Consider the following 115,343-nt stretch of genomic DNA (forward strand, 5'->3'; position numbering starts at 1 on the left):
TCGCTATAGTTACTGTTTAGTTTTCAATGACCAAAGTACTTGATTAGTTTATCAGTAATTGACTTGCTTGTCAACAGTTACTTTTAAACTTTTTAAATTTGTTTTGTTTCAGTTGTCTTTGCTCTCGCTCCGACAAGATATATCTTAACATGACATAATATTTTTTTTAATTACTTATATACTATTTATTAAGATTATACTGTAAATATATTAACCTTTCTTTATTTCTTACCCTTTTCCTATACTAGATACACTAGGAATAGTTGTACTTACTTTTCAATTTTTTACCTAGTTAAATCCATACCTTTCCCTAGCCTTTAGTATTTTTATATAAATAAAGAAGGAATCCCACATAGGTAAATTCCTTCTTTATTTATATATTATTTACTTTATAAAAAATGTAAGTATACATAAAAAAAGACCGTGTCATTAGAAACACGGTCTTGGTGGCGGCGGAGGGAGTCGAACCCCCGACCCTTCGGGTATGAACCGAATGCTCTGGCCAGCTGAGCTACGCAGCCACGATTAACATAATCTTAATTTTTGGGAAAATAAAAAGCCTTTAAGGCTTAATAAAATGGCTCCGCGGAGAGGACTCGAACCTCCAACCTATCGGTTAACAGCCGAGTGCTCCACCATTGAGCTACCGCGGAACATCTTACAAGAATTATTATAGCATAATTAAAATATATTGCAAGTACTTTTTTAAAAATTTTAAGTTAATATTTTTTAAAAAAGCTGCTTACAGTTTATGTTTGTAAGCAGCTTTAGATTCTATATTATTGATTTTTTTGTATTGGCTTCATTGTTGGGAAAAGCAATACGTCTCTAATTGAAGATGAATTAGTTAGGAACATTATAAGTCTATCTACACCTATTCCAAGTCCCCCTGTTGGAGGCATACCAATTTCAAGAGCATTTACAAAATCATCATCTGTTTGGAATGCTTCGTCATCTCCAAGTTCTTTTTCCTTAGCCTGTTGCTCAAACCTTCCCCTTTGATCTATTGGATCATTAAGCTCTGAATAAGCATTAGCTATTTCTCTTCCATATACAAAAGCCTCAAATCTTTCTGTTAAAGATGGATCATTTGGCTTTCTCTTTGCAAGAGGTGATATTTCAACTGGATAGTCTGTAATAAATGTTGGTTGAACTATATTCTTTTCACCAAATTCTTCAAAGGCAGCATTTAGTATATCCCCCCAAGTACAATCCTTAAGGTCCTTAACTAGTGATCCTTCTAAGTTAAGCTTAACTGCAGCTTCTCTAGCCTCTTCATCTGACTTAATAGCATTAAAGTCAACACCTGAGTGTTCCTTAACAATATCCGCCATTGAGATTCTATTCCATGGAGCCTTAAAATCAATTTCTGTTCCTTCATATTCAACCTTAGTTGTTCCAAGAACTTCCATACACACATATGAAATTAGATTCTCTGTAAGTTCCATCATATCGTTATAATCTGAATAAGCTTCGTAAATTTCTATAACATCAAACTCAGGGTTATGTCTTACACTTATACCTTCATTTCTAAAGTTCTTACCTAGTTCGTATACCTTTTCAAATCCACCTACTATAAGTCTCTTTAGGTATAGTTCTGTTGCTATTCTTAGGTACAGGTCAATATCTAATGCATTTGAATGTGTTTCAAATGGTCTTGCAGCTGCACCTGAAGCTATAGGTGATAGAATTGGTGTTTCTACTTCTAAGAAATCTCTATCATCTAGGAAACGTCTAATAGCTCTTATTATTTGAGTTCTTTTCATAAATGTATCTCTTACGTCTTTATTAACTATAAGATCTACATATCTTTGTCTATATCTAAGGTCTGGGTCCTTAAGTCCATGCCACTTTTCAGGAAGTGGTCTTAAAGCCTTAGTAAGTAGTGAGAAATCAGTAACTTCTAGAGAAGTTTCTCCTGTTTTTGTCTTAAATACTTTTCCCTCTACCCCTATAATATCACCAAGGTCTAGTGTCTTATAGAACTTTAACTTTTCTTCTCCAAGAATATCTAGCTTAGTGTATATTTGAATTTTTCCGCATCTATCATGAACATCTGAGAATCCTGCTTTACCATGAACTCTTTTAGACATAATTCTTCCAGCAACCTTAACAATCTTGCCTTCTAATTCATCAAAGTTTTCCTTAACTTCACTTGATGTATGTGTTCTGTCGTACTTCGTAATGTGAAATGGATCTTCTCCCTTTGCCTGAAGTTCTTCTAGCTTTTGTAGTCTTTGCTTCATATATTGATTGTATTCTTCTTCAAGCTTATTTAAATCCAATGAATTTAATTCTTCATTTGACATTCCCTTTACCTCCAAATTTAGCGTCTTTTAATCTCTAGTACCTCGTATGTTATGCTTCCGTCTGGTATTTGGATTTCTACTACATCTCCAACCTTTGCACCTACAAGTCCTCTACCTATAGGAGCTTCGTTTGAAATCTTCATTTCCATTGGATCAGCTTCTGCTGAACCTACTATAGTAATTTCAAGTTCATCTCCAAATTCTTTATCTAGAACCTTAACTGCTGCACCAACTGAAACAACATCTGTTTTAATATCGTCGTCATCAATTATTTTAGCATTTTTCAGCATGTTTTCAAGTGTAGCAATTCTACCTTCTGTGAAAGCCTGCTCATTTTTAGCTTCATCGTATTCTGAGTTTTCACTAAGGTCTCCATAAGAAACTGCTACTTTTATCTTTTCAGTAACTTCTTTTCTCTTTACTGTTTTTAGATATTCAAGTTCACTTTCTATCTTTTTTACACCTTCGTAGGTTAAAACTACTTGCTTGTTTTCGCTCATGGTTATCTCCCCTTTAATGTTCAAAGTATTTGGCTCCTTTGAAAGGACAAAATTTATGTAAGGTGCCATTTAATATCTTACCCTCAATATATGAGGGAATTACTTATCATAGAAATAAAAATCACCTATTATTCTTGAAATTAAGAATAAACAGGCTCAATTTACTTAGCTATTATATGTTAATGAGGGTAATAAGCCGCCTTGCTTATCACCCCTTTTTCATTACGTCATATTATAAAACTCATACTGCATATTGTCAATATGTTTGCACCTTGCTTATTTTACAAAATTATACTTTTTCTATAATCAAGAAGAAAGCTTTCCATCTCCTCTTTAGATGTCATCTTATTTACTGCATCTCGAACAGCTGCAGCATCCTTCATACCTTTTATATACCAAGCAATATGTTTTCTCATTTCTATAACCCCTGTATGGCCTTTAAACTCCTCTGCAAGGCTTAAATGGTATAGTGCTGTATCTATTTTATCTCTCCCTGGTACATCATCTATTATTTCACCTGTTTTAAGGTAGTGTACTACTCTTTTAAATATAAATGGATTTCCCATTGCTGCTCTTCCAATCATAATACCATCACAACCGGTATATTCAATTAACTTCTTAGCGCTTTCAGGAGATTTTACATCACCGTTACCAATTAAAGGTACACTTATAGCTTCTTTAACCTTTTTTATGATATCCCAATCTGCTACCCCTTCATACATTTGAGCTCTTGTTCTCCCATGTATAGTAATAGCACTTGCCCCTGCAGCTTCTAGCATCTTAGCAAATTCTACAGCATTAATTAAGGAATCATCCCATCCCTTTCTTATTTTTACAGTTACAGGTTTCTTAGCCTTTTCAACAACCTTTTTAACAACTTTCTCTGCTGTCTTTGGATCCTTCATTAAAGCTGATCCATCACAATTTTTTACTATTTTAGGTGCAGGACATCCCATGTTTATATCTATAATAGATACTTTTTCATTATCTCCTATAGTTTCAGCCATGAATCCCATTATATCAGGATCTGATCCAAATATCTGAACAGCTGTTGCTCCTTCCCGTGGGTCTATATCAAGCATAAGTCCTGTTCTTTTACTTCCATAGTACATTCCCTTAGAACTTATCATTTCAGTATAAACCATTCCACAGTCTTGGCTTTTGCATATTATTCTATATGACTTATCTGTTACACCTGCCATAGGTGCTAAAAATACATTATTATCTGGTACAAAATTTCCTATTTTCATGCTTATCACCTTATTTATTTTTTTCGTATATTACTCTTAACCCTTCCAATGTTAGATTTGAATTAAACTCATTTATTGTTTTACTATGTGGAAGAATAAGCTTTGATAGCCCACCTGTTGATACAACAAATATATCATCTTCTCCAAGTGACATCATTTCTTTTTTCATATTATCAACTATATAATCAACACTTCCAACATATCCATATACAATTCCTGCTTGCATACTTTGAACTGTATTTTTACATATTATATTAGAAGGCGATGTAAGTTCTACTCTTGGAAGCTTAGCTGCCTTTGAAAATAATGCATCTGAAGATATTTTTATTCCAGGAGTTATAGCTCCTCCATAGTAGTTTCCATTTTTCCCTACAGCACAAAATGTTGTTGCAGTTCCAAAGTCTACAATAATAAGAGATTTTTTATAGATTTCAATTGCTCCTACTGCATTAACTATTCTGTCTGCCCCAACCTCTTTGGGATTGTCGTATTTTATGTTAATACCTGTTTTAACTCCTGGTCCTACAACGATTGGCTCTACATTAAAATATCTTCTTATCCCTCTCTCTAGGGAATACATTATATTAGGTACTACTGATGATACTATCACAGCTTCAATGTCCTTGTAGTTAATTCCTGACCTTTCAAATAAATTAATTATCATAACTCCATATTCATCTGCTGTTCGCTCTTCAGTAGTCGATAATCTCCAGTGTGTTAACAAGGTTTCCCCTTTATACACTCCAATTACAACATTAGTATTTCCAACATCAAATACAAGTAACATAGTATTCCCTCTCTGCTTAAAAATTTATATAAATAATTAGTATTCTAAGGTAAGTATGAATTACATCCTCTTATAGATATATCTCCTCCAACTATACTTTGAAGATTTCCATCTTCATCCTCAACAACTAAATATCCTTCACTATCTATATCAACTACCTTACCATTAAATGTTTTAAATGGGTTTGATATTAAAACATCCTTACCTATAAGTGCTGAGTATTTTTTTAGTTCACCTATAAAAGGTGCTATGCCATCTTCCTTAAAAACCTTATAGTTTTTTTCAAATTCATTTAATATATTTGAAACTATAATTTTTCTTTCTATATGTTTTGAAAGCTCAACTTTAAGTGATGTAGCCTTATGACTTATCTCATCTGGAATCTCAGCTTGATTTACGTTAATCCCGATTCCAACTATTATATAGTTTAAGCTATCTATTTCTCCATCCATCTCGGTAAGTATTCCACATACCTTTTTACCATTTAGTATTATATCATTAGGCCATTTTATACTAAATTTCAGATCTGTGGATAAATGAAGCCCCGCTGCAACTGATAAAGCTACAACCTGGGTAATTCCTGGAGCCATAAATGGTGGAATTTCTGGCCTTAAAAGTATAGACATAGCTATGGCTTCCCCTTTACTACTAACCCAGTTTCTTTGTAGTCTCCCTCTTCCCTTTGTTTGAAAACTTGAAAGTACTACAAGCCCTTCCTTAGCTCCCTTTTTAGCAAGAAGAGTCGCCTCATCATTAGTTGAGCCTATTTCTTCATAATATACAATTTCTCTACCTATATAATTAGTATTAAGAAGTGGCGCTATTTCCCCTTCAGTTAATATATCTGGACTTTCAAGTAATCTATAGCCTTTTTTAGATGAGGACTCTATATTATAACCTAATTCCTTAAGTTTTTTTATATTTTTCCATATAGCTGTCCTTGAAACCCCAAGCTCTCGGCTCATATCCTCACCTGATACATAGTTCATTGACTCTTTAAGATATTCTAACACTATATTCTTCATATATTTCACCTTTTTCAAAGAAATTACAACATAATAATACCCTAGATTATAGGGATTCTTTTATTATATATTGTTTAAGGATTATTTTCAAAAATATATCCTAAATAGATTTTTAAAAAGGCTCTATACCATAAGATATAGAGCCTTAAAACTAATTAGTTTTCAGATTTATTATTGTTTATTTGTGAATCATTTTTTTCATTAGAATCATCAGATTCATTAAGATTTGAAACTTGTTTATCCTCTTCATTCTTAACTTCTCCTGAATTATCTTCTGTTAAGTTTTCATCACTTTCTTCTATAGACTTTTTAGCTTCTTCAGCCTTTCTAGCCTCTGCAGCTTCCTTCTCAGCTTTTTTAGCAGCTGCTTGTTCAGCTTCCTTTTTCTTGATATCCTCAACAGTTTGACCGTTAAAAATAGCTTCAAATTCGTCAGCTTCAAGCTTTTCTCTCTCAAGTAAAGCCTCTGAAACTCTATGAAGAGTATCTATATTTTCACGAAGAAGTTTTTCAGCTGTTTCATAGCCTTCAAGTACAAAGCCTTTAATCTCAGCATCTACTGCTGAAGCTACCTCTTCACTATAATTTCTTGATTTATTAAAATCTCTTCCCATAAATACTTCGCCATGTTCTTCACCAAACTCAATTGGTCCTAAAACATCACTCATACCGTATTTTGTTACCATTTGTCTTGCAATTTGAGTTGCTCTATGAATATCATTACTTGCTCCTGTACTTATATCATCAAGAACAATTTTTTCAGCAACTCTTCCTCCAAGTAGCCCAGCTATTTGATCCTTAAGATCTCCCTTAGTAGCATAATTTCTGTCTTCCTGTGGAAGTGATAAAGTGTATCCTCCAGCTCTTCCTCTTGGAATTATGCTAATTTCATGAACTGGGTCACAATTAGGTAAAAGTCTCATTACTATACCATGACCTGCTTCGTGATATGCAGTAAGCTTTCTTTCCTTCTCACTCATAACTCTACTCTTCTTTTCGGGTCCTGCTATAACTCTAGTAATAGCCTCTTCTAATTCTCTCATACCAATTTTTTTCTTATTTTTTCTAACTGATAGAAGAGCTGCCTCATTCATTAGATTTTCAAGATCAGCCCCAGTAAATCCCGGTGTTCTCCTAGCAAGAACAGCAAGGTCAACCTTACTTGATAATGGTTTGTTTCTAGAATGAACTTTTAGAATTTCTTCTCTTCCCTTAACATCAGGAGCATTAACAGTAACTTGTCTGTCGAATCTACCTGGTCTAAGTAGCGCTGGATCAAGTATATCTGGTCTGTTAGTTGCAGCAATCATAATGATTCCTTCATTAACTCCAAATCCATCCATCTCTACAAGAAGCTGATTAAGAGTTTGTTCTCTTTCATCATGTCCTCCGCCAAGACCTGCTCCTCTTTGTCTACCAACGGCGTCAATTTCATCTATAAATATTATACATGGGGCATTTTTCTTAGCGTTTTCGAATAAATCTCTAACTCTAGATGCTCCAACCCCAACAAACATCTCAACAAAATCTGAACCACTTATACTAAAGAAAGGAACTCCTGCTTCCCCTGCAACTGCCTTTGCAAGTAAAGTCTTTCCTGTCCCTGGAGGACCAACAAGTAGTACTCCCTTTGGTATTCTAGCACCAAGTTCTATGTATTTTTTAGGTTGCTTTAAGAAATCTACTATTTCTTGAAGTTCTACCTTCTCCTCATCTGCTCCGGCAACGTCATTAAAAGTTACTTTCTTCTTATCACCTGTAGCAAGTTTTGCCCTGCTTTTACCGAAGTTCATAACTCCCTTTCCACCGCCACCTTGTGATTGCTGCATAAAGAAAAACAAGAATCCTATCATCATTACAATAAGTAATAAGTTAGGTAGAAGTGATAACCATATTGGGTATTTCGTTGGTGCTATAAATTCTACACTTATTTTCTCATTATGTGTTCTATTGTAATCTGTCATAAGCTTTTGGAATTCTGTAGGTGACCCTAAAGTTACCATAAACTTAGTTCCGTTTTTAAGCTGTCCTGTTGCCTGTAAGTCCTCAAGACTTACAACTAATTTGCTAACCTCACCTTTATCAAGCTTCGTTACCAATGTAGAATAAACTAATTTTTCTTTCTTTGGAGCTGCGTTTGAATATAAAGTTACAGCTATAACTAAGGCAGTAATAATAAAAAACCAGGCCATTAAGCTTTTAAATAAGGACTTCTTCATTCTGGCCCCCCTTTCTAATTATAAGCCATACTATTTAGTAGGCTATTGCTTTATAGCTTTACCTATTATTATATCACAAAGTAGGATTATCATTCCACAAATAAGAAATTTTTCTGTTAATTACTTATCTGAGTATACTTCTTCTTTAGGTACACCTATATAAGGAAGTTGTCTAAATCTATCCGCATAGTCAATTCCATAACCTACTATAAAATAATCAGGTATTACAAATCCAGTATAGTCAGACTTTATATCAGCATTTCTTCTTTCTGGTTTGTCTAATAAGCAACATACCTTTAATGTTTTTGGCTTTCTTCCTTTTAAGTACTCACATAGGTATTTAAGTGTCGTACCTGTATCTATTATATCTTCTATAATAAGCACGTCTTTTCCTTCTATATCATAGTTAAGATCTTTAAGAATTCTAACAACACCTGATGATTTTGTTGAGTGTCCATAGCTTGAAACAGCCATAAAGTCAATTTCAACCTCTACATCCATTTCTCTTATTATATCTGATAGAAATACAACTGATCCCTTAAGTATCCCTATACAAAGAACTTTTTTCCCCTCGTAATCCTTTGAGATTTGCTTAGCAAGTTCTCTAACCTTTTCTTTAATTTGATCCTCAGTATATAGTACCTCTTTAATTAAATTATCCATTACTTGCACTCCTTAACTTTTACTTTAAGTATTTTATTTGTTGAATTATCTATTTTATATGATTTAGATTCTTTTATAAATGGTATAACAAGAACTTCGCTACCTACTGCAATAATAGGAATTGAATCTCGAACTTCTCTTTGAATCTTCATATCAATAAATATATCCTTCAATTTTTTCTTTCCATTTAGGCCCTTTAAGTACATATAGTCACCATTTTGTCTTAGACGCACTACTACTTCACCACTAATCTTATCTAAATCAAAATACTTTGTAGTAGAATCCGCTAAGTCCATTTCCTCTCTATTAATTATAGAAGAATCTATAGAGTAACCATTAATAATTATTCTTCCTTTCAAAATGTTATGACTTATAAAGTCAACTTCTTTTGATTTTTTTTCCTCAAGTATAATATTAAAGACTCCATAATTAATTCTTAAAACTAATCCCTTTTTAATATCTAGTTTCTTTCCAGATTCTCCTTTATTAATTAGATTTATGATTAGATCTATATGCTTTGACTCTATCCCCTTAAGACTTTTAAATGTAGATTCAATAATGCACCTTAAAACTCTTCTTTTCATTGCTATATGCAGTTTATTAAATTCTTCTAAGCTATATCCATTTTCTCTTTTTATATTCTTAACCATTTCTCTAGCTAAGGAAGTTATCATATCTTCTTCGTCTCTTGCTATGTGAGAATTAGCATGTAAATTCTCTAAAATATTCTTATTAAAGTTTTCTTTTATATATGGAATAACCTTAAGTCTTATTTTATTTCTCGTATATATTTCCTCTAAATTAGTACTATCTATAACTGGATTTAAATTATTATCTATGCAGTACTTCTCTATTTCTTCTCTCCTGCAATTTATAATAGGTCTTATAATATTTTCACGAACTGGAGATATACCTCCCATTCCAGATATAGAAGTTCCTCTTAGGATTCTCATAATAATAGTTTCAGCGTTATCATTTAAATTGTGAGCTAGGGCTATTTTCCCTCCTCCAATCGAATCTAAAATATCATTAAAAAATTCATAGCGAACCTTTCGCCCTGCCTCTTCAGATGATATTTTATTTTTCTTAGCTAAGGAATTTACATCTACCCTTAGAAGATGAAAGGTAATGTTATTTTCCCTACTGAATAACCTTGAAAACTCCTCATCACGAGTTGCTTCTTCTCCCCTTATCATATGATTAACATGAGCCGCATGGATTGATAAATTATATTCATCCTTTAAGCTTAATAATATATGAAGTAGACTTAGTGAATCTGGTCCACCTGAAAATCCAACTACTATATTATCGCCATGGCTTATCATATTGTTAATTTCTATAGTATTCTTTACCTTACATAACATTTTTATCACCACTTATTCCTTTAGTAGTTACATTATTATAATAGAGTTTTTCACGTAAAAACTCAATATATAATTTAACAAATTAAAAAACACAGAGATATTACGTATTATACCTTAATATCTCTGTGTTTTATTTCGCTATATTACCTTCCAAACCTTACTTACTATAACAGTCATATCATCTGCGTCATATTCATTAACGTAGGATTTGGCTTTCTTTAGAATATAATCAGCTACATCCTTTGGATTCCCACTATCATATTCTGATAAAGCCTTGGTAACCCAATCATTTTTCATATCCTCCTTAGCATCAGAAACCCCATCTGAAACCATAATTATCATATCTCCATTTCTAACTTCTAAAATGTTTGTTTCAAAATCAACATTGTCTAAAATTCCAACAGGTATACTTGAACTTTTTAAAACTTCAACTCCTCTTGATGTTTTAATATATGTAGGCGCTGCCCCTATTTTTACAAACTCACCTATTCCGTTATATAAGTCTAAAATAGCCATATCTATTGTTGCAAATCTTTCATCACTATCACCAAGTATTAATACTGAGTTTATTGCCTTTATAGCAGTATCTCTATCAAAACCCGCCTCCATAAATTTTTCCAGAAGTGAAATTGTCGCTTTACTTTCATTAGATGCTATAGCTCCACTTCCCATTCCGTCACTAAGTCCTACAAGATACCTTCCACTTCCTATATCCCCAAATGTATAACTATCTCCTGAAACCTCATCTCTAGATAATTTTGCAATTGCTGTTTTAACAGTGTATTTTTCCTCTTCAACTAATTTTATTTGATGTATATTATTATCTACCATTGCCCCTGAAAGATTAGATGTACATAATCTTCTATCTAAAACTTTACTGATAACCGAGGTATAGTTACAAACATTAACATCATTTCCATCATTTGCATCTATATAAACTATTACCTCAAAACGTCCCTTTTGGCTTTTAACTGCAAAAACCTCACTAAACTTTAGACCCTCTGACCTTAATGCATCCTCAATATCTATTTCCTTTTCATTTTTAATCTCTATTACATTAGTTGCTTCTTCAACCATAGTATTTACTACAGAGGATACACCCCTTATTTGTTCCGCTAGTACCATACGAGAATTCGCAAGCTTATTTCTCCACCTACTGTTTATTCTAAAAACCTCAAATACATTATTTGTTTGTCTTGTTAGCTCATGTGGTCTTAAACATTTTTTCTGAAGAGAGTCTGGAATATCTTGAACAGAAATCTTTCCTCTTTTCTCAACTTTGCTTAAAAGCTGTATAAATGAATTACTTGTATGATATATCTCACTATCCCAGCATGTATTTCTATTTTCACATGTAAAACAAACTTTATCTGCTAATTGTTCTACCATAGCATTTATGTCTGTTTTATTAGAAAGTTGATTAGTAAAGCTTTGTTCTAACACATTCGAAAGTCCTCCAAGGGCTCCTGATACCATACTAAGTCTTGATGCCATAACATCATTTACCCTCTGGAGATATAAATCACTCCGAGTTTCAGCTTTTTCATATTCTACTTTATTATTAAATACAACTAATTTTTCTAATTTTCTTTTTGGAGATATTAGAAAAATTACGGTACCTACAACAGAATCTATTAATAGCGGCTGCATATCTGCAAATGTAGATGTATAAAATGATAGTATAGCAGCAGAAAGTATAAATGCTACAGATGCAAGTATTTTTCCAAAGTCCTTAAAAACTCCTGCGATTAATCCACAAAAGCCAAATACACCTATTGTAAATGGCATAGTAGTATCAGCTATTCCTGATACAAGTCCAAGGGTTATACCCATGGCGGCTCCAAGTGTTGCCCCTTCTAGAAATCCACATGTTAATGCAAGTGTAAATGCTACAATATTTTTCAAGGATAATCCCATATAACTTATATCAAATGTTCCTGCAACTGCAATGGCAATAATAAGTGCCATACATACTAACTCTTCAGTAGTAAGTTCTTTTTTATTCTTTTTAAAAAAACATACTGGAACACCATATGAGAATATAAACCCAAAAGCAACTACTATAACACTTTCAAACAAAGTTATAAGTATATCATATGGAATCATACTTCCTGAAATAAATTTATAATATACAAATATATTAACTAATGAATTTATAATGAAGGTGCAGGCACTTATTCTAAATATATTAAACTTATCATCTTTCTTAATCATAAGTCCTATTGCCATTATAAGCATTAAGGAAACAGCGTGGGAAAACCCTAAATAACCGTTAAACGTGCTTATATATCCAATAGCAGTAATAAATCCCGTCGCTACTGCTGCTCTAATTCCTAAGAGCCCATAGGCTGATATAAAGAAAGCTAGTCCAAATGGCATAAACATTTTCAACATTATAACCCTTGATGCAAAAAAAGCACATGTATAAAAAAGCAACGCGTTAACTGATATTAATTCCCCAACAATACCTTTTTCTCTAGATAATTTTGTGGTAACCCTTTTGTATGTCATTAACTCTTCCTTGTACATTCTCGTAACCCCCTCATTTATTCCATACACATATATCTCAAATCTCTTTAATCGTGATTTCATTTTATCAATAAGGTGTCCATTATTTTGTCATTAAAACTCCCTAGACTTGAAAAACTTTCTGACATAAAGTAAATGTTTTTTATTATGAGAATATACACTTCGACTAAAAAAATTCTTTATTGATATAATATTTTTAGTTATGCTAGGAAAAAACCGTGAATTGTAAATGAATTTAATCCGAATATATTTTAGAAATGATTCATAGAATATAGATAATCAAAAAATAAAAAAAGCACTGATTAATCAGTGCTTTTTGGTGGCGGCGGAGGGAGTCGAACCCCCGACCCTTCGGGTATGAACCGAATGCTCTGGCCAGCTGAGCTACGCAGCCACGTTATAAAGTTGGTTGCGGGAAGAGGACTCGAACCTCTGACCTTCGGGTTATGAGCCCGACGAGCTACCAACTGCTCCATCCCGCGATATTAAAGTGGTGCCGGAGACCGGGGTCGAACCGGTACGGTCGATGAGGACCGCAGGATTTTAAGTCCTGTGCGTCTGCCTGTTCCGCCACTCCGGCGAGTTACTTTAGCGACTTATCACCTTTCAGTGTTTCTCGCTTTCGTTAATGTCTCTCGCTGACATGATTAATTATATAACGTCTTTAAAAAATAGTCAACACTTTTTCAAAACTTTTTTTAATTTTTTTTCAAAAGGGCTTGTAGCAAGGGTTTAGATGACTTTTTACAAATAAAAAAAGGCATATAATATGCCTTATGTTACCTTTTTGAATATCCGCCTTTTCTTTTTGAATCTTGTCCTCTTTTAAGATCTTGCATCTTCTCTTCGCTTTCCTTAGTAAACTTAGACATCATATCTTCAAATGAAAGTGATGAAGTCTTTCTTTTTTCTTTATCCCAGTCGATTTCAACAGGCTTTTGACTAACTTTATCAGCTGGTACCTGTCTAATTGATAAACTCATTCTTCCATTGTCATCTACACCGATAACCTTCACCTTAACTTTATCTTGCTCCTTAAGGTGCTTCTTTATATCTTTTATATAAGCATTAGAGATTTCTGAGATATGAACAAGACCTGTTTTTCCACCTACTTCAACGAATGCTCCGAAGTTTGTAATGTTCACCACTGTGCCTTCTAAAATGCTTCCAACCTGTAGGGTCATACTAAAAAACTTCCTCCCTTAACTGTTATAATTGATTTTAATTATATCCGAATTTAAACACCTAGTCAATTTATATTAGGGTTTTATTTAGCCTTATTTTGATCTATAAAAAGAATCTCTCCTTCTTTGATCATACCAAGCTTTTCCCTAGCTAAAATTTCACTATAGTCTTCTGATTTGGATTTTGCAAGTCTCTCCTTTAGTTGCTGATTTTGTACTTTGAGATTTTGTTTTTGTTTCTCATATGATTCATAATCATTGCTTAATCTATTAATAATACTTTGCTGTTTTGTAAGTAATACTCCAAAGAAAATAATTACAACTAGCCAAAATAACTTAAATCCCTTTTTCTTTCTTTTCTTCACTTTAATCCCCTTCTTCATAAATTGTATTCAAGCCCTTTTATGTAGTTTCCTTATTTCTTAATCTTTTCCTGTCTATTCTTATTCAGGAATCTTCTCTCTTTTTTATTCTTCTTAAGGGCGCTTTTTTCCTTCTTTTGCATATCTTTTTCAGTAGTATCAATATGGGCCTTATTTTCTATCCTTCTTTTATGTATGTCGCCACTTGCCACCTTAATGTTAACCCATAAAAAACTAAAAGCATGACCAAGTAATTTAAATGGTATCAATAATACATTTTTTATTATACTAAATACATTAGATATAATAAGTAAAATTCTTATTAAGATAATCTTAAATATTTTTGATATAAACTTAAAATAAAATAAAAGTCCCACTATTATTCCTACAAAAGTATAGTATCTCAGTTCCCCATTATTTGTAGCCATTAAAAATACAAACACTACTATTGATTGAAGTATCCAAAATAGTATGTCTGAAAATGCAGCCATTATCTTATTTGGCGGACTTATTCCTCGAATAATTCTGTATATATCAAACATTACTCCTACTAATACTCCTGCTATAATTGTGGAAAAAAAGTATCCTAACTGAGTTTCTATGCTTAATATCATAAAAAACCTCCAGGGTTATTTAAACATCTTTTTTAAGATGCTCTCTTTTTTCGTTTTATCCTTTGATACATATGCTAAAGAATTTATAAAACCATCTATGCACATATCCCCATTTTCCACATTTAGCACACTAACCTTCATATTACTCCCTTTTATTAAAAGCCCACCCATACAGGTTTCAAGTGTTACACTTTCTTCACTAAAGCTTATAACTTCAACAACTCCTGTAAGTTCAAGCTTTTTTCTAGCATCTAACTTTATGCTATGCTTATCGAATCTATTTATATTTTTTTCACCTTCCATACTATCCCTCCTATTCTCTAAATAATATGAAATTAAATAATAAATTATTACTTTTTAGATATATTAACAGTAAACCACAAAATTCCCACATTCTTTCCACAGACTTATCCACAATCTGTGTATAAATTAACTATAGATAGTAAAATGCCCTAGAATTTAACATATACTAAATTCTAGGGCATTATTTCTAACTATTCTATTTCACTACCACTTATTATTCTATAAAGGTCTCTCGCTCCATCCTTTGTCACATGATCCTTAAGGTCTATAACCTCTGCTTTTATACTTCCCCTTGCGTATCCAATTTCAATAATATCAGATATCTTAAGAGAAGTACCAGCCTTCGCTGCCTTACCATTAACAAGAACTCTTCCAGTATCACAAACTTCCTTAGCTACTGTTCTTCTTTTTATAATTCTAGATACCTTTAAAAACTTATCAAGCCTCATGATTCATCATCCTTTCTATAAATTATATAAAAAGTATAAAAAAATCAGGCCAATGACCTGATTTTATAATTAGTTGTTTACTTTTTCCTTAAGCTCTTTTCCTGCCTTAAAAGCTGGAACCTTTGAAGCTGGAATAGTTATCTCTTCCTTAGTCTTAGGGTTTCTTCCCTTTCTTTCTGCTCTTTCCTTAACTTCAAAAGTACCGAATCCAACTAGTTGAACCTTGTCACCTGAAGTTAGAGCTTCCTCTATACTTTCGATAAAAGATTTAAGAGCCTTCTCTGCATCCTTCTTTGTTAGACCACTTTTGTTAGCCATTGATGTTACTAGATCTGCTTTATTCACTATTTTTCCCTCCTTAGTCAATTACCAAGTACACTATCGTAAATTATTCTCCAAAAATAGATATATTCCTTCTTGACACAATAAAAAACTTTTAAATTCCTTCTTTAATGCCCTTGGCTTCATTCCAAAGTCTATCCATTTCACCTAGTGTTGCCTCATTAAGAGTTTTACCACTTTCTAAGACCTTGTTTTCAATATACTCAAATCTTTTTATAAACTTTTCTATGGTGTTTGTCAAGCAAATTTCAGGATTTATGCTTAAAAAACGCGAAAAATTAACAACTGAAAATAGTAAATCCCCAATTTCTTCTTCCAATTCTTTATTATTACCATTTTTATGGGCTTTTAATACTTCTTCAAATTCCTCTTGAATCTTTGATATTGTATCCTCTATATGTGGGAATTCAAAGCCAACTTTTTTAACTTTTTCTTGTAGTTTTAGTGCCCTCATTAAAGATGGGAAACTTAAAGGTATATCCTTTAAAACTTGTGTATAAGTTTCTTGGCTTTTCTCTTTCATTTTTATCTTATCCCAATTAGATAATACTTCACCTGAAGTTTCGCATTTGTCCTCTCCAAATATATGGGTATGTCTGTCAATCATTTTTTTAGTTATACCATGGACAACATCTCTTATATTAAATCCGTCGTATTCTCTCGCTATCTCACTGTGAAAAACAACTTGAAGTAATACATCTCCAAGCTCCTCGGATAAATTATCTATATCATCCTTTCTTATAGCATCTAGAACCTCATAACACTCCTCTACAAGGTATCTCTCAAGACTTTTGTGAGTTTGCTCCCTATCCCATGGACAACCCTCTTCACTTCTAAGGGTTTTCATAACAGAAACTAAATCATTAAAGTTATATTTTCTATTTTTGGTACAAGGTGGTATATATAAGCTCGTTAGATAATCTACCCAATCTGCTCTATCAATTTCATATAGGAACATTTTTTCTATTTTTTCAAGTCCCTCAACTCCAGCAGCCCTAATTAGGTATACTTCTTGTTCATCATCATAGTAATCCATAAGCTTAATTTTAATATCACATGCTATAAATGGACTATAAACCTGAGTTACTATATTTGATACATTTATATCTGGTTCTTGGGTATCTAGTTGAAGACCATCTATAATCTTAAGCCCTGTAATCGGGTCTATTTTAATAGCTGAAACCACAGCATCAATAAAGCTTAATGCTGTAACTATTTCATATTCTTTCCCATTTTCTTCACAGATTTTTATAATATGTTGAACTGACTTTTCTGCAACTAATGGATGACCTGGAACAGCATAAACTACGTTATCCTCACTTGCTACCTTAGTCGCTATTTCTAAATACAAGGCGTCAAAGTCCTCTGCTGAATCATACATATCATCAAATGTTTCAAATTCAATCCCTGAATTTCTTATGTACTCTACATTAGGATGCTTAAATGTTCTAATATAAACCTTTTTTGCACTTTTCATAATATCTAGAGTTTTTAGTGTTAAATCCCCAGAAGAACCTGGTCCGAGTCCTACTATTTTTATCATAAGCTAAATCTCCCTTTTTAACCTTTAATCATACTCTTAAGTTCTTTAACCGTAAGGGTTTTTGTTAATAATAGTGCTATAGCATAAACTCCTCCACCAAACACTATTGAAATAAGAGTCGCTAAAGAATTCTTACCTATTATTCCAAATATATAGGAATATGATGCCATAACCGAAACTGCCATTATAAGGCTACAAATAAGTGGCATTACAAAGCTTTCTGTTAGACGTGTATATACTCTAGTATATTTTATTACAAGAATAAAATCTATTAAAGATATTACTATATAAGAAATCAATGTAGAAATTGCTGCAGCCTTTATATTAAGGTCTGGATTCGGTATTAACATTATTCCTATAACCACTTTTATTATACATCCTATAATTATAGCAAAAAGTGGTGCAAATGTTTTTCCTATTCCATTAAGAATACTTGTAGATACCTGTGCTGCAATAATAAATATACAAGCAATAGATAATATTTGCATTAAATCATATCCATCACTATTATTCATAAATACAAGTGATAGTATAGGCTTTGCAAGTGTAAAAAGACCAAGTGCACATGGAAGTGCAAAAATAAATGCCATCTTATATGCTATGTTTATATTTTTAGATAAACCAGCTTTAATCCCCCTTGCAAATGACTCTGATATTGCAGGAACTGTGCTTTGTGCAAGGGCAATTGAAAGTGTTAATGGCACATTAATTAAAACCTGTGCCTTTCCTGTTAACTGTCCATATAGAGAAGTGGCAATCTCTCTTGAATACCCAGAATCCTTAAGAAGACTAGGTACCATAAATGAATCTATTAATGCCATAATAGAACCTATAGTCTGTGCCATTGATATAGGAATTGCTATTTTTAATATCTCTATAAGAACTTTTGTGTATCCTGGAAGCTTTTCATTTGATGAAGCCTTCTTTTTAATTTTAGAGTACTTGTACATCATAAATGTAAGTGCTACAAATGACCCTACACTAGCTCCAAATGATGCTCCTCCAGCTGCAAGTGGGATACCGTACTTAAATAATATGTAACAAAGAGAAACCCCTACAACAACCCTTGTAAGCTGTTCTAGAATTTGTGATATACCTGGGTATGCCATATACTGTATACCTTGAAAATAGCCTCTGTAGGCAGACAATATACATGTTAAAAAGGGTGCAAAGCTTATCCCTATAAGAGAATAATATGCCTCTGGTGGCCAATCAAAAATTACAATTAACTGTTTTCCAAAAACAAGCATTACACAAGTTGATATAAATCCAAATAATGCAAGAAATCTAAAAGCTACCTTGAATATAAGATTAGCTTCTCCTATCTTTGATAATGCCATCCTTTCAGATATCATTTTAGATACAGCAATTGGTATTCCAGCCGCCATAGCAAGAAGAAATGAGTACAATGGATAGGTTAACTGATAAAGTCCTATTCCTTCCTCCCCAATCATATTGATTATAGGTATTCGAAAGAATAGTCCTAAAAACTTAGATATAAATCCTGCCGCTGCAAGTATAATGGTACCTTTTATTAAACTACTTCTCATAGAAAATCCCCCTAGTTTCATCTAATAAAGAATATTAAAACTAGAGGGTTTATATGCTAAAAATTTATTCCATTTGACGCCCTATGAAAATAGCAGCTGCTTCAGCTAACTTCTTTTCAACGTCTGTAGGTACATTTCCTTCTTCCTTGGAGATTATAGCAATAGCTCCTATTGCATCTCCTTCAGAAATAATAGGAGATATAACTTCGAATGAATACTCTGATCCATCATCTTCTTCTACAGTTAGTGGATAAGGCTTAGATGTTTCCTTAGATAGAAGTATAGTCTTTCTTTCTGTTAGAATCTTCTCAACATCTTCACTTATTCTTCTATCAATATATTCCTTCTTAGAAAGCCCTGCAACTGAGATAATAACATCTCTGTCGCAAATTAAAACTCCATAACCAGATGACTGATTTAGAGCCTCTGCGTAGTCCTTAGCAAACTCCGTAAGCTCACCTATAGGAGAATATTTCTTAAGAATAACTCCACCATCTCTATCTGTAAATATTTCTAAAGGATCTCCTTCTCTAATTCTTAGAGTTCTTCTAATTTCTTTTGGTATAACAACTCTTCCTAAGTCGTCAATTCTTCTTACTATTCCAGTTGCCTTCAAAATAATCCCTCCTAAAAGCTTAAAAATTACATATGTATAACTTCTATACTATTAATTTCCCTAATTTTTTAAAAAATATACCCAAAAATAGTTAATACAAGTTAAAATTTTAAAAAATATTATCTTTTTGTTAATAAACAATTAATTGAGTGTAGTTAATAAGTAATGGTTAATAAGGCAAAAGTATAAAAAATAACTTCTACAAATGTCCTGAATCTTTCATAAGGGTAAAACTACAAACCTTACAATCTGAAGAACCTGATGCACCTGAAGTTTTATACTTACAATGAACACATCCTGAGGGCATATTTCTATAATTACTTCTCATAATTGCCCTTGCATCGTTAATATTTTCATATGAACGTCCTCTTACCACGACTCTCTCCTCCTAACACTTTTAGTTAGTATTTATATATTTTGGGAAGATTATTCATAAATTATTAAAATATAAATTATTTACTGATGTAGGCATGTAGCTAAGCACCACACATTCATATAAAAAAGGCACAAGTTAAATATAACTCATGCCTTTTAAAAAATTCTATAACGTTGCAACAAGTATTGATTTAATACTATGCATTCTATTTTCAGCTTCATCGAAAACTATAGAGTATTTACTTCTAAATACTTCATCAGTAACTTCTCTTACATCAAGTCCATGGTTTTCCTTAGCATCCTTTGCAAACTTTGTTTCAAAGTCGTGATATGCAGGTAAACAATGCATAAACTTTACATCTTCATTTTCTGTCTTTTTAATCATGTTCATGTCAACTCTGTATCCTTCAAGAAGTTTAACTCTTTCTTCTAGTTGGTCTTCTTCTCCCATTGATACCCATACATCTGTATATATAACATCTGCACCTTTAACATCATCAATGTTATCTGTTATTGTTATACTTCCGCCGCTTTCAGCACATAATTCATTTAGTGAGTTTACTATATTCATATCTGGCCAAAGTTCCTTTGGTCCAAGAGCTACAAAGTCAACACCCATTTTAACTGAACCATACATAAGTGCATAGCTCATATTATTTCTAATATCACCTACAAAAACAAGCTTAACCTTATTTAACTTCTTATCAATGTGCTCCTCGATTGTCATAAAGTCAGCTAGAATTTGTGTTGGGTGATCTATATCCGTAAGTCCATTATATACAGGTACTCCTGAAAACTTCGCTAAAGCCTCAACAGTTTCCTGTGAATATCCTCTATATTCTATTCCATCATAAAGTCTTCCAAGAACCTTTGCACTATCTTCAATTGATTCCTTCTTACCAACTTGAGAGCTATTAGGATCTAAAAAGGTTACATGTGCTCCCTCATCAATAGCTGCAACTTCAAATGAACATCTTGTTCTCGTTGAAGTCTTTTCAAATAATAATACTATATTCTTACCCCTTAGGTTTTCTCCACGAACTCCTGATCTTTTCTTAGCCTTTAAATCATGAGCTAAATCAAGCATATATCTTATTTCTTCCTTAGTAAAATCCATTAAAGTTAAAAAACTTCTTCCCTTTAAATTAACTGGCATAAACCCTCATTCCCTTCTAAATCCAATTCTATTTATATTAAAATGTCCTTATATTCAAGCAAATATTCATATACTATGTATATTTATTTATTATATGCGTATATTTATAATTTTGCAACCTTATTTTTATTGAAATAGCTAATACATTTTGTTATAATGTGGAAAATGAAAAGTGAGGATATTTATGAAAGTAAATAAATTATTAAGAAATATTTTCTTAGTTTTGCAATTAGTTAATTTTTCACTATTTTTACTTGGATTAATTACTGGGAAAGTAACTATAGCTACACTATTTCTTATTAACGGACTATATCTTTTTGCACTTTCTATAGATCTATTTAAATCAAATAAGATTTCTGAAGGATTACTTAATATTGCTTGTGGTATTTTTTCTATTATATTTTCCTTCATGAAAATATTTTATTTCGACTGATTCTAAAAATTACCACACTCACTTCTTACAATCTATTCCATTCATATATACACAATTATAATAAACTAAAAACTCTCCTTCTTCCAGTATACTTTCTTTATCTAGTAATAGCCTCTTTGCCAGTAGTAGAGCATTTAGCTAAAACAATAGAATCAAAAACTAGAGATTCTTATCTGCTAAAATTGGGCTCCCCTTAGAGATAAGTCGTGAAGCGCAGCGATTTTTCCAGACTTAGCTGTTAGGGTAGTCCAATTTACGTAGATTAGAATCTCTGTTTGAAGATTTCGTCGTTTTAGTTAAATTCTCTACTACTGCAACACACCAAACCCACATAAAAAAGGTCACCTACAATTATGTAAGTAACCTTTTATCTTAATAACTATTTAATTATAAATTTTCTGGGTATGTTTTAACCTTAGCTGGTTTTTCCCAAGAAGCTGTTTCTGTTTGAACAACTGTCATTTGCTTAGTTTGAAGAAGTGTTTGTTCAATCTCTTCCTTTACTTTATCAAATGGTTTCTTAGGGTATTCTTCTTTCTTATGAAGCTTTATAATATAATATCCGTATTGACCCTTAACAGGTGCACTTATTTGTTCTGGCTTTAATTTTAATGCAGCCTCAAGGAATGCTGGGTCTAGATTTGAATATTCAAGTCCTTCTTTATATTCTCCACCCTTATCCTTTGATCCTGGATCAGTTGAATATTTTTTCGCAAGATCTGCCATGTTTCCACCGGCATCTAGCTGCTTTTTAATCTTATCTGCATCTTCTTTCTTCTCTACTAGTATATGGGCAAAGTAAATTTTATTAGGCTTTTCTGTGTATTTATATGGGTTCTTGTCGTACTCATCCTTAGCTTCTTTATCAGTTACCTTGGCTGTTTTTGCAATTGCTTCTTGAAGCTTTTGTTGTGTTAATTGAATCTTAAGACTATCTTTTACAAATGATTCATATTCTTTATATGTAAGTCCTGTTTCTTCAAGTACCTTAGCTTCAAATTTTTCCTTTGAACCATACTGCTTGATACCATTATCAACCATAGCCTTAAGTTCTTTGTTTATTTCATCGCTTTTTACTTCTATTTTCTTTTTCTTAGCATTATAGAAGTAAATCTTTTCTTGAGTTAGATCCTTTAGATATTGATCTTTTTGAGTCTTTATAAAATTTGCTTTATCTGCTGGAAGTCTATTTTGGTCAGCTGTATCTACTTTCTTACCTTCTTTTTTAAGCTTTGCATCTGAATCTGCTTGCTTCTTATATTGGTGCTCAATATTCTTTAATATAGGAGCGAATCTTTTATCAAACTCACCCTTTGTTATATCTTCTCCATAAACAGTTGCAACTGCACTTTTATTTTTACCCTGCTCTGTTTTAGTTAATTGTGCACATCCTGTAAAAGCAAACATAGCTGCTACTACAAGGCCCACTGCTACCTTAAGTTTTTTCATTTAATACCCTCTCTTTCTTTTTTTCCATAACCAGTTTAAAAACTTTATTATGAAGTTTTTGAAGCCTCATATATATCATAAAGCTTTTGAAGAACTTCTCTAATACTAATTATAATGCCTTTTTCTGAAACCTCCCTAAATTTAAGTGCTAGTATCGGTTTCTTTATATCCGGATAAGAGGCTATTACTTCTATTTCACTAGTTAACTTTCTTATAGCCTCAGGCATAATATACTCTCCCTGTGTGAAGTTGATGTGTACTTCTTTGCCTACTTTTTTAATTAAACTAACTCCAATTGACTTTGCTATAACCTTTAAATAAGCTATGTCTATTAAGTTTTCAGCTGACTTTGGAATATCTCCAAATCTATCTATAAGCTCATCTTGAACTTCCATCTTATCCTCTTCACTTGATATAGATGCTATCTTTTTATAAATTTCAATTTTAAGTACTTCATTATCAATATAGCTATCTGGTATATAAGCATTTACAGGAATCTCAACTGATGTTTCTACAAATTCACGGCTTTCTTCTCCCTTAAGATTAGTTACCTCATCCCTTAGCATCTTACAATATAGATCATAACCAACTGAAGCCATATGTCCATGCTGTTGTGTTCCAAGTAAGTTTCCTGCTCCTCTTATTTCAAGATCTCTCATTGCTATTTTAAACCCTGAGCCAAATTCTGTAAACTCCTTAATTGCCTTTAATCTCTTCTCTGAATCTTCAGTTAGAACTTTGTCCTTTCTATATGTTAGATATGCATAGGCAAGTTTACTACTTCTTCCAACTCTCCCACGTAATTGATATAACTGGGATAGACCCATTCTATCTGCATCATATACAATAAGAGTGTTTGCATTTTGTATATCCATACCTGTTTCTATTATAGTTGTACATAAAAGTATATCTGAATTACCTGCCATAAAGGAAAGTATAACATCTTCAAGCTCTTTTTCAGACATCTTTCCATGAGCCATGCTTATTTCAGCATCTGGAAGTATTCCCTTTAGATAGCTATACATCTCTTGCATTGTTTCTACTCTATTATAAACAAAATACACCTGTCCACCTCTAGATATTTCCCTACTTATAGCATCCGCTATTATATGGTCATTATATTCAAGTACATAGGTTTGAACAGGATATCTCTCCTCAGGGGGAGTTTCTATAACACTCATATCCCTGGCACCAATAAATGACATATGAAGGGTTCTAGGAATTGGAGTTGCTGTTAATGTCAGTACATCTACATTTTTCTTAAGTGCCTTAATCTTTTCCTTATGACTTACACCAAATCTTTGCTCCTCATCTATTATAAGTAGTCCAAGGTCCTTATACTTTATATCCTTTTGAAGTAATCTATGTGTACCTATAACTATATCAACATTTCCCTCATTAATATTTTTCTTAGTTTCTTTTTGTTGAGTAGTAGTTCTAAATCTACTTATCATGTCTATATTAACAGGGAAATCCTTAAATCTTTCCTTAAAGTTATTATAATGCTGTTCTGCAAGGATTGTTGTTGGCACTAAAAAAGCCACCTGCTTTTGATCCATAACCGCTTTAAATGCAGCTCTCATAGCAACTTCTGTTTTACCGTATCCAACGTCACCACACAGAAGCCTATCCATAGGCAGGTCTGATTCCATATCCTTTTTAATTTCTTCTATCGCAGTTAATTGATCAGGAGTTTCATCATATGGAAAATCCTCTTCAAACTCCCCTTGCCATGCTGTATCCTCAGAGAAAGCATATCCTTTAACTGTACTTCTCTCTGCATATAGCTTTAGAAGCTCATCTGCCATTTCCTTTAATGATTCTCTAACCTTACCCTTTGTTTTTGCCCACTCAGATCCACCAAGCTTATTCATCTTAGGTATCTTTTCTTCTGAACCTATATATTTTTGGACCATATCAAGCTGGTCAACAGGAACATAAAGGGTGTCTCCCCCCTTATAGCTAAGAACAAGAAAATCTCTTTTAATCCCTTCAACTTTAAGTTCGTTTATTCCTTCAAACTTACCTATTCCATGATTAATATGTACAACAAAGTCTCCTACTTTAAGATCTGTAAAACTTTGTATCTTACCTTCTTTTTTCGTGAACTTTCTCTTTGGTTTTGTGTCCTTATAAACTTCTTTATCTGAAATAATCAGAAACTTCCCTGATGGAAAATCCATCCCTTTTCTAAGGGACCCTGATGTTATAGTCACAACACCTTCATCAATAGAATTTACAAATTCACTATAAACCGCTTTTATTTCTTCTGAAACCAGAGCATCCCTAAGTCTTTTCCCTCTACTTTCGCTACCTGAAAAAATTATTATCCTATAACTTCTCTTAAGTTTCTCCCTAATTTCAGATAGTATGTACTCAATACCACCTACTGAATTTAATGAAATTCCATTAAATTGAACACTATTTACTACTTCAAATTCTTCAATTGTTCTTGGGAGCATATTAAATGGTACAAATTTGCTTTGTTTAATACTATCTAAAATTTCTTCCTTTGAGTAAATATACTCTCCTTGAAGTGGAAGAACCTCCCCTTTTTCAAGGAGTGATTTGAAACTTTCACTAAATTCATAATATACACTATCTATTTTTTGAATTATCTTAGTTACTTCATCTAAAATAATAACTTTATTATCAAAGTAATCTAAAAAGCTTTCTGTAGTATCATAAAAATAAGGAATATAGCTATCCATTCCCTCAAAACTTCTAAGGTTACTAAGTCTTTCTAGATTAGATTTTATTCTACTTTTTATATTATTTACGTTTTCCTTACCCTTTAGAGACTTAGTTCTTTTTTCAAGATCATTTAAAACAATATTATTAGCTCTATCTATGTCCTCACTAGTAAGTATTATTTCCTTTGCTGGGTGAATTGTTATAGCATCTATAGGTTCTATACTTCTTTGAGTTATAGAGTCAAAACTTCTAATGGTATCTACTTCATCACCAAAAAACTCCACTCTAACAGGGAAAGAAGAGTTCACAGGATAAAGATCTATAATCCCACCTCGTTTTGCAAACTGCCCCTTTCCTTCTACAGACTCTACCCTTTCATATCCTAAATTTAAAAGACTCGCCATAATAGATAATATATCTATTTCCCGAGACTTTTCTATAGTAAAGGAATACTTTGTGTGTAGTTCACTTGGAGGCATTTTATAAAATATAGTTTCAACAGAGGCTACAACTACTATATTTTCTTTTTCAAGTACTCGTCTTATAACCTCTAGTCTTTCACACTTTATGTCAAAGGATGATACATCTATATTAAACACCATTTCCTTTGAAGGCATATAGTAACAATTATCTATTAAGGCTCTTAAATCGTTGTATATCTTTTTTGCTTCCATGTCATTATGGGTTAGCAGTAACACTTGTCCTCCTGTATCCTTAAAAATACCACATGTTATAAGTGCCCTTTGAGACTCTGAAAGTCCATGTACCATACATGGCTCTCCACTAGCTATGCTTTTCTTTAAGGTATTATACTCATTCATTCCTTCTAATATAGTAGGAACTATGTTTAGTCTCAAAAATGCCACCTCCTTTAATGTTCTATTCTGAGTCTTGACACGCATTAAAGGTATTATACTTATTCATGGCGTTTTGTATTCCATCTTGAATAATCGACATAACCCCTTCTCCTGCTGCTTCAACTGATTTATCAATTAATTTTCTTTCTTCATTTGTAAATTTTCCAAGTACATAATCAACAATACTTCTAGGAGCCTTACCAATTCCTACCCTAATTCTTTTAAACTCCTTACTTTGAAGATGTGCTATGATATTTTTCATACCATTATGTCCACCATCACTTCCTGATGGTCTAAGTCTTATTTTTCCGGTTTCAATTGCCATATCGTCATACACAACAATAATATTCTCAGCTTCTATCTTATAAAATGAAGCTGCCTCAATTAGTGATTCACCACTTAGGTTCATATATGTTAATGGTTTCAAAAATATTATTTTTTCTCCAGCATATATATATTCTCCAAAATTTCCTCCAAACCTTTCCCTAGAGGTATCAAAGCCTAGTTTATTTGATAAATAATCTATAACCTCAAACCCAACATTATGTCTAGTATTTTCATATTCCTTTCCTGGGTTACCTAGTCCTACAACAAGATACATTTTTTCTTCCTCCATATGTAAAATTATAATTAATAGTATAATCAAATTCCTACAAAATAAAAAGCTTATGTCATGTAAATTATTCTTTTATCTAAAAACACCTACCAATCTAGAATATATTTACATTTTATCCTTTTAAAAAACCTATAAGTATAGTAGAATTATAATTAATTTTTCAATAATATGCTGAAGGGTGAACAAACTAACTTATATATAATTTATTAATCTATTTTAGGAGGATGTTATATTGAATACATTTGCATATATTACGTCACCTTACTTTTACATATTTAATGTCATTGTACTTTCTGTTCTCATATTACTTGAAAGAAAACGCCCAGAAAAAACTATAGCATGGATTATGATTTTTGTTATTTTCCCACCTCTTGGGATAATACTTTATATATTCCTAGGCCGTAACTGGAAAAAGTATAAACTTAAAGAGGAAATGTCACCTCATATTAAAGACTTAATTACTAGAGTTATCGGAAGAGTTGATAGAGACGAATACTATTCTTTAATAACTTTACTTGCCAGAAATAGTGAGTCTCCTTTATTTGTTGATAATGACATTACACTTTTTAGAGATGGAACAGAAAAATTTGAAACCTTAAAAAAAGAGCTTTTAAAGGCTAAACACCATATACACCTAGAATATTATATTGTAAAACATGATAATATAGGTAATGAGATTAAAAATATTCTTATTAAAAAGGCTAGTGAAGGTGTAAAGATACGCTTTATAATTGATAAAGTAGGCTCTGGAAGCCTTTCTAGACGATATAAAAATGATTTAAAAAAAGCTGGAATTGAAGTAGTTGAATACTCTTACTTCCTTGCACCACTTCTTAGGTTTATTAATACACAAATCAACTATAGAAATCATAGAAAAATTGTTGTAATAGATGGAACAGTTGGATTCCTAGGTGGAAATAATGTAGGTGATGAGTACTTAGGAAAAGGAGAGCTTGGTTATTGGAGAGATAGTCATATTATGATTCAAGGAGATTTTGTTCTTGGACTTCAAGGGGTTTTTCTTGATGATTATTTTACTATTAAAAAGGCAAATGAAGAGGAGCTCCTCTACGAAAGTGAATTTGAAAAATACTTTCCAAAACCTAAAAAGGCTAAAAATCAAATCATTCAACTTGTAAAAAGTGGTCCGAATTCTGAATTTCCAAGTATAATGCATGCAATGCTTAAAATGATTAATATGGCTGAGGAGCACATTAATATTATTACACCATACTTTGTTCCTCCAGAGCCTATTATTGAAGCCTTAAAGGTTGCTGCACTTTCAGGCATAGACGTTAAAATATTATTTCCTGGACAGTATGATCATTTTATTGTTTATTTTGCTTCAAGGTCATATCTTGCTGAACTTATAAAATGCGGAGTTAAGGTTTATCTATACAATCCAAAGGCATTTGTTCATGCTAAGGTTATATCAGTCGATGGAAAAATTAGTACCCTTGGAACAGCAAACATAGATATGAGAAGCTTTGACTTAAATTATGAAATAAATGCTGTTATATATGATGATGACTTAACTGAAGAGATAGATAATATGTTTATCGAAGACCTTAAGTATAGTAAAGAATTAACCTTAGAGGAATACGAAAAAACACCTATTGTTATTAAATTTCTCGAGGCATTTACAAGACTTTTCTCTTCACTACTATAGTTAAGTACCCTTATATTAAAATTTTGAGGTGAATTATGGAATCTAGTTTATTTAGCGGAGTATTTGAATATCTAGTAAATCTAATTTCAAGCGTAGGATACCTTGGAGTCTTTGCTGCTACTTCACTTGAATACGCTTGCTTTCCACTTCCTAGTGAAATAATACTTCCCTTTATAGGATATTTAGCAAGTATAAAAAGTATAGGACTGATTGGAGGAATAATAGTTTCTTCAATAGCAGGTATAGTAGGCTCTTTAGTATGCTACTTTATAGGCTACTTTGGTGGAAAGCCTGTACTTGACTTTATAGGAGATAAATTCAAAAGCTCGAAAAAGCCTATTAGGTCCGCAAGAAATTGGTTTGATAGATATGATAAGATGTCTGTACTTTTAGCAAGACTTCTTCCACTTGCAAGAACCTATATATCAATACCAGCAGGTATATCTAAAATGAATCTATTTATATTTATTTTTTATTCTTCTATAGGTATAATCATATGGAATACTGCATTGATTTCCCTTGGATATTATCTAAGATCAAATTGGAAAATGGTTGAGTATTTTATTGAGGAATATACAATAGCTGCTGGAATTATTGTGCTTCTCGGAGCTTTTAGTGTTATTTATCTTAAAATAAAAAGAAAAAAAACATCAAAATCAAAAATGACTAAGAAGCTATAAAACTTCTTAGTCATTTTTTATGTATTTCTTCTTTTAATTAAAGTAGTATTTATATCCATTTCTTTCTCGTCTCTATAAACTCTAACTTTTATCTTATCCCCAGGCTTTTTTTCTTCTAAAAGATCTTTTATATCAGTTGTTTTACTTATTCTACTGTCATCAATGGAAAGTATTATATCTCCTCTTTGAATGCCAAACTTTTCTGCTGTTGTACCCTCAACAACTTCAACTACACCAAGACCAGTTGGTACCTTATAGCTTTTAGCTCTTTCCTCATCTATTAGTATAGTTCTAACTCCTAAAAAAGGTGTTTCAAGTTTTCCATGTTTTACAAGAGCATCAATAATAGGTTTTGCGTCATTAATAGGCATAAAGAAAGAACCACCTTCCGATGTACTTAATTTATTATTTATGATTCCTATTACATTTCCAGCATCATTAATAACAGCACCACCACTATTCCCCTTTGTAAATGCCATATCTGTTTGATATATTCTAAAAGATCTATAATCAACTTTAATTAGCTTATTTGTTGCACTTATCACTCCAACTGTTAAGGAACCTGCAAATTCTTCTCCTAGAGGATTTCCCATTCCTATTACTGTTTCTCCAGCTTTCATAAGATCTGAGTTTCCAAAATCCGCTGCCTTTAAGTTATCTACATCAATTTTTAATACGGCTATATCACTTTTATAATCTTCTCCAACAATTGTTGCATCAACTCTTTTTTCTCCTGATAAAATCACAGTAATATCCTTTAATCCATCTACAATATGCTGATTAGTTACTATGTAACCTCTTTCATCAAAGATAATACCTGAACCAAGACTACCTCCTGAGGCCTCCATCATCCAATTAGTGTGCTTTTTACTTATTCCAACTATTGAAGGTCCAACAGCCTGAGCAACCTTTGTTATATTTCCTTTTAAAGATGTAGCTACAACTTGTTCATTCCTTCTTGGTGCCTCATTATAAGAATTTATTATATGTGAATACTTAGTCAATACAGATTGAGATCCTATAAAACCTCCTACTAAGGATGATAAAACTGATAAAAAAACTATTATACCTATTTTCAAAAGTTTACTTTGGTTTTTTTCTTCAATATATCTAATACCACTTTGCCAACTTGTAGAGTTATTGTCCCTATTTTCATTTTCTTTTATGGTCAAGTTTAGTCCTCCTAACTCTATTTTTATCACTGTTAAAATTATAATCAAGTAATACCATACAAAGCCACATATTAAAATTATATCGATTTTTAGTTAACAAAATATGAATAATTATTAAACATAAATATAACTTAAAAGTTATTTTAAAACACCTAGGGTAAATCTAAATGTATTCCCACTAGGGTCTGATTCCACCCAAATAGTTTGATTATGCTGATTTAATATCTGTCTTGCTATAGAAAGTCCAAGTCCCACACCACCGCCGGACCTTACTCTAGCTTTATCTACCTTATGAAATCTCTCCCATATATATTTAATATCTTCCTTAGGTATAGGCTCACCTGTATTAAATACACTAACAAGTATTCTATCCTCTCTTCGAACAGCACTTACCTCAATTGTTCCACCCTCTGGAACAAACTTAATGGCATTATCAACAAGATTCGTTAAAACCTGATTAAGCCTATCCTTGTCTCCCTTTACTGTAACACCATTTTTCATCAGTATTACATTCATATTTATATTTTTTTGATATATCCTATCTTCAAATTTAATTATGCTATCGCTTATAAATTCATTTAGTTCAAAACTTCCCATTCTCATTGAAAACTCACCTGACTCAAGCCTTGCAAGGTCTAGTAAGTCATTTATAATTCTAATAAGTCTTTTACTTTCTCCATCAACTACCTTTAGATACCTTTCCCACTTTTCTATTGGAATGGTTCCATCTATCATCCCTTCAACAAAACCATTAATTGATGTCATTGGTGACCTTAGTTCATGGGATACATTAGCAATAAAACTTCTTCTCATATTTTCTAAATCTTCAAGGGAATCTGCCATATAGTTAAATGAAACAGCAAGATCACCTATTTCATCATTTGAAACTATATCAACCCTGTTATTAAATTCTCCCTTAGCAATTTGCTTTGCCGTGTTATTTATATTACTTAAAGGTATAATAAGAATCTTCTCCGAAAAGTAATATACTATAAATGCTGAAATCATTATAGCAAAAAATGCTACAACCCATATTACACAAAAAACATTTATAATTGTCCTCTCAACCTCATCAAATGGAGAATGCATAAATACAGAGTATGATACATTATCACTAATTTTAACTGGAAGCCCTACAGTTAAAACATCTGAATTAAAAACATCCTCAAAATCTCCTGTTTTAATTATTTCCTTTCCATCCATTACAGTTAATAAGTCCTTTTTGCTAATTTTTGAACTTATATTATTTTTACTCTCTGGATAATCTAGTGGTTTTCCTATTTCATAACCATAACTATCAAAAACAGTAATCTCACAGTTTAGAAGTCTTTCTATTACAAGAAGCTGAAGCTGCATATCAGTTCTATTTATTTCTCTATTTGCACAATCAATAACAAGACTCTTTATATGATTAGCCTCATTCAAAAGATTAGACTTTTTCTCCTCGTAATAATACTTATAAAACCATATAGATAAAAATACAGAAACTAAAATATATGAAATAACTATGATAATAAAGTATGTACTCATAAGCTTTGAGAAAAGACTTTTCTTCATATTATTTCACCTCAAATTTATAACCTACACCCCAAACTGTTTTAATACCCCACTCTTCATTTTCCTTAAGCTTCTCTCTTATTCTTTTAACGTGAACATCTACAGTTCTTGAATCACCTGGGTAGTCATACCCCCAAACTTTATAAAGAAGCTGATCCCTTGTAAATACTTTATTAGAATTAGATGATAAAAAGTGAACAAGATCAAATTCCTTAGGTGGCATTTCAACTGGATTTCCCTTATATACAACTGTATATGAGTCAGGATCAATTGATAAATCCTTAAACTCAATTGTTCTACTTTGTGCCTGTGGCTTATAACGTCTTAGAACTGCACGAACTCTAGCAACAAGCTCTTTAGTATCAAATGGCTTTACTATATAATCATCTGCACCAAGTTCAAGTCCAAGTACCCTATCAAATGTTTCTCCCTTTGCAGTTAACATAATAACCGGGGTTTGTGAATTTTTTCTAATTTCCTTTAAAACTTCATAACCATCCATCTCAGGCATCATTATATCTAAAATTAAAATATCAGGATTCTTATCCTTAAACATTTCAACAGCATCACGACCATTATGAGCCTTATAAACCTTATACCCTTCCTTTTCAAAGTAAAGTTCTATAAGATCGCAAATATTAATATCATCATCAACAAGTAGTATTTTAGTATCTAGCATAATACATCCCCCATCTTTATATTGTTATTTCCCATTTCTATTTGTTATTTTCCCATTTATAATCGTTCATTTCAACACCATTCTAAATAAACACTTAATTATATTTATAATATATACATATGTTTTAACATAACTTTAATGCAATTTTGCAATATTTATATATAATTTCTTCATTTTATATATAATCTTTTGAATTTTTTCCATGCAATTTCCATTAAATAAAAGATATATGAAATTTTTTTCTATATTTATTGCAATTGAATAACTCTTTATGCTTGTATAATCGATATAGTTTGTGGTAATATTATTAATAGAAAAAATTTGAAAATGGAGGATATGGGGATGAACGTAAAAGAGCATGTAAGTGAAATTTTTGAAAAAGTTGTTAAAAGAAATCCTAATGAATCAGAATTCCATCAAGCAGTTAAGGAAGTTCTAGATTCACTAATTCCTGTTTTAGAAAAGAATCCTGAATATGTTGAACTTGGTATTCTTGACAGAATAGTTGAACCAGAAAGACAAATATTCTTTAGAGTACCTTGGGTTGACGATAATGGAAAGGTTCAAGTTAATAGAGGATTTAGAATCCAATTTAACAGTGCTATAGGACCATACAAGGGAGGACTAAGATTCCACCCATCAGTTAATGCAAGTATAATTAAGTTCCTAGGTTTTGAACAAATCTTTAAGAACTCACTAACTGGACTTCCAATAGGAGGAGGTAAAGGTGGTGCAGATTTCGATCCTAAGGGTAAATCAGAGGGAGAAATCATGAGATTCTGTCAAAGCTTTATGTCAGAACTTTACAGACATATTGGACAATTCACAGACGTTCCTGCTGGAGACATCGGAGTTGGAGGTCGTGAAATTGGGTATATGTTCGGTCAATACAAGAAACTAGCTAACCAATACGAAGCTGGTGTTCTTACTGGTAAGGGTCTAACTTATGGTGGATCACTTGCAAGAAAAGAAGCTACTGGATATGGTCTTGTATACTTTGTTGACGCTATGCTTAAGGATAAGGGTCTTTCATTTGATGGTAAGACAGTTGTTATCTCAGGTTCAGGAAACGTTGCAATTTATGCTACAGAAAAGGCTCAATCACTTGGAGCTAAGGTTGTTGCACTTTCAGATTCATCAGGATACATATATGATCCAAATGGAATCAACCTAGATACAGTTAAAAAGCTTAAGGAAGTTGAAAGAAAGAGAATATCAGAATATGTTAAGGCTCACCCATCAGCAGAATTTGTTGAAGGATGCGGTAACATCTGGAACGTTAAGTGTGATATCGCTCTTCCATGTGCAACTCAAAATGAACTTAATGAAGAGGCTGCAAAGACTCTTGTAGCAAATGGTGTTAAGGCTGTTGGAGAAGGTGCTAATATGCCATCAACTCTTGAAGCTACAGAAGTATTCATTAAAAATGGAGTACTATTTGCACCAGCTAAGGCTGCAAATGCAGGTGGAGTTGGTACATCAGCACTTGAAATGTCACAAAACAGCATGAGATACTCATGGACATTTGAAGAAGTAGACGAAAAGCTACACACAATGATGGTTGATATATACAAAAATGCAAGTTCAGCTGCTAAAGAATACGGTATTGAAGATAACCTAGTAGTAGGTGCTAATATCGCTGGATTCGTTAAGGTTGCTGAAAGCATGAAGGCACACGGAGTTATCTAATTCCTGTAATAGAATTTTTAAATGCTGCTTACGAATGTAGGCAGCATTTTTTATTTGGATTTAATATTATAATACTAATCTATGGAGGTATTTATGGACAATAAAATAGCTGTTATTTATAAATCAAAATATGGAAGTACTAAAAAGTATGCTAAGTGGATAGCCGAGAAGTTAAATGCTGATTTACTTAAATCTGATAATATAAAACCTAATGAACTACTAAAATATAATACATTGATTTACGGTGGGTCACTTCATGCTGTTGGAATTAAAGGGGTAAAGTTAATAACTAAAAATATAAATTTATTAAAGGATAAGAAAATTGCAGTATTTGCAGTAGGCTGTGGACCGGAAAAGCAAGAAAGCATTAAAGCTATATATAATAATAACTTTAAAGACCCATCTACAAAGCAAATCAAACTATTCTACCTAAGAGGATCATTTAACTTTCAAAAACTAGGATTCATAGATAAAATTATGATGAATATGCTTAAATCAAATATCCAAAAGAAAAAAGAACCTTTATCTGAAGAGGAAAAAAACCTAATCGCATGCTACACAAGTCCTAAGGACTGGACAAGTATAGATGCAATAGAACCTATAATTAACTATGTTAATAGTTAATTATTAATGCGATAAGGAATTTATATCTAAAAACTACCAACTAAAAAATTTACCAGTTCTACATCCCTTTACTTAAAATATAATTTATAATACAATATAAGTTATATTTTAATAAGGGGGAAGCTATATGGTTAAATTTTTCTATAAAGCTATTGTCTTCGTTGCCATTGTCTTTGGCCTAATTTACTTCCTTCCAAAATTTGTTCAAGAGGAACTAAATCCTATACTCTTAAGCCAGGAAACAAAGGGCTCTACGACCTATGAAGTTTCAAACTATAAGGAGTATTACGAAGCGATAAGGTTATCAATCAAAAACTTAGAACCTACAATTAATATTGTTTTCAAAGATAATTATCTTAAAAATAATAGAGATAAAGTTATATCAGAGGCTAATGAACTTATAAGAACTCTCGGTCCTGGTAATTACATAAGAAAATATTCTATAATACATAAAAAATCTAATCTATATGAGTTCTACACCATAACCTATAACTATGAAAAAACTATAAGTGAAATCAAGGAACAATCTCAAAAGGTAGATAAGATAACTAAAAATGTAATAAATAAAATAACAAGAGATAATATGAGTGACTATGAAAAGGAGAAGGTAATTCATAATTATATTGTAAAACACACTAGATATGATAACGAGAACTTTCAAAAAAATACAACTCCTATAGAATCTCATACTGCCTATGGTGTTTTTGTTAATAAAAGTGCAGTTTGTGAAGGATATGCTATAGCAATGAAAAAGATGCTAGATGCTGCGAATATCGAATCACTTATTGTTATAGGAAAGGCTGATGGATACGATCATGCTTGGAATCTTGTTAAACTTGATGATGAATGGTATCATGTAGACCCTACTTGGGATGATCCTGTATATACAGTAAACGGTAAAATAGTTGATATATTATCCTATGAATACTTTAACTTAACAGATAAGGAAATGTCAAAAACACACAAATGGGATAAAAAGAATTACCCAAAAGCAACTGCTAAAAAATATAGCATAAAAAACAAAAAGGCTAGCTAAGCTAGCCTTTTTTCTATTGGAATAATGAACTTACTCCAGTGTTTTCATGAATTCTCTTTATTACCTCTGCAAATAATGGTGCAACTGATAAAGACTTAATTTTATCTATTTTCTTTCCATCAGGTAATTCAATAGTATTAAGAACAAGTAGTTCTTTAATAGCTGATTCACTAATTCTATCTATAGCAGGTCCTGAAAGAACTGCATGTGAGCAGCACGCATATACGTCCTTTGCTCCAAGTTCCTTAAGTGCATTAGCAGCATTTGTAATTGTTCCTGCTGTATCTATCATATCGTCTATAAGTATAACGTTTTTATCCTTAACGTCACCTATTACGTTCATAACCTCACAAACATTTGCACGAGGTCTTCTCTTGTCAATTATAGCAATTGACGCATGAAGTTGATCTGCAAACTTTCTAGCTCTTGTAACTGAACCAAGATCAGGTGATACAACAACTACATCATCTTCTACAAGTCCCTTTTCTTCAAATGATTTAGCAAGTATTGGTGCTCCAAGTAGGTGATCTAGTGGAATATCGAAGTATCCTTGTATTTGAGAAGCATGTAAATCCATTGTAAGTACTCTATCTGCTCCTGCTGCTGATATTAAGTTAGCTACAAGCTTTGCTGTAATTGGATCTCTAGCCTTCGCCTTTCTATCTTGTCTTGCATATCCATAGTATGGAATAACTGCTGTTACTCTTCCTGCTGATGCTCTTTTAAATGCATCAATCATAATAAGTAGTTCCATAAGATTGTTATTCACTGGTTCACAAGTTGATTGAACAACAAATACGTCTTTCCCTCTTACAGTTTCATTAATGTTTACACATATTTCTCCATCACTAAAAGTAGCAACTTCAGAATCTCCTAATTTTACTCCTAGAATTTCTGCTATTTCCTTTGCTAATTCAGGGTTTGAATTACCTGAAAATAATTTAATATCTCCACCGTGCGCCATAATATATAATTCCTCCTAAGTTATTTTTTCTTAATTCCTCTTTTTTGTACCCAGCCTTTTTTAATTACGTCTTTGCTACGTCCTATAGCTAAAGCACCATCTGGAACATCCTTTGTTATTGTTGATCCAGCAGCTGTATAGGCATTTTCTCCTATAGTTACTGGTGCAACTAGGTTTGTATTACATCCTATAAAGGCATTATCCTTTACAATTGTTTTATATTTATTTTTTCCATCATAGTTAACAGTTACTGTTCCACAGCCAAAATTACATCCTTCTCCAACCTCTGAATCTCCTACATATGTTAGATGGGATATTTTTGTTCCATTTCCTATTGTAGATTTCTTAATTTCAACGAAATCTCCAATCTTAACATTTTCTCCAATAACACTATCAGGTCTAATATATGCAAATGGTCCAATTTTCGTAGAATCCTTAACTTCACTACTTATTATAACTGAAGATTGTACTTCAACACCATTTCCTATTTTTGCATCTACTATTCTTGTGTTATGTCCTATTATACAGTCTTCACCTATTGTTGTGTTTCCTTCAATAAATGCTCCTGGATAAACTATGGTATCACTTCCAATAGTTACATCTGATTCTATATAAGTTGATAAAGGATCAATTATAGTTACGCCATCAGCCATAAGCTTTTCTAGTATTCTTTCCTTCATCGCAGCACTTGCTGTTGCAAGTTGGTCCCTAGAGTTAACAGCCATAAATTCCTTAAAGCTTGTTTTATATGCTGAAACCTTTTTACCTTCTCCTTTTAGTATTTCAATAACATCAGTTAAATAATACTCTCCCTGTGCATTATTATTATTTATTTTTCTAAGCGCAGAGATTAATTCTTTTATTTCAAAGCAGTAGTTTGAGGAGTTAACTTCAGTGATTTCTCTTTCCTTTTCCGTTGCATCCTTATGCTCTACTATTTTTTCTATTTCACCGTTTTCATTTCTAACTATTCTTCCAAGACCTGTTGGATCAATTGCGTCAGCAGTTAATATTGTAGCTGATGACCCACTTTCAATGTGATATTCAAATACCTTTGAAATAGTTTCCTTAGTTATAAGTGGTCCATCTCCAGCAAGAACTATAACTATTCCATCCTTATCCTTTAGGAATTCTTCACAGCACATTACAGCATGACCTGTTCCAAGCTGTTTATCTTGGAATGCAGTACTAACTTTATTCCCTAGGTGCCCCTTAACAATATCAGCCTTGTGTCCTACAACAACAACTGTATCCTTGGCATTTGCCCCCTTAACAGCATCTATTATGTAATCTATCATAGATTTTCCACAAACTTTATGTAGAACCTTTGGCAGCTTTGACTTCATTCTTTTTCCTTCGCCAGCTGCAAGTATTAAACCATAGCAAGCCTTCATATAAATTGCACCTATCCTTTCAAACTTAAATTATGTAAAACTTTATTATAAACAAATTACCCTAATACTAATAATTCTATAAAAATATGTACTAGAGTATGCTACTCAAATGGATAATTTACCTAATATTTATAGGTTATTACAAACATATAAAATTAATTTCATTAACCTACTTTATTATATTGCATTAGATATTTTAATTCAATGCAAAATGCGGAAAATAGCAAAAAATAAAAAAGGAAGTCTAAGCTTCCTTTTTTTTACTCTTCTACTTGTTCACTATCTGAAGATATTTTTGCCTTTTCATATTCTTCAAGAATAGAATTTTGTATTTTTTCTCTTGTGTCAGTGTTTATAGGATGGGCTATGTCCTTGAATTCTCCCTCTGGAGTCTTTCTACTAGGCATAGCGATAAATAGACCGTTTTGTCCATCAATAACTTTGATATCGTGTACCACGAATTCATTATCAAACGTTACAGAAACTATTGCCTTCATTTTTCCTTCATTTGATATCTTTCTGATTCTAACATCGGTAATTTGCATACCTTAACCACCTCCAAGTCACTTATATATACTATTCTGCATATATGACAAAATTCCTTCTTGAATATTTGTAAAATTTCAAAATATTTTATTTTTCTTTAAACTTCTCTGAAGGTATTATGTTTAGTACACCCTCTTCACCATTTATCTCCTCTAAAGATATCAGTGAAACATATTCATTTAGAACCTTTTTCCCTTCTGGTTGGGCCTCAATTAGGAATCCGACACCTTCTACTGTACAATCAAACTCTTTTAAAAGGTCGATTATTCCAACAGCAGTTCCCCCTGCTTTTATAAAGTCATCTATAAATATACACTTACTCTTAGGCTTAATTGAACGCTTAGAAAGGCTCATTGTTTGAATTGTCTTTGATGACCCTGTTACATAATTGATACTTACTGTAGAACCTTCCGTAACTTCACCGTTTCTTCTTACTATAACAAGTGGCACATTAAGAGCTGTTGCAACAGCCATGGCTATTGGAATCCCCTTCGTTTCAACAGTTATAACATAATCCGCTTCCTTAGATATAAATTTATTTGCAAGTATCACTCCAACCTTATTAACTATCTCAGGTGAGTATATTATGTCATTTATATATAAAAATCCCCCTGGCATAACCCTCGAAGGATCGTTTATTTTTTCACAAACCCCTTTTATAAATTCTATCTCAAAATCCTTAGACATACCAGGAATGTATCTAACCCCTCCTGCTGCTCCAGGTATAGTTTCTATTTTCCCACATTGAAGCATTTCAACAACTTTTTTAACTATTGTAATATCTTCACTTAATGTAGAACGAGCTGCTCCAAAGATTTCTGAAAAATGTCCAAGACTAATTACTGTATTTGGCTTGTCGGAAAGAATTTTAAATATAGCCGCTACTCTTTCCTTACGATGTAATCGTTCCAAAAAATCACTTCCTATTCATAGAATTTAGTATAAAGAAATATGGCAATTAAAAATTCCGTAAATTCAACAGAACTTTTATTAAAATCATACACCTACATTCTAATTTTAAATTATTTATTAATTTTTTTCAAATGCTTTTAAATTATTTATGTGCAAATCTATGCCTATCATCATATATTAATATAATGGCAGCAATATCTATACACTATTTCTTACCCTTAAACATTATATAAATTAATGGTATATTATGATATAATTTCACTAGTTAATTTTTATAATTAAAATAATCAACTTTTAGGAGTGATCTTATGTTTAACTTATATAAAGATGTTAATAAACATGTTCATTTTATTGGAATAGGTGGAATAAGCATGAGTGGTCTTGCTGAAGTTCTACTTTCTAATGGATATAAAGTTTCTGGTTCAGATAGAGATTCATCTACTCTTACAGATAAGCTTGAATCACAAGGTGCCAAGGTATACATAGGGCATAGTGCAGATAATGTAATAGGCTCTGACCTTGTAGTTTACACAGCAGCTATAGCTGAATCTAATCCAGAACTTCAAAAAGCACGTGAATTATCAATCCCTCTAATGGATAGAGCCGAGTTTTTAGGTAGTATCATGAAGGGGTATGAACGAGGCATTGCAGTATCAGGAACACATGGAAAAACAACTGTAACTTCTATGGTTTCTATGGTGCTTCTACATGCAAAGGTAGATCCGACAATTATGGTTGGTGGTGTTTTAGATGCTATAGATGGCAATGTTAAAGTTGGTAAAAGTGATTACTTTGTAACTGAAGCCTGTGAATATAAAAGAAGTTTCTTAAAGTTTAATCCTAATGTTGGGATTATTCTAAACATAGACGCGGACCATCTTGACTATTATAAAGATATTACTGAAATAGAGGATACATTTGTTGACTTTACAAAACTTATTCCATCAAATGGTCTTTTAATAGGATGTGGTGATGACGAGAGAGTAGTTTCTGTTGTAAATCGTGCAAACTGTCCTAAGATTCTTTATGGAATAGATAATGGAAATATTTTAGCTTCAAATATAGAATTTGATGAACTAGGGCTTCCTTCATTTGATGTTCATAAAGATGGAGTTTTCCTAGATAGATTTACATTATCTGTTCCAGGTAAGCACAACGTACTTAACTCTCTATCAGCTATAGCACTTGGAATCTTCCTTGGAATAGATATAAATGTAATTAAAGAAGGTTTAACTCTTTTCCATGGAACACATAGAAGATTCGAGAAAAAGGGAGTTAAAGATGGTGTAGAAGTAATAGACGATTATGCTCATCATCCAGCAGAAATTAAGGCAACTATTGAAGCTGTTAAAAATTATCCACACAAAAAGGTGTATTGTATATTCCAACCTCATACCTATACTAGAACAATAACTCTATTTGATGAGTTTGCAGAGTCTTTCAATGGACTTGATAACCTTGTTCTAACAGACATCTATGCTGCACGTGAAAAAGATACAGGCATAGTTAGTTCTAAAATGCTTTCTGAAGCTGTTAAAAACAATGGGGTTAATTGCACATACATTAAGGACTTTAGTGATATACTTTCATATCTTAAAGGTGAACTTAAAGAAGGTGATCTTCTTGTAACTATGGGTGCAGGAGATGTGTATAAAATAGGTGAAAATTTCTTAAATCTATAAATAAAATTAAAGCTTTAGCCTTCACTTAAAGTGAGGGCTTTATACATAGGAGGTATGTTTATGAATCCAGTTGCTTTTACAATTTTGGGACTTGAAGTTAGATGGTACGGTATTCTTATATCATTTGGCATGATTCTTGGTCTTTTAATTGCTGTATATACAGCAAAGGTAAGAAAGGTTAACTATGATAATATACTTGATGGCCTTATTATTGCAATTCCAGTAGGAATTCTTGGAGCAAGGCTTTATTATGTTCTTTTTAATTTATCATATTATCTTGATAACCCAGGTGACATAATAAATATTAGACAAGGTGGACTTGCAATACACGGTGGTATTATATTCGGACTTTTAGCTGCATATATATTCTGCAGATATAAAAAATACGATTTTCTAGCTCTACTTGATGTAGTTGCACCATCAATAATAATTGCACAGGCACTTGGTCGTTGGGGAAACTTTTTCAACATGGAGGCTCACGGAGGCCCTGTAACTAAGGAGTTTATATCACAATTTCCAGAGTTTATCCAAAGAGGGATGTACATTGGAGGAACTTATTACCACCCAACATTTCTATATGAATCAATCTGGAACATACTTGTATTCTGTATACTAATGTACTTAATTCATAGAGTTCATACTAAGGGAGTTATATTCTTTACATACTTTGGATTATACTCCATAGGAAGATTCTTTATAGAAGGACTTAGAACAGATTCACTAATGGTTATGGGACTTCGAACAGCTCAGATGGTAAGTCTTATAGGAATTATATTATGGATCGGGTATTTAGTTTATGCTTATAAAGTAAATAGACGTTAAATCAAAGTTTTGTGTATAGCAAGGGTGGATAATGTAGATGAATCGACGAGACCTTTCATCTACATTATCCACCCTTTGCTTATGAAACCTTTCCGTCTATTCACAATATAGACATAATACGCATTAAATTCTCATTATAATTTTAATTTATTATTGATTAACCACATTGTTTACCATCAAAGAATCTATTTACATCATTATTTTTATTATCCTTGAAATTTACCTCTGGATAGACAATGTTAGTATAGATATATAAAAAATATTCTTCCTTAGATATATTTTGAGTTATCCACTTACCATCATTTGTTGACTTAACACTAAAAGTATTAGCTTTAAGCCCCTTATTATAACCATACACAGCAACAAAACTATCCTCTGTGCCATCATTTATAAAGTTTAGTACTGCTCCATATAATGGTTTGCTCTCTCCTTGTCTAGCTCCATAAGCTCCTTTATAAAAAGTGCCATTTAGTAATTCTTCAAAGCATTGTAAATACAATTCATCTTTTTTATTCTTTGGAGTACTAAGTATAATTCTATAATTTCGTCCTTTATATGAAAAATTCTTATCTTCCTTTATGCTAATAGGTTGTTGATATGTTTTTTCAAGATATTTATTTATATTAGAGTGCCATATTAAATTACTTCTAAAAAAAGCAATTGTAAGCATAATAAATAAAAATAATATAGCGATTAAGACAGAATGCTTCTTATTACTTACACCTTTATTCATTTAATCACCTCTCCCTTAAGAGTTTTTATTGATTCATAAAATAAAACTATTGTGTATTAATATAAATATAGCATCAAGCAATCATACATATCTTTTAAAAATTCTTTCTCTCTACAACTATGCTATATAAGATAAGTATCACTGCAAGTAGTGTAGCCTCCAGTTAAACCAATAGAGGCAATCGGTAGAAATTCTTATCTCCATAAATGTCATTAGCCTTAGTAAAGAAGCATGTTTGAGCCTTTAGGCGAGTTTGCGCTGCACTTAGGCTAATGGCATTTATGGGGATTAGAAGTTCTTCGGATTGATCTCGCTGGTTTATCTGGAGGCTACACTACTGCAAAAGCACCTATCTTACTAATTTAACTTCCCATGACTTAAATTCTTTTTCTCTATGTTTATATTAAATTCTCTCTCATATATTCTAATAGCTGCCATTTCCTTAGATGTAACTAATGAAATAGTCTTACCTGTGGCTCCTGCTCTAGCTGTTCTTCCTGCTCTATGTAGATATTCACTAGCATTTGTTGGAAAGTCTAGGTTTATTACATGTGTTATATCCTGTATATCTAGACCTCTAGCAGATACGTCTGATGATACTAGAACCTTAATCTTTCCACTTCTAAAGCTTTCTATAGCCTTTTGTCTTTGCTCCTTAGTAACCTTTTTATGGATACTTAAAGAAGGGATACTATGATAGTTTAGCTTTTCTGTTGCAAGATCTACTTCATATCCTCTATTTACAAATACTAATGCTTTTTTCGGTTCTACTGCTGAAATTAACTTTCTTAGTGTTTCAACCTTATCCCTAGGATCAACTTCAATATACATATGCTTAATATTAGGATTAAGTGCTGCTTTCTTCTCGTTTTTTATAATTTCAGGCTCTTTCATTAATTCTCTTGCTGTAAATAATACCTTAGGGCTTATTGTAGCTGAGAATACTAAAAGACATCTATCTCTCATAGTACACTTAATTATATCCTTTACGGTACCAGAGTTTGTGTTATCAAGTAGATTATCCCCTTCATCAATAACTATTGTTTTTATTGTATGTGCAGTTATCTTCTTTTTCTTCATTAAATCTAAGGCTCTACCTGGAGTTGCAACAATTATATGTGGTTTTATTTCCTTAAGCTTTTTTATTTGCTTCTCAATATTAACATCACCAATTATAGGTAATGAAGTTATAGGTAGATTCCCGTTACTTGCTAAAAGCTTTGCCTGGGCTTCTATTTGCATAACAAGTTCATGGGTTGGAGCAAGCACTAATACTTGCATTTCTCTTTTTTCACTATTAACTTTTTGAAAAATAGGGCATAAAAATGCAAGTGTTTTCCCACTACCTGTGTAGCTCTCTGCTATTACATCTTTATTTTCTAATATTTTTTCAATAGTTAAGTGTTGAATTTCTGTTGGTTCTGTAATTCCTTGTTTTTCTAGTGCATCTACTATATTGGAATCTAAACCAAGTTCTATAAATGACTTCATAATTTTCTCCCTTAAGTTTATTCTAGTTAAATTCTATTATATATGTGTTTAAGATTAGATTCTATCCTATTGTTATATTATTCTAAGTTTCAACAGATTTTATTACATAATTGATTCTTAGCCTAAAAATGGGTATAAAAAAAGAAGCTTTATTCAAGCTTCTTTCCTGGTCGGGGTGACAGGTCTCGAACCTGCGACCTCATGGTCCCAAACCATGCGCGCTACCATCTGCGCCACACCCCGTTGCTACAATAGTAATTATATATGACTATATTATATAAGTCAACACTTTTAATAAAAAAAATTTAATTTTTTTTAAAATAAGAAATAGAAGCCTAAGGCTTCTATTTACTCATTTTTGTTTGTAGGGAATTCTTTGCTTTTTTTGATTTTGGACTTCTTTTAAAAATTGAAAGGAATTTAGCATACAATTCAAACCATTTTCTGTACCTTTTAAATTTTCTTCTCTGATTTAGATCGATAATTTTTGCACTGTTTTCCATAAGTGTAACCTCCTTAGGGATTAGTTTGAACATATTATGTCTTTCCTTATCTGCCTTGTTTTCTAGCTACATCATTTTTAATATCTAAAATGTAATTTTCTACCTTATTCTCCTTTAGGTTCTTTGCACTAACTAATAATGTATCTTCATTATTAAAGTAAGCATTTATTATATTATATTCAGGTGAATTGAATTTCTCCATTAACTTAGGGCTTAAAATTTTTAATGAGTATGTAGAATAAAGTGATAATCCTACCTTATCCCCTTTTCTTGTTTGAATATATATACAGTCTCCACTTGGAGAAAATGTTACGTATTCTACGGTTGCACCTTCAAAGTAGTCTAGGGGTACTACGTCTACTCTCTGAGCTTCTCCTGATGAAGCACCTTCTTCTTTTTCTGTTCCTCCGCCGCCACCTGTACCTGCTGCTTCAGCAACCTTTTTATCCTTACTATTAAATGCTCTAACTACCCTTTCAACTGCTAAGGCTATGGTATTTTTCCCATCTACGGAGCATAATATCATCTTCTTACCATCATTTGAAATTGCTGCAGACCCATATTTTTCTCTATTAATCCTAACCTTTTTTAGGGGTTGAAAGGCAATATCATTTGCTATATAGTCTGGAAGTTCAAATGCTTTTAAAACTGGAATAGCCTCAGTATGTGTATCTTCTCTTAATAAAAGTGACTTTTCCCCTTGAACCATCGCTTCAAAAAATACTAGGTTACTTTTTACCTGTATATTTTCAATAACCATATCTCCATCTGACTTCTTACCTATTGTATAGTCTGCTATATCTATGGTATAGTATGCTTTCCCTTTAACGCCTTGTGAAAGCTTAACGCTTGCAATAAGCTTATTTCCTATCTTTTCTATTCTATTTATACTATATCCTAAGGGCTTAAGGGGGAATTCGGTTTTAATATCCTTCTTATTACTACTTGGTGCTATATATTTTCGAGCTTCATCGCGCTTTCCCTGCATAACAAGTTCCATATAAAGTTTAATTAGATTTTGTGCATCCTTATAATCTTGTTTTCTTTCTTCAAGTCTTTTCTTATCTACTTTACTAAGCTCTTTCTTAGAGGTACACCCAGCTGGTAAAATCAATAAAGTCAAAATTAGAAAGATTGAAATAAATTTCTTCACTTAATTCACCTACCTTTAATTATCAATATATAGTTTGGTAAGTAAATCACTTTTTAATACATCATAAATATAAAAACCTTCATTTTTTTATATGATGTTGAATAGTAATTATATTGAGTAGTATTTAGGAGGTATTTATTTGGGTGATGTACTAAAAATCAGTGCTGTATTTATCGGTACAATTATAGGCGCAGGTCTTGCATCTGGACAAGAAATTCTTCAATTTTTCTCTTTGTATGGTAGGAAAAGTTTTATTGGAATTACAATTTGCTGTATTATCTATGTAGTATTTTCATGTATTATTGTATATCTTTGCTATAAACATAAATTTAGATCTTATAATGATATGGTTATATTTGTCTTAGGTAAAAAATTCGGAAGAGTTACAGATATATTTTTAACCTTCTTCATATTTGCAGGAAATACAATTATGATTTCAGGTGGAGGCGCCATGCTAAATGAATTCTTTGGACTTAATAAAGCCGTAGGAATTTTTTTAATGGCAGCACTTTGTTTTATTGTAACTTCATTATCAACTAAGGGATTGATTGCAACTAATATGATAGTTGTTCCACTTTCTACTGTAATGATACTACTAGTAGGTATTTTTACACTAAAACAAAATCCTGATTCTATTAACTATATTATAACCTCTAATTCACCACAAAGCAAAGATGGATTTTTACTATCTGCACTTCTTTATGCTTCTTTTAACCTTATACTAGCAACAGGAGTTATCTGTCCTATGACAAGGGAAATTAAGAGCAGAAAAAAGTTTATTGCAGGTTGCTTATTAGGAGGTATTGTTCTAACAATACTTGCAGTATCAGTAAACTTCTCAATACTTACATACTATCCTGGTAGCTTTTATAGTGAAATACCAACATTACATATAAGTAAAGAGTTTGGTGCGTTATTTATGTTTTTATTAACAGGTATTATATGGCTAGAAATGTTTTCAACAGAAATATCTAACCTTTATAGTTTAGGAAAAAGAATGGAACACTCATTTAAAATTTCATATACAACATCAGTACTAATTATTATTCTAGTTTCAATTCCTATATCCTTTGCAGGTTTTTCTAATCTTATAAGAATATTATATCCACCATTTGGTGCAGTTAGCCTTATATTTATATTCGGCTGTTTAATAAAGACTATGAGAGTGAAAAAAAAGGTTACAAAATAGTAAAAATTATACTTTATGATAAATAATAACGAAAATATAGATGAATATATTCGTGAAATATTATAAAATACTAATGTAATATACTTTGAGGTGATAATTTTGAAGAAAAATATAATATACATAACTATATCTTTAGTATTTTTCATTTTATTTTCTGGAATTTACTATATATTTTTAGGTACACAAAGCCTAAATTATTCAATAATACTTGATAAAAAGAAAGTAACAGATGGACAGGAATTAAGGATATACCAAAACGGAGATGAAAAAACACTTATAGTTCCTAATACATTAACTATTAAACCATCCCCTTCATACAATATAAAGTTAAGGGGAAAAAAAGTTATTTCTATAGAACCTGTTAAATATTATTCAGGTAAAGTTATATCCATTAAAGGTTCTGAAGTTCATCTTGTGGATAGTGTAATCAAGACTACTAGCAAAACCAAATACTACAAAGTTGAGGGAAAATCTATATCGGAAATATCTGATAAAAGTTTAATGGTAGGATATCAAGGATATAGATTTATTATGGATAAAAATAATAATGTAAAAATTGTCCTATGTAGTATTCCAAAGGTTAATAGAATAAGAACTCTTATATCTAACTCTGATTTTTCAACTAGAAATCATAAGGAGATTAAATTTTTCTTTAATAGTGAAGCAGAATTAAAATCTAAGGATTTAAATTATAAATTCGCTCCAAATGATAGTCTAATTGTAACTAAAGAAGGGGCTAAAATGAATCTTTCACTTGTAAAGGGTTCAAGTACAACTAGTATTGGAAATACATCCTCTAGAATAGAGATTATCCAAGGGGATTCTACCAGAATATCTATTCCTTCTAACACTAGAAAAAACGGATATATTCCATCATATTATGGTAGTTTTGAACTTTCATTAGATAATAGTGGTATTAAACTTATTAATGAGGCATATATTAACAACTATCTTAAGGGGGTTGTGCCTTCTGAAATGCCATCCTCTGGTGGAGTTGAAGGATATAAGATTCAATCTATAGTTTCAAGAACTGCTGCTATTTACAGTATTTTATCAAAGGAATATGCAAGTCTTGGGGTTCATGCTATAGACTGTGAGCCTTCACAGCTTTATGAAGCTTCACCTGGTAGTCCTCAGTCTGATGAAGCAATAGAATCAACTTCTGGTGAAGTAGTAACTAAGGATGGCGATGTTATAGATGCTAAGTATTATTCAACTTCACCTGGATTCGGTGCATCCTATGATGATGTATTTGGAAAGGTTACTCCATCTAAAGATTATTTAACAGCTTCATCATTTAATCAATCAGGTAATAAGATAAATGTGCATAGTGAGGATGATATAACACAGTATCTAAAAGATTGGACAGTTAAGGCACATGATTCTAACTCTCCACTTTTTAGATGGAAGTATTCAATAGATTATACTGTTCTTACTAAATTAATTAATAATAACTTATATGATTTATACGTTAAAAATCCTAATCATTTTAAAGAGAAATGGCACTTTTTCTTATATAAGGAAGCTAAAATACCTCGAGATGGTATAGGAAAGATAAAAGATATTAATATAACAGATAGAACTTCATCTGGTATAGTTTCTGAAATTAAAATAGAAAGTGAAAATAATATCTATAAGATAACAGGTAATGATATCCTTAGAAAACTCCTTATACCAAAGGAAGGATTTGAGCTTACAACTATATATGGTAAGCCACTTCAGAACTTAACTATACTACCTTCCCCATTCTTTACTATAGAAAAAAACATGTCAGGTGATAAGTTTAAATCTATAACTATTTATGGTGGTGGAGAAGGACACGGAGTTGGACTTAGTAAATATGGTGCAATAGGTCTTTCTAGACACGGACTTAACTATAAAAAAGTAATTACTAGCTTCTATCCTAGTACTGAGACTTTAAATATTGATAAGGACTTTAGACTTGAAGTTGAAAATAGAAACCAATAAATATATTAATAAATATAAAATCCCTAGGATTAATCCTAGGGATTTTTATTAAATCAAGTTAGAAATACTTTTCATATGACCTGCAGTGCCACCATTTTTAACTAAAACTACCTCTGCCATTATTCCAAGAACTATTTCTTTTATTTCTTTACCACCTATTGCGATTCCAATCGGTGAGTAAACCTTGTTTAAAAGGTCATCTGAAACTCCATCTTTTCTAAGGTTATTAAATATATTTTCAACCTTTAATTTACTACCTATCATTCCTATATACTTAGCATCACTAGATATTACTTCCTTTAGTGCATTCTCGTCATATATATGTCCTCTAGATACCATAATAACATAACAATTATTGTCTACTTTATAGTTTCTAAGAGATTCTACTACATCACCTAAAATAAGTTCATCTGCATCTGGAAACCTTTCTTTATTACAAAAAGCCTCCCTGTCTTCAAATATGCCAACGGAGAAACCCATGTACTTTCCAAACTTATATAGCTCATGTGATACATGACCTCCACCTACTAATAAAAGTTTTGGCTTCTCATTAAATACTCTTATAAATACTTCTGTCTTACCTTGAGATGTATTATGAAGGTCTCCATCTATTTCACTACTTGATGCTTCAAATTCAAAGGATTTACTTACACCTTCCTTTAGGCATACTAGGGCTTTTTCTATAACCTTAGCCTCAAGGCTTCCTCCTCCTACTGTTCCTATAATACCTCCGTCTTCATAAACTCCCATAGTCGCCCCTGGGGCCCCAGGAGAAAATTTAGCAAGCTTTGTAACTATTGCCATAGCTATTTTCTTATTTGCATCTACTTCCTCTGCTATCTTAGCTAATACACTTTTCACTATTTTCTCTCCTATAACTTAAATGAAGTATAGCTTCAAGTACTCCACCACCTATAGCTCTAGCCTTTTCTGATATTTCATAGCAGTAATCCACTTTTCCTCTTGGGTCTGTGTCGGCTATTTTTAACCCTTGCTTAACAAATGTACCTTCACGAATAAGACCTCTTAAAGCCCCATCAAGTTTACTTCTTACAGGAGTCCCATCAATTGTTGCTATAACCTCATCTTTTTTAACTACATCTCCTATATTCTTATTATGATGTATTCTTCCAGTTGCAGGAGCATTTATTACTCTTTCTAGTGTATATCCCATTATATTTCCAGGAGCTCCTGTATTCGGTTCAGCACTTCCATTTAAAATTAACTTACCAAGATAATGTCCCCTATTAGTTTCTACTACAGCATCTACATCTTCTCCAGCTGTAAACCCTGGACCTAATCCTATTACAATAGGAGCCATACCTTTGAAAGTTCCAATATTTCTCTTCGCGAGAATAGCATCTACTAATGCATCCACTTTAAACTTTTTAACTATTTGGCATTTTTCATCTATTATTACAGCTATTTTACGATCTTTAAATGCTTTTTCTATATCTTCGATACTTTCACAAAGAACTCCAGTTACTCCCTCTACCGTAGCGGTTCCGTTAAATATAGCATCAGCAAAAGCCACTGTTCTTCTTATAACAAGAGGCTCCTTAATATCTAACATTAGTACGTTAAATCCACATGAATAAAGTCTATGTGCTATTCCACTAGCAAGATCTCCAGCTCCTCTTATAACTACTGTCTTATTCATTATTCAACCTCCTTAGTGAATCATATACCTCTGGTGTATCTACATCCATTCCAAGCCTTGCATTTTCGATTTTTAATTTAGTAACCTTTTGTGAGTTTCTAATTATCTCTCTGCCTCCATTATCCCCATCTAATGATTTAAATTCTTCTCTCAAATAGGATGGAAATACTACTGGAGTACCATTTTTCCCATTGTAAATAGGAATTACAATATTATCTACTTTCTCCACAAATTCAGATAGAATTTTATTTATAAGAGTTGATGTTATAAATGGTTGATCAGAAACAAAAAACATAAATCCTATATAATCTTCTTTATCAGACTCATTTAAACCAAGTTTTACTGATATGCTTTGTCCTGTCTCTGGAGAAGGATTATATATACAATCCACATGATAGTTTTTAATAATATTCAATACCTCATCCTTATTATAAACAACTATCACCTTTTTAAGATGTGAAAGTGTTGCCTCTTTAATCACCGTTTCAACCATAGGCTCATCATTAACCTTCATAATAAGTTTATTACTTCCCATTCGTCTTGATAAACCTGAAGCCATAACTATTCCACATACATCTATACATATTCTTTTAAACTTACCTTCGAATATAGATGAGATAAAAACTCTATCAACGTCCTCAGTTTTCATAACCTTTTTCAAAAGCACAATTGCTCTATTTTCACTTAAATTAGTATCACACTTACTAACTATAAAAAACCTTTTACACTTATTGGGTGTATTCTTAAACAATCCAAATTTATTATTAATAAGAGATAAAATTGAATCATCATCTACTAATTCTTTACCAGATTTACCTGTAATAGATGTAAAAATATCATCTCTAAAACATACATCCTCTACCTTTTTATCTAGTGCATCAAAGCCTATGATTCCTATATTAATATTAGTTTTAGATGGTATTATAGGCTCACCTTCTTTAGGTGCCTTAAGTGGCTTGCATTTTGCTCCATCTGCTTCTACTAATATAAACTTGTATAAGCCTTTTATATATATATCATCTAAAATAGTTTTATCTACTCCGACAACTTTATTCTCAGAATTTATTTCCTTTGCAAGTAATGTTATCCCATCTATGCTTTCATTAAAAATTTCATTACTTTCATTATCTAAAACAATTAAATTATCATATTCATCCTTGCTTGGAAGAAATATTTTAGTAGTTGTTGTTACAAGAACTCTTCCAAAATTCTTAAGTTCCTTTGCAAGTGTGAACATATGACTTGTTTTACCTCCACCTCCTACAAAAGAAATCATACATGATTTTTTAGTATTTATTCCAAGTTCTTTATACATACTTTCCATATTTCATTACCTCATTTAATGAATATTAGCTTAGTTACCAAATGGACATATTGGATAATGACATACTTCACACTCCTGACATAGTCCTCCATGTGCTAAAGTAGCCATATCTTTTTTTGTTATTTTATCTCCTGCTATAAGCCTTTTAAAAACAAGATCAAATACTGTAACCTTAAAGAACATTCCACATGCTGGTAGTCCAAGTATAGGAATATTCCCTCTATAAGCAATCATAAACATAGCTCCAGGTATAACTGGTGAACCATAGGTTACTACCTCATTTGAAACGCTTTTTATAACACTTGGAGTTAAATCATCAGGGTCAACAGACATTCCACCTGATGTTACAATTATTTCACAGCCTCTATTTAGTAAGTCTTCTATACATCCTCTTATCATATTCTCATCATCTTTTGCATATAAAACATCTAAAACTGTACAACCATAATAGGAGGCCTTTTCTCTTAACAGTGGACCAAATTTATCTTTAATAATTCCCTCATAAACTTCTGTCCCTGTTACTACAACTCCTACTTTATAATTTTTCACTTCTTTAATTGATACAACATTACCTAGTTCCCTACAAATTTCCTCTACAGTTTCAATTCTTTCTCTCTCTGTTACTAAGGGAATTAATTTCGCAGCAGCAACTACCTTTCCCTTCTCAACTAAAGTATTAGTGTGAAGAGTTGCAAGTACAACTCCCTCTATTTCATTTATTTTCTCAAGGGCTTTTGTATTAATTTTTAATAGACCTTTATTACTTGCTATGAATTTAACTTTACCTTCACTTGGACCTTCAAGTATTATTTCACTTGTAGCAGCTGCCTTTGATATTCTAATTGCAGCTTCATCTTCATGTATTGTATTTTTATCTAGTTCTAATATGTAAATATGGTTTTTTCCCATACTTTTAAGTTCGTCAATGTCTTCCTCAGCTATTATATGACCTTTCTTAAAAGCAGCTCCTTTAAAGTCCCCAGGAACAACTTTTGTCATATCATGGGCTAAAATCATTCCTATGGCATCTTCAACCTTTACTTTTTTTATCATAATTCCTCCACTGTGGTAACTGATAGTATTCCTCAATTTCATACATTTTTATAATAATTATATCAATAATAAACCGTTATATCAAATATAGTATTTCCCTATTCCTGTTATTTCTATAGTTTTCAGGTGAATTTATAATAAATAAGATAAAAAACAAATACTTAGATTTGTGATTTAATATAACTTACTATTTGACAATATACAAAATAACTCTTGTTAAAAAAACATCATTTTTTTCACTTCATGATTATTTTGGTATACTTGTACTTAATTCCGGAATAATTCTAACTATAATATTAGGAGGACTTATAAATGAAAATAAAAAAGATGGTTCTAACAGGTCTTTTAATGTCACTTGCAATTGTTATACCAGTTATGTTTGGAGGCTTTTTAAGAATTACTATACCACCATTTAGCGCAACACTTGCTTCACATGTTCCAATATTTTTATCAATGTTTTTAGGGCCTTTAGCGGCTGCTGTTGTTGCTATTGGAAGTGCGATTGGATTCCTTATAACATCACCTGCAGTTATTGCAGCAAGAGCATTTATGCATCTTGGAGTATCAGTAATCGGATCATATATGCTAAAGTCAGGAAAAAGCTATTGGACTACAATGATTGTTATAGCACCTATACATGGGCTACTTGAATGTCTAGTTGTAGTTCCATTTGGATTCGACCTATATAAAGCCTTTATAGTTGTTGGAATAGGAACTATTCTACACCACTTTGTAGATGCAGTTATTACTAAAGCTATACTTCCTCTTATGAAGATAGCATCACCTGCATTTGAAGAAGAAATGAAAGATAATACTAAAATCGCTTAGAGATATTACACCAGAAAGGGGATGTGAGGCTTACTAGCTCACATCCCCTTAATCACACAATTTCCCCTTCTTGTAAAAACAAATTATAAATTTTAATCATTTTTAATCAAATATATAAATAATAATATTTAAAACGTAAAAGCTATATATATAACTTTTACGTTTTTTATTTTTCTTGATTTATTTAATAGGAGGGTTTGTAATGAATACTTTTAAAAACTTCGAGAAAATTTTAGCCTTGCATTGCTCTCCAACACTTGTTGGTATTAAGCCTTCTAATTTAATATCCTGCTATAAAAAGCATTATTCTAATATACCTTACCTGATAAAGACATATAACACTGTTTTAAATAAGAAAAATATATTCTTAGAGATATTATGTGAGTATAAATCATATTATTTGATTCTTGTTTATAACAAAAATTTATTAAATAGCATTTTAATGAATCCTAGTTGTCAAGGTTTTCTAAAGTTAAATGGGTATCCTGATATAAACATATTAGATGCCATAAATACTTTAAAACACAAAGTCTTAAATATAAATAATTTTCCCCATGAGATTGGACTTTTTCTAGGTTATCCCCTTGATGATATTATTGGGTTTATTGAAAATAAAGGACAAAGCTATAAGTTCTATGGATATTGGAAGGTATACTCTAATGAGGAGTATGCAAAATCACTTTTTAATCAATATGATAAATGTAGAGAGTCTTTTGTAAGTAAGCTTCTTTTGGGAAACTCTATAATGGACATTATAAATGTTATCTAATGCATAATACCCACAGGAAGATAAAACTCCCCTGTGGGTATTGTTATTAATCAAATTTTGGTTCTTCAATTTTTCTTCCTGCAACGTATCTATGAAGAATTTGTCTGTCATCTCCAATATAAATATATCTTTGAATCCTTTCTTCAATTGATCTTTCATTTAAGTCTGAAAGTTCAGTATCATCTATAACAAGGGCATCAAACTCATAATCTTTTTCAAAGCTTCCTACATTACCAAAGAACTTTCCTCCACCCTTTGTAGCAAGATAAAATACCTCTGGAGTTGATAGAAAATCCTCAAATTCACTATACTCAGGATTTTCTACCCATTTAAGCTTTGACACTTGAACAGCCTGAACCATAACACTTGCTATTGATGCATTATGTCCACCTGATATATCACTTGAAAGTCCTACTGGAACGCCAGCCTTAAGAAGTTTTCTTATAGGTGCAATACCGCTAATTAAATTGCTGTTTGAATGAGGAGAGTGTGCAACAAATACATTATTCCTCGCCATTAACTTGATTTCCTCATCGCTTAGATATATACAGTGAGCCATAACTGTTGGAGTTTTCCCAAACATTCTAAACTGATTATAAACTTCACTATAGCTTGAAGCTTCAGGATGAAGCTTTGATACCCATTCTACTTCTCCTCGATTTTCAGATAAGTGTGACTGTACAGGGACGTTAAACTTACTTGCAAGTTCTGATAGTCCATCCATTAAAACCCCTGTACATGTAGGTATAAACCTTGGTGTTATAATAGGTTTTACTAAGTCGTATTTATTAATTGTTTCAGTTAAAAAATCCTCAGTATCATTAATGGAATCTTCGGTATTTTCTATATAAAACTCTGGAGAATTTCTATCCATGTTCACCTTACCAACATAGGCTGAAAGCCCTGATTTATCAATTAAATCCATAAGAATTTTTGTTGCTTCTTTATGAATAGTACCAAAAAGTACTGCTCTTGTTGTTCCCTGTTTCCATAATTCATGAACAACCTTTTTATATGCTTTTAGGGCATATTCTGTATCTATATACTTCGCTTCCTCTGGAAATGTGTATGTTTCTAGCCAAGGAAGAAGCTCCATATCTATTCCAAGTCCCCTGTTTACAAATTGAGGAGCATGGAAGTGTAGATCAACAAATCCCGGAACTATTAATTTTCCTGTGTAATCAACAACAACTGTATCCTTTAATTCTTCAGGAAGAGTCTTATATACTCCCTGTACAAGTCTATCATTAACTACTATATATCCATTTTCAACAATCTCATATTTACCAAATTCAGGGGTAAATATAATATTACCTTTATAAGCCTTTAGTATAGAGTTTATAACAATCAACTCCTTAATAACATTTTTTTGTAATTATTATATCTTTTTGTAAGTTTTTATTCAATATACACATTAATAAATTAACAAAATAGTTGTACTCATTATTATAAATATTTGAATTCTTTACTCAAAAATGTTATCATAGTATTATACTAGTATACAAAACAATTTAAGAAAGGTGGTATTTTTTGAGTGTATTAAATTCTCCTGAAAAATTAATATTATTATTTTCTACAATTCTTATCCTAGGTGTTTTTTCAACTAAGTTTTCTAATAAGCTTGGTGTTCCCTCTCTTGTTTTCTATATAGGTGTAGGAATGCTTTTAAACCTTTTTATCTTCTTCAATAATGCAAAATTAACTCAACTTATTTCAACTATAGCTTTAGTTATTATTCTCTTTGATGGAGGATTTAAAACTAAATGGTCTAAAATAAAAAAAATCATTCCATCCTCAACATCCCTCGCAACTCTTGGTGTACTTGTAACTACATTAATTACTGCTATTTTCTCAAAATTAATTCTAGGATTTGACTGGCTTAACTCATTGCTGCTTGGTTCAATTGTAAGTTCAACAGATGCAGCTGCAGTTTTTGCTGTACTAGGAGATAAAAATATAAAACCAAAGGTTAGTTCAACACTTGAAATAGAGTCAGGTAGCAACGACCCTATGGCTATTTTCTTAACTATTTCATTTATCTCTCTTATTAAAGGGGATATGTCTTCTATTTCATCACTTATATTTTTCTTCTTTTGGCAAATGGGTATAGGCACCCTACTTGGCCTTTTATTCGGAAAGATATCTTTATATATTATTAATAAGATTGATATAGATTCATCTGGACTTGCTTGTGTACTTGCACTTTCACTTGGCTTTTTAACATTTAGTGCTACTACATCTATTAATGCAAGTGGATTCCTAGCTGTATACATAATGGCAATTTATCTTGGGAATAATGGAATCTCCTATGGATATTCCGTTGAGAAATTTCATGATGGCTTAGCTTGGGTTATGCAAATATCTATGTTTGTTATACTTGGACATTTAGTATTTCCAAAGGACCTTTTGCAGTATACTACTCCTGCACTATTACTATCATTAGTTCTAATGTTAATTGCCAGACCTATTGGTGTTTTCATTTCTACTATATTTTCAGATTTTACTTTAAAGGAGAAAGTATTTATTTCATGGGCGGGACTTAAAGGCGCTGTTCCAATTGTTCTTGGAACCTACCCAATGGTTAGTAATCTGCCAAATAGTTCAGTTATTTTTAATGTTGTTTTCTTTACTGTATTAACCTCTGCACTTATTCAAGGGTATACCCTAAACCCATTCGCTAAAAAGCTAGGGCTGCTAGGTGAAGACATACCTGAAGTGCATAATTCATTAGAACTTATATCTACAGGAAAATCTAAAAAGGATATGATTCAGGTTTACATCGGAAAAGATTCAGCATCCATTGGAAAAACTCTAATGGAGATTGAACTTCCAGAGAAAACATTAGTCTCTGCAATTATTAGAAATGACGACATTATAACCCCTGTTGGTAGTACTACTATTGAATATCGCGACGTACTATTTATATTAACACCTAAGGAATATCGAGAATCTACTAAGTCACTACTTGCATAATTCTAAATATAAAAAAAGAACCTCTTAATTAAGAGGTTCTTTTATTAGTTAAACCAAAAATTATAGGTTAACCTTTGAAAGGATTGAAGCTTCTACTTCATTAACCTTTGATTCGATTTCCTTAACCTTAGCTGATAGTTCAGCAACCTTAGCTTCATCCTTGATTGATCCAAGGTTGATCTTTACGTTGTAAAGAGCTGATATAACTGCTGTTCTAGCCATCATAGCTGCAACTGCTCCGTCAGTAACTGCGTTTTGGTTACCCTTAACTACTACTGCTTCAGTGTACTTCATGAAATCAAAAGCTGCTTGAGCTACTGAAAGTGGAACTTCAGCTGCTTCAACTATAGCTGATTGCATAGCTGCGCTTCTTGCTGCCTTTTCTTCGTCTGTTTCCTTTGGCATCTTCATAGCCTTCATGAATAGATCGAATGAATCAGCATCCTTATCGATAGCTGTAACGAAGTCTTGAGTAGCCTTAGCAGCTATTCCTTGAAGATCCTTCATTTCAGCTTCTGCTGATTCGTAACCCTTCTTACCTATAGTAAGTCCTGCTACCATTTCAACTAGAGCTGCTGAAATACTTGCGCTTAGAGCTGCTATACTTCCACCACCTGGTACTGGTGCATCTGAAGCTGTTGCTTCTAAAAATCCCTTGATACTAAGATCTGCTAACTTTCCTGACATTTGGAAATCCTCCTTATATGTAAAAAATATTTTTTTGACAGTGTAAATATTAGTTTAATGAACACTTTCAATATACATTATATTACTCTATACTACTTCTTTCAAGAACTTATTTTCAGGAATGTACAAGTATATAGAATATTTTTAGACTTTTATTAAATTGTCATTCGTAGTTTCATCTTTCTAGCCTATAATTGAATACATTTTAAGGAGAATTTTGCCTAACTATTTTTATCTTTTTCTTTTAGTGCTTTAAGTATTTTATCTGGGGTTGCAGGAATATCAGTTATTCTAACTCCTACTGCATCATATATAGCATTAAGAATTGCACCTGGTACTGCAAGCATAGTAGGCTCTCCAATTCCCTTTGCCCCAAATGGTGCTGTATTTTCAGGATCCTCTATAATAACATTTTTTACCCTTGGTACATCAGTTGAACTCGGAATAACATAATTAGTAAATCTATTATTTACTATGGATCCCTCTTTAAGAATTATCTCTTCAAACAAAGCATATCCTAGACCCATAGCAAAGCCACCGTCCATTTGTCCTTCTATAAGTCTCGGATTTAAAGCACGACCTACATCCTGTGCGTGGGTTGCATCAACCACTTTTATATTTCCTGTTTCTGTGTCTACTTCAACTTCAACAGAGCACGCACTAAAAGTATATGGCCAATATGGTACACCTTGACCATCTTCATCCATTTCAACAGTTTGAGCTGTAAATTTACCACCTGCTCTAATCTTACCTCTTTTTTCAGCTATTTCTTTAAAGGTTATTTGCTTACTTGGGAATACCTTAAGGAATATACTACTATTCTTAAAGCCATATCCAACATCACTATTAAGTTTTAATTCTTCCTTTGCAATTTCTATTAATTCTTTTTTTAGATTTTCAGCTGCTCTTTTAACTGCATTACCTGTATTGTATGTTTGTCTACTTGCTGCTGCTGTACCTGAATCTACTGTAAGACTTGTATCTTCACTAATTATTATAGTATCCTCGAAATCAACTCCTAGAACCTCAGCTGCTATTTGACTCATAACAGTTTTAGCCCCTTGACCTACCTCAGCTGCAGCTACAAATATAGTTATCTTTCCATCTTCACCAAGTTCAACGTGAGCCTCTGAAACATCTGGGAACCCATTTCCATATCCTGTTCCATAATATGCACATGAGATTCCTTTTCCTCTTTTTATATTACACTTTTGTTTGGACTGAGTGGAGGCAACCTCATTTATAACTTCCTTAGGATATTGAATAGCTGAAAAGTCTATATCCTTTATAACACCTTCAAGGCAAGGTACTATAGGGACACTTTCAGTTAACACTTGTCCTGTTGCTGTTATAGAGCCTTCTTTAAATAGGTTTTTCATTCTTATATCTACAGTGCTAATACCAAGCTTTTCTGCTAATATGTCCATTTGCTGTTCATATGCAACTGTAACCTGAATAGCTCCAAAGCCTCTCATCGCTCCTGCAAATGGGTTATTTGTAGAAACCGCCATGCTATCTACTTTAACATTTGGTACAACATAAGGTCCTGTAGCATGAACTCCAGACTTTCTAAGTACATTAAATGCCCAGGATACATATGCTCCACTATCACCAATTATCCTAGCTTCAACAGCATGAAGTGTACCATCCTTTAATGCTCCAGTTTTCATATAAATCTTTTCAGCATGTCTTTTAGAGTGAGCTATAAATGATTCTTTTCTTGAATAAACAGTTTTAACCGGTCTTTTAAGTATGTGTGCTGCAAGTGAAATATGAATCTGTGCAGTAGCATCTTCACGACCACCAAATGCCCCACCTATTGCACAGTTAATAAGTTTTATCTTCTCCATAGGTACTCCTAGTACCTCTGCAATCTCCATTTTATCAAAGTGTTGATATTGGGTAGCATATGCAACAACAAGTGTCCCATCATCTTCAACATAAGCTACTCCTGCCTCTGGCTGAAGAAAAGCATGATCAATTTGAGGTACAGTGTATGTATTTTCTGCAATAACCTCACATTCTTCAAAGGCCTTGTTTATATCTTCCTTTCCAAGTCCTTTTCTAAGTTTAAAGTGATATAGAAGATTATCCATATCATCATGAATCCTTGGTGCATCTTTTTCTAATGCCTTTTCCGGATCAAATACAGCTGGCAAAACATCATATTCAACTTCAACATGTTTTAGTGCCTCTATAGCTATCTCTTCAGTTTCTGCTACTACAAATGCAATAGGATCTCCTATTCTTCTAACTTTCTTGCTACAAAACACTTCATGATCCTTAAGCATAACACCATGACCATTTAACCCTGGTATATCCTTTGCAGTAAATACCTTTACAACTCCCTTGATATTCTCTGCCTTAGTTACATCAACCTTTATGTATGCATGGGGTTTTGTTGAACGAAGAGTTTTTCCATATAGCATTCCATCCATATATATATCTTGAGGGTATATAGCTTGCCCTGTAACCTTGGCCTTACCATCTACTCTTAATATGCTTTTTCCAACAACATCAAAATTCATACTACTTCTCCTCCTCTTTAATATACCTTGAGGCAATTTGTACAGCGTCAACTATCTTTGTGTAGCCTGTGCATCTACATAGATTTCCTGCTAATCCTTTTCTTATTTCTTCTTCACTTGGTTCTTCATTTTTATCTAGTATTACCTTTGTTGCAAGAACCATTCCTGGTATACAAAAACCACATTGAACTGCTCCTGCATCAAGATATGCTTTTTGAATAGGATGTAGCTGTTCACCATTTTGCATTCCCTCTATAGTAAGAATTTCCTTGCCCTCTGCCTGCATAGCAGTAACTAGGCAAGAGTTTATAAGCTCTCCATCCATTATAATTGAGCATGAACCACACTCACCTTCTCCGCAACCTTCCTTAGTTCCTACAAGGTGAAGTTTATCTCTTAAAAGATCTATTAGTCTTAAACCTTCTTCTATTTCAACTGAAACGTCTTTTCCATTTACTTTTAGGTTAATTGTTCTCATATATTACCCTCCTATTAAATTTATAAATCACTACTTATATAGGAATTAATCATAAAAAACTCTTTATATTTTATAAAATATTACTTATTATGGCGAAGTTATTATACTTGCACCCTTATTGGTGTTTAAATCTCATATATAATAGTATTCGTATATAAATCAGTATATCTTACTGTTTCAGCTATTTCTACAAAATCTGCAAAATTCATATACAATAAGTATACCTCTTAAAGTTAAAATGTATTTATCAAATTTTTAGTAATTTAAATAACAAAACTACCTATGCACATTAGTATATAGGTAGTTTTATAAAATCTTTTAGTTTAAATGTTTATATAAAATTTCTAGCATTTCTTTTACTTTAGATGATGTCCTCTCATTACTAGTTTTTTCTATAACATTATTTAAGATCTTTTCTATATCGCTCATTTTTTCTCTAATGTTTTCTAGTGTATAATTAGATTTTACTAATAAGTTTTCTATGTCATTAACAGCCTCTTCGTATTCCCCATTTTTCTCAAGTTCCTCTGCTCTTTTTAGGTATGCCATATAATTTTTAAAATTCATTCCTATAGACTTATTATAGTAGTACATAGCCTTTTTTGATTCCTCTGTTTCGGAGTAAATTATCCCTATATTGCAATATGCTCCTGACTTATATTTATTATTAATCTCACCTGATTTTCTATAATCCTTTATGGCATTTTCATACATTTTCAATTTTTTAAAGGCGTCTGCTCTACAGGAATAGGTTTCTGCATCATTATTATCAATTTCAATTGCTGAATTATAATCGTCAATTGCACTTTGAAGTTCACCTATGAAATAAAATGCCATACCTCTGTAAGTATAATAAACTGCCTCTTCTTCTCTACTAATAAGATATGAAAAATCGTCAATTGCAAGTAAATATTTCTTACTCTCTAGATAGCATCTACCTCGAAGTAGTATGGAAGTGCTTGTCTCCTCAAGATTAATAGAAGCATTCAAATCATCAATTGCCTCCTCAAAGTAATCATGGAAGTAGTTTATATATCCTCTATAGTAAAATGCCTCTTCAAGATTTGGATTCACATTAATAGCTAATGTGAAATAATCCTTTGCCTCTTTATATTTCCGAATTTCTAAATAAAGCGTTGCTATAGAATAATATATATTTTCATCATTACTATCTATTTTAATAATATTTTCATAGCACTCTATGGCCTTCTCTATATCATTTTCCGCTTTATAGGCTAGTGCAAGATTACCATATGCATCCTTAGAACTCGGACTTATATTTATAGCCTCTTTAAAGTCAATAATGGCATTTTCATAGTCCTTCATATATCCATAACAACACCCTCTTGAATTATAGTAAACCTCTTTCATACTATCCTTAGAATTTTCTATAGCTAGAGAATAATACTCAATTGCCTTGTCCATATTTTCCATTGCTTCATAACTTATAGCCTTTCTAAAGTAAGCAGAAGCATTTTTAGAATCTATTTCAAGTGCAAAATCAAAATCCTTAATTGATAATTCATACTCATTTTTATCCTGATAGCACCTTCCCCTTTGAATATATGCATAGGCAGTAGGGGAAAGATCTATAGACTTTGTATAGTTTTCTATGGAATCATCTAAATTATGTTTCTTATTATAATAAATATCACCTTTTAATGTATATGCAAAGGTTTTATATGGCCAATTGGGATTACTTTTCTCAGCTCTATCAAGTGTCTCTAAAACCTTATCAAAGTCACCTTTATCAAAATATACACGGGTAAGTTCGTAGTAAAACGCATCATATTTAGGGTTTATTTCTAAGGCCTTTTCATAGTCCACTATTGCCTTTTCATAATCTCCAAGTTGTTTATAACAAAAAGCTCTATCATAAAATGCACCTTGAAAGCTTTCATCTTCTTCTATAACCTTATTAAGACAAAGAATTGCTTCGCTATACATATTCATATTAAGATAGGCTGTAGCCTTATTATAGTAGGCACTTTTTGTATTAACTCCAAGTTCAATTAATTTATCAAAATCTCTTATAGCGTTTTCGTATTCCTTAAGACTTAAATAGCTATATCCTCTAGAAAAATAAAACTCTGAGGAGTTCCCACTATTTATTTTTATACCCATTGTAAAGTCTACAATTGCATCTGAATACTCCATTAGCTGAATATAATCCATTCCTCTATGATAGTAATATTCTGCGTTACTTCCATCACGTCTTATTGCATCTGTTAAATACTTTACAGATTCCTTAAAATATCCTTTTAAGGAATATAATCTCCCTAAATAGTAATATCCTCTAGGACTTTCTTCATGGATAATTATTAATTTTTGGCTGTAGCCTTCTACTTCATCATATCTCTTAGCTGCAAGACAGGCACTTAAAAGAAGATCATAGGAATGATGATCCCTTCTCTTGATTCTAACTAATGCCTTAAAATTATTAACAGCAGCATCATACATTCCAAGCTTAGAATATATCGAACCTCTTTTCATGTATGCAATGCTATTTCTTCTATCAACACTAATAACTTTACTAAAATCATCTAATGCCTCATATAAATTATTATTAATAATATTTATCTGCCCTCTATAAAAAAATGCGTTAGTACATGAAGTATTAAGGTCAATTGCTGAGTTCAAATCTATTAACGCCTTATCATAAATTTCTAAATAACAATAAGCCCTGGCCCTTGTTACAAGTGCATCGTAATTTTTATTATTTATGCTTAATGCCTTGTCCATAATCTCTATAGCATAGTTATATTCTCTATTATTAATAAGAGACTTTGCCTCTTTAATTAATCTTATAATATCAATTCTTTTTTTAAACATATTTAGTATAACCATATTTTCCCTCCTACTTCTTAGGACTTAACATTCGTTTTTACTCTAAATTCATTATAATTACATTTAATTACTATTATAAACTAAACTATTAGATTATTCTAACATACTAAATTATAAAGTAAAGCCATATGGTTATATTGAAAAAATATTGGTACAATTAAGTTATGTATTAAATTTTTACACTTTAGGAAATACTTCTATTTAGGAGGGGTTAATATGAATTTAAATCGTAATGATTTATGTTGGTGTGGTAGTGGTTCAAAGTATAAAAAATGCCACATTGATTTTGATGATAAATTAGATTCCTTAAAGAGTCAGGGATATCTTGTCCCACCTAGAGAACTTATTAAAACCAAGGAGCAAATTGAGGGAATAAGAAAAAGTGCTAAAATAAATAATTCTGTACTTGATTTAGTAGCTGAAAATATAAAAGAAGGTATGAGTACAGATGAGATTGATAAATTAGTTCACGACTATACATTATCCTGTGGTGCAATTCCTGCAACTCTTAATTTTCAGGGTTATCCAAAGAGTTTATGTACATCTATAAATGACGAGGTATGTCATGGAATTCCCCATAAAGATATAATTCTTAAAAATGGGGATATTATAAATATAGATGTATCAACTATATTTAATGGCTATTATTCCGATGCTTCAAGAATGTTTATAATTGGAGAGGCAAGGGATAATGCTAAAAGACTTGTTGAGGTTTCAAAAGAGTGTCTATACAAAGGAATAGAAGCAGTAAAGCCATGGGGACATTTAGATCATATAGGTGCTTCAATTCAAGAACATGCAGAAAAACATGGATACTCTGTTGTTAGGGATTTTGGTGGTCATGGTATAGGACTTGAGTTTCATGAAGGTCCATTTGTACCTCACTATGGTAATTATGGTGAAGGAATGATTTTAGTTCCTGGAATGGTATTTACCATAGAACCTATGATAAATGAAGGTTCCTATGAGATTGTTATAGACCAAGATGATAAATGGACAGTATTTACAGAGGACGGTTCACTATCCTCTCAATGGGAACATATGCTACTAGTAACAGAGGATGGAGTTGAAATACTTAGTAAATAGCTTTTATTAAGTACTAATACAGTTTACTTAAGTCTTAAATTTATAAATTAAAATACATAAAGTAGAAGGTGATAAGATGCTTAAAGATATTTATAAAACAATGCTAGATAAGGTTAACGAAGATATCCAATGTACTATGTTGACTTTTCTAAACTTTGAAGGTGATAGAAAGGGTTCTATCGAAAATAAAATTCTTGTAACAAGGGATGATATTGAAAATAAAACACTGGACATTGATGATGAATCATATGAAAAAGCCTTACTTTCATTGGATACTGGTAAAGTTCAATTTATAGAAAGAGAAAAACAATCTATATTTATTGAACCTGTTATTCCTGAACCTAGACTAATTATATTTGGAGGAGGCCATATAGCAAAGCCTTTATCAGAATTTGCATCAAGAGTAGGTTTTTCTATTACTCTTATAGATGATAGACCTTTTTTTGCAAATACAGAGCGCTTCCCAGAAGCAGATAGTGTTATCTGTGAAAGATTTGAAAATTCCTTTAACTTAATTAACTTAAGAAAATCTGACTTTGTTGTTATCATAACAAGAGGACATAGATATGATGGAATCATTATACGTGAAATCTTAAATTACGAATTATCCTATGTTGGTATGATAGGTTCAAAGCGTAGAGTAAGAGGTATGATGGATGAATTGAGAAGTGAAGGCTATAGTGAGGATAAATTAGATTCTGTTAATTCTCCAATTGGTTTCCCTATAGGGGCAATAACTCCAGATGAAATAGCTATATCTATAACTGCTGAGCTTATTAATTATAAAAACAAAGGTGTTATTAATAAGTATGGAAAAACATTTAGCTTCCCAGAACTTGATGTTGAAGTAGCTGAAAGTATATTAAAGGATTCATCTATGCCTAAGGCTCTTATAACTATAATTTCTACTAAGGGATCTGTTCCTAGAAAGGCTGGTGCTAAAATGATTGCATACCTTGATGGTAGAACAATCGGAAGCATAGGCGGAGGCTGTAGTGAAGCAGACGTTATAACTGCTGCTAGAGAACTTATGGAAACTAAAGGCTTCTTAATTGAACATGTTGATATGACAGGCGATGTTGCGGAAGCTGAAGGAATGGTATGTGGAGGAACCATGGAGGTTCTTGTAGAGGTATTCTAAGTTAATTAAATATTAAGGAGCAGTTTCTATTCGAATCTGCTCCTTTTTATATATTACTTAACTACTCTCTCTTTTATTGCCTTACTTACAGCACTTGATAGATTAACACAACCGTATCCATACTCATTATCATATCCCTTTTTACCTATATCACGGGATGTTTTATATAATATATCTCTTACCTTTTTAGGTGTCATATTTGAATCTACTGAATAAAGAAAACCTACAACTGCACTTGCATTTGGTGCTGCCATGGAAGTTCCACTTGCGTATGTTACTTCTCCATTTTCAAGTAAGCTTGGAACTGACTCTCCAGGAGCTACAATATCCAGTCCCTTACCATAGTTAGAAAACCCTGTTCTTTCATCTTTATTATTAATTGCACCAACACTTAATGAAAACTCTGAACTAGCAGGATAACTTAAGTTATTCTTAGATTCATTACCAGATGCTGCAACTACAGTAACGTTTTTATCAATTGCGTATTTTAAGGCCTCTTCAATAAATGGAAGCTCGGAAGGATTAATAGGTGTACCATCAAGCAGCCTAGCCCCTAAACTCATATTAATTACCTTTGCTCCACTATCAACAGCATATTTAATAGCCTGAGCAATACTAAACATATTTCCTGCTCCATATGAGTTTAAAGCTTTAATTGGTATTATAGTTGAGTATTGATTTACTCCTGTCATAGAGTAATTGTTATTAGCTTTAGCACTAATTATACCTGATACATGTGTACCATGACCATTATCATCCATTACATTCTTTGTATTATTAGTAAAGTTATATCCTTTATCAAGGTCAACCTTACCATCAAAATCCGCCAAATCATAATTAATACCTGTATCTATAACTGCTATAGGTATATTTTTAAATTGGATATCCTCTATAACATCAATTAAGGGTTTATAGTTAATGTCAGAACCCCTTTTACCTTTAAGATTAATTACTGCTCCATTCATATCCTTTACAGGTATACTTTGAGATGTATTTTCAAGTGACCACTGATAATTATAGTTTACATCATTATCTAAAGCATAAAACACATAATTTTCCTCTACAGAATTTATACCTGAATTCTTTTCTAAGTGACCTTGCAGACTGTTCATGTATTTCTTTGATGGGATGTTTACAATAAATGTTTTTTCATTTTTATTAAAAAGAGTTTTTGTTTCTTGTACTTTAACTTCCTCTAATATATTGTACTTTGCTAAACTATTATTAACTAAATTCTTTACTTTATTTAAGTTAATATTTGATGATGTAGTTACTATAACTTGGCTATTAGTAAATACCTCTATATCCCTTGATATCTTATCCTTTATAAATGTTGTAAGCTCTTTATTAATATAATTCTCTAAGTTCAGCTTTTTCCATAATGTATCAATCTTATTCTTTAACTCCTTATTAAGACTACTAGATAAAATATCTTTTATTTTTGTTAAGGAATCTATATCCTCAGATTTTATTATGTAATTTGAATTTTTCCTATTGCTAATGTTTACTACTTCATTTAAAAGAGTATTTATTTTCCTTACTTCACTAAGTAAAGTATTTCTTAACTCTTTATTCTTTATAAGAGGTAGATACATATTCATAGCTACTTCATAATAAACCTTAGTAATTTCTTTTCCAGTCTCTGATGAGTTAAGCATATTATCACGTACACCTCTAAGTTCCGGAAGAAGCTTTGATATACTTATGTTATCCTTAGCCATTAATTCTAATGGACATAAATCAATGCTTCTATTGTATAATTCTGGAGCCTTCTTTTCCGAATTAATACTTAACTTTATAGCACCACTTTTAGGTGCAGTTAACATTACATAATACTCATTACTATTCCATGCAATAGGATAACTAAGTGATCCTTCTCTCATGAAATAATCATTATGAGTATTGAATTCCTCAGCTTTTTTAAGGGTTGGAAAAATTGAAATACTAGCATTAACTCCCTCCACCTTCACAGATAAATGGGTTTTGCTGATTTTTATAGAACCTGTATTTACTTTAAACCAAAGATTATCTCCCTCTTTAACAGAAAAGTCGTATGTACTATTTAAACTTAATACTTTTGCCTCTTTTGGTGATGTTGAAAGTTTTGTTTTCTTTGATATTGGTGCTGCAAATGCTACCGTACTAGAAAACATAAAAATAACCAATGTAATTAAGACAGTTAATTTACTTAAAAATACTTTTTTCATATTATCCCCCTACAAATTTGTATTGGACCCTATAATTAATACTTTACAACCAATACAATATATGTAAATTATATGCATCAAAAGTGCAGCCAGTCAATTAAAATCAAAACACATTAATTGACATAAATCTGTCTAGCTTTCTCATATCATATGATGGAAATATAATAGAAGCATCTTCAAATGTTAACCCTTCCTTTATTCCCTTTATAATAACCTCTTGAAGCTGCGTTTTATTACCTATATCTATTAACTTTTCTATATCCATTTCTCCATTAAAAACTCTTCTATACATTTGATCATTCCTTACAACCATAGGATACTCATAAAACATAGATGCGAACTTTCTTATATTACTTTCATCAGGTAGTATATATCTATAATTTCTATTTAGAAGCCAAGATGTACATGTAAAACCCTTTATTATATCTCCATTGAAATACTTATAATAGAACCTTATAGCTTCCTTCATTGAATGAATACATTTAGATATATCTAGTTTTTCTCCTTGTTGAATATGCATACTTAGAAGAGATGTACCATTTTTAATTTCTAGTGAATAATCACATTTATTTATAGTGACAGTTTCTCTTTGACATTTTCCTTCTCTAATAGGATTCGCAGTTATTGTTATATCTGATTCTATATATGTTGATATAAATTCTTCATCTTTTTCTGTTTTATTTCCTAAAAAATCATAGTTTATATCTCCATATGATAGGAGTAGAGGAAATCTCGTTGTAGCTTGTTTAAAAAGCATAACATCCCCACTAAAATCTATTTTATGAAATTGAAGACGACCTATCTTAAAAAGTTCACCATTAAGATGATGTCTTAGCCAGTGAAGTTCAGAAAGCCCTAGATTTCCTGTTTTAACATTATGATTTTCTGCCCAAATCCTAATGTCTGACAATGTATCATAAAGTATACTATCCGGTATGCCTTTTTGTTTATACAATAATTCAAGATCATTAATCTTTGCTATAGCAACTAATAGGAAAAACAAATCTCCCTTTTCTAAAAGAATTGATGAAAGATCACAGTAACCTTTAAGAGATTCTTCTCCTTTAAAGTAAAGTGAAAGATATGCTTTAAGTAGAAGTTTTGCTTCCTCATTTTGAAATATTTCTTCTTTAACTTCTAAAAGCTTCTCTATGGTTATACTATCTAGTGATATTTCCCTCCCCCTGTTTACTATGTATTTATCAGTTAAAAAATCAATAGATGTGCTATTAATTAAATCTCTATTTTCATTGTAAATTTTATCTAAATCCAATGTAATTCCTCCCCTATATGTTTTATAAATTAAGTATATCAAATAAGGAGTCATCAATTTAAGATAACTCCTTATTTTTGCTTATTTAAGTAAAAGGTTTATTAGATTTTCTCGGAATACCTCATAGTCATTTTGACTAAGTGAGTACCCCATTTTAAAGCTTCTAGCATCACCTTTCATGCTAGAAATACTTCCTGTTATATCATATAATCCAAGACCAGATATTACTTCATATGAATACCCTTTATCCTCTAGCATTTTCATAAGTGTATATTCCTCTATACCCATTTTCATATTTTCCCACCTTATAGAACTTACAGGTTTCATATTACTTCCTGGATATACGAAAAAAGTATCTCCTGCTACCCATGATGGGTACTTATATGAAGGATTATTATAAACATCCTCAGTATATAAACAGTAATTCCACCTTAAGAATCCTGATGCTTTGAGCATATATGTAATATGACCAACTAACCTACTTTCAAGTGGTGGTGATGCTATAAATTGATTAGGTCTTTGAGGATAACAGCACACAAACCATGTTATACTATCTTCCTTACCTAATATACTTTCTCTAACCTCTTCAAATTTTTCAAATCTTTCCCCTATCATAGGAAGAAAAATAGAACTATCAGTTATTCCACTGTCTGGTTTTAAAAGAAATCTAGGGTCATGTACAGCACACTTATACTTTAAAGTAACACCTGGAACTGTACTACTAATAAATCTTTTACTTTCTTCATAAAGCTCTGGATTATTTGGTTCATCACAAAATATCCTTGTCTTTTCAATGTAGCCTTTATTTATAAAGTGATTTAATAGAAGCTTTATGTATAAGTGAAGTTCATCCTTACTTGATATATACTTAATTTTACCATTACCTTCATCATAGTAACTAACTCTAAATGGATCTTTATATTCTGGGTAAACTGGGCTTTTAAAATCCATTCCATGCCAGTTACCAATAAGACCGAAGATATCTATTTCCTTATCTATTCCATATTTAAAGCATATATCTATATATCTATCAAGTGAAGTAAAGTCTAGATAAAGCTCTCCATTAACATCCCTTCTAACTGAAACAATATTATGCTCAAATAGATTAGATGCATTTTTGTGAACTTTAAAGCATCCTTGACCTCCCCATGGAAAATCACTAGCAACAATAGTAATTGTCTTTTGACCAGCTGATGCTAATTCCTTAATAAAATTTTCTATAATATAAAAATGATCATCAGAAAATATAGGAACATTATAATGCCTAGCAAGGCTACTTAAATGTTGCCATAGATCAAGATAAAAAGGTGATTCCTGAAGAGATGGAAGATCATAGTCTAATACTTTTATTTCACATGGAATACTACCAATAAGCTCTTCATCATCATATTCTTTTGTATAAAATAAGTTAATGTTAAAGTTAAAGCTTCCATTGAACCCTAAAGGCACTTTACCTTTAACCCATATTAACTGTGCTATTCCACCCTCTACAAGTAAACTATCCTTATCTGAAATTATATCAGCTGTTAAACTTCCATTATCATCGACTATGTAATCTACTAATGATAACTTAACATTCTCATGAATAGTATCATCATTTAAATCTATACTAACTCTTATTCTATTAATTAATCCCTTCCATGATATATTATTAAATTCATTTAAAGAACATAAAAATTCTTCATTAGAGTTTAATATTATTTGAAAGGCAAATGTCTCATTTCTTAGCACCCTTCTAGTAAATGACTTTATATTGTACATTGAATACTTGCATCTTGCGTACTTTAAGTGTCTATATCCTGAGTGAATAATTCCATAATCTAAATCCATATTTTCCTCCTAAATACTAGTACTTACTTCATTCCTGATAATGTAACTCCCTGCTGAAACTTTTTCTGAAGTAGTACATAAAAAATAAATGCAGGTAAAAATGTTAAAGTAGCACCTGCCATAACAAGACCATAGTTAGTATGATGCTGTACTCCAAGAGTTGACATGCCAACAGTTAGTGTTTTCATATCATCCCCACTAGTTGCAACAAGGGGCCATAAAAACTCATTCCATGCACCTATAAAGGTAAATATAGAAAGAGCAACTATTGATGGTTTTATTAATGGAAGTACTATGTATAAAAATATTTTAAATTCTGAAAGCCCATCTATTCTTGCAGATTCAATAAGTTCCCTTGGTATATTTAGTATGGACTGTCTCATTAAAAATACTCCAAATGCAGTTGGTAGAGGAAGAATTAATGCCCAGTATGTATTTAAAAGTCCTAGATTTTTCATAATTATATACAGTGGAATCATAGTAACCTGAGATGGAATTATAAGTGTCATTATCATAAAAAAGAAAATAGATTCATTTCCCTTAAAATCAAGTTTTGCAAATGAGTAAGCTGCAAGGGAACTAAATGTAACATTAAGTATTACCCCAGATACTGCTATAAAGCTACTATTAATAAAGTACCTTAGGAAAGTAGAATCTTGAAGTATTGTTTTATAATTTTCTAGTGTTAGTGATGTAAAACTTATATTGTATTCGTTGTATGTTACGTTAAATGATATTAACAACATGTATATAAAAGGAATTACCATACAACTAGCTATAATAATTAATAAGAAATTTGATATTGCACTTTTTAGCGTTTTCATATAACTCCCCCTTAATATATTGTAGATTTATCTCTTTTTAAAAGTGTTTTTTGAAGTATACTAACTGTAGCTATAATAAATAATAGAACATTTGCTACACTCATTGCATACCCTGCATTAAAATCCTTAAAGGATAAATTATATATATTAAGAACAAGAGTCATAGTTCTAGTTCCAGGCCCTCCACCTGTTAAATTGTATATAAGATCAAAGGTTTGAAATGACCATATTACCCCAAGAAATACAACCATAATTGTTGTTGGCTTAAGTAGAGGTAATGTAATATCTTTAAATTCTTGTAGTTTATTTACACCATCAAGTTTAGCTGCCTCATATACATTTCTATCAACATCCATAATTGCCGATACATATATAACAACAAAGTACCCTATATTCTTCCATATATTAATAGCTATAAGGGTAAAAAGAACAATACTTGGATTACCTAACCAGTTAGGTGGTGTAGCTCCAAAGATATTAAATATCATGTTTATAGGAGAGGTCTGTAAGTTTAAGAATACCTTCCATATAACACTTATAAGTAACATAGATGATATAACAGGTATAAATATAACTCCCTTTACAAAATTATAAAACTTACTTTCTTTACTAGTTAGCCATACAGCAAATATTAGGGCTATTATTGTTTGAAAAGGTACAGATACAAGGGAAAATATAAGGGTGTTTTTTAATGAATCCTTAAACATTGTGTCTGTTAAAAGGCCCTTGTAATTTTCTAGTCCTATAAACTCAGCTGGACTCATAATATTATACTTTGTAAAGCCAAATACCATAGACATTATCATAGGTATAATATAAAAAGAAAATAGTATTATACCTATTGGAAGTATATACATATATGGTGTTAACTTCTTTAGTTTTAATTTTTTTATCATACTTTCAATTTAATGAGGGAGCATACTATAGATACTAACCCCCTCTTAAACTCCTTTACTATTTAATTTAGTCAATAATTAAGCTTTAACATTTAATCTAGCCCCTACAGTATTAAAATTTATACCTTGTATACCTATATAAAACTTCTTTGGGTCGTATGAACTCCAAAATTCATTTACGCTAATCTCCATACTTTTACATGTCTTTATAACTAAGTCTAAACAAAGGTAGTCTCCCGCTGCATTTCCCTGTGCTCTAAAATTTGAATTAACACCATAAGGATTTATAGCTGATATCATTTAACATGCCTCCATAATTTATTTTTCAAACTTTAATTATGATAAAAAATACCTTACGCCTTGTGTTAGTTAAATTTATAATGACAATAGTATATTATATGATTATAGGATAACATCGTTTATTCTAATTGATTAAAATTATCTGTAAGGACTATTCTATAATAAATTTTTATAAAATTAAGATAGCCACTAGAAAACTAGTGGCTATCTAACCTTCTAAATAGATAGTTTCTAAGTAGTAGGTATTAATTTACTTTGAATTTTTTGAAATAAGATCGTTTGCATATTTAGCAGCATCATTTAAAGCAGCTTCCGGTGACTTTTCACCATTCATTGTCTTTTGAAGCTCTTTCCATAGATACTCATAAATTTCAACTCCATTAGGCCCAACAACAAGTGGTCTATATATTCCCTTGTCCTTTTCAATCATTTCCTTAAATTTAGGATCTCCTTGGTATGGTTCATCCTTACTTATAGGAGCTCTTGGATTATACTTATGGAATGCTGTCATTGACTCAGCGCTTAGCATATGCTTCATAAGCTTAAATGAAAGATCCTTATCCTTAGCAGCTGACATTAATGTTAATTGATCAACTGATGCAAATGTAGCAGCCTTTTTATCCTTCATTGAAATAGTAAAGTCATACTTTAAGTTTTTAAATTCCTTATCGAAAAGTTCTGATGCCTTAGATGAAAGTCCTATGGCAAATGCAGCCTTTCCAGGCCCGAAAACAGTTTTAAGCATATCTTCGTTAGTCTTACTCATAGCATCACTTGGTATTATCTTATATGTATTCTTCATATCATAAAGGAACTTCGCAGCCTTTACTCCTGCTGCATCGTTAAACTTAACTCCCTTTAAATCCTCAGTGTAAATATCTCCACCTGCTTGCCATAGGTAATTGTACCAGTTCCAGTTAAGGTCACCAAAGAAAGTAGCACCCCATCCTTGGGCAAATCCCCATTGATCAACCTTGCCATCTCCATTAATATCCTTAGTAGCCTTTTTAGCTACAGTTAAAAACTCATCCCAAGTAATTGGCTCATGCTTCTTAAGCTTAGCAAGTATAGCCGCTTCTCCAGTAGCCTTTACTATATCTTCATTAAAGTAAAGCACACCTGGGTTTGCAGCTTCTATTGGGAAACCATACATTCCCCCCATCATTTTAGATGCATCAAGATATGTATAGTTTTTAAAATCTTCATCTGTAAAACGCTTAGTTAAATCTTCTACTGCACCCATTTTTATAAATTGTGGGTACATTTCAGCATACATATATCCAACGTCAGGACCTGTTCCTGCTTGAATTGCTGTAGCGTATTTTTCCGGGTAATTTTGCCACGGTATAATTTCAAGTTTAATCTTACAGTTATTTTCTTTTTCAAACTTTTTAAATATTGGTTCCCATACAGGCTTATCATTTGGCCCTATAGGTGGAAGCCAAACAGTAATTTCCTTAGCTGATGAAGTGCTTTTTGACTTGTTATCTGATTTACTACAAGAAGCAAAGGCTGCAATAGTAACCACAAGTATAAGCATCGTAGCTAAGATTTTTGAAAATCTTTTCATGTGTAATCCCCCTTAAATTTTTATATTATTGCAAGTTTTTATAAAAAAACAAATAGTAAGAGAAGAAATGCATTTCTTCTCTTACTATTCATGTTACATAATTATTTATTTTATGTATAATAGTTTTAATCTATGCCAAATTTATACATTATTACATTTATCTATAACAAATTACTTGTTTTTATCTTCATAGACATTAACTATTAGATCCTCTACATATTCATTACAGTTACTACAATAATATTTTATTTCAACTTTTTCTCCACATTTTTCATGTAAAACTGTCTTATCACAATTATCTAAATGCTTTTCTCCCCAAATAATCATAGAGTAAAACACATCCCTAAAATCTTCGCCTTTTTCAGTTAAAACATATTTATATCTAGGAGGATGCTCACTATATAATTCTGCTATTATTAACTTATTTTCTTCGAGAAGCTTTAATCTATTTGATAATATATTAGTAGGAATAGGAGATAAGGCTTCTAAAAGATTTTTGTATATATTTATACCTTTAAAAATTCTATGAAGAACTAGTAGTGTCCACTTATCTCCTACAATATTTAATGTATTTGCTAAATTACACTTTAGGTTATAATTAAGTTTCACTTAAATCACCTCTTAATTATTTTACAGATTCTATTAATTGTTTCATAGTAGTTTCATCCATAGCCCCAGGGCTAAAATGTTTTATATTTCCTTCTTTATCTATTATAAATGTAGTAGGAAATGCATTAATATAGTAGCTTTCTCCAAGTTCAAATTCACTATCAAATACTACAGGGAAGGTATAATTATTTTCCTTTAAAAAGTTAGTTATATACTCTTCGTCCCTTTCTTTGAATATCTCAGGAAATGTAGCTCCAAGAATTATAACATCACCTTTATTTTCGCCATATTCTTTATAAACCTTTTCTATGCTTGGCATCTCTTCTTTACATGGAGGACACCATGTTGCCCAAAAGTTTAAAAATACAGTTTTTCCTTTATAATCACTAAGGGTATGTGTCTTTCCATATTGATCAGTTAATGTAAAATCAGGTGCAACATCCTTATCCTCTTCCTTAGATCCTTCTTCTAATTGCTCCTTAGACTCTTGAACCTTTGGAGTAGAGTCTTTAAAGAAATAATTATATGTTCTCTCTGCTCCATTTGCCATCATTACAGCTCCTGATATTATAAGGATTATTCCACCAATAGCTTTAATAATATTCATATTCTTTTTAATACTATCAAGTATCTTAAATAGTTTATTATAAAATAAAGCTATAACAATAAATGGTACAATAAATCCCATAGAATAAACAAATATTAATATATTTCCACTTAATACACTTTCTGAGCTTGATGCCATAACAAGTACAGATGCTAAAATAGGACCTATACATGGAGTCCATCCAAAACTAAATGTAAATCCAAGTAAGTATGCAGTTAAAGGTTTCATATTCTTTACTTCCATATTAAACTTCTTTTCTCTTTGTAGATAAGGAATCCTCAAAAGTCCCATGTAGAAAAGTCCCATTATTATAATAAGAAGTCCTCCAAAAAACATCAATATATCCTTATTTGATGATAGTATCTTATTTAAAAAACTAACTGATGATCCTAATATAAAAAATGTAGTTGATATACCTAATGTAAATAGAATGGTATTTTTAAATAGATATGTATTTCTAAACTTTATATTTTCATCTTTCACAGAACCTACACTACTATTAGATAAAATACTTATGTAAATAGGTAGTATAGGTAATATACAAGGAGAAAAAAAGGAAATTATTCCTTGAAAGAAAACAACAACTATCTTTAAATAATCCATAAACTAGCCTCCTAATACTACTAACTTTCTTTTAACAAGTTACTTTACTTTTTAAAGTTACTAATATTAGTATATATATACTTATGTAGAGTGTCAAATAATCCTTAATACTTCATAAAATAAAAACCTCTAGAATAAATTCTAGAGGTTTTAAATATATTAAGCTATAAGCTTATATTCTATTATTCAACAACTGCAGGAAGAATCTTGAAGTTGTTAACGTCTACTAGACCGAAATCAGTAATCTTCCAGTCTGGTGAAGTTGAAAGACCTACGAATGAAAGGTGCATGAATGGTGCATGAATCTTACATCCTAGTTCGTTCTTAACTAGAGCTTCTAGTTGAGCAATCTTAGCTGAAACTTCGAATCCGTTAAGTTCGTCAGTTATAAGACCTCCAACTGGTAGTGCAAGTTCGTCAATTACTCTACCGTTGTTAGAAACAGCAATTCCACCCTTAAGTTCGATTACTCTGTTAGCAGCAATCATCATATCCTTGTAGTTTGTACCTACAACTAGGATATTGTGAGTGTCATGAGCGATTGATTCAGCGAAAGCACCAGTCTTAAGACCGAATCCATTGATAAATGCCTTACCAATGTTTCCGTTTCTTCCGTATCTTTCTAGACAGCAGATTGGAAGACAGTCTTGAGCTGTATCAGCAACAACTACACCGTTGTTTACTCTTACGTTGAATTCCATCTTACCAGTTAGGTTTTGGTCTGGAATAACTTCCATTGCTCTAACTGTAGCAGTTGAACCATTTGCAGCTATTTCAAGATCCTTTTCAGTTACAGGACCTCTCTTAACTGAGTTCTTGCATGAATCTGGGTAAGTGTAAGTTGGAAGGTCTATTAGAAGTTTTCCTTCAGCAGCTACTAGCTTACCTTCGATAAATACAGCATCAACAACCATGTTGTTAAGGTCACTGATGATAGCAATGTCAGCAAGTCTTCCAGCTAGAAGAGCTCCTCTGTCATTGAATCCCCAGTAAGTTGCAGGGTTAATTGTAACCATTTGAATAGCTTCAACTGGATTAACACCTTCTCTGATTGTTCTAGCTACGATATCGTTCATGTGTCCCTTCTTTTCAAGGTCTTCAGCAACCATATCGTCTGAAGCTAGGATAAGTCTTCTTGAGTCTAGTCCTTCTTCAGTTACAGCCTTGATACATTCAGCCATGTTTCTTTGAGTTGAACCTTCTCTCATGAATACGTAAACACCTTGTCTTACCTTTTCTACACATTCATCTTTCTTAGTTGTTTCGTGGCATGAACAAGTTCCTCCACAAGCGATGATGTGAGCTGCAAGGTCGCATCCAAATAGATCTGGAGCATTACCGTCAACTGGCTTTCCAAGTGACTTAGCGTATTGAGTTGATGCTACAAGGTCATCAATAACTTCTGGAGTGTTATTGTAAACGTGTTGAGCGTTACTGAACCCTTGAAGTTCCCCAATACCTAGTATGTTTGGATAGTTTAGAAGATCTTCCATGTCCTTTGAAGTTACATCGTATGATGCAGTTTCAAGTGTTGGACAGTCTGGAACTAGAGCTGGAACTTGAAGTTGTACGTGGTTTGGTACAACTGAACATTCATCAGCCATAGCCTTCATTCCTATTGGTCCTAGTGAGTTACCAATTTCATGTGGGTCTGCAACTAGAGTTGTAGTACCTGATGGAATTGATAGTCTTGAGAATTCTGTTACTGTAAGCATTGAGCTTTCAAAGTGCATGTGTGAATCCATAAATCCTGGTGAGATGTACTTACCTTGTACATCAACAACAACAGTGTTTGGTCCAACTAGCTTTGAAGCGTCCCCAACTACAAGGATGTATTTCCCCTTTATAGCTACGTCTGCTACGTAGATTTCTCTTGATATAACGTTAATAACGTTACCATGGTATAGTACGATGTCTGCATGATCCTTATCGCCCATTAGAACATCGATTAACTTTCTGTATTCGATTGATTCTTTAAGTGACTTCATGTTAAGCATTTTTAGTGCCTCCCCTCAATTACTTCTCAATGGAGCTTCTGTCTACATCAACGTAGTCAATAATACCAATTATAGCTGCATCTATTGCAGAATCAGGCTTTTCAGCAGCATTTCTTGATGCCGTACCTGTAGTGAACATCACAATTTCACCAATACCTGCTCCAACAGTATCTACCATTATAATTGGATCTCCATTAGCTTTTAGGTCTATGTCAAGTGGTTGAGTAAGCATTAGCTTACTTCCCGTTAATGTTTCATCTTTCCTTGTCGCTACAACGTTTCCTATTACTTTTCCTATATTCATAGTTTTCTCCCTTTACCCGTTTTGCCTTACTATATTTATACTAAGATTTTTAGCTGCTTCTTGAGCTAGTGAAGTTATAATTGCTCTTAGTGGAACAGTTATAGTGTCTCCTGCTGCTCTTTTTAGAATGTCCTTTTCAGTTATGACAGGTCTTTCTATAGCACCTTCAAATTTAATACTTGAGTTTTTCTCAGAAGTAAAGCTCTCATGGATTGATTTTGAAAGGTTTAAAGTTGAAATAGGTTTAACACCTAGTCTCTTTAACTTATCAACATAACCACTCATCATTTGAAGAAGCATTTTAGACTTAGCTTCCATGCCTCTATGAGTTGTCATATCATCCATGTTCATAAAAAGAGTCTTTCCTTGCCAAAGGCTTTGCCATAAAAGCATTGATATAAAACTATCTTGTAGTCCAAGTGAAAGTTTTATTGCAGTGTTTTGTGTTGCTATTGGTACAACTACCGCATCAACATTTTGAACCATCTCAAGATAGTTCATCTTGTCCTTTGCAGTATAAAGGCTACGTGGATTTAAAGATCTAAATCTTTCTTCCCCAAACATAGACTCAGCACTTTCAGAAATAGCAACATCAATTGTATATCCAAGGTCTTTAAGCTTTTTAGCTTCACTTAGTGATTCCTCAAAACCTAGGTTGCTACCTGTAAAAACAACTAGTAACTTTGTATCATTTTTAGGAACCTGTGGTGCAAATATTTGAGTACTTTGTACCTGATTACTTGCTACTGATTTAACTTCTATTCCTGGATATGCTCCCCTAGTTACCTTTATAGATAACTTTTCAAGTATATCCATGGTCATTTTATTTTTATTCATTATTTATACCTCTTCTCAGCTTACGCTGCCATAATTCCTTATGACAGCACAAGTTTATAAAAAGATTATTCAGACTTAAGAATTACTCTTTCTACTTCTGAGTGTGGTCTTGGGATTACGTGAACAGCGTGTAATTCACCAACTGATCTTGCAGCTTCTGCTCCAGCATCAGTTGCAGCCTTAACAGCTCCAACGTCTCCTCTTACCATAACTGCTACTAGTCCCCAGCCAATTTTTTCGTATCCAACAAGTGCTACGTTAGCAGCCTTTACCATTGCATCTGCTGCTTCAATAGCAGCTGTAAGTCCCTTAGTTTCGATCATTCCTAAAGCTTGTCCTGTTGCCATAATAATTTACCTCCTCAATTTAAAAACAATTTAATTAAATTGTTTAATGTAATTTAATTTATTCTACACTAGAATGTGTTATAAATTATTTCTTGTTTTTCTTATCATTTTTATTAGATGACTTTTCATCTGTAGTAGCTTCTTCAATATTTTCTTCAACTTCTTCAACAACTGGTTCTACAGTTGCTTCCTCAACTACTGATTCTTCCTTAACTACTTTTTTTTTTAGGTTCTTAGCGAACTCATTGATAAGCATGTCAAGTTCTTCATGTGGTCTTGCAAGTACGTGTGAAGATACTAAAGTTCCTACTCTAGTAGCTGCTGCTGCGCCTGCTTCTACTGCTGCTTTAACAGCTGCAACTTCTCCAGCTACATTAACTACAACACTTATTGCCTTGTTAACACCAATAACCTTGTCATAACCAACAAGAGTTACATCTGCTGCTTTACAAGCTGCATCAAGTGCAGTAATTGCAGTTCCTAGTCCTATTACTTCTATTACACCTAGAGCTGATCTCAATGTTTCATCCTCCTATATCTTACTTGAAAAAGGAGTTACTCTTGCCAATTGAGTTAAGTGATATTTTTGGTACTAAGCTATCAATTCCTAGTGCATTAGCTATCACACTCTTTTTTACTCCAGTTTCTACCTTTACTGTAGTTTCTACAGGCACATCTGTGCTTTTTTTACACTTAGCTGCAAGTTCATTAAGTGTAACTGTAGTACTCTTCTTTGCATCATATGATGCAGCTGCAGCCTTAGGAGTTTTAACTCCTCCAATAAGGCTTTGAATATCTACCTTTTGTCCTAGCTGTGGATTACTTGCCACAGCAGGTTTTGCCATACTATTAAGTACTTCAGATGCAGATTTAACGCTGCCTGAAGCATTACTTGGCTTTATCATTTCGCTTAAACTTACCTTCTTGCCACAATTTCCTCCAAGATTTGAAGTAGCTTGTGATGCAGAAGTCTTTGAAGCTGATGATACATAACTGCTAAGGTTTTGTGACTTATTTAGTAAGCCGACAAGCATATTTTCTTGACTTTGATTAAGTCTTGAAACGCTTGAAGAACATTTAGCAGTAGTTTTATCTGAAAAGTTTGACTTATTAACAATGTTCTTAAACATTGCTACACTAAGTAGATCTGCCATTTTATCACCACCATTGACTACTGATTAATCATTTTATCTACTTCATCATGAGGTCTTGCAATTACATTTGTTGATATAATGTCTGCTATTTGACCTATAACTTCAGAAGCACTTTCAACAGCTGCAGTTACAGCAGCAACCTCGCCTGATACTATAACAGCTACTATTCCTGAACCTACATAGTTGAAATCAACAACATGTACGTCAGCTGCCTTAACCATAGTATCTGAAGCTTGGATAGCAGCTACTAAGCTTTTAGTTTCAACTATTCCTATAGCTTGCTTCATACTAATTTACCATCCTTATTATTTATTGATTCCTGGAATGTACTTTTCGATGTCTACACCGTTTTCGAATCCTGGAATATACGCCATTGTAAATAAACCATGTGGATCATTTAAAGGCTTAGTTGCATCTATACCCATTTTGTCTGAAACTCCACGGTATACATGAGATGCTTCAAGTCCTGAACCATTAGCTCCTGGAACTATTACAACATCTTGAGCTGCTTGAACTCTTGATGCTAGTGCAAGTTCTACGCTCATTGGATCATATATATCAATATCCTCGTCAACTATAACTACATGCTTAATATCGTAGCAACTTCCAAGTGCCGCAAGTATTGCTGCCTTTCCGTCACCTTCTTTTTTCTTCTTGATTGACACTACAGCATGTAATCTGCATCCACCACCTATAGTGATGTTAACATCTTGAACATCTACCATGTTCTTAAGTGCTCCGTAAAGCTCAACTTCTCTGATAAGTCCGTTAGCAAGATGTTCTTCTCTACATGGGAATGCATGTTGGAATATAGGATTATTTCTATGCATTATACATCTAACTTCCATAACTGGGTTAGGTGCTGTTTCACCATAGTATCCCATAAGTTCTCCGAATGGTCCTTCTATTTCACGTCTGTTTGGTAGAAGAACTCCTTCGAATACCATTTCAGCAAAAGCTGGAACTTCAAGATCTACTGTATGACATTTAACAAGTTCAAGTGCTTCACCTCTTAGAGCTGAGTCTACTTGGTGCTTGTCAAGTCCGTATCTTCTTGAACCAATTTGTGATGCTAAAAGGTAAGTTGCATCATATCCTAGTACAACAGCACATTCTAGAGGTTTGTTGATCTTTTCGAATTCAGCAAATTGCTCTCTAAGTGCTGGTGAGTGTCCTGAAATTAGAGCGTTAATTATATTTCCACCTCTAACTTGGAATCTACGTACAGCCATATGAGTGTATCCTGTTTCAGGATCTCTAACTATAAACATACCAGCTGTTAAAAATGCACCTGAATCACTATCATGTGAAGTTGGAGCTGGGAACATTCTTGGTATATCTATATTTCTAGTAATAATATTTTCCTTAATAGGTCCATCATTTACTATTCTTGCTGGTTGAGGGTTTGCAATAGCGTTCATATACTTGAAGATTCTTTCTTCAGTATTAGTATTAGTTAGCTTATGGTATAAATCACGGTTACCATAAAGACCACCTAGTACTGGCATATTGTATCCCTTAACATTATTAAATAGTATTGGCTTTTGATTATTAAAGTGAGATAGTACTGCTCCTAATTCAAACTTAGGATCTACTGGTACGTTGCAAACTTCAATTTCGCCTAATTGTTCTAATTGTCTCATTGTTGCTCTTAACATTTGAGTTTCCATTATTGTTCCTCCTTCCTAAGCTTCTTCTCCCCATCTCTTTAAGAGATTGTGTTCTATTCCTAATTGATCTAATATCCTACCTACTATAAGGGCAACTATATCCCCTATAGATTCAGGCTGGCTATAAAATCCTGGAGAAGGTGGAAGTACTGTAACTCCAAGTTTAGAAAGCTTTAGCATGTTTTCTAAGTGAATTGTGCTAAGAGGCGATTCTCTTGGAACTACAATTAACTTTCTATTCTCCTTTATGCTAACATCAGCAGCTCTTGTTAGCAAATTGTCAGATAGTCCATAAGCTACAGATGCTACTGTTTTCATTGAGCATGGTACTATTACCATAGCGTCTGTTTTGAAAGACCCACTGGCAATAGGCGCAGCAAGATTTTTGTTATCATGATAATAAGTGGCAAGCTTTTTTAGCTCATCTAATTTAATACCACACTCGTGTTCAACAACATGTTCTCCAAGTGTTGAAACAACAAGATGGGTTTCTATTCCAAGTTCTTTTAAAACTTTCAAAAGAGCTACACCGTAGATTGCTCCGCTGCCTCCTGAAACTCCTACAATAACTTTCATAGATTTTCCCCGCTTTCTGAAAGTTTCCATATAATTCTATAAGGAAATAATGCCCACCCATAAGGGCAGGCATATTTTCACCTTATATAGGTAAATTTAAATTACTTAACTTCGTTCTTTTGATCTCCAGCACCAGCCCAAGCGTCAACTCCAGCGTCTATATCAGCTGTAAATTGATCGATTGTAGTAAGCTTAGTGAAGATTGAAAGGTCAACTAGACCACTTTCATGTTGAGCTTGAGTCTTTGAGTGGTTACCGTCAGTTAGAGTGATTACTCTGTAAGCGTTAGCTAGAGCGTCAGCAGCAGTTGATCTACAGCAAACGTTAGTCCAAACACCAGTGATAACAACTGTATCAAGGTTTTCTTCTCTTAGGTATAGGTCTAGGTCAGTGTGTTGGAACGCACTGTGTCTTCTCTTAGGAATGATGTATTCACATCTTCTGTCTTCTGGGTAAAGTTCCTTTATGAAATCTGATCCATGAGTTCCCTTTATAGCGTGAACTGGTCTTACTCTGAAGTCAGCATCATGCTTTCTGTGAGCTTCTTGGATGTGGATTAGATGAACATCATCATGTCCAGCGTCCATTCTAGCTCTAGCCCATTTGAAAAGCTTTTGTAGGTTAGGAACGATTTCTTCCCCACCTGGACATCTTAGTGGTGCGCTTTCTCCTATAAAGTCGTTAAGCATATCGATTACACATATACCGTATCTTGCCATTATAATTTTCCCCTTTCGATTGTAAAAAATTTATATAAATTTATTAAAAACTTATAAACTTAAATTAGAATGTTGTTGGCTTGTATTCAATGAATCTAAGCTTTCTTTCAAGCTTATCTTCGTTTTGTCTTGGAATGAAGTTACCAAAACCAGCTTCTGAGATGATTCCAGTTCCTTCTTCGTATACAAGGTGTCCTCTTACGATTGTCTTGTTTACTCTACCCTTTAGCTTAATACCTTGAAGTGGAGTATACTTGTTTTGCATGTATGAGTCCTTATCATCCTTGTCTATAGTCCATTCCTTGTCAAGGTCAATTATAGTAAGGTCAGCGTCTGATCCTACTTGCATTGACCCCTTCTTAGGATATAGTCCATAGTGAATAGCAGCATTCTTTGAAAGAATTTCTACCATTTTTTCAAGAGTTATCTTTCCATCGTTGAATCCGTTAACAATGATTTCTACCATTGTTTCGATTCCTGGGATTCCTGGGAACGCAGTCCAGATATCTCTTCCAGTCTTTTCAAGCTCTATGTTGTATGGAGCATGGTCTGTAGCGATAAAGTCTACTGATCCATTAGCAAGACCTTCCCAAAGCTCAGCATTGTCCTTCTTAGTTCTAAGAGGTGGAGCAATCTTAGCACATGCATGGTATTCAGTCATTGCATCTTGAGCGTTGATTGTTAGGTAGTGAGGGCAAGTTTCTGATGTTACATCAAGACCTCTCATCTTACCTTGTCTGATTAGCTTAGCTCCGATTGAAGTTGACATATGAACTACGTGGTATCTAACACCTGTAGCTTCTGATATGCTGATTCCAAGCTCGATAGCTACCTTTTCAGCAAGTTCAAGTCTAGCGTCAGCCCAAGCTGGTCCGTCTAGTCTTCCTTCTTCCTTAAGCTTGTTAACGTAGAAGTCACACATAGCGAAGTTTTCAGCGTGAACACCCATTGAAAGACCTGTTTCAGCAACAGCCTTAGCAATTTCAAGTAGTTCAGGGTCTGTAACTCTTGGGTATGTAGGCACTGAAGGTGTCATGTATACCTTGAAAGCTACTGCTCCTGCATCTGCTTGATCCTTAACAACGTGAAGTTGCTTAAGTCTTACGTCTTCACCAGTTACTCCACCCCAAAGTGCGAAGTCAACGTGGCAATGTTCTGACCAGTATTCCTTCTTCCAGTTGAATTGATCAACGTTTCTAGCTGAAGGAACTGTACAGCAAGGCATGTCGATAACAGTAGTTATACCACCTCTAGCTGCTTGTTGTGAACCTGATTCAACTGTTTCTCTGTGGCTGAATCCTGGATCCATAAAGTGAGTATGTGAATCGATACATCCTGGAAGTACTAGGTTTCCAGCTGCATCAATAACGTTTACTGCGTCAATTCCATCGATACAGTTAACAAATCCTGCGATTTGTTCATCCTTTATAAGAATGTTAGTAACAACTGTTTCGTTAGCATGTCCTTGAGGTATTCTAGCGTTTTTAACAATAACATCAAACTTCATAAATAAACCCCCTCAAAATTTTAAATATTTATATTAAACTACTTCAAAATCCAAGATAATCTTATGATAATCCTATGATTTCTCCGCTTTCAAGTATATCCATACCATTAGCTGCTGGAACCTTTGGAAGTCCTGGCATTGTCATGATATTTCCAGTAAGTGCTACGATAAATCCTGCACCTGCTGATACTCTTACTTCTCTTACAGTGATTCTGAATCCTGTTGGTGCTCCAAGTAGTGTTGGATCATCTGAGAATGAGTATTGAGTCTTAGCCATACAGATTGGCATCTTGTCTAGACCAAGTTTTTCAAGTTCAGCGATTTGCTTCTTACAATCTGAAGTGAAGTCAACTCCGTCTGCTCTGTATATAGTAGTAGCGATCTTTTCGATCTTTTCTGGAATGCTTAGGTTTACATCGTATAGTGGTGCAAAGTTTGCTTCATTCTTTTCACAGATTTCAACAACCTTCTTAGCCATTTCAACTCCACCTTCTCCACCGTTAGCCCAAACGTCTGAAAGAACAACGTCTGCACCCTTAGCGTTACAAGCATCTTCTACAGCCTTAAGTTCAGCTTCTGTATCTAGTGGGAACTTGTTGATAGCAACAACTGCTGGTACTCCGAACTTAGCAACGTTTTCAATGTGTCTTTCAAGGTTAGCTACACCCTTCTTAACAGCTTCAACGTTTTCAGCAGCTAGTTCAGTCTTAGGAACTCCACCGTTCATCTTAAGAGCTCTAACTGTAGCAACGATAACTACACAGTTTGGCTTAAGACCAGCGAATCTTGACTTAATATCAAAGAACTTTTCAGCTCCAAGGTCAGCACCGAATCCACCTTCAGTTACTACGTAATCAGCAAGCTTAAGAGCAACCTTAGTAGCAAGAACTGAGTTACATCCATGTGCGATGTTCGCGAATGGTCCACCGTGGATGAATGCAGGTGTGTTTTCTAGTGTTTGAACAAGGTTTGGCTTAACAGCATCCTTAAGAAGAAGTGCCATAGCTCCTGTAGCTTCTAGTTGACCAGCTGTAACTGCGCTTCCGTCCTTAGCATAAGCTACGATCATCTTTGAAAGTCTTTCCTTAAGGTCTGACATTGATGTTGCAAGACAAAGAATTGCCATTATTTCTGAAGCAACTGTGATATCGAATTGTGCTTGTCTTACGAATCCATCACCATTTCCACCAAGACCGATTATAACGTTTCTTAGTGATCTATCGTTCATGTCGATAACTCTCTTCCAAACAATCTTCTTAGGATTGATGTTTAGAGCGTTTCCTTGGTGTAGATGGTTGTCAAGTAGTGCTGCTAGTAGGTTGTGAGCTGAAGTTATAGCATGGAAGTCACCTGTAAAGTGTAGGTTGATATCGTCCATAGGTACAACTTGTGCGTATCCACCACCTGCTGCTCCTCCCTTAACTCCGAAGCAAGGTCCTAGTGATGGCTCTCTAAGAGCTGTGATTGTTCTCTTACCAATTTTGTTAAGACCCATTGAAAGACCAACGTTTGTAGTTGTCTTTCCTTCTCCAGCTGGAGTTGGGTTGATAGCTGTTACAAGAACAAGCTTAGCATCTTCCTTATCTTTTTGTCTTTCTAGAACGTCTAGAGAAACCTTAGCCTTATACTTTCCGTATAGTTCTAGTTCATCATCTTGAATTCCAAGGTAGTTAGCCACTTCAGTGATTGGCTTCATTTGAGCTTCTTGAGCTATTTGAACGTCTGTTTTCATTATAAAAGCCTCCTATGCGTTTTAACTTTTTATCTAAAAATCTGTGTCTTAATTACTATTTAAGTAACAATTAACCCATTAGGTGGTATTCTAGAATTTGTTCCTTATTGAATCCTTCTAGAGCTAGACCGTATTCGAATGAGTTAAGAACGTAATCAAGCTTGATTGGTCCTACTAGTTCTGTACCAGTAACTGCTACTCCGTATCTTGCAGCTTCTGATCTTACAAAGTTAAGAGCTCTGTATAGTGGAGTTTGTGAACAGTCAAGCATGTTCATTGAAACAACAACTCCGCTTCTTTCTGGGAACTTAATTCCAACGGCTCTAACTGTTGAGAATCCACCTGATGGTCCTCTTAGTCCCTTAGCTATTGCCTTAGCTGTTGCAACATCTTCAGTAGCTAGGAATATGTTGAAAGCTGTTAGTCCTTCGTTATCAGCTGAAACGATTGTAGCTCCTGCTGTATCTGAAAGCTTTCCATCAACGCTTAGGTCTGGCTTTCTAGCTTCTCTATCAGCGTTTGATTCGTCCTTAAGAAGGTCTCTTAGTCCTTCGTATTGACCCTTTCTTATGAAAGCAAGTGCCTTTCTTTCTTCATTGCTAGCATTTTCAGCTGCGAAGAATATTGGCATCTTAGTTTCTTCAAATAGTTCATTACCAATTTCGTTTGCAATCGCGATAACTTCTTCTAATTCAATGTTTCTGAATGGGAATAGAGGAATAGTATCTTGTGCACCTATTCTTGGGTGTGATCCTGATTGCTCTCTCATATCGATTAGTTCATAACACTTCTTAGCCATGTTCTTAAGAGCTGTCTTAAGTGGAGCTGGCTCTCCAATTACAGTAACAACTGTTCTGTTGAAATCGTGTTCTGGTTCATAGCTTACAAGCTTAACACCTTCTACGTTTCTTACTTGATCTACTACTGCTTCGATAACATCTTGTCTTCTACCTTCGCTGAAGTTTGGTACAGCTAGTATATACTTTTTTTCTTGTGACATTTTGAGTTCCCCCTTCCAAAATTAAAAATTTATATCATAAATAAATTTTTATGCATTTATATATATGGTATGTATTCTAAGTGAGTATCATATACTATAAATTATATCGCGAAAATTAATCAATAACCAAGTGTAAAAATATGACAAAATACTTAGTAAACTTTATCCAAGTTATTTTTATCCTTGTTATGTAACTTTATTCACGCAAATTATGTAGTGTAATATACTCGATTATTATTTTAGCATATAATTTAAAAAATGATAACCCTTATATAAGTAATATTTTTATATTTTAAGTAACAAGAATTAAATACCAATTTCTTGGTGTATTGACGAGTTTAATATTTCTATTACAAGGATACCATAAAAGTCAGCTTTTCCGCTTGTATATATACTACAAAATTAAACCTATATATTATTTTTATATTGTTTTCTTTTGTGTTGACTTCACAATAAGGTGTAAAAATCAAGTAAATCACTTGGATTCTAAGTTATATATTGTTTTATTTAGAAATTTTAATGCCTTACAATAGTAAAATTGACTTTTATAACTTTTTAATATAGGGTATACTTTCTATAAAGAACTTTTTATAGAATAGTAGTATAATTAAAATTAATATATCACTTTTATCCAGTTGTTTCAATTAGATAAAAAATATAAAACTATTTACAAGGAGGTCTACTAATGGCTTTAAAACTTATCGATTTATCTCAGGAAATTTACGAAGGAATGCCTCTATTTGGTATTCACCAAAAAACTTTCTTCATGACAAACCAAACTCATGAACAAAACATGGCTGCTACTGGAAGCAAGACTCTAGGTTTCTATGCTAGAAACATTCTTATGAGTGAACACTGTGGAACACATAGTGACGCTGTTATAGAATACAAACCAGGCGGAGCAAGTATTGAAAATATGCCTCTTGACTATTACTGGGGAAGTGCTATTTGTCTAGACTTTTCACACAAGAGATATCCAGACTACATAGACATTAAGGATTTTGAAGAAGCACTTGCATCTTCAGGTCTTGAAATTCAAAAGGGTGATATCGTTCTAATGTACACAGGAAACTACAACAGAAATTATGGAACAGATGCTTACACAGATAAGTACACTGGTATTAGCTATGATGCTGCTAAGTGGCTTGCTGAAAAAGGTGTTGTAAATATTGGAGTTGATGCACCAGCTATCGACCAAACTCCAGATGATCTTGATTTCTCAGGTCACCTTGTTTGTGCTGAATACGACATAACAAATACAGAACACCTATGTAACCTTGATCAAGTTGCAGGTAAGAGATTCCTATACATTGGTCTACCTCTTAAAATAAGAGGCGGTACAGGTTCACCTATCCGTGCAGTTGCACTTGTAGAAGAATAAAATATATTCAAAATGCTGTTGATAGATTTCTTATCAACAGCATTTTTTATTTCTTTAAAAGCATCTTTATTTTTAGTGCAATTTCTAAATTCAATCTATCCTTTGCATTTTCAAAGTTTACCCCTGTTATTTCCTTAATTCTACTTAGTCTATAAAGAATAGTATTATAGTGGGTAAATAACGCATCTGACATTTTCTTTAAATTTCCATTATGTTCAAAATAAGCTTCAAGAGTTTTAACAAGTTCTGTAGATTTTTTTGAATCATATTCTACTAGAGGTTCAAGATTCATCTTATAGAATTTCTCGATCTCTTCTCTTAAGTTTTCTTGGCATAGGATTTTGTATATACCAAGATTTTCGAAATAAACTATATTCCCTTCTCCTAAGATTTCTCCTGCTGCTATAGCCTCTAGAGCATCTTTGTAACTTTTATATGATTTTTCAAGACCTAGATAGCTTCTTCCAATTCCCATTTTAAAACTAAATTCAGAAAATCTCTTTTCAAACATTTCATTTACAAACTTAACAAACTCACCTAAAGAATAATTTATCTCTGTATCTTTTTTAAACGAAAGTAGAACAATAATACTTTCCGTCTTTCCTGCAACTATTCCTTTTAATGATAAATCTTTAAATGATTTTTCTATAAAATGCACTATCTTTGTAATGTTTTCTTGATTATTACCTCTACTTATATCATCCTTTTTATAGACTTCATCCTTTATACTTATAAGGATTATAAGCGACTTATCCTCTATACCAATATCAAAAAAAGATGCCCTCTCTAATGCTTTTTCACTTCTTCTTTCTTCTATTGATAGAAGATCATCTAAAAACTCCGCTCTATATTTATTCTCAACTTCTCTTATTGATAGGTTTTTCAAAACTTCCAAGGCTATGGTAGTTGATGCAGACTCTAAAATAGATATATCTATTCCCTGAATTGATGAGTTAATTCCCCAAGCAAAAACATGTCCGTATACATTATTTTTAATTGTTATAGGCATAACAACCCTTGAAACATGAGCCCCTCTTATAAATTCTTTACTTTCATATATATTGTTATCAGTTATTTTCATTATGCTTTGGTTAAACCCCTCAGCATTTTTTATAAGTACACTTTTTATGGATAAATCTTCACTACTTGACTTATATATAGATTTTTCTGGAAAGTCAAGTTTTACAAATATAGGATTTTTAATATGGTCAAATATAACATTTGCCATATCCTCAACACTAGCTCCCATAAGTATTGCGTTTGTCATTTGCTTATGAATACTTTCTATTTTTTGTAAAATATAAGCTTGTCTATTAAATATTTCTCTAAAAATAGGGGTAATTATATCCGAAAGTGCTGTTGCATAATAAAGATCTATTATAGGAAACTTTAGTTCATTGGCTAATTGAATTACCTCATCTGGAAGACTATTAAGATAAGGATATATTTTAATTCCTATACCTGCTAACTTTTTCTTAGAGCATTCTTTAATAAGATTCATTTGTTCTTCCATATTATCAGCATTAAAAGAATATGCTGTTGTTAAAAGAAGTTCCCCCTCATCAACCCAGTTAAGAACATCTGGATCTGCCATTACATTTACCTGTGTAATAATATTATTCTCTCCTCCAGAACCTGCCACAAGTCTTGATTCTTTCATACATTCCATTTTCAAAATATCATCAATTGTAACTCCATTTTTTATCATTACACTCATCACCTTTATAAGTATTCAATCATTCTTTATCTATCATTTTTCTAATAGATTAAAGATACCATTTAGTCAATAAAATATCAATTTCAATATACATCTTCTAACTTATAATAAATGATAACATTTTTTTAATAATTTATTAATATTTTATTTATTTAATAATCTAAAATGTAATATATTAAATACACAAATGCATAAATATAGGTATATCTTCAAAATACTCATCTCCATCACATCAGATGCACTTTTTAATAACTTTTACTTTTTATAATTTAATAAGTTTTTAGGAGGTATTTTATGCAAACCCAAAGTATTGACAAATTAAATGAGAAATTACCAGTTAGTCAGTTAATTCCTTTGGGACTTCAACATGTACTTGCGATGTATGCAGGTGCTGTTATAGTTCCTATTATCGTTGGTCAAGGTATAGGTCTTAATCCAAAGCAATTAGCCTATCTTGTTGCTGCAGATCTTTTCACCTGTGGTATTGCAACTTTAATTCAAACTCTAGGTATTTTGAACTTCGCAGGTATTCGTCTTCCTGTTGTTTTAGGCTGTGCCTTTCAAGCTGTATTCCCAATGATTTCAATTGGAAAAGACTATGGAATAGAAGCTATTTACGGTTCAATTATTTCCTCTGGGATATTTGTACTTTTTGCAGCATACTTTTTCGGTAAGCTTCTTAAATTCTTCCCACCCGTTGTTATAGGTTCGATTATTACAATCATTGGACTATCTCTTATTGGTGTTGCTTTTAATAATTTAGGTGGAGGTGCACAGGCTACTGCCTCAAAAACATTTGGAAGTCTTCAAAACATTGGAATTGGAATTTTTACTTTGTTAATCATAATTTTATCTAACAAGTTTTTCAAAGGATTTATGCAAACCATATCTGTTTTAATAGGTATTATATCTGGTACAATCCTTGCCTATCTAGCAGGCATAGTTAGCCTTGATAATATTGTAAATGAACCATGGCTTAATATTGTTACACCATTTTACTTTGGTTTCCCTAAGTTCGTACCAGCAGCTATATTTACCCTATGCCTAGTGTCACTTGTTAGTATGATAGAATCAACTGGAGTATTTTTTGCAACAGGAAATGTTTGCGAAAAGAAAATAGAGGAAAAGGATATTGTAAAAGGTATACGCGCTGAAGGAATTGCTCAGGTTCTAGGGGGTATATTTAATGCATTCCCATATACTACATTTTCTCAAAACGTTGGTCTTATAGCTCTTACTAAAGTAAGAAGTAGATATGTTGTTGTATCTGCAGGAATTATTTTAATTATTCTTGGTACTATTCCTAAGTTTGCTGCAATCGCTACAATAATACCTCCTTGTGTACTTGGAGGTGCTATGATTGCATTGTTTGGTATGGTTGCTATATCAGGAATTAAAACATTATCTGTTGTTGATTTTACCAAAACATCTAATATGTTAATTGCAGCTTGTTCTATCGCAGTTGGACTTGGGGTTTCAATTACCCCAGACCTTTTCGCCTTTTTCCCTAAGAACTTAAAACTGTTTTTTGAAAGTGGAATAGTTTCAGGTAGTATAGTTGCTATACTTCTTAATATACTACTTAACTGGAATGAATTAAAAGGCAATGTAAAGCCTGAAATGGTTTTACCAGATGAACATTCACTTTAAATTATTATGTAACTATAAAGAAAAGCTATCAGAAACTTGATAGCTTTTCTTTTCATGTTCAAAATTTGTTAACTTTTCCACTAACCCTATTATTTACTTCTACTTTGAGTATAAATTTAGCTCTTTTTGGTTAACTTAAAACCTAATATATTAATTTTTTCTCCCCTTGTACGAACATTAATAATATCTATAAATTAATAGTGATTTTCAATTAATACAAAGAAACTCTATTTCCATTGACTACTTTTTTTTATTAGGGATATACTTTTATTATATATTCTTTATTTTTATACTTTTTATATTAATTAAAAAGGGGGTATCGTTACGATGCAAAATCATACAGTAGACAAGGTAAATGAAAAGTTACCACTTTACCAACTTCTGCCCTTAGGACTTCAACAAGTTCTTGCTATGTACGCCGGAGTTATTATTGTACCTATGATTATAGGTAAGGGAATCGGCATGACTCCAGAGCAGATAGCTTATTTAGTAGCAGCAGACCTTTTCACTTGTGGTATAGCTACTTTAATCCAATCAATTGGTATAGGTAAATTCGCAGGAATTAGGCTACCTGTTATATTAGGTTGTGCTTTCCAAGCAGTTGCACCTATGATAATCATTGGTACAAAATTTAGCATAGGGTCAATTTATGGATCTATTATCGCTAGTGGTATTTTTGTACTTATAGCTTCATATTTCTTTCAATATCTTCTTAAATTCTTTCCACCTGTTGTTATTGGTTCAATAATAACAGTTATAGGTCTTTCACTTATTAATGTAGGTATATACAATCTAGGTGGAGGTCAAGGAGCAAAGGACTTTGGAAGCGCTAGAAACCTTTTACTCGGGTTTTTCGTTCTTATATTTATAATAGTTGTTAATAGATTTTTCCATGGCTTCTTCCAATCCATATCGGTTTTACTTGGAATTATAGTTGGTACTATCATAGGAGCTTTTATGGGAATGGTAGATTTCTCAATAGTAGGGCAAGAGCCTTGGTTTAGAGTTGCAACCCCATTTTACTTTGGAACACCAGAGTTCCACTTCATACCAATAGTTCTTATGTGTATAATTGCAGTTATTAGTATGATAGAATCAACAGGAGTTTTCTTTGCAGCAGGTACCGTATGTGAAAAAGAAATAACTGGAGATGATGTTGGAAAGGGTCTTCGTGCCGAAGGACTTGCTCAAATAGTTGGTGGGGTGTTTAACTCATTCCCATACACTACATTCTCACAAAACATCGGACTTATTGCATTAACAGGAGTTAGAAGTAGATTTGTAGTAGTTACAGGTGGTTTTATTCTTATAATACTTGGTATGCTACCAAAACTTGCCGCTATAGCAACCGTTATTCCTACCTCAGTACTTGGAGGTGCTATGATTGCACTATTTGGTATGGTTGCCATATCAGGAATTAGAAATCTTCAAATGGTTGACTTCTCAAGAACATCTAACATGCTTGTTGCTGGAGTTTCTATAGCACTTGGACTTGGAGTTACTATGGTTCCGTCTATTGTTGCAGGATTCCCAAGTTACGCAAAGATGGTATTTGAAAGTGGTATTGTTACATGTAGTATATCAGCTATAATACTTAATCTATTCCTTAATTGGAATGAGATATTTAATGGTGGAACACCAACAATAACTAAACGTGATTAATCAAAATGGCAATATAAAAAGACTGTTGAAGATATCTTCAACAGTCTTTATTTATTCTTATTGTTCTTTTAGTTTTATTAGAAGTTCACCTGACTTAACTTGGCTTCCTTCCTTAACTATTACTGACTCAACAACTCCTGATACCTTTGAAGTAATGTTAGTTTCCATCTTCATAGCCTCTATAATTACAAGACTTTGATTTTCTTCAACTACATCTCCTTCTTTAACTAGTACCTTTAGTACGTTACCTGGGATACTAGCCCCGATATCAAGTTTGTTTTCAGGATCCGCCATCTTAGTAAATGCTTCCTCACCCTTAGCTGCACTTTGCTTATCCTTAATCTTGATTTCTCTTCTATATCCATTAACTTCGAATATAAGCGTTCTATTTCCTTCTCTATCTGGTTTTAACACCTTAAGAAGTTTAATAAGAAGAATATTTCCTTCAGCTATTTCTACTTCAGCTGTTTCTCCTTCACTTATTCCGTGGAAGAATGTAGCACTTCCTATTCTTGAGAAGTCTCCATTTTTATTTATAAATTCAAGATATTCATCAAACACCTTTGGATATAATGCATATGCTAGAGCATCCTTCATAGTTGGCTCTATACCATGCTTTTCCTTTAGATATTCTAAAATCTTATCAAAATCTTCCGCTGGTAGAAGTTCACCTGGTCTACATGTAATAGCTTCTTCTCCCTTAAGAACGATTTTTTGAAGTTCTTCTGGGAATCCACCTTCTGGTTGACCCATCATTCCCTTAAAGTAATCCACTGCTGAATCTGGGAATGCAAGTGATTCTCCCTTTTCTAGTATATTCTCTGAAGTTAAATCATTCTTAACCATGAATATAGCCATATCACCTACCATCTTAGATGATGGAGTAACCTTTACTATATCACCAATCATATCATTAACTTCTTTGTACATGCTCTTAACTTCATCAAATCTATGTCCAAGTCCAAAGCTTTCAACTTGAGGCTTAAGGTTTGAATATTGTCCTCCAGGTATTTCGTACTTGTAGATTTCAGCTGATGCTGCCTTAAGATCTGATTCAAAATCAGCATATATAGGTCTTATAGCATCCCAGTAATCTGAAATTGCTTGAAGTGAATCAATATCCATCCCCGTATCTCTCTTAGTATTCTTAAGAGCTGCAACTATAGAATTTAGTGCTGGTTGACTTGTAAGTCCTGCCATACTATTAAATGCAGTATCTACTATATCAACTCCAGCTTCTGCTGCCATTATAATTGTGGCTACACCATTTCCTGTTGTATCATGAGTATGAAGGTGTATTGGAATTGAAATTTCCTTCTTAAGTGCAGTTACAAGCTTATAAGCTGCATATGGCTTAAGCAGTGCTGACATATCCTTAATTCCAAGAATATGTGCTCCCATTGCTTCAATTTCCTTAGCAAGGTTTACATAGTATTCTACAGTATACTTTGATTTTGATTCATCAAGTATATCCCCTGTATAGCACATACAAACTTCCGCAATTTTTCCTGACTTAATAACTTCATCAGTTGCAACTTCCATACCCTTTAGCCAGTTTAGTGAATCAAATATTCTAAATACGTCAATTCCTGAATCCGCTGACTTTCTAATGAATTCTCTAATAACGTTATCTGGATAGTTCTTATATCCTACCGCATTTGCTCCTCTTACTAGCATTTGAAGAAGTATATTTGGAACTCTTTCTCTTATTTGTCTTAATCTTTCCCATGGATCTTCCTTAAGGAATCTATACGCAACGTCAAATGTTGCTCCTCCCCACATTTCTAGTGAGAATAAATCCTTAGCAAGATGCGCTATAGGTTCTGCAACCTCAATCATATCCTTAGTTCTAAGTCTTGTAGCCATAAGTGATTGATGAGCATCTCTCATAGTACTGTCAGTAAGAAGTAGCTTTTCTTGGCTCTTAATGTATTCAACTACTCCCTCTGGCCCCTTAGCTTCAAGTATTTGCTTAGTTCCTGAAAGGTTTTCTACTCTATCGAATTTAGGAATAACTGGAACATCAAATTCTGCATGTCCACGTTTTCCTTCATTAACTATTTTTTCTCCTATAAAGTTAAGAACTTTAAGTTCTCTGTCTTCCTTAGGTGCAATGTCAAGTAGTTCTGGATTAAGTTCTATAAACTTAGTTGTACATGAACCATTTGCAAAGTTTTCGTGGCTAAGAACGTTAATTAGGAAACCTGCATTAGTTTTAACACCGTTAATAGTTGTTTCTCTAATTGATCTTTTAGCCTTTCTTATAGCCTCATCAAATGATCTACCATGTGAAATAATCTTAACTAGAAGACTATCATAGTATGGGCTTATAGTTGCCCCTGTAAATCCATTACCACCGTCAAGTCTTACCCCAAAACCTGAACTTGTTCTATACATATCAATATCACCAGTATCAGGTGCAAAGTTGTTTGCAGGGTCTTCTGTAGTAATTCTACATTGGATTGAATAACCTCTAACAGAAACATCATCCTGTGATGCTATTCCTATTTCAGGTGAATTAAGTGCATATCCTTGAGCAACTTGAAGCTGTGCTTGAACTATGTCAACTCCTGTAACCATTTCTGTTACAGTATGCTCAACTTGTATTCTTGGGTTCATTTCTATAAAGTAGTGATCTCCATTTGCATCAACAAGGAATTCTGCAGTACCTGCACTTCTATAATCAACCGCTGCTGCTATCTTAATAGCATCTTGGCATATCTTTTCTCTTAGTTCTATTGGAAGAGAGAAAGCTGGCGTATACTCTACAAGCTTTTGATGTCTTCTTTGAATAGAACAATCTCTTTCATATAGATGTACGATATTTCCATACTTATCTCCAAGTATTTGAACTTCTATATGCTTTGGTCTTTCTAGATACTTTTCTATGAATATATCATCTATACCAAATGCTTTCTTAGCTTCATTTTGTGCGCTTCTAAATGATTCTAGTAAATCCTTTTCTTCTCTAACTATTCTCATTCCACGTCCGCCACCACCAGCTGCTGCCTTAAGCATAACTGGGTAACCACATGTATTTGCAAACTCAATTGCTTCATTTTCTGATTGTATAGGCTTTTCTACTCCTGGAATAGTAGGAACGCCTGCTGATTTAGCAACTAGCTTTGATTGAATCTTGTCACCTAGAGAGTCCATCATATCTCCTGTAGGTCCTATAAATTCAATACCGTTTTCTTCACACTTTCTTGCAAACTCTGGATTTTCTGAAAGGAAGCCGTATCCAGGGTGTATTGCATCTACACCTTTCTTCTTTGCTAGATGTATAATCTCATCTATGCTAAGGTAAGCATCAATTGGTCCTTTATTATGTCCAATTTGATAGGCCTCATCTGCTTTAGTTCTAAATAACGCTCTCTTGTCTTCCTCTGAATATATAGCTACCGTTCTAATTCCAAGTTCGTTACACGCTCTAAATATTCTAATAGCTATTTCCCCTCTATTTGCAACAAGCACTTTATTAAATTTCATTCCTATCACCTCGCCAAATTATAACATTTTATATTAAAAGCATTGCTCTCTATCTTTACATTTTAGTATATTATACTTGTTTATCCCCTTAATTTCAATAGGTTCAAGGTATTTGTTTATGTTTTTATAAAAGGTATACTATTTTTTAAAAAATCTATAATAAAGTATAGTAAGTTTTTAAAAATGAATTTTATAAAATCAATAATTGCAATAACAATTATTGTAAAACATATAAGTGACACCTTTTTATAATAGGTTTATGTTATTTTGTGAACATCCTTGTATAGTTTCTTGATCCCAAACTGTTGCTTGAACTTCACCAATATGTGCTTTTCTTAGGAAGTACATACATATTCTTGATTGTCCTATTCCTCCACCTATTGTATACGGAAGTTCCTTGTTTAATAACATACTATGGAATGGAAGTGATTCCCTTTCTTCACATCCTGCAAGTTTTAATTGAGAAGCTAAGGCTTCTTCATCTACTCTGATTCCCATTGATGAAAGTTCAAGTCCAATTTCAAGAGGCTCATACCAGAAAAGTAAATCTCCATTTAAATTCCAATCATCATAATCAGGACTTCTTCCATCATGCTTTTCACCTGACTTTAGAACCCCTCCTATTTTCATTATGAAAACAGCTCCTTTTTCCTTAGCTATAGCATGTTCTCTTTCCTTTGATGTTAAAGTAGGATACTTATCTTCAAGCTCTTGACTTGTAATAAATGTTATTTCCTCTGGTAGAATTTTTTCGATGTAAGAGTATTTTTCAGAAATAAAACTTTCAGTATCCTTGAAAGCTTTATATATTCCTTTAACAGTATTCTTTAAATACTCTTCATTTCTTTCTTCCTTTGAAACAACCTTCTCCCAGTCCCATTGGTCAACATAGTAAGAATGAATATTATCAAGGTCTTCATCACGTCTTATGGCATTCATGTCAGTATAAAGACCTTCCCCTACCTTAAAATCATAATGCTTAAGGGCCATTCTCTTCCACTTAGCAAGTGATTGTACTATTTCAAGGTCACAATCATCAACACCCTTAGCATCAAAACTAACCGGTCTTTCTACTCCATTTAAGGTATCATTAAGACCTGTATTACACTTAACAAACAGTGGAGCTGAAACTCTCATAAGATTTAAATTTTCAGCAAGGGATCTTTCAAAAAAGTCCTTAATAAGTTTTATTGCTACTTCTGTTTCTTTAACGTTTAGTTTAGAAGTATAATTCTTTGGTACAACTAATCTTCTCATTAGATTCACTCCTTAAAAATTTCGATTGAACATATAAAAAAGCCCCTCATCCTCATAAAAGGGACGAAAGGCTGTGTTTCCGTGGTACCACCCTAGTTTGCATATTGCACACTCCTAAAGGTACAGATAAAATCGATACCCTCTGCTTATAACGTTGCAGATACGTCTAAGTCTACTTTAATCATAATTTCGATTAGAAGCTCCAAGATGTTTTTCAGCTAAGGTTCCACAACTAGTCTTACACCATCACTAGCTCGCTTTATGCTACCTCCAAAGCCTACTGTTCTTATCATAGCTATTTTAAGTTATATATAAGTTGTATTATAAGTTATATATCCTTTATATGTCAATAGTAATAATTATAATATCCTCTAACACTTTTCCCTTCTAGAAATAACTATAAATTTCGTAAGAAATATATGTATATTATAGAATTTTATAGTCAATAATAAAACTATTCCAAACTCATACCAACTAACCTTAATTGGTAGGTCCTTTCTGAATAAGCCATGTTTCAGAAAGGACTTTTTAAATTTAATCTTATATAATTCTTATATAATTTACAAAACAACCTTCTCAAAAGGAGAATGTATACTATAGTACACTTTGTTTCTTATAGGAAATAATTATTAAATGAATATAAAATTTTCCAATACTAGCATTAATTACTCATCTATACTTGTAATTACCCATATCTATCATTATAATTTTATATATGAACTATTAACATTTTTTAACTTATATACTATTCTTTTGGAGGACTATAATATGCCTATTGAAAAATCAATAAAGTTTGGTCTATTAGGTATTGGAACTATGATAACTGGATCCATATTAAAATTTTTATCTATATTTAATGTTTTTTATAACAGAGACATATTATTCTCTTTCCTTTATCTCGTTGGCCCTTTATTCTTACTGATTTCATTATATAGTTTATTTAAATACACAGAAAATAGCGACCTAGGCTGTAAAATTAATCTTCTAGGTATATTTTCATTTTTATTGTTAGTTATATACGATATAGTTAATTTTGTTGGGCATTTTCTTCCTGCTATGAGTACATTATTTACAACCTTAACATTATTTAATGTAGCAACTGTAGTCTCAAACCTTTTAATGACTTTATTTTTATTTAATATCTATTTAAATAAAACCACTGATACATTAAATAACTTTAGGTACAAACTTGTATTAGCTTCTAATTTAGTTAATCTGATAATTACAGGTATGCAACATGTAAATTATATTTTACATGTAAATTCAGCTAATACCCATTCTTCATTCACTATTGTTTCATCTATATCCATAATATATAAACTAATGTTACTTGTAACTTATAAAGGATTTGTGCAGGAACTTAAATTGATATCAGATAAAACTTGTAATAACAAAGCCTATGGTACTACATAAAACCATTGGCTTTGTTATTTTTGCTTTTTCCTAGCTATACATTAACTTTATTTTTAAAAACTGGAAATATAAAAAGCTATCCTATATTAATATAGGATAGCTTTTGTTATATTATTCTTTTATATATAGCGCTCTTGTTGGACATGCTTCTATACAAGCTGGTCCACCTTCTCTACCCTTACAAGTATCGCATTTAAGAGCTACTACCTTTGTCTTTGGTTCAAGTTTTCCTTCAGTTTTTACTTGAAGTACAGGTTGTTGAACCTTTTCTCCATCCTTATATACAGTTCCCATATACATTGCTCCAAAAGGACATGCTACAACACACTTTTTGCATCCTATACATGTTTCTTCATTTACAATTACAATGCCATTTTCATCATGTGCTAATGATCCATTTGGACATGCCTTAACACATTGAGCAATTTTACATTGTCTACATTGAACTGGTGTAGTAACCTTTTCAGTTTTTATAATCTTTAGACGAGGATTAAATCCTAGATCTCCTTCAGCTAAAAAGATATTATTATCTGAATGTGCTTCAACACAAGCTATTTGACAAGTTTTACATCCTATACATTTTTTAGGATCTGCTATTACATAACTCATTTTATACATCTCCCTCTTAAAGCTAAAATTACTTCTTTGGCGCCATAGTGTTAGCTATTTTTATTGCCTTCTTTTCTTGTTCTTCCATTGGATTTACAAGAGTTAAAGCAGCAGTTGGACAGAATTCAACACACTTGTTGCCCTTCATTCCCTCACATAGGTCACATTTATGGGCTATTCTTCTATATCTTTTAACATTAGGATCTGTATTTTCATCATACTTTCTATCAAGCATTAATATTGCATTAAATGGGCATGCTCTTTCACATGAACCGCATCCTACACATAGGTCGTCATTAATTTCAATTCCATTTGGACCTTGAGTTATTGCATCCACTGGACATGAATTTCCGCAAGGAGCATTTTCACAATGTTGGCAATTAATAACGATTAGTCCTTTTTCTTTCCCTTCTCTAACATTTCCTAACTTTCCGTGGAAATTTAAACATGCAGCTTGACAAGCTCCACAATCAATACATTTAGCTGGGTCTAATTTAATAAAAGAATTAACTGTACTCATTTCCTCTTCACCTTCAATACTAAATATTTATTACAGTACAAGAATTTATGATTATATTAATATAGATATTTCAATTTATACTTAATCATGTCTATGCATGTCTCTTTCGATAAAATCTGCTATATCAAAGATATTATCTAAATCTAACACTGGAATATCTACATCAAGTTTCTCATTACTAGCAATTGCTAGAAACTTTGATTTATCGGTAGAAGGATTATTATAAAACAGTCCTTCCCCTACCCCTTTTCTATGCACTTCTATTTTAGTGAACTTATTATGCTTGAAGCCTTCTAATATTAATATATCTATATCTTGGAAAAGAGGAAAAAGCTCTTCAAGTTGCTTCTCTTCCTTAACTTGCTGTATCATTACCACTTTTTCTGCACCTGCAACTACTACATTATCTGCACCTGCATGGGTAAATCTATAGCTGTCCTTTCCTTCTTTATCTATGTCAATATTATGGGCATCATGCTTCAATACTCCCACTGTATAGTTTCTTTTCTTGAAAATTGGGATTAAACCCTCAATAAGAGTGGTTTTACCACATCCTGAAACTGTAGAAACAATCGAGATAATCTTTTGTCCTCTTTTTTTTCTTGAGAATATATTTTCCATATAACCTATCTCCTTTAAACTATATACTTTAAAGATATAATTTTACATTATAATCTACCTTACAGTATTGGCAATAACCACTCTTACTTTTTAGGGCTTATCTATATTTATTCCGCTACCTTAGCACCGAACTTCTTCTTGTAGTCATTGTATCTATCTACAATTTCTTTTTCAGCTGCTACTTGATCATCAATCTTTTCAAGCTTAACAGCAGTATACTTAAACTCTGGTGTCTTACTTACAGGATCTAAGTGACCACTTGTTAGTTCATTACATGCTCCTACCCACCATTGGTAAGTCATGTAAGTTGCACCCTTCTTAGCTCTTTCAGTAATTGATGCTCTAGTTATAGTAGTTCCACGTCTTGAAGTTACCTTAACTAGTTCTCCATCCTTTATTTTGTACTTCTTAGCATCTTCTGGGTTGATTTGGATTAGTCCTGGCTCATCAGCAAGTTCAGTTAGTGCTCTACAATTACCTGTCATTGTTCTAACTGAGTAGTGTCCAACTTCTCTAACTGTTGAAAGTATAAGTGGGAACTCTTCTGTTAGCTTATCGCCTGGCTCTCTCCATTCAGCCGCTACTAGTTGTGCCTTTCCTGTTGGAGTTGTAAACTTGTTACCTTCATATAGGTATGGTGTACCCTTACTTTCCGCTGTAGCACATGGCCATTGAACACCACCAAGTTTTTCAAGCTTTTCGTATGTTGCACCTGCAAATAGTGGAGCAACGCTTAGAAGTTCATTCCAAATTTCTTCAGTATTCTTGTAGCTCATAGGATATCCCATAGCTGTAGATACTTCTGAAACTATTTGCCAGTCAGTTTTTACATTACCCTTAGGTTCAACTGCCTTATGGAATCTTTGGAATCCTCTATCAGCACAGCTGTATACTCCTTCATGCTCTCCCCAAGAAGTAGATGGAAGTATAACGTCAGCATACATAGCTGTTTTGTTCATGAATATATCTTGAACAACAACGAAGTCTATGTTTTCAAGAGTTTCTATAATTTCACTTGTGTAAGGATCACTTTGTACTGGATCTTCTCCAACAATGTAGTAAGCCTTAACTCTGTGATCTTCAATCGCAGCATGAGGTACTTCTGTTAGCTTCATACCGATTTCTCCTGAAAGCTTAACTCCCCAAGCCTTTTCGAATTTTTCACGTGCAGCATCGTCAGTAACCTTTTGATATCCTGGGAATTCATTAGGTAGTACCCCCATATCACAAGTTCCTTGAACGTTGTTTTGCCCACGAACTGGTCCTATACCAACATTTGGTCTACCAAGGTTTCCTGTTAATATAGGTAGTGCTGCAAGACCCTTAACAACATCAACCGCTTGAGCAAATTGGCAAACACCCATTCCGTAAAGAATCATAGCATTTTTAGCTCCAGCGTAAGCTCTCATAGCTTCTCTGATGTCATCAGCCTTAACACCTGTAATTTCTTCAGCATACTCAGGAGTATACTTTTCAACTGTCTTCTTATATTCTTCAAAACCTTCAGCGTATTTTTCAACGTATTCTTTATTATAAAGACCTTCATTGATTAAAACGTTACCAAAAGCATTAACTAATGCCATGTTTGTTCCGTTTTTAAGCTGAAGCCACATGTCAGATATTCTACCTGTTTCAGTCATTCTTGGGTCAACGCTGATTATCTTAGCACCCTTTTCTTTTGCTCTAACTACTCTTCTAGCAACGATTGGATGTGAATCTGCTGCGTTGTATCCAAATACAAATAATAGATCAGTATCTTCAATTTCTGGTATTGAGTTTGTCATGGCACCGCCACCAAGTGTTGTAGCAAGACCTGCTACTGAAGGCGCATGTCAGACTCTCGCACAGTGGTCTATATTGTTAGTTCCAATAGCTGCTCTTGCAAACTTTTGGATTACATAATTTGCTTCATTTCCTGGTCCTCTGGCTGAACCTGCAACCATTATTGAGTCTGGACCATATTCTTTCTTTATTTTATTTAGCTTTTCAGCAACAAAGCTTATAGCTTCATCCCATGATACTTCTTCAAGTTCACTATGTTTTCCACCTTTTCTTATCATAGGATTCTTTAATCTTCCTGATATTAGCTTAGGATCGTTTAGGAAATCCCATCCATAACGTCCTTTTAGACATAGTGTTCCTTGATTTGTTCTACCGTCTGCTGCTTCTGCTCTTATAACTTGTCCGTCTTTAACAACAAGGTTTAGTTTACAGCCTGCTCCGCAATATGGACATACCGTCAACACTTTCTTTTCCATTGACATTTCCCCCTTTTTAACAATTACAACCGATATGCTTATAAAGCATTACTTAATTACCATATCAGCTTATATAGATATATAAAATAATACTAGCTCCAAAAATTTGTCGATATAATGTACTACTTCATAAGCTATTATAATATGAAGTAGTACTATCTGTTTACTATCATTATAATCTATAACAATTTCATAGTCAATTAGAGTAACGTCCTTATTTTAAAGGGTTTATAGCTATGTTACTGTTAAAGGGGCCATTAAATGGATTTTTAAAAAATTACAAACATAAATTGTAAATTTTTAGATCAAATATATTCTAATTAACATAATGTTAAAGTTTAGCTGAAGCAAAAACTGTCATTCTACTACATTCGAGGCTATTTTATTGCTCCAAATTGCTTCTTAAGCTCATCATATTCTTCTTTAACTTTCTTTTCTGCAGCGACCTGATCTTCTATTCTTTCAACCTTAATTGCACAGTATTTAAATTCTGGTGTCTTACTTATAGGATCTAAATGACCACTTGTTAACTCATTACAAGCTCCAACCCACCATTGGTACGTCATGTAAGTTGCACCTTTCTTAACTCTTCCAGTAACTAGTGCTCTACTTACTATGCTTCCACGTCTTGAACTTATCTTAACAAGCTCTCCATCCTTTATCCCAAGTTCCTTAGCGTCCTCAGGACTCATTTGGATATATCCTGGTTCATCTTCCAGAGTAGTTAGTGCTCTACAGTTACCTGTCATTGTTCTAACTGAATAATGCCCTACTTCTCTAACTGTTGAAAGTACAAGAGGATATTCTTCATTTATCTTATCTCCTGGCTCTCTCCACTCTGTAGCAAATAAAACCCCCTTCTTATTAGGAGTTGTAAATAGGTTTCCTTCATATAAATAAGGTGAGCCTTTACTTTCTTCATTAGGACATGGCCATTGAACACTTCCAAGTCTTTCTATCTTTTCATATGTTGCACCTGCAAATAGTGGAGAAAGACTTATAAGTTCATTCCATATTTCCTCAGTATTATTATAGCTCATAGGATATCCCATAGCTGTTGAAAGCTCGCAGATTATTTCATAATCTACCTTAACATCACCCTTTGGTTCAACTGCTTTCCTAATTCTTTGGAATCCTCTGTCTGCACAGCTATATATTCCTTCATGTTCACCCCATGAAGTAGCTGGAAGTATAACATCTGCATACATAGCTGTTTTATTCATGAATATATCTTGAACAACTACAAATTCAAGTTTTTCCATAGTTTCTCTTATTTCTGAAGCATGTGGATCACTTTGAACTGGATCTTCACCCATGATGTAGTAAGCCTTAAGCTTATTATCATCTAGTACTGCATGAGGAACTTCAGTTATACGAGTTCCTATTTTTCTAGGAAGTGTAACACCCCAGGCTTTTTCGAACTTCTGAACTGCTTCCTCATTTGTAATCTTTTGGTATCCTGGAAGGTCAGCTGGTAAAACTCCCATATCACATGTACCTTGAACATTGTTTTGTCCACGAACAGGTCCTATACCAACATTTGGTCTTCCAAGCTTTCCTGTTAGTAGTGGAAGTGCTGCAAGTCCCTTAACAACATCAACAGCTTGTGAGAATTGACAAACTCCCATTCCATAAAGAATCATAGCTTCATCTGTAGCAGCATACTCCCTCATAGCTGTTCTTATATCCTCAGCCTTAACCCCTGTAATACTTTCAACGTATTCAGGAGTGTACTTTTCTACTTGTTTTTTATATGTTTCAAAACCTTCTGTATACTTTTCAATAAATTCCTTGTTGTAAAGTCCTTCATTAACTAGTACATGTCCAAATCCATTAACTAAAGCCATGTTTGTACCATTTTTTAGTTGAAGCCAAAGATCAGATATTCTAACACTTTCTGTCATTCTAGGATCAGCTGTTATAAGCTTTGCTCCCTTTTCCTTAGCTCTAACAATTCTTCTAGCAACTACAGGGTGAGCTTCTGCTGGATTATATCCAAATACCATTATAAGCTTTGCATCTTCAATTTCTGGTATTGAATTCGTCATTGCTCCACCACCTAGTGTAGCTTCAAGTCCTGCAACTGAAGGTCCATGGCAAACTCTAGCACAGTGATCTATGTTATTGGTTCCAATTGCACATCTACCGAATTTTTGAAGTACATAGTTAGATTCATTTCCTGGCCCTCTAGCTGAACCTGCTATCATTATAGAATCTGGTCCATACTTTTTCTTAATTTCAGTTAGTCTTTCTGCAGTATATTTTATAGCCTCATCCCATGATACTTCTTCAAATTTTCCATTTTTCTTTATCATAGGCTTTCTAATTCTTCCTGACACAAGCTTTGGATCATTTAGGAAGTCCCATCCATAACGCCCCTTTAAACATAGCGTTCCTTCATTTGTTCTTCCATCTGCTCCTTCAGCTCTAATAATTTCTCCATCTTTAACAACTAGATACAACTGACAGCCTGTACCACAATATGGACATGTTGTAAGAATTTTTTCTTCCATTCCTAATCCCTCCTTGAAATAAAACTGACATAATTTCAATTCATGCCAAATTAACAAATTTCCAATCCACCACTTTTAAAAAATTTATTTCTAAATAATAATACGAACAATGAACTTATGACTTTTTATCCACCATCCATATTTGTTAAGGCAATTATAGTTTATAGGATTTTGCCAGTCAATTGATGTAAGAATAGTTGTATACTGTCTCCTTTTATCATAGAAACTACCTATATACTTTTGCTAGTACAACTATTAATTTTGCATAAAAAAAGCAGCAAAAAACCTGTAGTATCAAGGCTTTCTGCTGTCTATACTTTTTTTAAATGACTTTTTTCTTCCTTATTCGATATTTTAATTCATAGCAAAGTACTCTATTATAAATATCTACCTATATAGATGTTCTCTTGTCATTGGAATATCATTACATATTCCCTTAGTAAATACTATTTGATGCAAATCAACTACACCATTATTAAATGCTGCCGCACATGAACATAGATATAATTCCCACATTCTTATAAAACGTTCATCGAACATAGTGCTTATTTTGTCCATTTCATTATTGAAGTTATCATACCAGCAAAGCAAAGTCTTTACATAGTGACGTCTTAGACTCTCTACATCTTGAACATAAAAGTCCTTTTCTCCTCCAATATTTATAATCTCCCTTAAACTTGGAATTACACCACCTGGGAATATGTATTTTTTAATCCAAGGGTCTCCTGGATACTCTTTTCTTCCGCTAATATAGTGAAGAAGGAACATTCCTCCATCATTTAAAATAGCATCTGCATTTTCAAAGAATAAATTGTAATTGTCTCTTCCTACATGCTCAAGCATACCAACGCTAACTATTCTATCAAACTTCATATTTGACTTTCTAAGATCACGATAATCCATTAGCTTAACTTCTATATAATCCTCAAGACCTTCTTCTTTTACTCTTTCTTGAAACTTATTATATTGTTCCTTACTTAAAGTAATACCAACTCCACGAACCTTATAATTTTTAGCTGCAGTAATTAAGAGATTTCCCCATCCACATCCTATATCCAGTAGAGACATCCCTTCACGTAAATTTAATTTCTTTAGTATATAGTTGATTTTGTTACACTGTGCACTGTAAAGATCATCATTGTCTTCCTTAAAATATGCACATGAATAGCTCATAGTGTTATCTAACCATAGTTTATAAAAATCATTTCCGATATCATAATGTGATGATACTTCTTCCTTTTGATTATCCTTAGATGTAGATGTAAACATTATTTTCTTAAGTGCTTTCTCGTCTAATGAGAACTTATCCATTTTACTCAGTATCATATTAAGAGCTTCAAACAAATCTCCTTCAATATCAAGTACCCTATCCATATACGCTTCCCCAAGGGCTAAAGATGTACTTTTCATAAATTCCTTTTTATTAATAGAATCATTTACTAAAATGGTAAACTTTGATTCACCATCTCCAACTTTTATTTCCTCTCCATCTTTAAACCTTATACTAAAATTAACATTATCAAACTGCTTTATACCTCTTTTAATTAACACCTTTTCTAATAACATCTTACTATTCCTTTCTTATCATGGCTTGTTTTACTATGATTATTTACATCATAGTAGGGTTTTATACCATACCTTGGGCAATTAACCTTAAATACAGTTAAAAAAGAAAAGAGCACTTCACAATTAAGCGAAGTGCCCTTCATCTATATAGAACCTGATACAATGGAACCTTTATGTATAATAGCTTTTCTTTCTGATGTTCTTGCAACAGCTTCAGCTGAGCAGGAAGCATTAATTAAAATAATATTAGCTGTGTCCCCTATCCTTGGCCACATAGCATCACCTTTATTATCTAAAGGTGTTACTCCATTAGTTATAAATCCAAGTGCTCTTGTTAATGAATATTCATCAATCCATCCAAACTTTTCTGCCATTCTACTTGCTCGTTGTAGAAGATCTCCTGTTCCAAATGGACTCCAATGATCATTTATATTATCATTAATTATACTTAACTTTACTCCTTTTTCATAAAGAAGAGGAATTGGAGGACAAGGTGCATCTATAGGTGAGGTTGTTGCAAGACTAATATCTAAATCTCTTAATATTTCAGCAAGATCACTAACTTCCTCTATAGGACTATCTCCAAGACAGTATCCATGACTTATATTTACCCTTCCTTGCCACTTTGCCTCTTCAACTATTTGAGTTAATCTTCTAATAGTATACATTCCAAGAGACCCACCATCATGAAGGTGTATATCTACATCTGAATTAAATTCTACTGCAATTTCCATCATCTTTTGTAAAGATGCTTCAATATTGTTATCTATAGTTGCAGGGTCAAGTCCCCCTACAACCTTAACACCATTTCTCGCCGCTTCTTTCATAAACTTCACTGAATTACTTCTTAATAGTCCATGCTGTGGAAAAGCTACTAACTCATAGCTTAATTTTTCCTTATAAGCATCTAAAGCTTCAACAACCCTTTCTATATTACCAAGGCCTACAACAGGATCAACATTACATTGAACTCTAGCATGTGTAACCCCATAACCTGTAATAAGGTCTAATAACTTTTTTGCTCTTTCAGTAGTATGTTCAAGGAAGCTTGGAAGAAATTCTTCTTCTTCTTTTATCCTATCTGAAACACTAGTAAATGGTGTGCTGGCCTTCCATGGTCCACCAAAATGACATTTATCTAAATGAATATGATTTTCAACAAGTGAAGGTATTGCAAGAAGTCCCTTCGCATCAAGGACAAGCGTACCATCCTTAGGTATACTCCCCTCTAAAATATCTACAATTTTGTCATTCTCGATTAATAAATGATTTAAGTTTGTTTTAGTACCACTAATTTGATTGTTTTCATATTGAAAACCCTTCTCTAACAAAACATTGCTTAACCAAAATTTCTTGTTCATATTTTAAATTCTCAAACCCTTCTATATTAGTTTCATAATTTATTTATATATCTTAACATTAGGGTATTTTTTTGTATAGTATATAAACCTTAGCTAGTTAATGTGCATTTACTGTAACAATTATAAATTTGTATCATAATATATAATTTATGAAGGTTTTTTATCCTAAGAAATATCTAGGGAGGTTTCCAATGTTTAATAATGAACTTGATTATTGTCCTTACTGCCCTGAAGAAGTTACTTGCCCACGTGAACATGAACATATAAGGAACTTTGATGATGTTGAAGATTCTAGTGAAGTTCTATTTGATGACTTCTTGTATGAGTATGATTTCTTCGATGAGACTAGAGATGAAGACCATACTATAGAAAGAAATGTCTTTCTTCCCCCTCCTACAGCTGGCAGATGGAGCCAGTGGGAAGACCTTGGTGGCGTTTTATCCTCAGGTCCAGGGGCTTCTTCTCAAGGACCTGGTAGGCTTGATACTTTTGTAGCAGGAAGTGATAGAGCTCTATTTCATAAGTTTTGGAACGGCTCAAGGTGGAGTAATTGGCAAAGCCTTGGTGGAACAATAACATCTTCTCCTGCTGCGGTTTCATCTAGAAACAATAGAGTTAATGTATTTGCTAGAGGTACAGATAATGCTATGTGGTATATATCTTGGAATGGCTCCCGTTGGAGTAGATGGGAAAGCCTTGGTGGAGTATTAACATCTGCACCTGCTGCTGCATCTACTGCACCTAACAGAATAAATACTTTTGTGCGCGGTTCTGACAATGCTCTTTGGCACAAATGGTGGAACGGAACACGCTGGAGTAACTGGGAAAGTCTTGGTGGCAGATTAACTTCATCACCTACTGCTGTTTCATGGGGGCAAAATAGAATCGATGTATTTGCCCGTGGACAAGGTGATCGTCTTATTCACAGATGGTGGAATGGTTCCCGTTGGAGCAATTGGCAAGACCTTGGTGGTAGGTTAACTTCAGCTCCTGCAGTTTCCTCTAGAGGACCAAATAGACTTGAAGTATTTGCTAGAGGTACAAACAATCAATTAATGACTATGTCATGGAATGGTTCACGCTGGAGCAATTGGTCAAACCTTGGAGGTATTATAACTTCAGACCCTGCTGCTGTATCCTGGGGACCAAATAGAACCGACGTATTTGCTAGAGGTACAAACAATGCTATGTGGCATATTTGGAGAAACTAAATATATATTGCAATTAGTATAAAAGATACCCCCTTATGTTAAAACATAAGGGGTAGTTTTTATTTAAGAATATTTAACTTAAACCTTCCAATTATACCTGCATGGTCAGATGGCCAAAGTTTTGTTTTTGTTCTACTTTCCTTGGAGTCTCCTATTAACTTTGCTTCAATAATATCAAGATTTATATTATTTTTTAATAATATAAAATCTATTCTCTCATTTAAATATGAATCTGCATTTAGAAGGTCAGGGTTCTGACAACAGGTAAATCCATCACCTTTCCCAGAAATAGTCCAAATATCTTTAAAACCTGAGGCAATTAAATTTTCATATGTCTTTGTACTACTTCTATCAGCTTTTGAGTTAAAGTCCCCTATAAAAAATAATGGAAGATTTGTCTTTCCTGGACCTAATAATAATTCATTTGCCTGTGAAACCTGTACTTCATGGGAAAATGGTTCTAAATGAGTATTAACTACTCGAAAATCATATCCTTTTAATGAAATATCAACAGCTGACCATCCTCTTCGAATAGAAACTGTCTGTCCTATTACATTAACTTGTAAATTAGTTTTAAAGTTTGACTCCCACTTTCTAGTAATCTTTAAATCTGAATTTTTACGAATTAAAATAACATCTCGATCCTTTAGACATATATAATTCCCTTCGCTACTGGGAAGTGTAGCCTCTGCATTTTTATTCTGTGTGGCGACTTCATATTCTACTCCCTTAGATTTCAATTCATATAGAAGAATATCTAGAAAGTCATATACAACTTTATTAGAATTAGGAGGAATTAGTTCCCATATAGCTACCTCCTGTAATCCTATAATATCAGGTTTATTTAAACTAATTTGATTTGCAATAGTCTTTGCACGGCTTGGAAAATTTGTCGCAAGGAATTGCCGAAACAATTCTGTAACTCTTTGAGGGATTTGCATAGGAGTTGCAGCTATCATAGGAGTTAAATCCGCACCTAAATAAATGTTCCATGTCATAACTGAAAATGTAGCATCTCCTTCTATTTTCAATCCAATCACTTCTTTCTTTCTCACTATAATTTAGTATATGTTTTATCTAATTAAAAGTGTTATATATTTATAATGAGTTTTACACTTGGTAGATTCTCTATATAAACTAATGAATAATTATAGCTAAATAGAACATAATAACTATGTAAATATTATAGTTATTGGAGGAATTTAATATGAATCATGATCATAACCACAACCCAAGCATAGGATGCATTGTATCTGAATGTCAGTTTCACTGTAAAACTGATGACTACTGTACTCTAGATAAGATACAAGTAGTAAAGCACGAACATGAAGCAAGTACTACTGAGTGTACAGATTGCGGAAGCTTTAAAAGAGGTCTAAAATAGTCTAATTTGAAAATCCAACATAGGTGGTATCCTCCTATGTTGGATTTTATTTATATATTAAATGATTTGTAAAAGCTTCCTTCTTTATTTATCATACCTTGAATATCTACAAATGGTATTTTAAATGTAACAAATCCCGCTGCATATGGAGCTAATTCATATGGTGGAAAATATATATAGAGATTATTTTCATCAATATAAAAACTTTGATCAAGGGTTATCCCTTTAAAAGCATTATCAAACAGATCATTATATTGTGGGTCAGTTTTTATCATATTCTCAATGATTTTATTTAGTTCACCTACCCAATATACTCCCCCCATAAATAAGTCCCCTAGGCTATAAAACTTGCCTGTTACTAGGTCTATACTAGGTGTTTTCTTACTTGGCATTCCATGTGCAGCACCAAATGGATAGTAATATCCTATTAAATTAAGAACTAACAAGTTTTTCTTAAAGAACTCAACTGAAAAATCACCATAATAATTATAATTTAACACATCATCTGGATTAATAGTTTCTGGAGATTTTGTATTTTCTTCAGTATAGGGTTTAAAATAAGACATTTCCTTTAATCTAAGATTTATATCTTTTTCAGTCTTCTTGTCTGTTACTCCCTTAACTTCTGGATAGTATATTAAGTAATTAATGTTAGGCTTATATTTAAGCCTTGTAGCTGAGTACTTAGGACTAAGAACTATAGTATCATTTGGTTTATAAATTACCTTACCTGACCTAGTTAGATAGTATGGAGAAAAGTCTATGTTAGCTCTTATAATATCATTAACAAATCTTAATTCACCACTTCCCTTTACTATAGGAAGGCTCTTATCTATATTTCCATTCTTGTCTATAAAAAATGTATAATTACTGTCTGACCCGTATGAAAGCCCCTTCTCATATTCACCTACCACTAGATATTTAAAATCACTTAACCTTTTACCAGTAGTATCTCCAATAGCGTATATACTTGTACCTATATTTTTATCATCACCAATAGGCATCCCAAGCGCTAATCTACCTTCCCCTAAGTGTTCTATTTTACTATAAATAGGTGTAAATACATATTTGCCTTCTAGATTTATCACACCATATTTAAAGTTGTAAACTTCTTCTGTACTTACTATAGCAACACCATCTTTA

General features: G+C 32.7%; 97 protein-coding genes, 6 tRNA genes and 1 other annotated feature (1 of these 104 running past the window's edge). Of the genes, 20 read left to right on the forward strand and 83 right to left on the reverse strand.

Going from position 1 to position 115,343, the window contains the following annotated elements:
* Nucleotides 1-444: 444 nt before the first annotated feature.
* The 28 genes from CLCY_RS05560 to pth form a co-directional block, all read right to left on the reverse strand.
* Nucleotides 445-521 (reverse strand) — tRNA-Met (locus CLCY_RS05560).
* A gap of 57 nt (nt 522-578) precedes the next feature.
* A tRNA-Asn gene (locus tag CLCY_RS05565) sits at nt 579-653 on the reverse strand.
* A gap of 126 nt (nt 654-779) precedes the next feature.
* A complete protein-coding gene (lysS, locus tag CLCY_RS05570; RefSeq protein WP_048570139.1) occupies nt 780-2,309 on the reverse strand; it encodes a lysine--tRNA ligase in 1,530 nt (509 codons plus the stop codon).
* 17 nt (nt 2,310-2,326) lie between these two features.
* The gene (greA, locus tag CLCY_RS05575; protein ID WP_048570140.1) at nt 2,327-2,809 is read right to left on the reverse strand and encodes a transcription elongation factor GreA; all 483 of its coding nucleotides are present in this window, start codon (nt 2,807-2,809) and stop codon (nt 2,327-2,329) included.
* A gap of 281 nt (nt 2,810-3,090) precedes the next feature.
* Nucleotides 3,091-4,059, reverse strand: coding sequence for a tRNA dihydrouridine synthase DusB (gene dusB / locus CLCY_RS05580; RefSeq protein WP_048570141.1), 969 nt, complete (start codon nt 4,057-4,059; stop codon nt 3,091-3,093).
* 10 nt (nt 4,060-4,069) lie between these two features.
* The gene (locus tag CLCY_RS05585; protein ID WP_048570142.1) at nt 4,070-4,846 is read right to left on the reverse strand and encodes a type III pantothenate kinase; all 777 of its coding nucleotides are present in this window, start codon (nt 4,844-4,846) and stop codon (nt 4,070-4,072) included.
* A 44-nt stretch (nt 4,847-4,890) separates the two neighbouring features.
* A complete protein-coding gene (locus tag CLCY_RS05590; protein WP_048570143.1) occupies nt 4,891-5,871 on the reverse strand; it encodes a biotin--[acetyl-CoA-carboxylase] ligase in 981 nt (326 codons plus the stop codon).
* A gap of 155 nt (nt 5,872-6,026) precedes the next feature.
* The gene (ftsH, locus tag CLCY_RS05595; RefSeq protein ID WP_082141727.1) at nt 6,027-8,090 is read right to left on the reverse strand and encodes an ATP-dependent zinc metalloprotease FtsH; all 2,064 of its coding nucleotides are present in this window, start codon (nt 8,088-8,090) and stop codon (nt 6,027-6,029) included.
* Nucleotides 8,091-8,210: 120 nt separating this feature from the next.
* The gene (gene hpt / locus CLCY_RS05600; protein ID WP_048570144.1) at nt 8,211-8,753 is read right to left on the reverse strand and encodes a hypoxanthine phosphoribosyltransferase; all 543 of its coding nucleotides are present in this window, start codon (nt 8,751-8,753) and stop codon (nt 8,211-8,213) included.
* Nucleotides 8,753-10,117 carry a tRNA lysidine(34) synthetase TilS gene (tilS, locus tag CLCY_RS05605; RefSeq protein ID WP_048570145.1) on the reverse strand — a complete coding sequence of 455 codons (1,365 nt, stop codon included), beginning with the start codon at nt 10,115-10,117 and terminating at the stop codon, nt 8,753-8,755. The genes hpt and tilS overlap by 1 nt, the downstream gene beginning before the upstream one ends.
* Before the next feature lie 138 nt (nt 10,118-10,255).
* On the reverse strand, nt 10,256-12,646 hold the full coding sequence (gene spoIIE, locus CLCY_RS05610; protein WP_048570146.1) for a stage II sporulation protein E: 2,391 nt from the start codon (nt 12,644-12,646) through the stop codon (nt 10,256-10,258).
* Between the two features lie 317 nt (nt 12,647-12,963).
* A tRNA-Met gene (locus tag CLCY_RS05615) sits at nt 12,964-13,040 on the reverse strand.
* Nucleotides 13,041-13,052: 12 nt separating this feature from the next.
* Nucleotides 13,053-13,128 (reverse strand) — tRNA-Met (locus CLCY_RS05620).
* Nucleotides 13,129-13,137: 9 nt separating this feature from the next.
* Nucleotides 13,138-13,226 (reverse strand) — tRNA-Leu (locus CLCY_RS05625).
* A 199-nt stretch (nt 13,227-13,425) separates the two neighbouring features.
* Nucleotides 13,426-13,830 carry a S1 domain-containing RNA-binding protein gene (locus CLCY_RS05630; RefSeq protein ID WP_048570147.1) on the reverse strand — a complete coding sequence of 135 codons (405 nt, stop codon included), beginning with the start codon at nt 13,828-13,830 and terminating at the stop codon, nt 13,426-13,428.
* Nucleotides 13,831-13,913: 83 nt separating this feature from the next.
* Nucleotides 13,914-14,195 (reverse strand): FtsB family cell division protein, encoded by a 282-nt coding sequence (locus CLCY_RS05635; RefSeq protein WP_048570148.1) that lies wholly within the window; start codon nt 14,193-14,195, stop codon nt 13,914-13,916.
* A gap of 50 nt (nt 14,196-14,245) precedes the next feature.
* A complete protein-coding gene (yabQ, locus tag CLCY_RS05640) occupies nt 14,246-14,806 on the reverse strand; it encodes a spore cortex biosynthesis protein YabQ (protein ID WP_048570149.1) in 561 nt (186 codons plus the stop codon).
* A gap of 15 nt (nt 14,807-14,821) precedes the next feature.
* Nucleotides 14,822-15,109: a sporulation protein YabP gene (yabP, locus tag CLCY_RS05645; protein WP_048570150.1), complete on the reverse strand. Its 288-nt coding sequence runs from the start codon at nt 15,107-15,109 to the stop codon at nt 14,822-14,824.
* 191 nt (nt 15,110-15,300) lie between these two features.
* The gene (locus tag CLCY_RS05650) at nt 15,301-15,558 is read right to left on the reverse strand and encodes an RNA-binding S4 domain-containing protein (protein ID WP_048570151.1); all 258 of its coding nucleotides are present in this window, start codon (nt 15,556-15,558) and stop codon (nt 15,301-15,303) included.
* Nucleotides 15,559-15,627: 69 nt separating this feature from the next.
* Nucleotides 15,628-15,903, reverse strand: a complete 276-nt coding sequence (locus tag CLCY_RS05655) for an HU family DNA-binding protein (RefSeq protein WP_048570152.1) — start codon at nt 15,901-15,903, stop codon at nt 15,628-15,630.
* A 91-nt stretch (nt 15,904-15,994) separates the two neighbouring features.
* A complete protein-coding gene (yabN, locus tag CLCY_RS05660) occupies nt 15,995-17,443 on the reverse strand; it encodes a bifunctional methyltransferase/pyrophosphohydrolase YabN (protein WP_048570153.1) in 1,449 nt (482 codons plus the stop codon).
* A gap of 17 nt (nt 17,444-17,460) precedes the next feature.
* On the reverse strand, nt 17,461-18,993 hold the full coding sequence (locus tag CLCY_RS05665; protein WP_048570154.1) for a putative polysaccharide biosynthesis protein: 1,533 nt from the start codon (nt 18,991-18,993) through the stop codon (nt 17,461-17,463).
* Between the two features lie 64 nt (nt 18,994-19,057).
* Complete coding sequence (spoVT, locus tag CLCY_RS05670; protein ID WP_048570155.1) at nt 19,058-19,609, reverse strand: stage V sporulation protein T; 552 nt, start codon at nt 19,607-19,609, stop codon at nt 19,058-19,060.
* Nucleotides 19,610-19,808: 199 nt separating this feature from the next.
* Nucleotides 19,809-19,985 (reverse strand): hypothetical protein, encoded by a 177-nt coding sequence (locus CLCY_RS13750; protein WP_161797109.1) that lies wholly within the window; start codon nt 19,983-19,985, stop codon nt 19,809-19,811.
* 165 nt (nt 19,986-20,150) lie between these two features.
* Nucleotides 20,151-21,140 (reverse strand): ornithine carbamoyltransferase, encoded by a 990-nt coding sequence (argF, locus tag CLCY_RS05675; protein WP_048570156.1) that lies wholly within the window; start codon nt 21,138-21,140, stop codon nt 20,151-20,153.
* A gap of 820 nt (nt 21,141-21,960) precedes the next feature.
* Nucleotides 21,961-23,022, reverse strand: coding sequence for a peptidyl-prolyl cis-trans isomerase (locus CLCY_RS05685; RefSeq protein ID WP_048570158.1), 1,062 nt, complete (start codon nt 23,020-23,022; stop codon nt 21,961-21,963).
* A 47-nt stretch (nt 23,023-23,069) separates the two neighbouring features.
* Nucleotides 23,070-26,573 carry a transcription-repair coupling factor gene (mfd, locus tag CLCY_RS05690; RefSeq protein ID WP_048570159.1) on the reverse strand — a complete coding sequence of 1,168 codons (3,504 nt, stop codon included), beginning with the start codon at nt 26,571-26,573 and terminating at the stop codon, nt 23,070-23,072.
* A gap of 22 nt (nt 26,574-26,595) precedes the next feature.
* Nucleotides 26,596-27,174: an aminoacyl-tRNA hydrolase gene (gene pth / locus CLCY_RS05695; RefSeq protein ID WP_048570160.1), complete on the reverse strand. Its 579-nt coding sequence runs from the start codon at nt 27,172-27,174 to the stop codon at nt 26,596-26,598.
* Nucleotides 27,175-27,421: 247 nt separating this feature from the next.
* Between pth and cls the strand changes: the two genes are divergently transcribed.
* Both cls and CLCY_RS05705 read left to right on the forward strand, forming a co-directional pair.
* Nucleotides 27,422-28,858, forward strand: a complete 1,437-nt coding sequence (cls, locus tag CLCY_RS05700) for a cardiolipin synthase (protein WP_048570161.1) — start codon at nt 27,422-27,424, stop codon at nt 28,856-28,858.
* A gap of 35 nt (nt 28,859-28,893) precedes the next feature.
* Nucleotides 28,894-29,538 (forward strand): DedA family protein, encoded by a 645-nt coding sequence (locus CLCY_RS05705; RefSeq protein ID WP_048570162.1) that lies wholly within the window; start codon nt 28,894-28,896, stop codon nt 29,536-29,538.
* A gap of 17 nt (nt 29,539-29,555) precedes the next feature.
* On the opposite strand, the gene CLCY_RS05710 is transcribed toward CLCY_RS05705, so the two are convergent.
* The 3 genes from CLCY_RS05710 to CLCY_RS05720 form a co-directional block, all read right to left on the reverse strand.
* Nucleotides 29,556-30,710: a S1C family serine protease gene (locus CLCY_RS05710; protein WP_048570163.1), complete on the reverse strand. Its 1,155-nt coding sequence runs from the start codon at nt 30,708-30,710 to the stop codon at nt 29,556-29,558.
* Nucleotides 30,711-30,848: 138 nt separating this feature from the next.
* On the reverse strand, nt 30,849-32,267 hold the full coding sequence (locus CLCY_RS05715) for a sensor histidine kinase (RefSeq protein WP_048570164.1): 1,419 nt from the start codon (nt 32,265-32,267) through the stop codon (nt 30,849-30,851).
* Nucleotide 32,268: 1 nt separating this feature from the next.
* Complete coding sequence (locus CLCY_RS05720; RefSeq protein WP_048570165.1) at nt 32,269-32,946, reverse strand: response regulator transcription factor; 678 nt, start codon at nt 32,944-32,946, stop codon at nt 32,269-32,271.
* A 342-nt stretch (nt 32,947-33,288) separates the two neighbouring features.
* On the opposite strand from CLCY_RS05720, the gene gdhA reads away from it, so the two are divergent.
* From gdhA to CLCY_RS05735, 3 genes are all read left to right on the forward strand, one after another.
* A complete protein-coding gene (gdhA, locus tag CLCY_RS05725; RefSeq protein WP_152668114.1) occupies nt 33,289-34,635 on the forward strand; it encodes an NADP-specific glutamate dehydrogenase in 1,347 nt (448 codons plus the stop codon).
* Between the two features lie 93 nt (nt 34,636-34,728).
* Nucleotides 34,729-35,259 (forward strand): flavodoxin domain-containing protein, encoded by a 531-nt coding sequence (locus tag CLCY_RS05730; protein WP_048570167.1) that lies wholly within the window; start codon nt 34,729-34,731, stop codon nt 35,257-35,259.
* 127 nt (nt 35,260-35,386) lie between these two features.
* Complete coding sequence (locus CLCY_RS05735; protein WP_048570168.1) at nt 35,387-36,295, forward strand: transglutaminase domain-containing protein; 909 nt, start codon at nt 35,387-35,389, stop codon at nt 36,293-36,295.
* Between the two features lie 13 nt (nt 36,296-36,308).
* Here the strand turns inward: CLCY_RS05735 and CLCY_RS05740 are convergent, their stop codons facing one another.
* From CLCY_RS05740 to purR, 4 genes are all read right to left on the reverse strand, one after another.
* Nucleotides 36,309-37,262, reverse strand: a complete 954-nt coding sequence (locus tag CLCY_RS05740; protein WP_048570169.1) for a ribose-phosphate diphosphokinase — start codon at nt 37,260-37,262, stop codon at nt 36,309-36,311.
* Between the two features lie 17 nt (nt 37,263-37,279).
* Nucleotides 37,280-38,653 (reverse strand): bifunctional UDP-N-acetylglucosamine diphosphorylase/glucosamine-1-phosphate N-acetyltransferase GlmU, encoded by a 1,374-nt coding sequence (gene glmU / locus CLCY_RS05745; RefSeq protein WP_048570170.1) that lies wholly within the window; start codon nt 38,651-38,653, stop codon nt 37,280-37,282.
* A gap of 260 nt (nt 38,654-38,913) precedes the next feature.
* Entirely contained in the window at nt 38,914-39,198 is a 285-nt protein-coding gene (gene spoVG / locus CLCY_RS05750) for a septation regulator SpoVG (RefSeq protein WP_048570171.1), read from the reverse strand.
* Between the two features lie 88 nt (nt 39,199-39,286).
* Nucleotides 39,287-40,111: a pur operon repressor gene (gene purR, locus CLCY_RS05755; protein WP_048570172.1), complete on the reverse strand. Its 825-nt coding sequence runs from the start codon at nt 40,109-40,111 to the stop codon at nt 39,287-39,289.
* Nucleotides 40,112-40,419: 308 nt separating this feature from the next.
* Between purR and murC the strand changes: the two genes are divergently transcribed.
* Nucleotides 40,420-41,793: a UDP-N-acetylmuramate--L-alanine ligase gene (gene murC / locus CLCY_RS05760; protein WP_048570173.1), complete on the forward strand. Its 1,374-nt coding sequence runs from the start codon at nt 40,420-40,422 to the stop codon at nt 41,791-41,793.
* Between the two features lie 60 nt (nt 41,794-41,853).
* Nucleotides 41,854-42,615: a prolipoprotein diacylglyceryl transferase gene (gene lgt, locus CLCY_RS05765; RefSeq protein WP_048570174.1), complete on the forward strand. Its 762-nt coding sequence runs from the start codon at nt 41,854-41,856 to the stop codon at nt 42,613-42,615.
* 157 nt (nt 42,616-42,772) lie between these two features.
* On the opposite strand, the gene CLCY_RS05770 is transcribed toward lgt, so the two are convergent.
* The 5 genes from CLCY_RS05770 to CLCY_RS05785 all read right to left on the reverse strand — a co-directional run bounded on the left by CLCY_RS05770 (nt 42,773) and on the right by CLCY_RS05785 (nt 46,495).
* On the reverse strand, nt 42,773-43,348 hold the full coding sequence (locus tag CLCY_RS05770; protein ID WP_048570175.1) for a hypothetical protein: 576 nt from the start codon (nt 43,346-43,348) through the stop codon (nt 42,773-42,775).
* 357 nt (nt 43,349-43,705) lie between these two features.
* On the reverse strand, nt 43,706-44,842 hold the full coding sequence (locus CLCY_RS05775) for a DEAD/DEAH box helicase (RefSeq protein ID WP_053083277.1): 1,137 nt from the start codon (nt 44,840-44,842) through the stop codon (nt 43,706-43,708).
* Nucleotides 44,843-45,006: 164 nt separating this feature from the next.
* Nucleotides 45,007-45,082, reverse strand: a tRNA-Pro gene (locus CLCY_RS05780).
* 101 nt (nt 45,083-45,183) lie between these two features.
* Nucleotides 45,184-45,342 carry a hypothetical protein gene (locus tag CLCY_RS13755; RefSeq protein WP_161797110.1) on the reverse strand — a complete coding sequence of 53 codons (159 nt, stop codon included), beginning with the start codon at nt 45,340-45,342 and terminating at the stop codon, nt 45,184-45,186.
* Nucleotides 45,343-45,388: 46 nt separating this feature from the next.
* On the reverse strand, nt 45,389-46,495 hold the full coding sequence (locus CLCY_RS05785; protein ID WP_048570177.1) for a hypothetical protein: 1,107 nt from the start codon (nt 46,493-46,495) through the stop codon (nt 45,389-45,391).
* 139 nt (nt 46,496-46,634) lie between these two features.
* On the opposite strand from CLCY_RS05785, the gene CLCY_RS05790 reads away from it, so the two are divergent.
* Nucleotides 46,635-47,684 carry a YkvI family membrane protein gene (locus CLCY_RS05790; RefSeq protein ID WP_048570178.1) on the forward strand — a complete coding sequence of 350 codons (1,050 nt, stop codon included), beginning with the start codon at nt 46,635-46,637 and terminating at the stop codon, nt 47,682-47,684.
* A gap of 99 nt (nt 47,685-47,783) precedes the next feature.
* Entirely contained in the window at nt 47,784-49,652 is a 1,869-nt protein-coding gene (locus CLCY_RS05795) for a SpoIID/LytB domain-containing protein (protein ID WP_048570179.1), read from the forward strand.
* A gap of 48 nt (nt 49,653-49,700) precedes the next feature.
* On the opposite strand, the gene CLCY_RS05800 is transcribed toward CLCY_RS05795, so the two are convergent.
* Genes CLCY_RS05800 through CLCY_RS05815 form a run of 4 tightly spaced genes read right to left on the reverse strand, consistent with a single transcriptional unit; the run spans nt 49,701 to nt 53,689 of the window.
* Complete coding sequence (locus CLCY_RS05800) at nt 49,701-50,513, reverse strand: XdhC family protein (RefSeq protein WP_048570180.1); 813 nt, start codon at nt 50,511-50,513, stop codon at nt 49,701-49,703.
* Nucleotides 50,494-51,312, reverse strand: coding sequence for a selenium-dependent molybdenum cofactor biosynthesis protein YqeB (gene yqeB / locus CLCY_RS05805; protein WP_048570181.1), 819 nt, complete (start codon nt 51,310-51,312; stop codon nt 50,494-50,496). Before yqeB ends, CLCY_RS05800 begins: the two co-directional genes overlap by 20 nt.
* Nucleotides 51,305-52,636 carry a selenium cofactor biosynthesis protein YqeC gene (gene yqeC, locus CLCY_RS05810; RefSeq protein ID WP_048570182.1) on the reverse strand — a complete coding sequence of 444 codons (1,332 nt, stop codon included), beginning with the start codon at nt 52,634-52,636 and terminating at the stop codon, nt 51,305-51,307. Before yqeC ends, yqeB begins: the two co-directional genes overlap by 8 nt.
* A gap of 30 nt (nt 52,637-52,666) precedes the next feature.
* On the reverse strand, nt 52,667-53,689 hold the full coding sequence (locus CLCY_RS05815; protein WP_341372097.1) for a molybdopterin-binding protein: 1,023 nt from the start codon (nt 53,687-53,689) through the stop codon (nt 52,667-52,669).
* Nucleotides 53,690-54,001: 312 nt separating this feature from the next.
* Between CLCY_RS05815 and CLCY_RS05820 the strand changes: the two genes are divergently transcribed.
* Together CLCY_RS05820 and CLCY_RS05825 are read left to right on the forward strand one after the other, a co-directional pair.
* Nucleotides 54,002-54,517 (forward strand): hypothetical protein, encoded by a 516-nt coding sequence (locus CLCY_RS05820; RefSeq protein ID WP_048570183.1) that lies wholly within the window; start codon nt 54,002-54,004, stop codon nt 54,515-54,517.
* Between the two features lie 202 nt (nt 54,518-54,719).
* Complete coding sequence (locus CLCY_RS05825; RefSeq protein ID WP_048570184.1) at nt 54,720-55,286, forward strand: DUF3793 family protein; 567 nt, start codon at nt 54,720-54,722, stop codon at nt 55,284-55,286.
* Between the two features lie 46 nt (nt 55,287-55,332).
* Here CLCY_RS05825 and CLCY_RS05830 read toward each other — a convergent pair whose 3' ends face one another.
* Nucleotides 55,333-56,637 (reverse strand): amidohydrolase family protein, encoded by a 1,305-nt coding sequence (locus CLCY_RS05830; RefSeq protein WP_242844943.1) that lies wholly within the window; start codon nt 56,635-56,637, stop codon nt 55,333-55,335.
* 179 nt (nt 56,638-56,816) lie between these two features.
* Between CLCY_RS05830 and CLCY_RS05835 the strand changes: the two genes are divergently transcribed.
* Complete coding sequence (locus tag CLCY_RS05835) at nt 56,817-58,259, forward strand: potassium/proton antiporter (RefSeq protein ID WP_048570186.1); 1,443 nt, start codon at nt 56,817-56,819, stop codon at nt 58,257-58,259.
* Nucleotides 58,260-58,319: 60 nt separating this feature from the next.
* Here CLCY_RS05835 and CLCY_RS05840 read toward each other — a convergent pair whose 3' ends face one another.
* The 4 genes from CLCY_RS05840 to CLCY_RS05855 form a co-directional block, all read right to left on the reverse strand.
* Nucleotides 58,320-58,946 carry a cyclodeaminase/cyclohydrolase family protein gene (locus CLCY_RS05840; protein WP_048570187.1) on the reverse strand — a complete coding sequence of 209 codons (627 nt, stop codon included), beginning with the start codon at nt 58,944-58,946 and terminating at the stop codon, nt 58,320-58,322.
* Nucleotides 58,947-59,167: 221 nt separating this feature from the next.
* On the reverse strand, nt 59,168-61,474 hold the full coding sequence (locus CLCY_RS05845; RefSeq protein WP_048570188.1) for a xanthine dehydrogenase family protein molybdopterin-binding subunit: 2,307 nt from the start codon (nt 61,472-61,474) through the stop codon (nt 59,168-59,170).
* 1 nt (nt 61,475) lies between these two features.
* The gene (locus CLCY_RS05850; RefSeq protein ID WP_048570189.1) at nt 61,476-61,952 is read right to left on the reverse strand and encodes a (2Fe-2S)-binding protein; all 477 of its coding nucleotides are present in this window, start codon (nt 61,950-61,952) and stop codon (nt 61,476-61,478) included.
* A 318-nt stretch (nt 61,953-62,270) separates the two neighbouring features.
* Nucleotides 62,271-64,799, reverse strand: coding sequence for a tetratricopeptide repeat protein (locus CLCY_RS05855; RefSeq protein WP_048570190.1), 2,529 nt, complete (start codon nt 64,797-64,799; stop codon nt 62,271-62,273).
* Between the two features lie 216 nt (nt 64,800-65,015).
* Between CLCY_RS05855 and CLCY_RS05860 the strand changes: the two genes are divergently transcribed.
* Nucleotides 65,016-65,885 carry a methionyl aminopeptidase gene (locus tag CLCY_RS05860; protein ID WP_048570191.1) on the forward strand — a complete coding sequence of 290 codons (870 nt, stop codon included), beginning with the start codon at nt 65,016-65,018 and terminating at the stop codon, nt 65,883-65,885.
* A 76-nt stretch (nt 65,886-65,961) separates the two neighbouring features.
* The gene (locus CLCY_RS05865; RefSeq protein ID WP_048570192.1) at nt 65,962-67,026 is read left to right on the forward strand and encodes an XdhC family protein; all 1,065 of its coding nucleotides are present in this window, start codon (nt 65,962-65,964) and stop codon (nt 67,024-67,026) included.
* Between the two features lie 53 nt (nt 67,027-67,079).
* Here CLCY_RS05865 and CLCY_RS05870 read toward each other — a convergent pair whose 3' ends face one another.
* The 22 genes from CLCY_RS05870 to ftcD form a co-directional block, all read right to left on the reverse strand.
* Nucleotides 67,080-69,233 carry a S8 family peptidase gene (locus tag CLCY_RS05870; protein WP_048570193.1) on the reverse strand — a complete coding sequence of 718 codons (2,154 nt, stop codon included), beginning with the start codon at nt 69,231-69,233 and terminating at the stop codon, nt 67,080-67,082.
* Nucleotides 69,234-69,336: 103 nt separating this feature from the next.
* Nucleotides 69,337-70,506 carry an acyltransferase domain-containing protein gene (locus CLCY_RS05875; protein WP_048570194.1) on the reverse strand — a complete coding sequence of 390 codons (1,170 nt, stop codon included), beginning with the start codon at nt 70,504-70,506 and terminating at the stop codon, nt 69,337-69,339.
* 81 nt (nt 70,507-70,587) lie between these two features.
* Nucleotides 70,588-72,336: a DUF4091 domain-containing protein gene (locus tag CLCY_RS05880; protein WP_048570195.1), complete on the reverse strand. Its 1,749-nt coding sequence runs from the start codon at nt 72,334-72,336 to the stop codon at nt 70,588-70,590.
* Between the two features lie 23 nt (nt 72,337-72,359).
* Complete coding sequence (locus CLCY_RS05885) at nt 72,360-73,160, reverse strand: carbohydrate ABC transporter permease (RefSeq protein ID WP_048570196.1); 801 nt, start codon at nt 73,158-73,160, stop codon at nt 72,360-72,362.
* A gap of 11 nt (nt 73,161-73,171) precedes the next feature.
* The gene (locus CLCY_RS05890) at nt 73,172-74,056 is read right to left on the reverse strand and encodes a carbohydrate ABC transporter permease (protein ID WP_048570197.1); all 885 of its coding nucleotides are present in this window, start codon (nt 74,054-74,056) and stop codon (nt 73,172-73,174) included.
* Nucleotides 74,057-74,134: 78 nt separating this feature from the next.
* Nucleotides 74,135-74,356 (reverse strand): hypothetical protein, encoded by a 222-nt coding sequence (locus CLCY_RS05895; RefSeq protein ID WP_048570198.1) that lies wholly within the window; start codon nt 74,354-74,356, stop codon nt 74,135-74,137.
* 250 nt (nt 74,357-74,606) lie between these two features.
* On the reverse strand, nt 74,607-75,926 hold the full coding sequence (locus tag CLCY_RS05900) for an ABC transporter substrate-binding protein (protein WP_048570199.1): 1,320 nt from the start codon (nt 75,924-75,926) through the stop codon (nt 74,607-74,609).
* Nucleotides 75,927-76,097: 171 nt separating this feature from the next.
* Nucleotides 76,098-76,535 (reverse strand): winged helix-turn-helix transcriptional regulator, encoded by a 438-nt coding sequence (locus CLCY_RS05905; protein ID WP_048570200.1) that lies wholly within the window; start codon nt 76,533-76,535, stop codon nt 76,098-76,100.
* Nucleotides 76,536-76,551: 16 nt separating this feature from the next.
* Complete coding sequence (locus tag CLCY_RS05910; protein ID WP_048570201.1) at nt 76,552-77,745, reverse strand: cytochrome c biogenesis protein/redoxin; 1,194 nt, start codon at nt 77,743-77,745, stop codon at nt 76,552-76,554.
* Nucleotides 77,746-77,927: 182 nt separating this feature from the next.
* Nucleotides 77,928-79,742: an adenine deaminase gene (locus CLCY_RS05915; RefSeq protein ID WP_048570202.1), complete on the reverse strand. Its 1,815-nt coding sequence runs from the start codon at nt 79,740-79,742 to the stop codon at nt 77,928-77,930.
* A 19-nt stretch (nt 79,743-79,761) separates the two neighbouring features.
* Complete coding sequence (locus CLCY_RS05920; protein WP_048570203.1) at nt 79,762-80,046, reverse strand: EutN/CcmL family microcompartment protein; 285 nt, start codon at nt 80,044-80,046, stop codon at nt 79,762-79,764.
* Nucleotides 80,047-80,058: 12 nt separating this feature from the next.
* Nucleotides 80,059-80,883, reverse strand: a complete 825-nt coding sequence (locus tag CLCY_RS05925) for a flavoprotein (protein WP_048570204.1) — start codon at nt 80,881-80,883, stop codon at nt 80,059-80,061.
* Between the two features lie 65 nt (nt 80,884-80,948).
* Complete coding sequence (gene pduA, locus CLCY_RS05930) at nt 80,949-81,230, reverse strand: propanediol utilization microcompartment protein PduA (RefSeq protein ID WP_048570205.1); 282 nt, start codon at nt 81,228-81,230, stop codon at nt 80,949-80,951.
* A gap of 85 nt (nt 81,231-81,315) precedes the next feature.
* Nucleotides 81,316-81,750: a BMC domain-containing protein gene (locus CLCY_RS14070; protein WP_048570206.1), complete on the reverse strand. Its 435-nt coding sequence runs from the start codon at nt 81,748-81,750 to the stop codon at nt 81,316-81,318.
* A gap of 19 nt (nt 81,751-81,769) precedes the next feature.
* Nucleotides 81,770-82,384, reverse strand: a complete 615-nt coding sequence (locus CLCY_RS05940) for a hypothetical protein (RefSeq protein ID WP_048570207.1) — start codon at nt 82,382-82,384, stop codon at nt 81,770-81,772.
* Nucleotides 82,385-82,401: 17 nt separating this feature from the next.
* Complete coding sequence (locus tag CLCY_RS05945; RefSeq protein ID WP_048570208.1) at nt 82,402-82,671, reverse strand: BMC domain-containing protein; 270 nt, start codon at nt 82,669-82,671, stop codon at nt 82,402-82,404.
* Between the two features lie 18 nt (nt 82,672-82,689).
* A complete protein-coding gene (locus CLCY_RS05950; RefSeq protein ID WP_048570209.1) occupies nt 82,690-84,054 on the reverse strand; it encodes a UbiD family decarboxylase in 1,365 nt (454 codons plus the stop codon).
* A gap of 15 nt (nt 84,055-84,069) precedes the next feature.
* Nucleotides 84,070-84,630 (reverse strand): UbiX family flavin prenyltransferase, encoded by a 561-nt coding sequence (locus CLCY_RS05955; protein ID WP_048570210.1) that lies wholly within the window; start codon nt 84,628-84,630, stop codon nt 84,070-84,072.
* Nucleotides 84,631-84,731: 101 nt separating this feature from the next.
* On the reverse strand, nt 84,732-85,349 hold the full coding sequence (locus CLCY_RS05960) for a cysteine hydrolase family protein (RefSeq protein WP_048570211.1): 618 nt from the start codon (nt 85,347-85,349) through the stop codon (nt 84,732-84,734).
* A 64-nt stretch (nt 85,350-85,413) separates the two neighbouring features.
* Nucleotides 85,414-86,856 carry a dihydroorotase gene (locus CLCY_RS05965; RefSeq protein WP_048570212.1) on the reverse strand — a complete coding sequence of 481 codons (1,443 nt, stop codon included), beginning with the start codon at nt 86,854-86,856 and terminating at the stop codon, nt 85,414-85,416.
* 61 nt (nt 86,857-86,917) lie between these two features.
* Nucleotides 86,918-88,588 carry a formate--tetrahydrofolate ligase gene (locus CLCY_RS05970; RefSeq protein WP_048570213.1) on the reverse strand — a complete coding sequence of 557 codons (1,671 nt, stop codon included), beginning with the start codon at nt 88,586-88,588 and terminating at the stop codon, nt 86,918-86,920.
* Nucleotides 88,589-88,658: 70 nt separating this feature from the next.
* Complete coding sequence (ftcD, locus tag CLCY_RS05975) at nt 88,659-89,588, reverse strand: glutamate formimidoyltransferase (RefSeq protein WP_048570214.1); 930 nt, start codon at nt 89,586-89,588, stop codon at nt 88,659-88,661.
* A gap of 685 nt (nt 89,589-90,273) precedes the next feature.
* Here ftcD and CLCY_RS05980 point away from each other — a divergent pair.
* Nucleotides 90,274-90,969 (forward strand): cyclase family protein, encoded by a 696-nt coding sequence (locus CLCY_RS05980; RefSeq protein ID WP_048570215.1) that lies wholly within the window; start codon nt 90,274-90,276, stop codon nt 90,967-90,969.
* 46 nt (nt 90,970-91,015) lie between these two features.
* Here CLCY_RS05980 and CLCY_RS05985 read toward each other — a convergent pair whose 3' ends face one another.
* Complete coding sequence (locus tag CLCY_RS05985) at nt 91,016-92,677, reverse strand: PucR family transcriptional regulator (protein WP_048570216.1); 1,662 nt, start codon at nt 92,675-92,677, stop codon at nt 91,016-91,018.
* Between the two features lie 303 nt (nt 92,678-92,980).
* Here CLCY_RS05985 and CLCY_RS05990 point away from each other — a divergent pair, with 303 nt between their 5' ends.
* Nucleotides 92,981-94,336, forward strand: a complete 1,356-nt coding sequence (locus tag CLCY_RS05990) for a nucleobase:cation symporter-2 family protein (RefSeq protein WP_048570217.1) — start codon at nt 92,981-92,983, stop codon at nt 94,334-94,336.
* Nucleotides 94,337-94,663: 327 nt separating this feature from the next.
* On the forward strand, nt 94,664-95,998 hold the full coding sequence (locus CLCY_RS05995; protein ID WP_048570218.1) for a nucleobase:cation symporter-2 family protein: 1,335 nt from the start codon (nt 94,664-94,666) through the stop codon (nt 95,996-95,998).
* A gap of 57 nt (nt 95,999-96,055) precedes the next feature.
* Here the strand turns inward: CLCY_RS05995 and CLCY_RS06000 are convergent, their stop codons facing one another.
* Entirely contained in the window at nt 96,056-99,487 is a 3,432-nt protein-coding gene (locus CLCY_RS06000) for a pyruvate carboxylase (RefSeq protein ID WP_048570219.1), read from the reverse strand.
* 246 nt (nt 99,488-99,733) lie between these two features.
* Entirely contained in the window at nt 99,734-100,744 is a 1,011-nt protein-coding gene (asnA, locus tag CLCY_RS06005; protein ID WP_048570220.1) for an aspartate--ammonia ligase, read from the reverse strand.
* A gap of 56 nt (nt 100,745-100,800) precedes the next feature.
* Nucleotides 100,801-101,046, reverse strand: a binding site (T-box leader).
* 466 nt (nt 101,047-101,512) lie between these two features.
* Here asnA and CLCY_RS06010 point away from each other — a divergent pair.
* Nucleotides 101,513-102,157 (forward strand): hypothetical protein, encoded by a 645-nt coding sequence (locus tag CLCY_RS06010; protein WP_048570221.1) that lies wholly within the window; start codon nt 101,513-101,515, stop codon nt 102,155-102,157.
* Between the two features lie 111 nt (nt 102,158-102,268).
* Here the strand turns inward: CLCY_RS06010 and CLCY_RS06015 are convergent, their stop codons facing one another.
* The 7 genes from CLCY_RS06015 to CLCY_RS06050 all read right to left on the reverse strand — a co-directional run bounded on the left by CLCY_RS06015 (nt 102,269) and on the right by CLCY_RS06050 (nt 111,605).
* Entirely contained in the window at nt 102,269-102,766 is a 498-nt protein-coding gene (locus CLCY_RS06015) for a 4Fe-4S dicluster domain-containing protein (RefSeq protein ID WP_048570222.1), read from the reverse strand.
* Between the two features lie 28 nt (nt 102,767-102,794).
* Nucleotides 102,795-103,286, reverse strand: a complete 492-nt coding sequence (locus CLCY_RS06020) for a 4Fe-4S dicluster domain-containing protein (protein ID WP_048570223.1) — start codon at nt 103,284-103,286, stop codon at nt 102,795-102,797.
* A gap of 81 nt (nt 103,287-103,367) precedes the next feature.
* Nucleotides 103,368-103,907 carry a molybdopterin-guanine dinucleotide biosynthesis protein B gene (gene mobB / locus CLCY_RS06025; RefSeq protein ID WP_048570224.1) on the reverse strand — a complete coding sequence of 180 codons (540 nt, stop codon included), beginning with the start codon at nt 103,905-103,907 and terminating at the stop codon, nt 103,368-103,370.
* Nucleotides 103,908-104,014: 107 nt separating this feature from the next.
* The gene (gene fdhF, locus CLCY_RS06030) at nt 104,015-106,165 is read right to left on the reverse strand and encodes a formate dehydrogenase subunit alpha (protein WP_082141732.1); all 2,151 of its coding nucleotides are present in this window, start codon (nt 106,163-106,165) and stop codon (nt 104,015-104,017) included.
* Between the two features lie 377 nt (nt 106,166-106,542).
* Nucleotides 106,543-108,678, reverse strand: coding sequence for a formate dehydrogenase subunit alpha (gene fdhF / locus CLCY_RS06040; RefSeq protein ID WP_048570227.1), 2,136 nt, complete (start codon nt 108,676-108,678; stop codon nt 106,543-106,545).
* Between the two features lie 387 nt (nt 108,679-109,065).
* Nucleotides 109,066-110,244, reverse strand: coding sequence for an SAM-dependent methyltransferase (locus tag CLCY_RS06045; RefSeq protein ID WP_048570228.1), 1,179 nt, complete (start codon nt 110,242-110,244; stop codon nt 109,066-109,068).
* A 143-nt stretch (nt 110,245-110,387) separates the two neighbouring features.
* Nucleotides 110,388-111,605 carry an amidohydrolase gene (locus CLCY_RS06050; protein ID WP_048570229.1) on the reverse strand — a complete coding sequence of 406 codons (1,218 nt, stop codon included), beginning with the start codon at nt 111,603-111,605 and terminating at the stop codon, nt 110,388-110,390.
* Nucleotides 111,606-111,796: 191 nt separating this feature from the next.
* On the opposite strand from CLCY_RS06050, the gene CLCY_RS06055 reads away from it, so the two are divergent.
* Complete coding sequence (locus CLCY_RS06055) at nt 111,797-112,816, forward strand: PLL family lectin (RefSeq protein ID WP_048570230.1); 1,020 nt, start codon at nt 111,797-111,799, stop codon at nt 112,814-112,816.
* A 59-nt stretch (nt 112,817-112,875) separates the two neighbouring features.
* On the opposite strand, the gene CLCY_RS06060 is transcribed toward CLCY_RS06055, so the two are convergent.
* Nucleotides 112,876-113,856 carry an endonuclease/exonuclease/phosphatase family protein gene (locus CLCY_RS06060; protein ID WP_242844944.1) on the reverse strand — a complete coding sequence of 327 codons (981 nt, stop codon included), beginning with the start codon at nt 113,854-113,856 and terminating at the stop codon, nt 112,876-112,878.
* A gap of 167 nt (nt 113,857-114,023) precedes the next feature.
* On the opposite strand from CLCY_RS06060, the gene CLCY_RS13470 reads away from it, so the two are divergent.
* Nucleotides 114,024-114,200: a DUF1540 domain-containing protein gene (locus CLCY_RS13470; protein ID WP_082141733.1), complete on the forward strand. Its 177-nt coding sequence runs from the start codon at nt 114,024-114,026 to the stop codon at nt 114,198-114,200.
* Between the two features lie 50 nt (nt 114,201-114,250).
* On the opposite strand, the gene CLCY_RS06065 is transcribed toward CLCY_RS13470, so the two are convergent.
* Nucleotides 114,251-115,343 carry the 3' portion of a WG repeat-containing protein gene (locus CLCY_RS06065; protein ID WP_048570232.1) on the reverse strand. Its footprint extends 728 nt past the window's final position, so only the last 1,093 of its 1,821 coding nucleotides appear in the window; its start codon lies off the right edge, out of view — the gene reads right to left on this strand; its stop codon occupies nt 114,251-114,253.

Origin of the sequence: Clostridium cylindrosporum DSM 605 (genome assembly GCF_001047375.1) — a bacterium.
Classification (GTDB): Bacteria; Bacillota; Clostridia; order Clostridiales; family Caloramatoraceae; genus Clostridium_AB; species Clostridium_AB cylindrosporum.

What these genes read in the sequence shown, in the direction of transcription:
- lysS (WP_048570139.1), bottom strand. Translation starts at nt 2,309, where the DNA reads ATGTCAAATGAAGAATTAAATTCATTGGATTTAAATAAGCTTGAAGAA.
- greA (WP_048570140.1), bottom strand. Translation starts at nt 2,809, where the DNA reads ATGAGCGAAAACAAGCAAGTAGTTTTAACCTACGAAGGTGTAAAAAAG.
- dusB (WP_048570141.1), bottom strand. Translation starts at nt 4,059, where the DNA reads ATGAAAATAGGAAATTTTGTACCAGATAATAATGTATTTTTAGCACCT.
- CLCY_RS05585 (WP_048570142.1), bottom strand. Translation starts at nt 4,846, where the DNA reads ATGTTACTTGTATTTGATGTTGGAAATACTAATGTTGTAATTGGAGTG.
- CLCY_RS05590 (WP_048570143.1), bottom strand. Translation starts at nt 5,871, where the DNA reads ATGAAGAATATAGTGTTAGAATATCTTAAAGAGTCAATGAACTATGTA.
- ftsH (WP_082141727.1), bottom strand. Translation starts at nt 8,090, where the DNA reads ATGAAGAAGTCCTTATTTAAAAGCTTAATGGCCTGGTTTTTTATTATT.
- hpt (WP_048570144.1), bottom strand. Translation starts at nt 8,753, where the DNA reads ATGGATAATTTAATTAAAGAGGTACTATATACTGAGGATCAAATTAAA.
- tilS (WP_048570145.1), bottom strand. Translation starts at nt 10,117, where the DNA reads ATGTTATGTAAGGTAAAGAATACTATAGAAATTAACAATATGATAAGC.
- spoIIE (WP_048570146.1), bottom strand. Translation starts at nt 12,646, where the DNA reads ATGTACAAGGAAGAGTTAATGACATACAAAAGGGTTACCACAAAATTA.
- CLCY_RS05630 (WP_048570147.1), bottom strand. Translation starts at nt 13,830, where the DNA reads ATGACCCTACAGGTTGGAAGCATTTTAGAAGGCACAGTGGTGAACATT.
- yabQ (WP_048570149.1), bottom strand. Translation starts at nt 14,806, where the DNA reads ATGATATTAAGCATAGAAACTCAGTTAGGATACTTTTTTTCCACAATT.
- yabP (WP_048570150.1), bottom strand. Translation starts at nt 15,109, where the DNA reads ATGGAAGGTGAAAAAAATATAAATAGATTCGATAAGCATAGCATAAAG.
- CLCY_RS05650 (WP_048570151.1), bottom strand. Translation starts at nt 15,558, where the DNA reads ATGAGGCTTGATAAGTTTTTAAAGGTATCTAGAATTATAAAAAGAAGA.
- yabN (WP_048570153.1), bottom strand. Translation starts at nt 17,443, where the DNA reads ATGATAAAAATAGTAGGACTCGGACCAGGTTCTTCTGGGGATTTAACA.
- CLCY_RS05665 (WP_048570154.1), bottom strand. Translation starts at nt 18,993, where the DNA reads ATGAGAAGTAGTTTAATAAAAGGTACCATTATACTTGCAGCGGCAGGA.
- argF (WP_048570156.1), bottom strand. Translation starts at nt 21,140, where the DNA reads ATGCCAGTTAATTTAAAGGGAAGAAGTTTTTTAACTTTAATGGATTTT.
- CLCY_RS05685 (WP_048570158.1), bottom strand. Translation starts at nt 23,022, where the DNA reads ATGAAAAAACTTAAGGTAGCAGTGGGCCTTGTAGTAGCAGCTATGTTT.
- pth (WP_048570160.1), bottom strand. Translation starts at nt 27,174, where the DNA reads ATGTATCTTGTTGTAGGACTAGGTAACCCAGGAAAGGAATATGAAAAT.
- CLCY_RS05705 (WP_048570162.1), top strand. Translation starts at nt 28,894, where the DNA reads ATGGAATCTAGTTTATTTAGCGGAGTATTTGAATATCTAGTAAATCTA.
- CLCY_RS05715 (WP_048570164.1), bottom strand. Translation starts at nt 32,267, where the DNA reads ATGAAGAAAAGTCTTTTCTCAAAGCTTATGAGTACATACTTTATTATC.
- CLCY_RS05720 (WP_048570165.1), bottom strand. Translation starts at nt 32,946, where the DNA reads ATGCTAGATACTAAAATACTACTTGTTGATGATGATATTAATATTTGC.
- gdhA (WP_152668114.1), top strand. Translation starts at nt 33,289, where the DNA reads ATGAACGTAAAAGAGCATGTAAGTGAAATTTTTGAAAAAGTTGTTAAA.
- CLCY_RS05730 (WP_048570167.1), top strand. Translation starts at nt 34,729, where the DNA reads ATGGACAATAAAATAGCTGTTATTTATAAATCAAAATATGGAAGTACT.
- CLCY_RS05735 (WP_048570168.1), top strand. Translation starts at nt 35,387, where the DNA reads ATGGTTAAATTTTTCTATAAAGCTATTGTCTTCGTTGCCATTGTCTTT.
- glmU (WP_048570170.1), bottom strand. Translation starts at nt 38,653, where the DNA reads ATGAAGGCTTGCTATGGTTTAATACTTGCAGCTGGCGAAGGAAAAAGA.
- spoVG (WP_048570171.1), bottom strand. Translation starts at nt 39,198, where the DNA reads ATGCAAATTACCGATGTTAGAATCAGAAAGATATCAAATGAAGGAAAA.
- murC (WP_048570173.1), top strand. Translation starts at nt 40,420, where the DNA reads ATGTTTAACTTATATAAAGATGTTAATAAACATGTTCATTTTATTGGA.
- lgt (WP_048570174.1), top strand. Translation starts at nt 41,854, where the DNA reads ATGAATCCAGTTGCTTTTACAATTTTGGGACTTGAAGTTAGATGGTAC.
- CLCY_RS05770 (WP_048570175.1), bottom strand. Translation starts at nt 43,348, where the DNA reads ATGAATAAAGGTGTAAGTAATAAGAAGCATTCTGTCTTAATCGCTATA.
- CLCY_RS13755 (WP_161797110.1), bottom strand. Translation starts at nt 45,342, where the DNA reads ATGGAAAACAGTGCAAAAATTATCGATCTAAATCAGAGAAGAAAATTT.
- yqeB (WP_048570181.1), bottom strand. Translation starts at nt 51,312, where the DNA reads ATGAATAAGACAGTAGTTATAAGAGGAGCTGGAGATCTTGCTAGTGGA.
- yqeC (WP_048570182.1), bottom strand. Translation starts at nt 52,636, where the DNA reads ATGGAAAGTATGTATAAAGAACTTGGAATAAATACTAAAAAATCATGT.
- CLCY_RS05815 (WP_341372097.1), bottom strand. Translation starts at nt 53,689, where the DNA reads ATGATAAAAAAAGTAAAGGTTGAAGATGCCATAGGAATGATTTTAGCC.
- CLCY_RS05820 (WP_048570183.1), top strand. Translation starts at nt 54,002, where the DNA reads ATGAAAATAAAAAAGATGGTTCTAACAGGTCTTTTAATGTCACTTGCA.
- CLCY_RS05825 (WP_048570184.1), top strand. Translation starts at nt 54,720, where the DNA reads ATGAATACTTTTAAAAACTTCGAGAAAATTTTAGCCTTGCATTGCTCT.
- CLCY_RS05840 (WP_048570187.1), bottom strand. Translation starts at nt 58,946, where the DNA reads ATGTCAGGAAAGTTAGCAGATCTTAGTATCAAGGGATTTTTAGAAGCA.
- CLCY_RS05845 (WP_048570188.1), bottom strand. Translation starts at nt 61,474, where the DNA reads ATGAATTTTGATGTTGTTGGAAAAAGCATATTAAGAGTAGATGGTAAG.
- CLCY_RS05850 (WP_048570189.1), bottom strand. Translation starts at nt 61,952, where the DNA reads ATGAGAACAATTAACCTAAAAGTAAATGGAAAAGACGTTTCAGTTGAA.
- CLCY_RS05855 (WP_048570190.1), bottom strand. Translation starts at nt 64,799, where the DNA reads ATGGTTATACTAAATATGTTTAAAAAAAGAATTGATATTATAAGATTA.
- CLCY_RS05860 (WP_048570191.1), top strand. Translation starts at nt 65,016, where the DNA reads ATGAATTTAAATCGTAATGATTTATGTTGGTGTGGTAGTGGTTCAAAG.
- CLCY_RS05865 (WP_048570192.1), top strand. Translation starts at nt 65,962, where the DNA reads ATGCTTAAAGATATTTATAAAACAATGCTAGATAAGGTTAACGAAGAT.
- CLCY_RS05870 (WP_048570193.1), bottom strand. Translation starts at nt 69,233, where the DNA reads ATGAAAAAAGTATTTTTAAGTAAATTAACTGTCTTAATTACATTGGTT.
- CLCY_RS05880 (WP_048570195.1), bottom strand. Translation starts at nt 72,336, where the DNA reads ATGGATTTAGATTATGGAATTATTCACTCAGGATATAGACACTTAAAG.
- CLCY_RS05885 (WP_048570196.1), bottom strand. Translation starts at nt 73,160, where the DNA reads ATGAAAACGCTAAAAAGTGCAATATCAAATTTCTTATTAATTATTATA.
- CLCY_RS05890 (WP_048570197.1), bottom strand. Translation starts at nt 74,056, where the DNA reads ATGATAAAAAAATTAAAACTAAAGAAGTTAACACCATATATGTATATA.
- CLCY_RS05895 (WP_048570198.1), bottom strand. Translation starts at nt 74,356, where the DNA reads ATGATATCAGCTATAAATCCTTATGGTGTTAATTCAAATTTTAGAGCA.
- CLCY_RS05900 (WP_048570199.1), bottom strand. Translation starts at nt 75,926, where the DNA reads ATGAAAAGATTTTCAAAAATCTTAGCTACGATGCTTATACTTGTGGTT.
- CLCY_RS05910 (WP_048570201.1), bottom strand. Translation starts at nt 77,745, where the DNA reads ATGGATTATTTAAAGATAGTTGTTGTTTTCTTTCAAGGAATAATTTCC.
- CLCY_RS05915 (WP_048570202.1), bottom strand. Translation starts at nt 79,742, where the DNA reads ATGCTTAACATGAAGTCACTTAAAGAATCAATCGAATACAGAAAGTTA.
- CLCY_RS05920 (WP_048570203.1), bottom strand. Translation starts at nt 80,046, where the DNA reads ATGAATATAGGAAAAGTAATAGGAAACGTTGTAGCGACAAGGAAAGAT.
- CLCY_RS05925 (WP_048570204.1), bottom strand. Translation starts at nt 80,883, where the DNA reads ATGAATAAAAATAAAATGACCATGGATATACTTGAAAAGTTATCTATA.
- pduA (WP_048570205.1), bottom strand. Translation starts at nt 81,230, where the DNA reads ATGGCAACAGGACAAGCTTTAGGAATGATCGAAACTAAGGGACTTACA.
- CLCY_RS05940 (WP_048570207.1), bottom strand. Translation starts at nt 82,384, where the DNA reads ATGGCAGATCTACTTAGTGTAGCAATGTTTAAGAACATTGTTAATAAG.
- CLCY_RS05945 (WP_048570208.1), bottom strand. Translation starts at nt 82,671, where the DNA reads ATGAAGCAAGCTATAGGAATAGTTGAAACTAAAAGCTTAGTAGCTGCT.
- CLCY_RS05950 (WP_048570209.1), bottom strand. Translation starts at nt 84,054, where the DNA reads ATGGAAACTCAAATGTTAAGAGCAACAATGAGACAATTAGAACAATTA.
- CLCY_RS05955 (WP_048570210.1), bottom strand. Translation starts at nt 84,630, where the DNA reads ATGAAAGTTATTGTAGGAGTTTCAGGAGGCAGCGGAGCAATCTACGGT.
- CLCY_RS05960 (WP_048570211.1), bottom strand. Translation starts at nt 85,349, where the DNA reads ATGGCAAGATACGGTATATGTGTAATCGATATGCTTAACGACTTTATA.
- CLCY_RS05965 (WP_048570212.1), bottom strand. Translation starts at nt 86,856, where the DNA reads ATGAAGTTTGATGTTATTGTTAAAAACGCTAGAATACCTCAAGGACAT.
- CLCY_RS05970 (WP_048570213.1), bottom strand. Translation starts at nt 88,588, where the DNA reads ATGAAAACAGACGTTCAAATAGCTCAAGAAGCTCAAATGAAGCCAATC.
- ftcD (WP_048570214.1), bottom strand. Translation starts at nt 89,588, where the DNA reads ATGTCACAAGAAAAAAAGTATATACTAGCTGTACCAAACTTCAGCGAA.
- CLCY_RS05980 (WP_048570215.1), top strand. Translation starts at nt 90,274, where the DNA reads ATGGCTTTAAAACTTATCGATTTATCTCAGGAAATTTACGAAGGAATG.
- CLCY_RS05985 (WP_048570216.1), bottom strand. Translation starts at nt 92,677, where the DNA reads ATGATAAAAAATGGAGTTACAATTGATGATATTTTGAAAATGGAATGT.
- CLCY_RS05990 (WP_048570217.1), top strand. Translation starts at nt 92,981, where the DNA reads ATGCAAACCCAAAGTATTGACAAATTAAATGAGAAATTACCAGTTAGT.
- CLCY_RS05995 (WP_048570218.1), top strand. Translation starts at nt 94,664, where the DNA reads ATGCAAAATCATACAGTAGACAAGGTAAATGAAAAGTTACCACTTTAC.
- CLCY_RS06000 (WP_048570219.1), bottom strand. Translation starts at nt 99,487, where the DNA reads ATGAAATTTAATAAAGTGCTTGTTGCAAATAGAGGGGAAATAGCTATT.
- asnA (WP_048570220.1), bottom strand. Translation starts at nt 100,744, where the DNA reads ATGAGAAGATTAGTTGTACCAAAGAATTATACTTCTAAACTAAACGTT.
- CLCY_RS06010 (WP_048570221.1), top strand. Translation starts at nt 101,513, where the DNA reads ATGCCTATTGAAAAATCAATAAAGTTTGGTCTATTAGGTATTGGAACT.
- CLCY_RS06015 (WP_048570222.1), bottom strand. Translation starts at nt 102,766, where the DNA reads ATGAGTTATGTAATAGCAGATCCTAAAAAATGTATAGGATGTAAAACT.
- CLCY_RS06020 (WP_048570223.1), bottom strand. Translation starts at nt 103,286, where the DNA reads ATGAGTACAGTTAATTCTTTTATTAAATTAGACCCAGCTAAATGTATT.
- mobB (WP_048570224.1), bottom strand. Translation starts at nt 103,907, where the DNA reads ATGGAAAATATATTCTCAAGAAAAAAAAGAGGACAAAAGATTATCTCG.
- fdhF (WP_048570227.1), bottom strand. Translation starts at nt 108,678, where the DNA reads ATGGAAGAAAAAATTCTTACAACATGTCCATATTGTGGTACAGGCTGT.
- CLCY_RS06045 (WP_048570228.1), bottom strand. Translation starts at nt 110,244, where the DNA reads ATGTTATTAGAAAAGGTGTTAATTAAAAGAGGTATAAAGCAGTTTGAT.
- CLCY_RS06050 (WP_048570229.1), bottom strand. Translation starts at nt 111,605, where the DNA reads ATGAACAAGAAATTTTGGTTAAGCAATGTTTTGTTAGAGAAGGGTTTT.
- CLCY_RS06055 (WP_048570230.1), top strand. Translation starts at nt 111,797, where the DNA reads ATGTTTAATAATGAACTTGATTATTGTCCTTACTGCCCTGAAGAAGTT.
- CLCY_RS13470 (WP_082141733.1), top strand. Translation starts at nt 114,024, where the DNA reads ATGAATCATGATCATAACCACAACCCAAGCATAGGATGCATTGTATCT.